The sequence below is a fragment of the Bradyrhizobium sp. SZCCT0148 genome, assembly GCF_018129985.1.
Taxonomy (GTDB): Bacteria; Pseudomonadota; Alphaproteobacteria; order Rhizobiales; family Xanthobacteraceae; genus Bradyrhizobium; species Bradyrhizobium japonicum_H.
In genome coordinates this window covers 168,822-284,164 of the sequence record NZ_JAFCKT010000008.1, presented here as the reverse complement: position 1 = coordinate 284,164, position 115,343 = coordinate 168,822, and the positions used below count along the sequence as shown (strand labels likewise).

Annotated in this window: 94 protein-coding genes and 5 pseudogenes (1 of these 99 only partly in view); 54 read left to right on the top strand and 45 right to left on the bottom strand. The window is 61.6% G+C overall.

Going from position 1 to position 115,343, the window contains the following annotated elements:
- Positions 1-34: 34 nt before the first annotated feature.
- The gene (locus JQ580_RS23755; protein WP_212282616.1) at positions 35-685 is read right to left on the bottom strand and encodes a S1 family serine peptidase; all 651 of its coding nucleotides are present in this window, start codon (positions 683-685) and stop codon (positions 35-37) included.
- A gap of 107 nt (positions 686-792) precedes the next feature.
- Positions 793-1,491 carry an exosortase-associated protein EpsI, V-type gene (gene epsI / locus JQ580_RS23750; protein ID WP_212282615.1) on the bottom strand — a complete coding sequence of 233 codons (699 nt, stop codon included), beginning with the start codon at positions 1,489-1,491 and terminating at the stop codon, positions 793-795.
- Positions 1,492-1,760: 269 nt separating this feature from the next.
- Here epsI and JQ580_RS23745 point away from each other — a divergent pair, with 269 nt between their 5' ends.
- From JQ580_RS23745 to JQ580_RS23730, 4 genes are all read left to right on the top strand, one after another.
- The gene (locus JQ580_RS23745; protein ID WP_212282614.1) at positions 1,761-2,639 is read left to right on the top strand and encodes a SurA N-terminal domain-containing protein; all 879 of its coding nucleotides are present in this window, start codon (positions 1,761-1,763) and stop codon (positions 2,637-2,639) included.
- Positions 2,640-2,690: 51 nt separating this feature from the next.
- A complete protein-coding gene (locus tag JQ580_RS23740) occupies positions 2,691-2,912 on the top strand; it encodes an XrtV sorting system accessory protein (protein WP_212282613.1) in 222 nt (73 codons plus the stop codon).
- Between the two features lie 76 nt (positions 2,913-2,988).
- Entirely contained in the window at positions 2,989-3,891 is a 903-nt protein-coding gene (gene xrt, locus JQ580_RS23735; RefSeq protein ID WP_212282612.1) for an exosortase, read from the top strand.
- Between the two features lie 150 nt (positions 3,892-4,041).
- A complete protein-coding gene (locus JQ580_RS23730) occupies positions 4,042-4,725 on the top strand; it encodes a metallophosphoesterase family protein (protein WP_212282611.1) in 684 nt (227 codons plus the stop codon).
- 36 nt (positions 4,726-4,761) lie between these two features.
- Here the strand turns inward: JQ580_RS23730 and JQ580_RS23725 are convergent, their stop codons facing one another.
- A complete protein-coding gene (locus JQ580_RS23725; protein WP_212282610.1) occupies positions 4,762-5,964 on the bottom strand; it encodes a glycosyltransferase in 1,203 nt (400 codons plus the stop codon).
- 163 nt (positions 5,965-6,127) lie between these two features.
- On the opposite strand from JQ580_RS23725, the gene JQ580_RS23720 reads away from it, so the two are divergent.
- The 8 genes and pseudogenes from JQ580_RS23720 (at position 6,128) to JQ580_RS23685 (ending at position 13,647) form a co-directional block, all read left to right on the top strand.
- On the top strand, positions 6,128-7,309 hold the full coding sequence (locus JQ580_RS23720; protein WP_212282609.1) for a glycosyltransferase family 2 protein: 1,182 nt from the start codon (positions 6,128-6,130) through the stop codon (positions 7,307-7,309).
- Positions 7,310-7,803: 494 nt separating this feature from the next.
- Positions 7,804-7,914 (top strand): annotated as a pseudogene (locus JQ580_RS34335) (PEPxxWA-CTERM sorting domain-containing protein); the annotation flags it as partial.
- A gap of 386 nt (positions 7,915-8,300) precedes the next feature.
- Positions 8,301-8,540: a hypothetical protein gene (locus tag JQ580_RS23710; RefSeq protein ID WP_212282607.1), complete on the top strand. Its 240-nt coding sequence runs from the start codon at positions 8,301-8,303 to the stop codon at positions 8,538-8,540.
- A gap of 240 nt (positions 8,541-8,780) precedes the next feature.
- Positions 8,781-9,422, top strand: a complete 642-nt coding sequence (locus tag JQ580_RS23705) for a hypothetical protein (RefSeq protein WP_212282606.1) — start codon at positions 8,781-8,783, stop codon at positions 9,420-9,422.
- A 364-nt stretch (positions 9,423-9,786) separates the two neighbouring features.
- Positions 9,787-10,467 carry an Npun_F0296 family exosortase-dependent surface protein gene (locus JQ580_RS23700; protein ID WP_212282605.1) on the top strand — a complete coding sequence of 227 codons (681 nt, stop codon included), beginning with the start codon at positions 9,787-9,789 and terminating at the stop codon, positions 10,465-10,467.
- A 397-nt stretch (positions 10,468-10,864) separates the two neighbouring features.
- On the top strand, positions 10,865-11,170 hold the full coding sequence (locus tag JQ580_RS23695) for a hypothetical protein (protein WP_212282604.1): 306 nt from the start codon (positions 10,865-10,867) through the stop codon (positions 11,168-11,170).
- A 149-nt stretch (positions 11,171-11,319) separates the two neighbouring features.
- Positions 11,320-12,279, top strand: a complete 960-nt coding sequence (locus JQ580_RS23690) for a PEP-CTERM sorting domain-containing protein (protein WP_249134369.1) — start codon at positions 11,320-11,322, stop codon at positions 12,277-12,279.
- Between the two features lie 618 nt (positions 12,280-12,897).
- Entirely contained in the window at positions 12,898-13,647 is a 750-nt protein-coding gene (locus tag JQ580_RS23685) for a PEPxxWA-CTERM sorting domain-containing protein (protein WP_212282603.1), read from the top strand.
- A 251-nt stretch (positions 13,648-13,898) separates the two neighbouring features.
- Here the strand turns inward: JQ580_RS23685 and JQ580_RS23680 are convergent, their stop codons facing one another.
- Positions 13,899-14,606 (bottom strand): PEP-CTERM sorting domain-containing protein, encoded by a 708-nt coding sequence (locus JQ580_RS23680; protein ID WP_212282602.1) that lies wholly within the window; start codon positions 14,604-14,606, stop codon positions 13,899-13,901.
- 715 nt (positions 14,607-15,321) lie between these two features.
- Between JQ580_RS23680 and JQ580_RS34330 the strand changes: the two are divergent.
- A pseudogene (locus JQ580_RS34330) lies at positions 15,322-15,426 on the top strand (PEP-CTERM sorting domain-containing protein); the annotation flags it as partial.
- Between the two features lie 538 nt (positions 15,427-15,964).
- On the opposite strand, the gene JQ580_RS23670 reads toward JQ580_RS34330, so the two are convergent.
- The 6 genes from JQ580_RS23670 to JQ580_RS23645 all read right to left on the bottom strand — a co-directional run bounded on the left by JQ580_RS23670 (position 15,965) and on the right by JQ580_RS23645 (position 24,560).
- Positions 15,965-16,738: a PEP-CTERM sorting domain-containing protein gene (locus JQ580_RS23670; protein ID WP_212282601.1), complete on the bottom strand. Its 774-nt coding sequence runs from the start codon at positions 16,736-16,738 to the stop codon at positions 15,965-15,967.
- 765 nt (positions 16,739-17,503) lie between these two features.
- On the bottom strand, positions 17,504-20,035 hold the full coding sequence (locus JQ580_RS23665; protein WP_212282600.1) for an NfrA family protein: 2,532 nt from the start codon (positions 20,033-20,035) through the stop codon (positions 17,504-17,506).
- Positions 20,036-20,289: 254 nt separating this feature from the next.
- The gene (locus JQ580_RS23660; RefSeq protein WP_212282599.1) at positions 20,290-21,255 is read right to left on the bottom strand and encodes an alginate O-acetyltransferase AlgX-related protein; all 966 of its coding nucleotides are present in this window, start codon (positions 21,253-21,255) and stop codon (positions 20,290-20,292) included.
- 16 nt (positions 21,256-21,271) lie between these two features.
- Positions 21,272-22,387 (bottom strand): alginate O-acetyltransferase AlgX-related protein, encoded by a 1,116-nt coding sequence (locus JQ580_RS23655; RefSeq protein ID WP_212282598.1) that lies wholly within the window; start codon positions 22,385-22,387, stop codon positions 21,272-21,274.
- Complete coding sequence (locus JQ580_RS23650; RefSeq protein ID WP_212282597.1) at positions 22,336-23,715, bottom strand: MBOAT family O-acyltransferase; 1,380 nt, start codon at positions 23,713-23,715, stop codon at positions 22,336-22,338. Before JQ580_RS23650 ends, JQ580_RS23655 begins: the two co-directional genes overlap by 52 nt.
- 11 nt (positions 23,716-23,726) lie before the next feature.
- A complete protein-coding gene (locus JQ580_RS23645) occupies positions 23,727-24,560 on the bottom strand; it encodes an alginate O-acetyltransferase AlgF (protein WP_212282596.1) in 834 nt (277 codons plus the stop codon).
- Between the two features lie 263 nt (positions 24,561-24,823).
- On the opposite strand from JQ580_RS23645, the gene JQ580_RS23640 reads away from it, so the two are divergent.
- The gene (locus JQ580_RS23640; protein WP_212282595.1) at positions 24,824-25,021 is read left to right on the top strand and encodes a hypothetical protein; all 198 of its coding nucleotides are present in this window, start codon (positions 24,824-24,826) and stop codon (positions 25,019-25,021) included.
- Between the two features lie 919 nt (positions 25,022-25,940).
- Complete coding sequence (locus tag JQ580_RS23635; RefSeq protein ID WP_212282594.1) at positions 25,941-26,216, top strand: hypothetical protein; 276 nt, start codon at positions 25,941-25,943, stop codon at positions 26,214-26,216.
- 16 nt (positions 26,217-26,232) lie between these two features.
- Here JQ580_RS23635 and JQ580_RS23630 read toward each other — a convergent pair whose 3' ends face one another.
- The 8 genes and pseudogenes from JQ580_RS23630 to JQ580_RS23595 all read right to left on the bottom strand — a co-directional run bounded on the left by JQ580_RS23630 (position 26,233) and on the right by JQ580_RS23595 (position 37,866).
- Positions 26,233-26,505: a hypothetical protein gene (locus tag JQ580_RS23630; RefSeq protein ID WP_212282593.1), complete on the bottom strand. Its 273-nt coding sequence runs from the start codon at positions 26,503-26,505 to the stop codon at positions 26,233-26,235.
- Positions 26,506-26,710: 205 nt separating this feature from the next.
- Positions 26,711-26,818: pseudogene (locus tag JQ580_RS34325) on the bottom strand (PEPxxWA-CTERM sorting domain-containing protein); the annotation flags it as partial.
- 2,723 nt (positions 26,819-29,541) lie between these two features.
- The gene (locus JQ580_RS23620) at positions 29,542-29,985 is read right to left on the bottom strand and encodes a hypothetical protein (protein ID WP_249134387.1); all 444 of its coding nucleotides are present in this window, start codon (positions 29,983-29,985) and stop codon (positions 29,542-29,544) included.
- A gap of 3,145 nt (positions 29,986-33,130) precedes the next feature.
- A pseudogene (gene istB, locus JQ580_RS23615) lies at positions 33,131-33,965 on the bottom strand (IS21-like element helper ATPase IstB); the annotation flags it as partial.
- A gap of 186 nt (positions 33,966-34,151) precedes the next feature.
- The gene (gene fcl, locus JQ580_RS23610; RefSeq protein WP_283813975.1) at positions 34,152-35,117 is read right to left on the bottom strand and encodes a GDP-L-fucose synthase; all 966 of its coding nucleotides are present in this window, start codon (positions 35,115-35,117) and stop codon (positions 34,152-34,154) included.
- Positions 35,098-36,183, bottom strand: coding sequence for a GDP-mannose 4,6-dehydratase (gene gmd, locus JQ580_RS23605; RefSeq protein WP_212282590.1), 1,086 nt, complete (start codon positions 36,181-36,183; stop codon positions 35,098-35,100). The genes fcl and gmd overlap by 20 nt, the downstream gene beginning before the upstream one ends.
- A gap of 676 nt (positions 36,184-36,859) precedes the next feature.
- A complete protein-coding gene (locus JQ580_RS23600) occupies positions 36,860-37,597 on the bottom strand; it encodes a metallophosphoesterase family protein (RefSeq protein WP_212282627.1) in 738 nt (245 codons plus the stop codon).
- A gap of 5 nt (positions 37,598-37,602) precedes the next feature.
- Positions 37,603-37,866, bottom strand: a complete 264-nt coding sequence (locus JQ580_RS23595) for a hypothetical protein (RefSeq protein ID WP_212282589.1) — start codon at positions 37,864-37,866, stop codon at positions 37,603-37,605.
- Positions 37,867-38,206: 340 nt separating this feature from the next.
- Here JQ580_RS23595 and JQ580_RS23590 point away from each other — a divergent pair, with 340 nt between their 5' ends.
- Positions 38,207-39,637, top strand: a complete 1,431-nt coding sequence (locus JQ580_RS23590; RefSeq protein WP_212282588.1) for an undecaprenyl-phosphate glucose phosphotransferase — start codon at positions 38,207-38,209, stop codon at positions 39,635-39,637.
- Between the two features lie 33 nt (positions 39,638-39,670).
- Here JQ580_RS23590 and JQ580_RS23585 read toward each other — a convergent pair whose 3' ends face one another.
- The 3 genes from JQ580_RS23585 to JQ580_RS23575 form a co-directional block, all read right to left on the bottom strand.
- Positions 39,671-39,958, bottom strand: coding sequence for a hypothetical protein (locus tag JQ580_RS23585; RefSeq protein ID WP_212282587.1), 288 nt, complete (start codon positions 39,956-39,958; stop codon positions 39,671-39,673).
- Positions 39,959-40,433: 475 nt separating this feature from the next.
- Complete coding sequence (locus JQ580_RS23580) at positions 40,434-42,665, bottom strand: AAA family ATPase (RefSeq protein ID WP_212282586.1); 2,232 nt, start codon at positions 42,663-42,665, stop codon at positions 40,434-40,436.
- 33 nt (positions 42,666-42,698) lie between these two features.
- On the bottom strand, positions 42,699-43,193 hold the full coding sequence (locus JQ580_RS23575) for a hypothetical protein (RefSeq protein WP_212282585.1): 495 nt from the start codon (positions 43,191-43,193) through the stop codon (positions 42,699-42,701).
- A 694-nt stretch (positions 43,194-43,887) separates the two neighbouring features.
- Between JQ580_RS23575 and JQ580_RS23570 the strand changes: the two genes are divergently transcribed.
- The 4 genes from JQ580_RS23570 to JQ580_RS23555 are packed head-to-tail and all read left to right on the top strand — an operon-like array spanning position 43,888 to position 48,639.
- Positions 43,888-45,090, top strand: coding sequence for an acyltransferase family protein (locus JQ580_RS23570; RefSeq protein WP_212282584.1), 1,203 nt, complete (start codon positions 43,888-43,890; stop codon positions 45,088-45,090).
- A 7-nt stretch (positions 45,091-45,097) separates the two neighbouring features.
- The gene (locus tag JQ580_RS23565; protein ID WP_212282583.1) at positions 45,098-46,435 is read left to right on the top strand and encodes a hypothetical protein; all 1,338 of its coding nucleotides are present in this window, start codon (positions 45,098-45,100) and stop codon (positions 46,433-46,435) included.
- 6 nt (positions 46,436-46,441) lie between these two features.
- On the top strand, positions 46,442-47,551 hold the full coding sequence (locus tag JQ580_RS23560) for an acyltransferase family protein (RefSeq protein ID WP_249134367.1): 1,110 nt from the start codon (positions 46,442-46,444) through the stop codon (positions 47,549-47,551).
- A complete protein-coding gene (locus JQ580_RS23555; protein WP_212282582.1) occupies positions 47,548-48,639 on the top strand; it encodes an acyltransferase family protein in 1,092 nt (363 codons plus the stop codon). The genes JQ580_RS23560 and JQ580_RS23555 overlap by 4 nt, the downstream gene beginning before the upstream one ends.
- A 21-nt stretch (positions 48,640-48,660) precedes the next feature.
- Here the strand turns inward: JQ580_RS23555 and JQ580_RS23550 are convergent, their stop codons facing one another.
- The gene (locus JQ580_RS23550) at positions 48,661-49,806 is read right to left on the bottom strand and encodes a glycosyltransferase family 4 protein (protein WP_249134366.1); all 1,146 of its coding nucleotides are present in this window, start codon (positions 49,804-49,806) and stop codon (positions 48,661-48,663) included.
- Between the two features lie 220 nt (positions 49,807-50,026).
- Here JQ580_RS23550 and JQ580_RS23545 point away from each other — a divergent pair, with 220 nt between their 5' ends.
- Both JQ580_RS23545 and JQ580_RS23540 read left to right on the top strand, forming a co-directional pair.
- The gene (locus JQ580_RS23545) at positions 50,027-51,484 is read left to right on the top strand and encodes a lipopolysaccharide biosynthesis protein (protein WP_212282580.1); all 1,458 of its coding nucleotides are present in this window, start codon (positions 50,027-50,029) and stop codon (positions 51,482-51,484) included.
- A 19-nt stretch (positions 51,485-51,503) separates the two neighbouring features.
- Entirely contained in the window at positions 51,504-52,865 is a 1,362-nt protein-coding gene (locus tag JQ580_RS23540) for a polysaccharide pyruvyl transferase family protein (RefSeq protein ID WP_311982476.1), read from the top strand.
- A 25-nt stretch (positions 52,866-52,890) separates the two neighbouring features.
- On the opposite strand, the gene JQ580_RS23535 is transcribed toward JQ580_RS23540, so the two are convergent.
- The 7 genes from JQ580_RS23535 to JQ580_RS23505 form a co-directional block, all read right to left on the bottom strand.
- Positions 52,891-54,015, bottom strand: a complete 1,125-nt coding sequence (locus JQ580_RS23535) for an acyltransferase family protein (RefSeq protein ID WP_212282578.1) — start codon at positions 54,013-54,015, stop codon at positions 52,891-52,893.
- A gap of 256 nt (positions 54,016-54,271) precedes the next feature.
- Complete coding sequence (locus JQ580_RS23530; RefSeq protein ID WP_212282577.1) at positions 54,272-58,180, bottom strand: RHS repeat protein; 3,909 nt, start codon at positions 58,178-58,180, stop codon at positions 54,272-54,274.
- A gap of 565 nt (positions 58,181-58,745) precedes the next feature.
- Complete coding sequence (locus JQ580_RS23525) at positions 58,746-60,137, bottom strand: hypothetical protein (RefSeq protein WP_212282576.1); 1,392 nt, start codon at positions 60,135-60,137, stop codon at positions 58,746-58,748.
- Complete coding sequence (locus tag JQ580_RS23520; RefSeq protein WP_212282575.1) at positions 60,134-61,408, bottom strand: glycosyltransferase family 4 protein; 1,275 nt, start codon at positions 61,406-61,408, stop codon at positions 60,134-60,136. The genes JQ580_RS23525 and JQ580_RS23520 overlap by 4 nt, the downstream gene beginning before the upstream one ends.
- A gap of 30 nt (positions 61,409-61,438) precedes the next feature.
- Complete coding sequence (locus JQ580_RS23515) at positions 61,439-62,770, bottom strand: hypothetical protein (RefSeq protein ID WP_212282574.1); 1,332 nt, start codon at positions 62,768-62,770, stop codon at positions 61,439-61,441.
- Between the two features lie 118 nt (positions 62,771-62,888).
- On the bottom strand, positions 62,889-64,028 hold the full coding sequence (locus tag JQ580_RS23510) for a glycosyltransferase (protein WP_212282573.1): 1,140 nt from the start codon (positions 64,026-64,028) through the stop codon (positions 62,889-62,891).
- A 264-nt stretch (positions 64,029-64,292) separates the two neighbouring features.
- Positions 64,293-65,396 carry a glycosyltransferase family 4 protein gene (locus JQ580_RS23505; protein ID WP_212282572.1) on the bottom strand — a complete coding sequence of 368 codons (1,104 nt, stop codon included), beginning with the start codon at positions 65,394-65,396 and terminating at the stop codon, positions 64,293-64,295.
- Between the two features lie 181 nt (positions 65,397-65,577).
- On the opposite strand from JQ580_RS23505, the gene JQ580_RS23500 reads away from it, so the two are divergent.
- Positions 65,578-66,453, top strand: coding sequence for an aldose 1-epimerase family protein (locus JQ580_RS23500; protein ID WP_212282571.1), 876 nt, complete (start codon positions 65,578-65,580; stop codon positions 66,451-66,453).
- 26 nt (positions 66,454-66,479) lie between these two features.
- On the opposite strand, the gene JQ580_RS23495 is transcribed toward JQ580_RS23500, so the two are convergent.
- Both JQ580_RS23495 and JQ580_RS23490 read right to left on the bottom strand, forming a co-directional pair.
- Entirely contained in the window at positions 66,480-67,328 is an 849-nt protein-coding gene (locus tag JQ580_RS23495) for an MBL fold metallo-hydrolase (RefSeq protein WP_212282570.1), read from the bottom strand.
- 93 nt (positions 67,329-67,421) lie between these two features.
- On the bottom strand, positions 67,422-68,579 hold the full coding sequence (locus JQ580_RS23490) for an acyltransferase family protein (protein ID WP_212282569.1): 1,158 nt from the start codon (positions 68,577-68,579) through the stop codon (positions 67,422-67,424).
- A 292-nt stretch (positions 68,580-68,871) separates the two neighbouring features.
- Here JQ580_RS23490 and JQ580_RS23485 point away from each other — a divergent pair, with 292 nt between their 5' ends.
- A complete protein-coding gene (locus JQ580_RS23485) occupies positions 68,872-69,729 on the top strand; it encodes a response regulator transcription factor (protein ID WP_212282568.1) in 858 nt (285 codons plus the stop codon).
- Between the two features lie 4 nt (positions 69,730-69,733).
- On the opposite strand, the gene JQ580_RS23480 is transcribed toward JQ580_RS23485, so the two are convergent.
- Both JQ580_RS23480 and JQ580_RS23475 read right to left on the bottom strand, forming a co-directional pair.
- Entirely contained in the window at positions 69,734-70,498 is a 765-nt protein-coding gene (locus JQ580_RS23480; protein WP_212282567.1) for a transglycosylase SLT domain-containing protein, read from the bottom strand.
- Positions 70,499-70,550: 52 nt separating this feature from the next.
- Complete coding sequence (locus JQ580_RS23475) at positions 70,551-71,687, bottom strand: alpha/beta hydrolase family protein (protein ID WP_212282566.1); 1,137 nt, start codon at positions 71,685-71,687, stop codon at positions 70,551-70,553.
- 177 nt (positions 71,688-71,864) lie between these two features.
- On the opposite strand from JQ580_RS23475, the gene pgm reads away from it, so the two are divergent.
- From pgm to JQ580_RS23455, 4 genes are all read left to right on the top strand, one after another.
- A complete protein-coding gene (gene pgm, locus JQ580_RS23470) occupies positions 71,865-73,559 on the top strand; it encodes a phosphoglucomutase (alpha-D-glucose-1,6-bisphosphate-dependent) (protein ID WP_249134365.1) in 1,695 nt (564 codons plus the stop codon).
- Between the two features lie 283 nt (positions 73,560-73,842).
- Complete coding sequence (locus JQ580_RS23465; protein WP_212282564.1) at positions 73,843-74,892, top strand: aromatic ring-hydroxylating dioxygenase subunit alpha; 1,050 nt, start codon at positions 73,843-73,845, stop codon at positions 74,890-74,892.
- A gap of 3 nt (positions 74,893-74,895) precedes the next feature.
- Positions 74,896-75,648, top strand: a complete 753-nt coding sequence (locus JQ580_RS23460; protein WP_212282563.1) for a GntR family transcriptional regulator — start codon at positions 74,896-74,898, stop codon at positions 75,646-75,648.
- A 10-nt stretch (positions 75,649-75,658) separates the two neighbouring features.
- Positions 75,659-76,639, top strand: a complete 981-nt coding sequence (locus JQ580_RS23455; RefSeq protein WP_212282562.1) for a PDR/VanB family oxidoreductase — start codon at positions 75,659-75,661, stop codon at positions 76,637-76,639.
- Positions 76,640-76,751: 112 nt separating this feature from the next.
- Here JQ580_RS23455 and JQ580_RS34120 read toward each other — a convergent pair.
- Positions 76,752-78,721 (bottom strand): annotated as a pseudogene (locus JQ580_RS34120) (putative bifunctional diguanylate cyclase/phosphodiesterase).
- Positions 78,722-79,018: 297 nt separating this feature from the next.
- The gene (locus tag JQ580_RS23445; RefSeq protein WP_212282561.1) at positions 79,019-79,384 is read right to left on the bottom strand and encodes a nuclear transport factor 2 family protein; all 366 of its coding nucleotides are present in this window, start codon (positions 79,382-79,384) and stop codon (positions 79,019-79,021) included.
- 99 nt (positions 79,385-79,483) lie between these two features.
- Between JQ580_RS23445 and JQ580_RS23440 the strand changes: the two genes are divergently transcribed.
- The 4 genes from JQ580_RS23440 (at position 79,484) to JQ580_RS23425 (ending at position 83,540) form a co-directional block, all read left to right on the top strand.
- Positions 79,484-80,074 carry a TetR/AcrR family transcriptional regulator gene (locus tag JQ580_RS23440; protein ID WP_212282560.1) on the top strand — a complete coding sequence of 197 codons (591 nt, stop codon included), beginning with the start codon at positions 79,484-79,486 and terminating at the stop codon, positions 80,072-80,074.
- A 52-nt stretch (positions 80,075-80,126) separates the two neighbouring features.
- Entirely contained in the window at positions 80,127-81,752 is a 1,626-nt protein-coding gene (locus JQ580_RS23435) for a GMC family oxidoreductase (RefSeq protein WP_212282559.1), read from the top strand.
- Positions 81,753-81,776: 24 nt separating this feature from the next.
- Positions 81,777-82,757: a hydroxymethylbilane synthase gene (gene hemC, locus JQ580_RS23430; protein WP_212282558.1), complete on the top strand. Its 981-nt coding sequence runs from the start codon at positions 81,777-81,779 to the stop codon at positions 82,755-82,757.
- 141 nt (positions 82,758-82,898) lie between these two features.
- Positions 82,899-83,540 carry a response regulator transcription factor gene (locus JQ580_RS23425; protein WP_212282557.1) on the top strand — a complete coding sequence of 214 codons (642 nt, stop codon included), beginning with the start codon at positions 82,899-82,901 and terminating at the stop codon, positions 83,538-83,540.
- A gap of 160 nt (positions 83,541-83,700) precedes the next feature.
- Here the strand turns inward: JQ580_RS23425 and hemE are convergent, their stop codons facing one another.
- On the bottom strand, positions 83,701-84,735 hold the full coding sequence (gene hemE, locus JQ580_RS23420; RefSeq protein WP_212282556.1) for a uroporphyrinogen decarboxylase: 1,035 nt from the start codon (positions 84,733-84,735) through the stop codon (positions 83,701-83,703).
- 106 nt (positions 84,736-84,841) lie between these two features.
- Here hemE and JQ580_RS23415 point away from each other — a divergent pair, with 106 nt between their 5' ends.
- Both JQ580_RS23415 and JQ580_RS23410 read left to right on the top strand, forming a co-directional pair.
- Positions 84,842-85,057: a hypothetical protein gene (locus JQ580_RS23415; protein WP_212282555.1), complete on the top strand. Its 216-nt coding sequence runs from the start codon at positions 84,842-84,844 to the stop codon at positions 85,055-85,057.
- A gap of 160 nt (positions 85,058-85,217) precedes the next feature.
- Positions 85,218-87,122 (top strand): diguanylate cyclase, encoded by a 1,905-nt coding sequence (locus tag JQ580_RS23410; RefSeq protein ID WP_212282554.1) that lies wholly within the window; start codon positions 85,218-85,220, stop codon positions 87,120-87,122.
- A gap of 5 nt (positions 87,123-87,127) precedes the next feature.
- Here JQ580_RS23410 and JQ580_RS23405 read toward each other — a convergent pair whose 3' ends face one another.
- Complete coding sequence (locus JQ580_RS23405; RefSeq protein ID WP_212282553.1) at positions 87,128-87,346, bottom strand: SlyX family protein; 219 nt, start codon at positions 87,344-87,346, stop codon at positions 87,128-87,130.
- Complete coding sequence (gene trhO / locus JQ580_RS23400) at positions 87,336-88,118, bottom strand: oxygen-dependent tRNA uridine(34) hydroxylase TrhO (RefSeq protein ID WP_212282552.1); 783 nt, start codon at positions 88,116-88,118, stop codon at positions 87,336-87,338. Before trhO ends, JQ580_RS23405 begins: the two co-directional genes overlap by 11 nt.
- Before the next feature lie 197 nt (positions 88,119-88,315).
- Here trhO and ggt point away from each other — a divergent pair, with 197 nt between their 5' ends.
- Both ggt and JQ580_RS23390 read left to right on the top strand, forming a co-directional pair.
- Positions 88,316-89,902 (top strand): gamma-glutamyltransferase, encoded by a 1,587-nt coding sequence (ggt, locus tag JQ580_RS23395; RefSeq protein ID WP_212282551.1) that lies wholly within the window; start codon positions 88,316-88,318, stop codon positions 89,900-89,902.
- Between the two features lie 75 nt (positions 89,903-89,977).
- Entirely contained in the window at positions 89,978-90,442 is a 465-nt protein-coding gene (locus JQ580_RS23390; protein ID WP_212282550.1) for an FKBP-type peptidyl-prolyl cis-trans isomerase, read from the top strand.
- A gap of 83 nt (positions 90,443-90,525) precedes the next feature.
- Here JQ580_RS23390 and JQ580_RS23385 read toward each other — a convergent pair whose 3' ends face one another.
- Positions 90,526-90,744: a CsbD family protein gene (locus tag JQ580_RS23385; RefSeq protein WP_212282549.1), complete on the bottom strand. Its 219-nt coding sequence runs from the start codon at positions 90,742-90,744 to the stop codon at positions 90,526-90,528.
- Between the two features lie 129 nt (positions 90,745-90,873).
- On the opposite strand from JQ580_RS23385, the gene JQ580_RS23380 reads away from it, so the two are divergent.
- From JQ580_RS23380 to JQ580_RS23370, 3 genes are all read left to right on the top strand, one after another.
- Positions 90,874-91,386 carry a cupin domain-containing protein gene (locus tag JQ580_RS23380; protein ID WP_080137629.1) on the top strand — a complete coding sequence of 171 codons (513 nt, stop codon included), beginning with the start codon at positions 90,874-90,876 and terminating at the stop codon, positions 91,384-91,386.
- 130 nt (positions 91,387-91,516) lie between these two features.
- Complete coding sequence (locus JQ580_RS23375) at positions 91,517-91,948, top strand: VOC family protein (protein WP_212282548.1); 432 nt, start codon at positions 91,517-91,519, stop codon at positions 91,946-91,948.
- A gap of 40 nt (positions 91,949-91,988) precedes the next feature.
- Entirely contained in the window at positions 91,989-92,477 is a 489-nt protein-coding gene (locus JQ580_RS23370) for a VOC family protein (RefSeq protein ID WP_212282547.1), read from the top strand.
- A 158-nt stretch (positions 92,478-92,635) separates the two neighbouring features.
- Here JQ580_RS23370 and JQ580_RS23365 read toward each other — a convergent pair whose 3' ends face one another.
- Both JQ580_RS23365 and JQ580_RS23360 read right to left on the bottom strand, forming a co-directional pair.
- Entirely contained in the window at positions 92,636-93,814 is a 1,179-nt protein-coding gene (locus JQ580_RS23365) for a hypothetical protein (protein WP_212282546.1), read from the bottom strand.
- 2 nt (positions 93,815-93,816) lie between these two features.
- Positions 93,817-94,518, bottom strand: coding sequence for a FecR family protein (locus tag JQ580_RS23360; protein ID WP_212282545.1), 702 nt, complete (start codon positions 94,516-94,518; stop codon positions 93,817-93,819).
- A gap of 123 nt (positions 94,519-94,641) precedes the next feature.
- Between JQ580_RS23360 and JQ580_RS23355 the strand changes: the two genes are divergently transcribed.
- On the top strand, positions 94,642-96,000 hold the full coding sequence (locus JQ580_RS23355; RefSeq protein WP_249134363.1) for a glycosyltransferase family 39 protein: 1,359 nt from the start codon (positions 94,642-94,644) through the stop codon (positions 95,998-96,000).
- A gap of 51 nt (positions 96,001-96,051) precedes the next feature.
- On the opposite strand, the gene JQ580_RS23350 is transcribed toward JQ580_RS23355, so the two are convergent.
- Positions 96,052-96,693 (bottom strand): OmpA family protein, encoded by a 642-nt coding sequence (locus tag JQ580_RS23350; RefSeq protein ID WP_212282543.1) that lies wholly within the window; start codon positions 96,691-96,693, stop codon positions 96,052-96,054.
- Positions 96,694-97,099: 406 nt separating this feature from the next.
- Between JQ580_RS23350 and JQ580_RS23345 the strand changes: the two genes are divergently transcribed.
- On the top strand, positions 97,100-97,354 hold the full coding sequence (locus tag JQ580_RS23345) for a hypothetical protein (protein WP_212282542.1): 255 nt from the start codon (positions 97,100-97,102) through the stop codon (positions 97,352-97,354).
- 113 nt (positions 97,355-97,467) lie between these two features.
- Positions 97,468-98,634: a winged helix-turn-helix domain-containing protein gene (locus tag JQ580_RS23340; RefSeq protein WP_212282541.1), complete on the top strand. Its 1,167-nt coding sequence runs from the start codon at positions 97,468-97,470 to the stop codon at positions 98,632-98,634.
- Between the two features lie 84 nt (positions 98,635-98,718).
- Here JQ580_RS23340 and JQ580_RS23335 read toward each other — a convergent pair whose 3' ends face one another.
- Complete coding sequence (locus JQ580_RS23335; protein ID WP_212282625.1) at positions 98,719-99,165, bottom strand: ribosomal maturation YjgA family protein; 447 nt, start codon at positions 99,163-99,165, stop codon at positions 98,719-98,721.
- Positions 99,166-99,242: 77 nt separating this feature from the next.
- Here JQ580_RS23335 and JQ580_RS23330 point away from each other — a divergent pair, with 77 nt between their 5' ends.
- The 10 genes from JQ580_RS23330 to JQ580_RS23285 all read left to right on the top strand — a co-directional run bounded on the left by JQ580_RS23330 (position 99,243) and on the right by JQ580_RS23285 (position 113,322).
- On the top strand, positions 99,243-100,574 hold the full coding sequence (locus tag JQ580_RS23330) for an MFS transporter (protein ID WP_212282540.1): 1,332 nt from the start codon (positions 99,243-99,245) through the stop codon (positions 100,572-100,574).
- Between the two features lie 201 nt (positions 100,575-100,775).
- Entirely contained in the window at positions 100,776-101,882 is a 1,107-nt protein-coding gene (locus tag JQ580_RS23325; RefSeq protein ID WP_212282539.1) for an efflux RND transporter periplasmic adaptor subunit, read from the top strand.
- A 183-nt stretch (positions 101,883-102,065) separates the two neighbouring features.
- Positions 102,066-105,203 (top strand): efflux RND transporter permease subunit, encoded by a 3,138-nt coding sequence (locus tag JQ580_RS23320; protein ID WP_212282538.1) that lies wholly within the window; start codon positions 102,066-102,068, stop codon positions 105,201-105,203.
- Positions 105,204-105,237: 34 nt separating this feature from the next.
- Positions 105,238-105,837, top strand: a complete 600-nt coding sequence (locus JQ580_RS23315) for a TetR/AcrR family transcriptional regulator (protein ID WP_212282537.1) — start codon at positions 105,238-105,240, stop codon at positions 105,835-105,837.
- Between the two features lie 85 nt (positions 105,838-105,922).
- Complete coding sequence (locus JQ580_RS23310) at positions 105,923-106,546, top strand: flavin reductase family protein (protein ID WP_212282536.1); 624 nt, start codon at positions 105,923-105,925, stop codon at positions 106,544-106,546.
- A gap of 283 nt (positions 106,547-106,829) precedes the next feature.
- Complete coding sequence (locus tag JQ580_RS23305; RefSeq protein ID WP_212282535.1) at positions 106,830-109,097, top strand: acyl-CoA dehydrogenase; 2,268 nt, start codon at positions 106,830-106,832, stop codon at positions 109,095-109,097.
- Complete coding sequence (locus JQ580_RS23300; protein WP_212282534.1) at positions 109,097-110,380, top strand: acetyl-CoA C-acetyltransferase; 1,284 nt, start codon at positions 109,097-109,099, stop codon at positions 110,378-110,380. Before JQ580_RS23305 ends, JQ580_RS23300 begins: the two co-directional genes overlap by 1 nt.
- A 2-nt stretch (positions 110,381-110,382) precedes the next feature.
- Positions 110,383-112,479, top strand: coding sequence for a 3-hydroxyacyl-CoA dehydrogenase NAD-binding domain-containing protein (locus JQ580_RS23295; RefSeq protein WP_212282533.1), 2,097 nt, complete (start codon positions 110,383-110,385; stop codon positions 112,477-112,479).
- A gap of 19 nt (positions 112,480-112,498) precedes the next feature.
- A complete protein-coding gene (locus JQ580_RS23290; RefSeq protein WP_094975775.1) occupies positions 112,499-112,909 on the top strand; it encodes an acyl-CoA thioesterase in 411 nt (136 codons plus the stop codon).
- 221 nt (positions 112,910-113,130) lie between these two features.
- The gene (locus JQ580_RS23285; RefSeq protein WP_008137732.1) at positions 113,131-113,322 is read left to right on the top strand and encodes a hypothetical protein; all 192 of its coding nucleotides are present in this window, start codon (positions 113,131-113,133) and stop codon (positions 113,320-113,322) included.
- Positions 113,323-113,383: 61 nt separating this feature from the next.
- Here JQ580_RS23285 and JQ580_RS23280 read toward each other — a convergent pair whose 3' ends face one another.
- Together JQ580_RS23280 and JQ580_RS23275 are read right to left on the bottom strand one after the other, a co-directional pair.
- Positions 113,384-113,782, bottom strand: a complete 399-nt coding sequence (locus JQ580_RS23280) for a nuclear transport factor 2 family protein (protein ID WP_409363224.1) — start codon at positions 113,780-113,782, stop codon at positions 113,384-113,386.
- 94 nt (positions 113,783-113,876) lie between these two features.
- A complete protein-coding gene (locus tag JQ580_RS23275; RefSeq protein WP_212282531.1) occupies positions 113,877-114,326 on the bottom strand; it encodes a nuclear transport factor 2 family protein in 450 nt (149 codons plus the stop codon).
- 154 nt (positions 114,327-114,480) lie between these two features.
- On the opposite strand from JQ580_RS23275, the gene JQ580_RS23270 reads away from it, so the two are divergent.
- Both JQ580_RS23270 and JQ580_RS23265 read left to right on the top strand, forming a co-directional pair.
- Complete coding sequence (locus tag JQ580_RS23270; protein WP_212282530.1) at positions 114,481-115,155, top strand: HAD family hydrolase; 675 nt, start codon at positions 114,481-114,483, stop codon at positions 115,153-115,155.
- Between the two features lie 105 nt (positions 115,156-115,260).
- Positions 115,261-115,343, top strand: the start of a protein-coding gene (locus JQ580_RS23265) for a DeoR/GlpR family DNA-binding transcription regulator (protein WP_212282529.1). Its footprint extends 763 nt past the window's final position; 83 of the gene's 846 nt are visible here — the first part of the coding sequence; the start codon lies at positions 115,261-115,263; the stop codon falls past the right edge of the window.

Sequence of the window (115,343 nt, the reverse complement as noted above, 5' to 3'; positions counted from 1 at the left end):
TTACGACCAAGGAGGAGCCCACGGCAGAGGTCGCTTATGGCGTATCGAACGTTCCAGGGGGAACGAATGTCGCAATCTCTGCCGCAGGTACGAAATACTTCGCGACGTCGTAGTTTTCTTCTTTCTTGGTGACCTGATTGATCCTCTTTTGGCTGATCTTGCGGCTCATAATGCCAAGCAGGCACTTTTGTTTCACATCAAAAACGCCTGATCCCGAGTTGCCCGTTTTGGCCACGTCCACGATGGCTGTGTTGAAGCGCTGCGCTCCCAGCGGAATTCGCTCAGGGGCAATTATGTGAGAGCGAACGACGGCTTCAGGGATGACAGTGACGACCTCTTGGCCTGGTCTTGGCGGAGCGTCGCAGAGACGCAGGCGCCGAAGCCTCAACCGCATGGGCAGCAGGTTTTCTTCCACGGCCAGCAACGTGAGGTCCGTGCCCTCGAGCTTGCCCTCCTTGATGACTTGGGTGGGGTACTCGTGATCGGCAATCGTGACTTTTGGCCGTGTGAACCAGGTTCGCCCGGCCACGTGAGCTGCCGTAAGGAATTTGCCCTTTCCGAGATAGATTCCGTAGCCAGGTCCCCATGTCTGCATGGGAGTCTGGTGGATATTCACCGCATAAGCAATAAGAGTATCTTCGGGCATCTGTGCAGTAGCCGCTGCAACAATTGGGATTTGCAGCATCCAGTAAGCCAAAAGCCCTGCAAAGCCTACAGCTGCTAACCTGCCAGCGGAGCGCGAATGCGTGCCTGTGTTGCACATGCCTACCGAGCGCATCGTGATCCAGGCAATCAGGATTTTCCTAGGAAGAAGCCTCTTTCCTGGGCAGGTAGTGCAACCAGCAAATCCTTGATGAATTGATCCTGCAATTTGAACGAAGCTTCTTTGCTAAGGCCAATTGTCGATATTCTGAACAAGGAGCCATCAGGAAGGACGCCACGTAAGCCGTATTTCAAACGGCTGATCTGATTGTCGACGACCCCGTTTGATATGTCATCGCCGATCTTCATCCAGTAGGTGATTGGCTCGAAGCGCGACTCGCGCTCTGCAATCAATCTGGTGACTTTCAGTGATCCGCCGGCATAGTCCAGGCTGGAGCTGTTCTTGTCGGACACGCGAAATCCATTAGCCGTATAGCAGATCTCGGGGCGATGCGCCTTGAGCTTATAATTTTGCACAGGGCCGTATGCGACCAGCAGCATGACGATATGTCCGGCTCCATCCGTGTAGCCCCGTGCCACTTCCTGGCTGTAAACTTTCGCGGAGAGGGGATCCGGAGGCTGCACAAAGGCTTCGGGGTCCACCGGCTTGACCGGGCTGATCTCGGGGACAAGCTTCCAGCTCGCGAACTGTTTCGGAATGACCGTTTCCAGGCTTTGGGAAGCCGTGGTACGTGCCATCAATTGGCGCGGTGCAAACAGCTCGGCAGCTATAGCGGTCCCCGCAATTGCAATTGCTGCGAGAACAACCCCAACTCGGTTGGACTTCATTGTGTGCCTCCTGTTCAAAACAACCGATAGCCGTCCACCGGCTCAATATATAGGGGCGTAGTTCTGAATTGCCTCACGAAATCGTCACGACGGGTTTTATTGTCCATAAATCCCCGAATTAATCTAAATATCTGAATTTCGGCCCAGCTCAACCTCCTGTCTCGACGGCCGCGCTAGAGCCACCTAATGATTGAGCTTACATTTCCTGTTCCGAGCAAGTTTAGACCGCTGGGAGCGTATCATGACTAACTGCAAACACGGAGCGTCAGGTGAAAAGGCTTGCCAATTTGCGCACTTGGGGTCTGGCTCTGTTTCTGACCGCGTCCGGTCTTGCCTTGGCCTCGTGCGGTCAGCAAAGCGGAGAAAAGGCAGCTGCCACAAAAGGGCAGGTGGTCGCTCGTGTGGGCAATGAAGTCATTACGACGCAGGAGCTCGATAATGAGTTCAGACTGGCCGGCATCACACCGGACAAACAAAAAGATCCTGAGGTCTTAAAGCGCGTCCTCAGTGAGATCGTTGTCCGCAAGTATTTGCTGCAGCAAGCCATGAACGCCAAGCTGGACCGCGAGCCCGGAGTTCTATTGGACTTGTTGCGCGTGCGCGAGCAGGTTCTTGGCAACGCGGTCCTGAACCGCGCAGCATCGGCCAAGGCACCGACCAAAGCCGATGTCGACCGTTACATCGCGAAAAACACATGGAAGTTCGCCGATCGCAAGCTTTACAGCGTCGACGAAGTCGTCATTCCGCTTACGCCTGCCACCCAGAATTTTGTAAACGCCAACAAGGACGCGAAATCGCTGGACGAACTTCTGCAGAAATTGACAACGAGCGGCATTCCACATGGCCGTCAGCTCGGCGTCCTCTCGAGCAGCGACCTCCCTGAGGAGCTTGTCGGATTGATTCAAAAGCGAAAGGACGACGACATCTTCTTCACCAGGATCGGCTCAAACGGGCTCTTTTTCAAGGTCAGGGCCGAGGAAGCTCGTCCAATCGAAGGAGATGCTGCTGTCAATCTTGCGCGGCAGATGATGCGGTCGGACGCCCTTGCAGCAGAATTGGGTCTTGCGGCCTACTCGGCGAAACTCGAAGCCAAATACGAGGGCGAGTACGCCGACCTCATGAAGCAGGGGGAGCCCAAGTCGCAATGACCCGCATTCGGGTTCGTCCGCCCAGCCATTACCTTTTCACCAGCGTGGAACATGGCAACATTATTTGACGTCGTCACCGTTACGAGCTTTGTCGGATTGGTCATCGCTTTCTTTCAGTTCTCGGACCGGGAGATCCGAACTCTCGTGTATTTCATGGTGTCGGGTATCGTGTTTGCCGTCGCCAATCAGGTCGGCAACGCCGGATATTATATCCTCGCCGGGGTTTTGATCCTGGCGGGAATAGTATTTGCCGCCATGGTCATCAAGAGATAGTCGATTGTTGGCGCAGGCAAGCGATGCTAGTTTCTGCGTCCCGGTGGGATTAAGATTTTATCACAGAGCTTGATTGATGACCGATATCCATATTCGCAAGTCGCTTGGAACTGGTCTGTCTGCTTCCCTTCTCGGGCCTGTAGTGATGGGGGTAGCCATCCTCGGCGCTTACACGCCCACCATTCGGGGCTTGATTAACGGCCCATGGCAGACGGAACAGGAGGGACACGGCCCCCTCATCATCGCAGCGACACTATGGCTGATTTGGCAATCGCGCGACCGCGTGATGCGCGCTAAGGTCGCACCTGCGCCGGTAGCGGGTTGGGCCATCTTGACCATCGGATTGGTATTTTTATACCTTTCACGATTACAGCAAGGGCTGCTGACCGTCGAAATGGGGTCGATCTTGCCGGTGATCGTTGGATCGATTCTGATCTGCGCGGGCTGGCCTACGCTTCGTGCGTTGGCCTTTCCGCTCAGCTTCCTGGTCTTTGCTGTGCCGATGCCTGACTGGCTCGTCGACGCAATGACGGTCCCGTTGAAGGTCTTCATTTCCGATACGGTGACCCGAGTCCTTTACGCTGCGGGTTTCCCTGTCGCGCAGAACGGCGTCATGATTATGATCGGGTCCTATCAGCTCCTGGTCAAGGATGCCTGCTCGGGCATGAATTCGATTTTTGCCTTGTCCGCGATCGGGGTGTTTTACGTCTACGCATTCAGATGGAAAGAAAAGCTGCGCAGCTTCATGCTCCTGCTAGGGATCATTCCTATTACGATCCTAGCCAACTTCTTCCGCGTGTTTGCACTGGTTCTGATGGCCTACTACGGCGGCCCTGATCTCATCGAGGGCACCGTTCATGATCTGACAGGAATCAGCCTGTTTGTGGTGGCGCTTCTTCTGCTGTTCGCCTTCGACGGTATTCTCGGGGTTATCGGTAGCCTTGTAACAAGATCCCGGCGCGTAGTGGTTGCTACGTGAGAAGCCCGACGATGATCTTGAGCTCCGTTGCCAAAAAATAAGGTGTTGAGGAGGAGTGCCGACTAAGGTGCCAAGCCGTGTTGGCTTTATGGATGCGGTTCTCAGAATTCCGTCGTTGCGCGGACCGTGGGCTTTTCCTAAGGGCAGACGATGGGTATTACCTACGCCATTCCTGACCTTCACGGCCGCCTCGATTTACTTGAGCAGGCGCTGTCGCGAATTCTGGAGCACCTCGGTCATCAGACGGCGCGCGTCATCACGCTGGGCGACTACGTTGATCGAGGACCCAACAGCCGCGAGGTGATCGAATTACTGATGCGGTGGTCATTCCCGAATTTGCAGCTGACGGCCTTAAAGGGGAATCACGAGGCGATGATGTGGGAGGCTTGCAACAATCTTGTTGAAGCGACGTGGTGGATCGAGAACGGCGGCAACGCGACGTTGGCTTCCTACGGGGAGTTCATTCCCGGCATGCCGCTTCGAGCTATTGTTCCACCGCACCATCTGGAATGGATTGCTGAGCTTCCGACCCTATTTGCCGACTCGAAGCGAGTCTTTGTGCATGCAGGAGTAGATCCGCGGCTTCCTCTCAGCCAGCAAGCCGAACGGACGCTCCTATGGAAGCGTTATCCCAAACGCGGGGCGTCTGGGCATGGCAGCCGGCATGTTGTCCACGGACATGACGCGGACGAACGAGCACCTGTAGTTTCAAGTGGCAAGACAAACTTGGATGCAATGGCCTGGAAGACGGGGCGTCTCGTCGTGGGGGTGTTTACAGACGAGCTTCCTGGGGGAGCGGTCGAGTTTTTAGAAATACTTGAAAGTCCGCTCTGATTACGTCCGGCGCCGCGAGAAGGCCGTCGCATCAAACTAAGCTGCTCGAAACATTTCGGCTAAACGCAGTGCTTCACGATCGATGTCGTGGAGATCGATGACTTTCGTTCGAGCACTCTCTCCTATCTTTTCGATATCTTCGTCGGAGCATTGGAGGCATGCCTGCATGGCGGCCGCAAGGCGGTCCACGTCTCCCGCGGGAACAAGCCAGCCGTGCTTGCCCGGTTCGACCAATTCAGGAATCCCCGCGACGAAGGTGCTGATCACGGGACGTCGCAGGGCCATGGCTTCCATGAGTACGACGGGAAGGCCTTCTGCGAAGCTTGGTAAGACTAGCGCCCTGGAGGCCAGAATGTGCCCGCGCACCTGGTCACTTGAGATCCAGCCTGTAATCGTTACGAAAGCCTGCAAATGGAGTTGCTCGATGCTGCGCTCCAGCTCTGCTCTCATCTCGCCATCGCCGGCAAGAACAAGCTCGAATTTGACACCGACGTCTAGAAGCCGTCTTGCAGCCTCCAGCAGCAACAGCTGCCCTTTCTGCTCAGATAGTCTTCCGACACACACAAGTCGGGGTATCTCGGTCGGCTGCCTTATTGTGTCATGCTCGTAGAAAGCGGGCTCAAGGCCGCACCTCACAACTCTTATTTTCTTCCATTGTTCATAGTCGACTTGACGGAAAAGTTGACTGCGTCCAAAGGAGCTGATCGCAACAACAAAGCTGGCGGACCGGATCTTTTCTGCCAAGCCGATAAAACCGGCTTTGTCGAATTCCTCCGGACCGTGGGCCGTGAAGCTCCAAGGCGGTCCGCCCAACGCGTTGGTCAACATCGCGACTTCAGCGGAGTTGGTGCCAAAATGCGCATGAAGATGCTGCGCGTTTTTTTCTCGCAACAAAAGAAAGATCAGGCACGCCTCAATCAGATAAACAAGGTGGACCGGAAGCGGTCTTTCCGCCCGTCGCCCAAGCTTCCATATTAAAGCGAAGGCCTTAACCATGTGAACCGGTCGCGTTGCAAGCACACGAAAGAATGCGAGCAGAAGGCTTCTACCACCCCGATGAAGGACGAAATGTGTGCGCTGCGCTTCGATCCGATCTTCTGCGCTGAGAAAGTCCTCATTGCCCCCTCGGATTGAGATGCGCAAGATCTCGTGCCCTTGACGTTCGAGGGCGAGAATCTCTCTTCGGATAAAGCTGTGGCTGACTGCCGGGTAGCGATTAACCAGATAGGCGATTTTCATTGGTTCGATCTTGAGGTGTCTTCGAACTGAGCAATGGAGGTTTGACTGTTGGACGGTGCTATTTGTAGCTTTCGGTAGACCAGTAGCTGTTCGGGCACCTGATTGCCTTAATCTGAGAATTGTTGCGGGCAATGAGTATCCTCGGCTTGGCGGAAATCAATGGATGATGATATTTCTTGTCGCCTTAATCGCTTTGGCGTTAATTCCCACGCTTGTGCTCTTCGTCGAGGTGCTGGCGGCGCTCGGCGCACGGAGTGAATACGAGACAGGAAACGGCACGACGGCTGGTCCGGTCGCGGTTGTCGTGCCAGCTCACAATGAGGGGCGCGGGATCATTCCGACGCTCGAGGACGTCATCCCCCAATTGAGAAGGCGCGATCGCCTGATTGTGGTGGCTGACAATTGCACTGACGATACCGCAGCGGTGTCGGGCGCTCACGGTGCAGAGGTGCTCCCGCGCGACGAGCCTGATCGACGGGGCAAGGGTTATGCGATGGCTTGGGCCATCGCGCATCTGAAGCAAAATCCGCCCGAATTTGTTCTGTTTGTGGATGCCGATTGTCGGCTGCAGCCCGACTTCCTCGCAAAGACGCTCGGTTATAGTGTTGAAACGGGAGGGCCTGTTCAGGCACTCTACCTCATGACGGGCGTCGAGGGGGTTCAAGTCGATCAGCGTGTCGCGGAATTCGCTTGGCGCTTGAAGAACTGGGTCAGGCCTCTCGGGCTCAGGTGCCTCGGCAGGCCGGTACAGCTGATGGGCACGGGGATGATATTTCCCTGGGAGGTCATTAATTCCGCGCCGCTTGCGAGCGGCAATATTGTCGAGGATTTAAAATTGGGCTTGGACCTTGCCTTGTCCGGCACACCCGCGCGCTTCCTGTCGGCAGTCCGAGTGACCAGTGAGTTCGCGGCCACAGAACGAGGTGTCGAGAGTCAGCGTCGGCGTTGGATTGAAGGACATTTGGCTATGATTGGCTCGTACGTCCCGCGGCTGTTGGCGGCGTCGATCGCGAGGCGCAATCCTGATGCCCTGGTCCTTGCGCTCGATCTGGTCGTGCCGCCGTTGTCGCTTCTCGTCGCAATAGCCTTAGGCGTTGCCGCTCTGGGCGGCACCTATACGTTGTTGATTGGAGCCCTGCTCCCGGCTGTGTTGGCCCTTTTAAATCTCTCTCTCTTGGCTAGCGCGCTGGCGTTGGCCTGGTTCAGATTCGGCCGCGACATCCTGCCTGCTTCGCGAATTCCTTCTGTCGCAGGGCAGGTTCTGCACCGCTTCCGGCTCTTGCGCCATCTTGTGCGACGCGGTTCGTCCGGATGGGTGCGGACCGATCGTCACAAGCCAGAATGACCAATCTCGAGTTATCTCGCCGGGGCATCGTCATTTTGTCGTCTGATGGCTGGTGCGGATAAAAAAACCGGAGGACCGCAAACATTGCAGCGCACAAGGTTGACAAAACGTCGAGTGCGTCGCAACATATTCCGCCGGATTTGGAAGGGGATATCATGTCGGGCATTAAGGTTCTTATTGCTGGTGTTCTTAGTTTGTTTATGGTGGCCGCTCCAGCTCGGGCGTCGGTTGTGTTCTCTGATTCACAGACTGGCGCGACTTTCGATTTCACCGCAGCTTTCTCAAGCGTTAACTTCAGCTCAGGAACTTGGTACTTCTCGGATACCGATGGGAATGGGGCGTCCGGTTCGCTGTTAGGGTCTAATCCTCTGATCGATCTCCCGACCTTCAGCTACGGGGTTGGAACGTATACCGCCTACTTCACCTATGTGGGTAATCTTGCAGGCGGTGGCAAAGTGAACACCATCAATAAACCGGAAGAAATCACGTTCACTGTAACTGCCGTTCCTGAGCCCGCTACTTGGGCCATGATGATGCTTGGCTTCCTCGGTGTCGGTTTCGTGGCTTACCGCCGCCGTGCGGGTTCGTCGATCCGGATCGCCTGATCGCGATCGACCAGCGGAAAGATTGGAAAAGCCGCCGAGAGGCGGCTTTTTTGTATGCGCGGAAAGGGGCGGTTGTGTCGTTGTGCACGTCGCGAGTTGCTTGTTCGGGCAAGCAACATTTGCTCTTCCAGAAGCTCAGGCGGATCAAGCGCTCGCCTCCAAGCTTCGACGAGAGGCAAGAGTTGCCCGCAGAGAGGGCCAGGAGCGACGGTTCTCTCCGTCCGGGCGAAAATCGTCGTGCCTCTCGTGGATCGTAGGATGGACTATCATCTGCGGCAGGGAAGTCACTCCGCACAGAAATTGCAAGATCAGCCGGAGCGATCGCTTCAAGACTCACGGAACTCGATGCTAAGTGAGGAAAGCTGGCTCTTGAGGCTCTGAGAATCATGTCCAATCACATGCCCGATTCGATCACGCGAGTTTTGCTCGCGGCGCTCAACGCCGCCGACGAGGTCGTTGAGCGAAATGCTGATCTGGCGTCACAGGTCCGCACAGAGATGATGCCGGTAGTTAGGGCTTTTTCCGATCTGACCAAAGTGCAGGTCTCGGATACTTTGGATGATCGCCAAAATCGCTTCGTCGCGACGATTCGCCTAAGTTTGGATAAATCCAAGTCCGCGTTTTGACGCTCGGCTGCCGCCAGCGGTCGGCCCGAATTTTTCTTTGTCATTGAATTCGATCTGAGCGCAAGGCGTTCGATTGGGATATAATCTCTAGGGCGAATCAGTAAGCGTTCGCTTTGAGTTTTCTTCCCCACAGTTCAAAGAGCCTTGCGTCTGCGAGGTAGCTCGCCGGAGCTCATTCCGTCGGGAACGTTACGCGCAATCTAGAATCAATATGTTGTATTTCGGATGAGGGTGGAGACAGTGAATATTGCCAAGCTTTTTCGGGCGGCGATTGTCGGCGCTACGCTAATGGTGATGCCAGCTCAGGCGGCGACTTACTTGATTGAAAGCTTCTCTTTTGCCGGTTCAGGCTACAGCGTTGCCGGCAAATTCGTCTACGACCCATCAACCGGACAGCTTCAATCGATCTCGGGAAACGTTATTTCTGGCGGAGTGACACAAGCGATCACCGGCCTGATTCCGGCGGACTATAGCTTGGGTCAGAATAGATTCTATCCAGATCCGACCGATTCCGTCAGGTTTATGTCCTACGATAATCTTTTTATCGCCGGCGCGTTTTCCCAAGACGGCGTGCTGTTCTCCTTTGCAGGTAATTATGGCGGACTCTATCTATTGCCTGATACTTACCCTGATTTTGTGCCCGGGCCGTACTTTACAACTTGGTTGCCGGACGGCCCAAAGACGCCCATTGATCCTGACGGCAAGCTTACTTGCCCCGGGAATCTCTATTGTGCCGGTGTCCCGGGTACGTTTGATTTCACAGCTGTCGGGGCCGTTCCTGAGCTTTCAAGCTGGACGATGATGCTGCTTGGGTTCCTTGGAGTCGGCATTTTGGGACGTGCTGCTCGCCGGCCGAATAGGACTTTCACTGCCTCCCGCTAAGTCTTTGCGGGCGACGTTGCCTAAAGGCTTTCCCTATTAACTCTGACGGGCAGCGATCTGCAGATCGGACTGGTTGGCTCGGTCGACCATTCCCGAGTCCGAGACTGGGTATGATGATCGACGGCTTTTGCGGGATTGGCTTCTTGGCCGCCCGTAGTCGTAGCGTCGGATTACCTCGCGCGTACATTGCCTAACTTGGGGACGGGTTTCTCTTCTCTTCTCATCTGCCTTATGCCAACTGTTTAACTGTTGTTTGAATCAAAATCAGCATTTAATAATTAAATTCCTATTGACCGTCGCACTTTTACGGATTATTAATCTCGTACTGTCGGCAGTATCGTAATCCTTAAGGAGGAGAGTAATAATGAAATTTATTGGAAAGGGCCTTGCTGCACTGGCTTTTGCAGCTGCTCTGGGATCGTCCGCTCACGCAGCGGTCATCACGGTAGCCCCTGGTTTGCCTGGCTTTACCGGACCCCCTGGTGCGATTAGCTTCGAAGACGTCGGAGTTGGTTCGATTACCAGTTTCACGCGTTCTGGCGTGACCTTTACGAACATCGGTTCGGGCTCCACCTCCATCATTCAGAATTTCAGCGATGGCAACGGTGCGAATCCGGCTGGGTTTCCGAGCAGCAACCATTTTGCTTCAGTTCTGCTCAACGGTCAGTTGCAGGTCAGCTTCGGCCTGACTAATTCCATCTCGCTCTTCTGGGGGTCTATCGACCCCTCGAACCAGATCACTTTCTACAATGGCAACACGCAGGTGGGGCAGTTGTTCGGATCCAACGTGACTCCTACGCTTACAGCGGACGGAAATCAGGTCTCGGACATGTCTAACCGGTATGTCACCCTCGGGGACACTGATGCTTTCAACCGGGTTGTGATCAGCTCTGGTCAGAACTCGTTTGAGTTCGACAGCTTCGTTGCTCCGGCCGTTCCTGAGCCGGCGACTTGGGCGATGATGCTGCTGGGCTTCCTGGGCCTGGGTTTCCTCGGCTATCGCAAGAGCAGCAAGACGGGCGGCGCGTCGTTCCGTCTCGCGTAAAAAATGCGAAGACCCATTTGCTAACGAAAGGCCGCTATCTTGGCGGCCTTTCTCGTTTCGAAAGGTGTACCGGGCTGTGCAGGCCGTGAGGGGCGTCGGTGCCTTGACAAAGGAAGATCGCGCAATGGATATCGTTGGCACTTGTATTAATTGCTTTCCGGCGTCGAATAGCTTCCTTCTCACGTGCGGGGTAGCGACGGTCGCTCTCGGATTGGCAATGTATCGGTCAATGACAGGGCGAGCGTCCGGCGCAAGCTGGGGAGCTTGATTGAACGGAATGACAACCTGCGCCCTCGCTTCGCGACCTGTCTATGGTCGTTTTTGCCGGGGTGAAGCCCGATCTAATTCGGGGGGGCGCGACCCTTGGTCTAAGGATCGCGCACATCCTGAGAAGGTGTTGGCCGTGGCCCATTCAAATGCGCGGTCGCCCGCTTTAATTGTCGCTCTTGCGATAATCTTCCTGGATTGGAACGGTTGTGCCGCGTCGGAATCGGCACGCATCAAGCGGCCGCGGCCGAACGCGGAAGAAGCCCAGAACATCGCCGTCGATATCGCCAAGAGTGACGGGCTTCTTCGGGAGGGCGATATCATCGTGACCCCGCGGGGATTTCTGGTGTTCAAAGGCGTTGCCTCGGATGGCTACACAAACGAATTCGAGGCCGTGCCAAATCCTTTGAACCAGAATCGGGGTCCGAAGAACTAAAGCCGCAGGAGCGCTGGGCATCAGAGCTTTAAGGTTACGGATGGCATTCAAAAAAAAGCTGTCCGGTGTCCCTCAAATTAACGACATCGGATCTCGAACACGCTAAACAACGGGTTAAGGGTCCCGGTTGGGCTGCTGGAGAATTTGGAATGCTGTCTCGCTCGTTTTCATTCGCTGCGTTTTTGATCGCAGGTCTGGCGTCGTCATCTGCGCTTGCTGGCGTTGTAACGGTGACCAGCTACGACATGAACAATGGCAACGGGTCGACCCAGTATACATTCGGCTACGATTATCTTGATTTTACGTACAAGGGTGCCAACGCGTCGACCAATGGATCGAACAATCCGGTACCCAACAATTCTACGCCGCAGGTCGGAAAGCTGAGCGGAGGGACCGGCCTGTTGACCGACGGCGTCATCGCCAAAGAAAACTATTCGATGGTCAGCGGAAGTATCGCGACCGGTGGAAAGGTCATCGGCACGCCCTATAACCAGGCTTATGCGGGCGGGACGACCCAGTATGTCGGCTGGAAGTATCAGGACCCAACGATCACCTTCCACCTGGCGGCCGGTCAAAGCGTTAGTTCGATCGCAATCTATGCTGCGGCTTACAACCCGCTCCTTGGGGACTTGAACGGTTTGGTAGCAGCGCCCGGCAGCGTCGATCTTTGGATCAATGGCGTCTTAGTATCCGGCACCTCTCTTCAGACGACGTCTCTGAGTGGCAACGCGGCACAGCTCCTGCTCGCTGGCTTTGGTACAGTCTCGTCGGACTCCCTCTTTCAGTTGAGATTTGACCGCGGTGAGTTGCAGCAAGACGGGATCGACTATTTCAACGATCACGTGCTGGGTGCTTACAACAACGCGTACAGCTGCACTGGCTTCTGTGATCCTATCAGCGGTTTCCTTCAAGAAGCAGCTGGGGGTGTTGCGACGGGCCCGATGACCAAAGGGGGGCTTGAACCCTGGATCATGCTAAGCGAGGTCCAGTTCTTGACCGCGGCCGTGCCTGAGCCCTCCACCTGGATCATGATGATTGCTGGTTTCTTCGGGCTCGGGTTCATCTCGTATCGCCGCCGTGTCAGCAGCAGCCGATTGGTTCTCCAGTGACCATCGTCGTCACCTGCCTCGACTGATTCCACCTCCGGCAGCTTTCCATCGCCAGCGCTTTCGGTCTTGCAGCATTTCAGTTTGCAATGCGCTAGGGGGCCGAACGCGCGCATCGTCAATGAACTGGCACGTTCTGAGTTAACCCGACGTCTTTCGCTGAGCGATGTTCCTTGGCGCATAGCCCGACCCGCAGTTTGCTAGGGTCCGAGCCGCTGTTTGCAGCGCTCTTTCTTTCGGAGCCATTGCCAACTTGCCCATCAAACGGGCCTCACGTCACCGCTATGTGTGCGGCGCCGCCACCTGCCGGCGATGACTCTGTCCCGCCTCTAAAAGGAGTGGTCCGTACTCATCGGCTCGGACTGGCCGGCAGGTCACGGGAACCTGCCGAAGTATCGGAAGTTTCGAAAGGACATGACTCTTGCGATGCACGCGGCTCGGCGCGATAAGCTCGGCCAAGCCGTAGAGTGAGGGTGAGGGATCGATTGTCACGACGATGTTGTTACTGCGTGCACTATTGAACAGCGCGAAGTTTTTGACTCTCTCACCCGTGAGTGTAGTCTTCGAAAGATAGCCGGTATCGCTGAATTCCTTTTTTGTTGGATAGGTCAGGAGATTTCGATGCGGCTTGGATCTGCCTTTTCAATTGCGTCACTTTCCGCATACTTGGCTGTTTGTAGTTTCGCCACTGTTGCCCAAGCAAACACCGTCGTATTTTCCGACGGCTTCGAGACAGAAGTGGTGAACCACTCCGGGCCGAGCGGAAGCTCGGGAGGATACGACAACTATGGTACCGGCGCCGCGATCGGGCCATGGACTGTCGTCGCCCCTCCGAATAGGCCGGACGCCGTTTCTGTCGTAACAACGAACTTTACCCAGAACGGAATTCACTTTCCCGCTCAGTCAGGCAATCAATGGGCAGACTTGGCAGGGCAAGATGCCAACGGCAACGAAGGCGTCAAGGTAACAGTTTCTGGCCTGTTGGGTAAAACGTATCTCGTTTCCTTTTCGGTCGGAAACGTAATCGATCCTCAAGGGGTGTTTGGGTCGACGACCACTGTCAATCTGCTCGTCGACGGCGTGCAGAAGTTCTCCGCTGTCAACTCTGACAGCTCAGTTACCAATGGCAGCATCACCCAGGTCTGGAACAATTACATCTACCAGGGTTTTGGCGTTTCTGATTCCGCCACTTTCACGTTCCTGAGCGGCGACCCGAGCAACGATTTCAGTTCTGCATTCGATAATGTCACTGTCACCACGGTAAGCGCGGTGCCAGAGCCTTCCACCTGGGCCATGATGATCCTCGGCTTCTGCGGCGTTGGATTTGTGACTTATCGTCGCCGCAACCAGACCGCTCTCACCAGTGTTTGATAAACGGGCTTTCAGAACATCAGGAAGACCGCCTGTGGGCTGTCTTTTTGTTTCTCATCCCTTAACTGGCCATGCGATGCTGATGGGGAAGTCTGTGCATTTGAACTCCGGTGATCCAGCCCGGCGTAAGGTAAGCGGAGGGCCACGAATGACTTGGCTTGAGAGCTAAGGGATTACGGACGCACACTTGCCAAAGAAAAGAGCCGCCCAAAAGGGCGGCTCTCCCGATTAATAGTTGTGCGCCTGGACCGTTAGGCGCGTGCGGCGACTGCCGACGCCTGCTTGCGCCGATAGGCCATGAAGCCGAGACCAGCGAAGCCGAGGACCATCATGGCCCATGTGGAGGGCTCGGGGACCGCTGAGATAGTTGCAGAGAAGAAAGCTTCTCCGGTGTTGCTTGCCGAAGTATTCGCCCAGACCCACTCGGCGCTTGTGCTAATGCCCGGGATCGGTCCGCCGTAAGCGCCGGTCCAAATGTTGGACCCGCCGTTGTTATTACCCGAAGCATACTGATGTGCAGGGGCTCCGGAGGGAGCAGTCCATGATGCGCCCGCAGCTACTTCCTGCGCCCGCCAGACCGGATCCGTCGAAGTCAGCAGGATTGTTGAACCATTTCCAAACAAGCCTCCAGTCAGCCCAAACTGCCCAAGGATCGCGTTCGGGTTTCCCCCTGGGTTGGCCGGGGTGGTGGTATGATCGGCGTCCGAAGCGAAATTCTCCGCAACGATGTGGAGATACCAGGTGCCAGCCCCGAGATTTACATTAAACGACTGCGGGCTACGCCAGTCCGAACCGGTCCCACCGGGCGTAATCAAGTTCCCCAGCGTTGAGTCGTTGTTGCTGATATAAGCCTGAAATGCATTGTCTGACGTCAGTGTCCCTGTAAGGGTCGCAGCGCCCGCGGGTGACACGGCCCACAACGCGCCAGCCAACGCTCCCAACACCAATCGACGAAACATAGCGCCCTCTCTATAAAATTAAATTAGATTTACTTCTCATCTGAAATCGCGATGCAGTCAAACAAAAATAACGGATTTTTAGCATTCGGGCGGCGTTGGTTAAGCCGAAAGGACCGACGGGGAGCTTAGTCGCCATAGTCGCGCAGAGGACGAGCCCTTGGCTCCAATCACGTTTGCTAGGGAACGCTGGTAATTAGTACCCAGAGGCCGCCTTCTTCAAACAAAAACCCCAGCACCGGGTTGAGATCGGGGCTGGGGTCTAAGCTTACCAAAAGGCCTGTCCGGGATTGGGCCGGGCAGGATGGGACCCTAGGCCCGATGTCTTAACTTTAGGTTGTCTGAGGCGCATGGTCTAAATCTCTGAACCGAAGTCGCCCCGCGCGGACTCTCTTCCGAAGTGCCCGCGGGCACGGTGGACCCGGGAATGAAGCAATGGAACCTCGATTTTGCCTGAATGATTCAAAATCGGGACAACGGGTGGGCTTCGCTGGTATGGGATTTTTGGCATTTCGACCAAAGTCGCAGGCAGCGTTGACGGCTGGCTAGTTTGGACCATCCGAGATGAAGGCAAGAGGCCGCCCTCGGGCGGTCGCCCAGCGGCGCTGGCCTCGATTTCAGCAATCCACATCTCAAGGTCGCCTTCTTTATCAACAACACCGATGCCAAGAAGACCGGCGATCTGTTATCGGCAAACTTCGCTCCCGACCAAATTTCATCGGTCCCCGAATCTTCGACCTGGGCCATGATGATGCTGGGCTTCGCTGGTCTGGGCTTCATGGCCTGTCGACAGAAGAACAAGCCTACGCTCCGCCGAGCCTGAAATTACCCCCAACCTGAAAACCAAAGCCGCCTCAGTTGGGCGGCTTATTCTTGAGCGCGGCGTGGACGAGGGCAGGGCCGTTCGTTCAACGAAGGCTGGCGGTATCCTTAGAGACACCGATTAATTCCAATCCGCGAATCGCGGGAGATCAGCAACCCGATCTCACAGCGCTTCCAACCGGCTCAGAAGGCGCGGTATCGAATGCCAAACGGCACTAAGACGAGAGCAGAGGTGCTGATCTACGAGCAAACCAAATGACGGCCACTGAATGAGAGCCGCCCCAAACAGAGGGATGGCGGTAGAGCCGGCCAACATCTCTTTAACATCGCGGTGCATGCCAGAAACGTAGCAGCATAGCGATCAATCGTCGATTTTCGGAGGGACACCCGTCGGCGCCTTATTTACCGTTTTGCGGGGCTGGAGATATTTTTGATTAAATTCGGGCAATCTTTAAATATTAATAACTAATTGGTCGGGCTTGAGCTTGCAAAAGACCGCCCTCGCGGGCGGTCTCCTAATCGTCGATGCTTGAGCGAACTCACGTCACGGTGAGGCCGCTACCGTGTTGCTTGCGGCGATAGGCAAGGAGGCTGACGCCGGCGAAGCCGAGGATGAACATCGCCCAGGTCGAGGGCTCAGGGACGGCGCTTGTGATGGTCGCCGAGAAGGTTGCATCCCTAAAATTCACCGACGTCCATGTGGGCCCGTCCGCCAGAACATTAGCAAACACCATCTTGCCGAGATTGGGGATGGAGTTTGAGTTGCAGCCGGCGAAAGGCAAGCAATCCGCGACGGTCGCCAAGCCGCTGTTATTGGCTATCCCGTAGGTGCTCAGGAACGCGACATAGGTCTGGCCTTCTGAGAGGTTGACCCCCACCGGTGAGAAGTCCAGCAGACCGGCGGCTCCGGACACCACCGGGCTCTGCCAAAGCATCGTGGTCGGCTTGGAACCGTCCCACGCGTACACGGCGCCATAGAGCGATGGGATGGTCGAACTATTCAGAGTGAACTGAAAGTTGGTCAACGCCCCTGTGATGGAAGCGGTGAAGGTTTGTCCGACGAACTGTGTCTGCTGACCACCCACCGGCGCGCCGGAGAGATAGAGCAGACTGTCGCTATTCGTCGGATTGCTTATCACATCAGCGGAGGCGGGCACCGCATGAGCCAGAAACCCTGCGAGGGAAAGTGCGGCGGCTACTTTTCGAAGCATAAAACTTAACTCCCATTGTTCGTAAAGTGCAGGAGGCGTCGCATGCGTGTTCCAACGCCATGATGACAGGGAGGCGACGCCGGTATGGGCAATTTGCCGCATTTAATCCGCTGAGTGGGGTAGGCGGACCTGCATTGTGCGCGCGTAGCTTTTAGGTTGAGTGATGAGAAGTTGGGGGCTTGCTCGCCCGCCGCGCTTGTCGTGGCCCGACTGCATTTGGCTTGTTCATGTAGATAAACACGCATTCATCTTCAACGCGCGATGCAGCGTTCGTCGAATTGACCAAAACTCCACGACGGCGTTAGGCTTGCTTCACACCGCACCAGCAAACGTCGCGCACATCCGGATTTCGTGCCGTTGCCAGCATGGCGAGCTCGTTGCTGCGGTTGTGGCCAGGAATCTCGATGTGGGTGTCGGGTCACGGGACTTTGATTGAACCGCGCTGCGGCCCGCGCAACCAACGTTTGGTTGGGCGACCATGTCTTTCCTGTACTGGTATGCGTTTTGCTTCTGGTTTGACCTTGGAGATTTTTATGAAAAGCGCATTTCCGAAGGGGCGGAAGCCACGTGAATTAAAGAAGACCAAGCGGGCGCCGAAGCGGCCTCCGGTCGCTGAGACAATCGCCGAGCGCTATTTCGAAGTCTTGCGGCTGAGGCAGCGCGTTCTCGAGGCGGATACATGGCGCCTCGGTCGTCACTGAGGAACTCGAATAATGCGTTCGCTTTACGTCATGTCGCTCGTGGTCGGCATGGTTGCCTGGTTCTGGGCTATTACCACAGGCATTGCCTGGATAATCGGCGCTTAACACCGGCGACAAGAACACGGTTGCCAAAGTCCGCTAGCGAGTGTCTACGGGCAACGGTGCCTCAGTAGTTGATCGAGGTCTGAGCGAAGATGCCCTCGGCGCGTTTATCGCCTGCAAGTCTGAAACGGTATTGCAAAGTCAGCTCCCAATACGAGGGAGGCGCAATGTATTTCGTCTCGCCAAACCAGTAGCGGATCGAACCACCGACGCCAGCGGAATAGGCGTCGTGGACCGCGAATGAATCGTCGTAGCTGGCCGCAATGACCGCGTGCGGGAAGAACACCAGGTTTCGACTGATCGGATCCATCCGGAAGCTGTGACCAAAGCGTCCCTCGAACAGCCCGACCAGCTGCGTCTTCTCGAAGAAGCGATCGACCTCAGTGTAGATGTACCAGGTCGGCCAATGCGTATCGATCGCCCGCAAATCGGTTCCGACTGTGTATGAATAGGCTGCCCTGAGCAGCGTGTCGTCGCGGGCGGCATCGCCGAGCCTGAACAGCTTGTCGACCTCGAGGACGAGGTTGTGGTCCGAGAAGGGTTTCCAGCGCGCGCCCGCCATGCCCTGGGTCGTGCGTAGCCCGGTGGGGCCACCGGCCTCGTCATACAACGTCTCGAACACCCGGCCGAACACTTCGAACAGCGCGCCGTTGCGGTTTCCGAACGCCTCGGGGCGGTAATAGAGTTCGGATCCGAACTGGGACGTGTAGGTGCTGGCCGGCGAGTTGATCGTCAGGAAGGGATTGGGAGCCGATCCAACCTTGCCGTAAGAGATAGAGCTGTTGATGCCCCAGACGCGGGTGAGGTCGGCAACCGTCCGCCGTGTCTCGAACAGCTTCTGCTCATCGATGTTGATGCGTCCGTCAGCCTTCGCGTCGATGCCCTCCATGAGGTAGGCGATGGCCTTCGGATTCTGAAACTGCCGCATCGCCGTGTAACCGGCATCGATCGTGGCCCGGGGCGGAAGCACACCGTTGGCCTTGGCGCGATCGAACAGCTCCAGGGCCACCTTATCGTTGCCGACGGCAACCCCGATATAGGCAACATCCGCATCCCTGATTGATCTAAGTTGGCCCCGAGCGATCGCCGCGTCAAAGATCGCGCGTGCTTCGGGCTTGCGGCCCAGCTCCAGCAGCGTGTTGATCTGGGCCTGGATCGCGCCATCCCGCTGAACGTTGGTGACCGACAGCCGCTCGGCGGAGCGGAAGTCGCGCAAAGCCTCTTCCTTCCGTCCCAGGCCTTGGTAGGCGTAAGCGCGCCGAATGGTGAATTCATAGTCAAGGCCGGTGCGCGGAATGGAACGGAGCGCCCGTTGCAGATCCTTGGTCTTTAGCGCGGTGTCGACCAGGGCGAGCCGCACATTGCGGACTTGCTCGACTGAAAGCCCCCGCGCGAGCGCGGTCTCCCAATCCGCCATGGCGCCCCGGTCATTGCCGATGCGGCTCCGTGCAAATCCGCGCTGAGCATAGATCTCGGCGGTGGTCAGTCCTTCCGCGATGGCGCGGGTCGCCGTCGCTTCAGCCTCGGCCGGCCGGCCGGCCGTCAGCTGCAGGTTGATCAGCAGCAGCCGGGTGCTGGCGATCTCGGGCGTGTCCGCGATCGCCTTCCTGGCCTCCTCGATCGCGACGCCGTAGTTCTTGGCTCGGGCGGCCTCATAGGCTTTCCCTGCCGCCTCGATGCCCTCCGCCTTCTTGTCGATGGGCGTTGCCACGCTCTGAACCAGCGGCGCCTGCAGGCTGCACACCGAGCCATAGGGCGTGTCGCGGCAATCCTGTGCGGGCATCGGCATCAGCTTGCCATCACCCTTGAGCGTGGCCTTGCCTTCCGCAACGGCATCGGCGTCGCCGATACGTGTGACGACCAGCGGGTCCGTCTTGGGGTATGGCTGGAGCAGGACCTGAACCGCACGAGCGTCGCCGGAGGCCAGCGCTGCATCGGCCGCGATCAATCGGATCTGCTTTTTCTCGCTGTCGGTGAGGTCGGGCAGGGCCAGCGCCCTGTTGAAATCGGCCACCGCAAGGGTCCGGTTGCCGAGCTTCTGGTAGATATAAGCTCGCCAGACAATCGGCACGTAATTGCCGGGATCGAGCTTGGTCGCCTCAGAAGCCGTCTCGGCGGCGCCGCCAAGGCTATTGTCGGCGAGCTGGGCTGCGAGCAGGAGCAGGCGGTAGGACATCACGTCCGGACCGTATTCCACGGCTTTGCGGGCAGCGCGAATAGCAGCCTTGGGATCGCCCCGCTCCAGCGCTTTATAGCCCTCGCCAGCTGGCTGCTGCGCAAGGCGCTGCCGAATACTGCTTTGCCGGGATTCAAGCTCCTGGTTCGCCGAGAAGGTCGCGAGCGCTGCAGTGGTCGCCTGTTCGGCAGCGTCGAGATTGCCGGCAGCAACCAGCGCGTCGATCAAGAGCAGCCGTAAACGGAGAATGTCGGGGCGTAGCGCGACCGATGCTGCAGCCTGGTTCGCTGCAGCTTGATAGTCGCCCTGTCCAAACGACTTATACGCCTCCTCGGCGGAGGTGTAGGCTTCACCTTCGAGCGGACGGTCAGGATCTGCAGTTTGGGCGCCTGCCGGGCAGACCAAGACAAGCGAAAGCACGAGGCCGCCTAGGGCAGCCCGCAACCTTCGTCGTCTTGGACGTTCTGCGCCCCAGATAGCCATGGCCCCACAGGTAGATAAAACTTACGTCGTGGAGATTAGCGAAGGGGGCGATCTGGCGGAACCGGAATTTGATGTCCGGCTGCAACAACACCTTCAAAACTCATGCTTTTCCGCGCGCGTGTTGCGCAATTGCTGCGGTATTTGTCAGCAGATTCAGACAGACAACAGCCAGTCAGAGAAAATTAAGCTTTTTATCGATTTTTCAATGCTTCCGTTACCTTGGCGCGCCACTCGGCAGGGCTCGAAATACTTTGCGAAGTCCACTCGCCCACAGCGTCTGGCCCGTTCTGAATCTGTGCCTCGTTGAACTGCCAGACGAGATATCTCACCGACGTCGTAAACTCGGCCGACTGGAGAAATTGCAAAAGCGTGGCCCATGGACCCACGTCGCCGGGATTCCATCTGAGCGCGACGGGTCTGTCGATCTTGTTGGACAGGCGCTGTGGAAACCCGAAATAGGGCTGCACGAAGCTGTTGCCGACGACGGCGACGGGGGAAGGTTCCGCATCGAGTAATGAGGTGGCCGGTTTGGCGGGGGCTCGGATGACATAGGCCTCCGGTCCGATCGCCCGCTTGCGTTCCGGAGACAGGAAGTTGGCGGCGAGGTCCCCAAGATGTCGATCGTTCATCCACTCGCCGAGCCGGGCTCCGCTTCCGGCGTTGCCGGGGAGCGGCCCATCGGCCGTGATCGTCTTGGCAACGAGATCCGCGGCTGCTTCGGCGGCGAAAGTCGTCCAGTGAAAATCGGCGCGGTAAAAGACCTCTTTCTTGTCGGCGATGAGTGTCTTGAGCGCGTCGCGAAGGTCGGGGGTATTGACCCCAGCAGCACGTAGTTCAGTGAGCTCCCGATCGTAACGCGCTCGAACGATGTCGGACATCGCCAGTCCGTCGGGAAGCAGGCCCTCATAGTAGCGTGGCTTGAGCGGGACGATTGCCACGATCAGCTTGACGTTCTTCTGCGCCAGCAGTCGGCCGATGTCGGAAATGAGCCTGACGGACGCGCGCTCGGCGTCAGGGCGCGCGATCGTGAGGCTCTCCCAGCCGGCAAAGAGCCAGTTGGATTTTCCCTCGATGACGGCATCACGCGCCGCTGCGGATGACGCGAGCGGCGCAAGCGCCAGGAGCGCGGCTGCGGCAGTCACCATCAATCTCGTCACGATCGGCCTCACTGGATCACTTGCTCCGGCGCATGAAACTCTTCTCGGCGTCGCTCGGGGGCGAGACCAAGGATCGCATCGGCCATTCCCATATCACTGCCTTGGCTTTCGCCAAGCTGCCAGTTCTCTTCTCGAGTGTCTCAAGCAGCGCTCCGGCGAAGCCTCCGCCGCGTTGGCTGACCTGCACCACCTCCCTGCTGAGCGAAGTCTCGAGATATTCCAGGAAGCCCGAATTCAACGAGAAGGAAGATCCGGCCAGAATGATGGATGGCTCGGGCGTGTCGTCGAGCAGTCCGCCAGATCGTGCGATATCCACCTTGACCTCGCGCTCCTGCTCGGGCGCCGGCGCGAGAGCATGCGGCGCATCGCTCAGCCCGGACAGCTTCGCAAGGTCGCCCGTGCGCTGTTGCATGGATCCTTCGACGAGCCGAACAGCATCCTGCCCAGGTTCTGGCATGCGAGCTGCAGTCTGCGCGATCCGCTCCGCCGCGAAGCGCGCGCCGGCTTGATCCCAATGTGTGTCGGTCTTCCAATAGCCGGGTCTCGGCCAGTTCTCGCGGAGGTCGACGACAACGGCGTCTTCGACATGGGCGAGCTCGTTCCAGAATTGGTCTCGTAGCCGAGATTGCGTCGCCGTGATGCCGCAGAGCTTGTCGCCGACCTGGTCCGCCTTGTCGGGGACGGGGACAATGATGAGGCGTGCGCCCGACTGCTTGATTGTACGGACGAGCCGTTCCAGCAGTTCTGCGCGGAGAGCCATGTTGTCGCGATCGCGGCGTTCGGCTCGCAGCTCTTCCATGCTGTAGAGCCAGTCACCGCAGCCAGCGCGGACCTGCGGCCCGGCGTCGCCCAAGACTCGATATTCGAGCCCCGTTACGAGGCCGTCCAGCGCGGTGCTCCGCGGCACTGCGCCAAAGACAGCCTTGTCGATTTTCTGCGCAAAGCGGCCGTTGGTGAGATCGTTCGCCGTCGTCGTGCTCAGCACCTCGCCGAGCGCTTGATGACCTCTCGTCAGCACTGCGGCCAGTCCCGAGAAGATCACCGCAAGTACGAGGAGGGCTCTGATCATCGCGCGTCTCCCTAGAATTGGAAATACAGGAAGGGAATCACGGTGCGGCTTTGCATCGTCCACAAGGCGCAAAGCCACAACAGCAGCGCCAATTCGAACGGCGGCCGCGCGATGTAGCCTCGTAAGGGATACCGCGGCAGCGCCGGCGCGTAGACGACCAGCAGTCCGATGCAAAGCGTCAGCAGTTCAGTCGGCCTTGTGGTCGCAGCCATTGGTGAGGACAAGACAAAGCCGTTAGATCCCAGCAATCCCGACAGCATCGTTTGGGCAACTTGCCAATCCTGCGCGCGAAACAGCAGCCACCCCACCATCACGAAGACCATCGTCAGGACATGCGCGATGAGTGCCGGGATTGCGGGCGCGTAGGCCGCGCTCCATAGCCGCGCCGTGATCAAGCCCAGTCCATGCCAGATGCCCCAGACCAGAAAGGTCCAACCGGCGCCGTGCCAGAGGCCGCCGAGCGCCATCGTTACCAGCAGGTTGAAGTAGGAGCGGACCTTACCGACACGGTTTCCACCAAGCGGTATGTAAAGATAGTCGCGGAGCCAGCTCGACAAGCTGATGTGCCAGCGACGCCAGAATTCGGTGATCGATCCGCTCAGATAGGGATTGTTGAAATTCTCCGGAAACTTCAGGCCGACCATCAGGCCGAGTCCGATGGCCATGCTGCTGTATCCGGCAAAGTCAAAATAGAGATGTAGCGTGTAGGCAGCGACAGTCAGGACGACGTCGGCCGCGCTGGGATTCGGCAGCGCATAGCCGGCATCGACGAGCGGCGCAAGCGTGTCTCCGAGCAGCACCTTCTGTGCAAAACCCAGCATGAAACGGCGCCATCCTTCGGTGAACTCCGAGAGGTCGAAGGAACGGGAGGCCAATCGCTCCGCCACGGACTGATAGCGGACCACGGGCCCTGCGACGAGGTGGCCAAACATTGCCTGATAGGTGGCGTAATTCACGAGGCTGGGCTCGGCAGCGACGGTTTTTCTGAACGCATCGACCGAGTAGGAGATCGCGCCGAACACGAAGAATGAGAGGCCGATGGGCAGAGGGATTGCAGTCCAATGTCCGAGCGGCGCCCCCAGCGTCAGCGCACTTTCAACAAGAAGGTTGGCGTATTTGAACCAGATCAGGCTTGCGAGAGGCGGAAGAATGGCGGCGAGCAGGGCGATCCGACGCTCGCGGCCGTTGCTTCGGACGATCCAGAGGCCCGTTGCCCACGACCAGCAGGCGATGGCGATGAGGAGCGGAAGAAAATCGAACCGCCACCAGCCATAGAAGATCAGGCTGAACAGGAGGATCGTGGCATTGCGGAAGCGGGCAGGGACCAGCGCGTAGACAAGCAAAAACAGAGGCAGAAAAAGAAAAACGAAGGAATCGCTGACGAACACCATCGGCGATCTGCCTAGCGCTCCCGATAGGGCTCGGTCTCATCCAATTGACCGATGAGACGAAGCCGCTCGGAATCCTTGCGAAGGAAGAGGCTGTAGGAGTCGCCGGCGCGCAGCTGAGGCAGCGTCAGGGGCGCGCCGGTTTTGCCACAGGAGCCCTCGAGCTTGGCGGCGACGGGATTGATGGTCCGGGACTGCACCGAGGCAAACGCACTTTGCTGAAATATCGTCGGGCCGTCTGCAATTTGCAGCGTGGCTGCGCATCCGGGTACGAGATTCAGGAAGCGCAGCTTGGCTTTCAGGCCATCGCCGGAGCCTTGCCCCTCGTCGATGGATTGAACGGTCCAGGCCGTGTCTGTTTTCGAGATCACCAGGGTGAGATATGTCTCGGCGCCCGGCACCACATCTTTCGAGATCGCCGAGCCGTTGACTGACAGGTTCAGGGGCTGGTTTCCCGGGACGGCGCGGTAGGCGCTCGCGCCGGTGGCCTCGTTGATCGGCAACTCTGCCGAATTGACCTGAACGCGTGGCACGTCTCCGCCGGACAGTGTGGCGATCCTGATGAAAGCATATCCCGGCGGTGGCCTGGTCGCATAAAGGCGGCCGATCTCCTGTCCGCGGCTCTGCGGAGCCATGGCGATCGACAGGGACGTCAGCAGCGCAGCGAGCAGGCAAAAGCGATTGTGGGAAGGTGAGGGAAGGACCATGCCGGAATTGGGGTGTGGTTGAAGCGAGCCGAGACATAGCATCTGGGCGATCGAGCGGAAATCAGCGCGGGCGTAGTCGCTCCGTGCATAGCAAACGGAATTGGTTAGCAATGTCCTCCTCCCGACAGAGGCGGCAACCACGCCAGGCGGTCCGATCCAGGCCGGCGCTACGCCTGATGTGGCAGATTCATCGCAGCGCCGCTTCGGCGAGGGCCAAGCGGCAGCAGGCGGGTCTCTCTGGTCTTGTCCTGCGGATAAGAGCCTATTAAGACTGTTAATCTCTGTGGAATTTGAATCGGGCGGATCCGAGGGGCAAGACAATGCTGAAACTGGCTGGAGTAGTCGCCGGTATTTCCATGTTGGCAGGGGCAGCGTCCGCGGCGCCGCTTCTGGCTCAGTCCGCCATGCCTCATGCCACTCCGATACTCGAGCAGGTCAAGGTGGTCTGCGACGAGACCGGCCGCTGCTACCGTCCGCCGGCCCGCAGGCCGGTCGCGCGTTGGGTCTATGGCGACGGCAATTTCTACGGCCCCTATGATGGCCCCGGCTATTACGGCAATCCGCGGCTGCGCTATCGGGTTTTCCCATATTTTTGGTGGTAATGCATTGCCCCTGGTGGGCATGATCGGCCTTGGCGCAACCAGCCTCGGCACGCGGCTGGCCGGCAATCCTATGGTTCTCGAGTTTGAGATGACGGTTTCGTCATCCGGCGGCGGCATTTGACGCGGCGGAGAGCCATTTGAGGCGTTCTGCTTGTCGCGGCTAGGGCCTTGGCAAATCCGGCAGGTGCGGCGTATCGGCGTCCGCAACTGCGACCGCGCCGTCCACCCTGCTGAATGATTTTCGCAACCAGCTCGGCGACTCCGCAGGAGCCTCGAGGGTGTGAACGCGAGGATCGAGGAGGAAGTCAAGACCATCGGATCCCTGTCCAGGCCGGCCGCCGCAAGTCAACTGGTCGAGGAACTCCAACCCTGATTTCTCAAACCTGGATCTGGTCGCTGACAGTGGCGAGCGGATTTCGTCGCCCGCGCGCTCGGTTATGCGCACTCTAAGCAGGAGCAAATGAGCAACAACATCAAGGTCGCTCGGCCGGAACGGCAGGCCCGTGGAGCGCCGGGTTAGAACGCAGCCGAAACGGTGAAGGCGACCGATGAGATTGCCGAGGCCAGCAACATTCACCCAGCCTGAAGACCGTGCAGACCCGGGCCACTACGCCGCCGATGTGCTGGAGGTCGAAAACGCCGACCAGATGGTGAGGGTCGTCTGCAGCCTCGCCGGTGACGTTCGGGGAGCCTTTGATTGTCCGTGCTTCTGATCCGCAGCCTCACTCTGCCAATGTCATGAGTCCAAGGCCAATCCAAGCGTTCCTCCTCGCGGCCGGAATGGGATTGGCCGGCTTGCGACCGGAATGGCGACGCCGGCTTCGTGGAAGAGAAAGACGAGCTTCGCCTCCCTTGCCGCCAGCGACAGCCTGATCCTCAACACAATGCTGCTCGAGACCGGCCCGCGCAGCAGTCTATCGTGCAGCAACCGACCGGGGACGGCCAGCATCAACTCAACACGGCCGGCCAGCCGCAAACACTGCGAATTCGCCGTCAGGAACAACCGCGTGGTGACCGGGGGCTGGCGGCATCCGACATGTCCGATGCATTGTTCAGCCACAGCCACCCGACCGGATCGATCCTCTCCGGCCGCCCAAGCCGAGGGCGACTTTGGACGACCGCGTATGTCCAGTGGCGCGCGACGTTAATTACCAAAATTCCCGCATTATTGAATTGGCTATTGACCTCTTATTAAAAATACAAATAATGGATTATATTTGAGTTTGGGTATTCATCTTGATGGATCCAGCAAGCCGATCCGTGCAAGGCGTCCATTCGAGACGGCACTCGGGATTGCCGCCGCGCAGTTGCGGGCACTTTGTATGCACCATTCGTGGGTCGTTCTGGGTCCGGTCCTCGGTCATAGCCGCGCTTCCGGGGGCCATCTGATGGGTCAGGCACTGCATCTCTCTGATCTGCGCCGACTTCAGCAGGCGCTTGAGCAGATCGCTAGCGACCTCGACGAGATCGAGGGACGCTCTCATGCGCGCCTCCGCTCCCTCGCCCAATATCTTGACGATGGCGGTCCCGTGCGCAGCCTGGAATCCTGCGTCTCCAACTTCGAAATCGCGGTCAGAGGCCGCTTAGCAAATCTAGGCTTGGCGGCCGAGTAACGCGGGCGCGCGGCCGGGTGCATGAAGCACCAGAACAAGGTATGCGCGGTTTGCGATTGATCAGAACCGAGTTGCCTTAAGCAGTGGCCCTCGCAGGCGTGCGGCGGCGATAGGCCAGGAAGCCGACGCCCGCGAAACCCAGCATCATCATCGCCCAGGTCGAAGGCTCGGGCACCGCCGTGACCGTGAAGACGAACTGTTCGTCTCGGTAATTGTTGTCGGTCCAGTGCGTATCGCACTGGCTGAGGTCCTCGAAACCGACATAGGTCCCGGCCGGGATAATTCCGTCGCCAGAGAAGGAGGTTGAATACGCATGGTTGACGTGGTCCTTGTTCATCGCGACGTCTGAGTAATAGGTGAAGCCCGTCGTCTTGACGTCGATGTAGAACACGAGTTTGTCACCGGCACTGACATTGCCGAAATTGTAGGATTGACCGTAAGTGCTGCTGTGGTTCTCCAGCCCCGTGCCGCGGTTGTAATTGTTCACTAGGAGACCCAGCATCTCGCTGAACGAAGCTCCCGAGCCATAGAAATATGCGATCAGGGCGCCGCTTGAGGGGGCGGTGAACGTGTAGGTGGTCGGATTTTCCGTCCCCTGGTTCGCATAGGGAATGACGTCCGCCTTCGCGGCCGTAGCTGCACCTAGCGCGATCGTCGCGGCCACCAGATACGTTCTCATCATAAGGCCTCACACGTTAACTATTAGAAATTTAAATGACTATTCATTATATTTTAATACCAGTCAACTGCCCCTATCATTTTATCTGAACGAGCGCACGAGGCTTGCTCCAATAGTGCTCCGGTTACGGGGGGGCTTCCGCTTCGGACCGCTAACGAGTTTTTTGAGCACGTGTTCTTTTGGACGGAATAACGACAGGTCCCAGGTCGGCGCACTGTAGCTGATGAGCGTGAAGCTCGGCTTGGGCCACCTGTTCGCGCAATGAGATGACCTCGGACATCAAGCGCAGCAGGTCAGCATCGGACGCGGGCTCTTCCATTCACTTGATCCGAAATGAACGACGGCCGTCGTCGGCCGAGAAATTGCAACATTGTAAATAGAACGGCACGATAATTTCCCCGGCGACCAGGCGTTCCATTTGACGACCGATGCAAGGGCGACGAGGCCCGATGGCGAGGTTGTCTTATCGGGTTCCGAAAGACTTGCTCGGCGATGGAACGGCTATCGCGCACTCGACCTCGTCGGCCAATACCGGAGGTGCTGCGATCCGCGCGAACAGTTCCTGCTTGGCCATACCGTTGCGAGGTCACTGATCATTTTGCATTCGACTGCGTCGAGCCCAGGAGCGGTGATCGCCTCCCGCCCTGTGAGGGGCATAGGGCGCCGCCAGTGTTCCGGAGGCAAGTCGGCTTCGGGCGCCAGCCCGGCTCGGGACGGCGTTTGCCGACGGCGGCCACCATCTTTGGCGATCTGCTTCGGGGTGGCATGCGCCACCTCGCGAGTAGCTCCGTGATCTGCATCGGGCGAGAACCTCGTCGACCTGATGGACCCGCTGCGGCAGAGCACCAGTCGGGAAGCCGCGCCGGCAAGGGCGGCCACAAGCCAGCAGGAAGCCGAAGGGCCGTCGGCTGGCCAGAAGAGAAGCCGGTGCTGATCGCGTGCGAGAAGCCCCCGAGAGAAGCGTCTCGGCCAGCGGCTCGGTCCGGAGATCCAGAGATGTGGGGTACCACTCGGCCACATGCGATGGGCCCCGTCGATTGCGATTGCTTCCGTCGCCTAGGGAGCTCAAGATCAAGCGATTGTCCGCTGATGCATTCTTTTCCCATGGTCGCCGCGCATTCTGATCGCAGTCCGCAGATCGGCTCTCCAAGCAACCACCGATGGCCTCGGGCCATTCGGCGGAGGCGGCCTCGATGAATTTCCAGTTCATCGAGCGCCGGTGCCCCCACTGGGACAGCCCGCCGATCAAGCCTTACGGCGCCGCCAGCGTCTGGAGCGCCGCCGCGCAGCCAGGGAACGCGCCCGCGTTGCGTCTTAAGTCGAGACGGGCGCGATGCGTCACAAGTGCCGTCGAGAGGCTCGCGTGGGGAAGCCGGCTCGGCGTCAGGCCGGTTTCTGCGTGGCCTTTGCCAGAGCGGCCGGGACCACGTCGGTCAAGCCGGCAGGGTGCGGTTGCCGCTGATCGCGCTGTCGAACAGCTTTTCAGCGATGTGCTTTCTGAGTTCATGGTCGCCGCCATAGCGGTCGGCATACCTCCTCTAGCACAACGTCAAGATTGGCTTTGGCCCGACCGTCGAGCTCCATGCCTTCGCCTTGGGCGGTCTTTCGCTCGCGACCAAAGTTGTAGTTGCTCAGATTGGCCGACCCGATGGCATGGTCTCACGCACGCCCCCGAGGGCTTACGTCCCACGCCGCCGGCCCCACGCGCGCCCCCCAAGTTAGCCCCTCGGGCCGGCGGCTAGGTGGCTTTCTACAAGTTCGCTCCACCGATCGTGCGGTACGGTGTGGCGTGGCCGTAGACTGCCCGCCGGGACAGTCTGCGGTCAACACGATGCGTCTGACTAAGGCCAAAGCAATCGAGCAGTCGTGATTACGGCAAGGATCACAATTAAACAAAGCACGCCAGCAAAAGCCGAGAGTAATAAGCGGCTATCCATCACAAAAACCCCAAACCTTTCCTGGGCGAAGAACCGCGCCTGAAACAATCCGACGCATTTAGAGGTGTTTGATCCGCAGTAGATTGAAAAATAGGCCGTAGCCCGCTCTGGAAATGCGGCTTTGCTTTTACCATAGCAAAAATCCCGCCGACCTCGTGAGCCGGCGGGAGTTTGGTAGACCGCGATCCGGACTGTCGATCGCAGGATTTCGCTAGCACAGCTTTCGCGCGGCGTGAACTAACGTTCTGCGCGAAGCCTAGCAGGCCGGAGCGAAATCGTCCTGAGACAGACCTAATTGAACGGGTCTTGGATAGAAGGTGCCGATAGGCGGATCCGGCGCACACTCACCGGCGAGCCGTCCGAGACGAACAGCAGTTCGTACCGGCGGCCCTCGCTGTCGATCGCGGAGCAGGTGACATCCTTCACCTTTTTGGCAGCGAAATTGCCCGTCTGGCGGCATAGGCCAGTGGAGGTCTCCTCGGCAGGCGCGGGCAGCCCGTTTACCTTCGGCCGTTCCTTGGAATTCAACAGCATGAGGTCGATCGGCAATTCATAGGAATTGTCATCGGCCCGCTTGCCGTTCTCGCCGGAAAATGAGACGACGCGGCTGTCGTCGGTGGGATCATCGACGGCTACCGAGAAGTAAACGCGCCCCTTATTGCCATGCGCGTAAGCGACCGTCCTGCAACCAAAGTCCCGTCCCGCGATTTTCAGCGTTTTGCAATCCCCTGACATGAGGGCCAGCAGATCAACGAAGGTGCTTGTATCGGCCACTGCCGAGAGACGCGGATGCTCGTTTGCAGAGGTCTGACAATTAACAGCTATGGAGAAGGTAATCAAAGCAGCCGCAGCGGCTGGCAATAGAAAGCGCATGTCAGCCTCGTCAAACGCCGTTCGCGGTCGCGAGCGGGCAGACACGCCAAAGCACATTGCATCTTAGTTCGCAATCCAAACAATGGCTATGCGTGGCGCGCGAGAGGTAGCGCAGCGCGGTTGCCCGTGAGTGGTCTTCACCGTACAAAGCGGGTGGGCAGGCGGGCTTCTCGACGGGACGGAAAATGTTGGGCAACGTGTTGTAAGGGTCGGAACTCTCGGGGAGCGGTTGCACCGCGTGACCTAGAGGGGCACCAGGATCTCGCGTCGGTTCGGCGTCCACCAGTCCAAGGTCTCGTACTCGCCGCTGCGGCCGAAGAAAGATCGAGTGCCTTTGACGGTGGTTCACGGCGGCGGCGTAGACGTACTTGCGATCGTAGACGTACTCACTCAGCGGCCTCCAGCCATCGCCGAGCAAACAGGTGGGCAGAGCCAGTACCCGCCGCCTCTTCGACCTCTCGTTGCATAGGCCTCGCGTCCACGCATCCATGCCAGACGCCACGCGGAGCGTCATCCCTCAATCTCGGCGTCGACGATCTCGGCGTCGTCGCCGGCGGAACTGCCGCACGCCAGCACCATCTCGCCGGTCCGCTCGTGCGTGATGATTTGATAGGCCTTTCGCGTTACGCGCGAAAGCGTGGTCTTTTTGAACGTGTCATCGTGCGAACGCCGTAACAGCCATTCGCCAGCTCGCTAATTTGTGGGAGCATTGGGCGCCGCCAGCGGTGACCGGGCTTGACCTGAACAGAGTACGTCTGTGCTAAGCTAGGGGCCTGCACGAGGATAGAATTAGACGCTGCCGGGCAGGGGCCGGAAACCAATTTTGAAGGTGGGCCATGTAGGATTTAGCTTTAGCCAACTTTCGAGGTTGCCATGTCCTCAAATTGCGAAGCTGAATTGGACATTCTTGCGCGAGATATTGCAGCTAAGAAACAGCATGTTGAGGACCAAACCATCTTAGTTGAGGTCCTCGAGCGTGACGGGCACGAAGTGCTTGATCAACGAAGTAAGCTCGCCAAGGACCGATCAGAACTAGCAAGACAGATCGTGCGTCAAGCTCATTTGCTGAACGCAACGTGCACATCGAGCGAATAGCAATGCCAAATAAGCAACACGAAATCCGAGCTTGGTCGCCCGAGGAGGAAGCTCGACTGGTTGTGCTATTCGATAGCGGTGAAACTGCGAGCGAGATCGGCAGGCAATTGGGCCGCACGAGCCAAGCGATCTATGGGCGGTTGTTGCGCTTCCGCAAACAGCAAGGTCGAGTGAATCGCACAAGTGGTCATGCGTTCGCGCAATGGTCTGGTGATTAGAAATCTTTTGTGGGACTGGATGTGAGTTGATGAGCCTAGGCCGACGGCTCGGCGACGCTCGCAAGAGGAGATCCTGCTTCTCAGGTTAGGTGATCATGTTGAATGCGCTGCAAATGATCGTGGCCGGCTACGTAAAATTCAGGATCGACGAGCATTGGAAGAATTACTAGGCCAATGGGCCGAGCGGCGAACACTTGTTGCAGCTCATGCGTAATTCCGATCGAGTCTTCGAGTTCGTGTTGAAACTATCGCATCGACCCGCATTGCTCACCGTCGCAAGCTGCTCCCCGATCTGCGAGCTGTCTCCGGCATCAATCCGGCAAGTGCAATATCGGCCGTGCGGGATGAAATCCACCAAATAGAAGCGGGAATTGAGGAGTTGGAGCCTCTGCCTGGGTCCTTGCCCGAGAATGAGTGGGGATAGCTGCAGCAGTCGTTCTCACATGCGTGATGGTGACGAGGATCGCGATACGCATAGGCATTCAGAGCACGCGGCAGCAAATCAGCGTTTTCTTTGCTTCTAGGGGGGCGCAACCAAAGCGGCCATGTCGAATGCAACCAAGCACGCAGCGGCTAAGGACCAAAGGGCTATTACTATCTCTGGGCATGTTGTCGCCTTCCAGACCCCAGCCGCCTCTACACTTATCACTGTAAAGAGAAAAATGCCGTTCTGTTCAGTAGCTTGGGAGTCCCGTGGCTTAGTAGTGAGGAGGCCCGCCGGGCTGGCAAGCGACCTGCCTTCGCCGCTGAGCGAGACAGTGTATGTCCCCACGGCCCGGTCCCAAGACCATGTCAGATTCGCGTTGGTCCTAGAATGAGCGGCCTGATTGGTCAGGTCGTTCTGCGCAAGTCCCTGAGAGAAGGGCCCAGCTTAGGCAATGAAGGACAGTTGGGGCCGCGCTCCCGCCGGCTTTGGAGGAGCCAGCGAAATAACCATGGTGGAAGTTCCATATTCCTAATTGCCCAGACCCGCTGCATAATTTTCCCGTTATTTGAGCCGGTCATTTTGTATGAGGTTCTTTGCCATGTCTCCAGGCGTCGAAGATCTTCAGATGCTCCGTCTGATCAGAGCATTTTAGGAACTGACAGACCAAGACGCGCGATGGTCGGTGTCGAATTTTGTCGACGAACAGCTTGAGAAGCAAAATGCTCGGACCCGAGCCAAGTTAGGCCGGACCGAGCATTAGCCAGGGAATACGCTTCTTCATCTTCACGCCAGCGCCGCTTAGCAATTCCAGCGGAGGAGCAAATGCTGACAGGATTTCTGATCGGAGTTATGGCTTTTAGTGTTGCTCTCGTCGCGAACCGCGCAGGGAAGCGCGTGGAGGCGAATACAATGGAGCATCGCGAATTTCATACGACGATCTGGTAGCGAGACGTGGCGGTCGCACAGCTTGGAGATATCCACACAAAACTCCTCGACGCCGCCATGGAAATGACTCCCTAAGGACTGGCCGCTGTCCGCAGTTTTGAAGGCCGCGTTTAAGGCATTGCGCCGAACTCTGTCGCGCGTGGCCGTATCTGTCGTGGTGCCTCGGGGGTCACGAATGTGCAGCAATGGGCAATGACCATGGATCAGCACGCGCGTTTGATTTTCGAATCGATCTTCACGCTCACATGTTCGACGGCGTGTCAAACGCCATCCGGAACCGCCCCCTTTGCGTCATGAAGAACTGCCCCCACCATCGGGAGTATGATCTCGTTTGAAGGTTGTTACCGCCGGTGACGGGCCGGAGGGAGGCGGATCCGACCGGAGGGCCGTCACCGGCGGGCGGCGGCTTGATGAGGCCGCTCTTGCGCTTGGCGCGGAGCCGGTAACTGTCGCCGCGGATCGTCAGCACGTCGCTGTGGTGGAGGAGCCGGTCGAGGATCGCGGTGGCGACCACGGGATCGGCGAACACGGTAACCCAATCGGCAACGCTGCGGTTCGAGGTAATCAGCATGGCACCGGTTTCGTAGCGCCGGCTGACCAGCTGGAAGAACAGGTGCGCTGCATCAGGTTCGAGCTGCAGGTAGCCGAGCTCGTCGACGATCAGCAGCTTTGGCTTCGACAGGGTGAGCAGCTTCTCGCCCAGACGTCTCTCGCCGTGCGCCTTGGCAAGACCCGCGACCAGCGTCGTCGCGGCTGGGAACTGCACCGTGTAACCGGCCAGGATCGCCTCTCGCCCGAGCGCGATCGACAGGTGCGTCTTACCAACGCCCGGCGGACCGAGCAACAGCACGTTCCCGCCGTTGGCGATCCAATGTGACGCGGCTAGGTCGCGGATCTGCTTCGGATCGATCGACGGCTGCGCCTCGAAGTCGAAGCCCGCAAGCTCCTTCACGGCCGGGAAGTGCGAGTTTTAGTGCCATCTCGATGCGGCGATGATCCTTGCGCGCAATCTCGCGCTCGCACAGCAGGATCAGTGTCTCACGCGCCGACAGGTCCGCGCGCGCCGCCTCGTCGAGCAGGCTGTCGAGCTGATCGCGGATCCCGGAGCGCTGCAGTCGCGCCAGCATGGCATCGAGCGGATCGGTCGTTGCTTCCATTATCTTCTTTGCCCGCGCCATCAGAAGCTTCCTCCAACCACGGCTTCGTATTCGGCAAGAGGGCGCAACAACGACGGCGGTGAGGACGGCGCCAGCACCGCCACCGCGATCTCAGCCCGGCGGATCGCGCCATTGCGACCAACAACACCCCGGCTGAGAGTGGAGGGATCTATCTTCCCGCGCTTGTTAAAACGTTCTATCTCCTCCTGCCGCCAGCAATGCTAGGTAGCTTTGATAGGCCGAGCGCAATCCCCGCTCAAGCAGCGTCGTTGCCCGCCAGCCGAGTTGGTTGAGGCGGTGCACGTCGAGCAGCTTACGGGGCGTTCCGTCAGGACGCGATGTGTCAAAGCGAATTGTTCCTTTGTAACCCACAATTTCGGCCACTAAGCGCGCGAAGTCGGCGATACTAATGTCCTTGCCGGTTCCGACGTTGATCAGCTCCGCGCCTGAATAGGTCTTCATGAGATAGACACAGGCATCCGCCATGTCATCTACATACAGAAATTCGCGCCGCGGCGTGCCGGTGCCCCAAACTATGACGGCATCAGCGCCTGAAAGCTTAGCCTCATGGAAGCGACGGATTAAGGCAGCAACGACGTGGCTCAATTCCGGATGATAGCTGTCACCTGGACCGTAGAGATTAGTCGGCATCACGCTGATGAAGTCGCAGCCATACTGGCTTCGATACGCTTCTGCCAACTTGATCCCGGCGATCTTAGCGACTGCGTAGGGCTCGTTGGTCGGCTCCAGTGGGCCTGTCAGCACCGAGTCTTCGCACAACGGCTGCGGCGCAAGCTTCGGATAGATGCAGGATGACCCGAGAAACATCAGTTTCTCGACGGTGCTCTGCCGCGCCGCCTCAATCACATTCGCCGCGATAGCGATGTTGTCGTAGATGAATTCGGCGCGGAGCGAGTTGTTTGCGATGATGCCGCCGACTTTCGCCGCGGCAAGGAATACGACTTGCGGCCGCAGCCGCGCAAACCAGTCGAACACCGCGGCTTGGTTGCGGAGGTCTAATTCGTCCCGATCTACCGTTACGATCTTTACGTTCTCGCGTGCCAGGCGGCGCACCAGCGCACTACCGACCATGCCGCGATGGCCAGCAACATAAACGCTCTTGCCCGTCAGCTCAAACGTTGCGCTTGCCATTCGCCCCGTCCCGTCTTGCTTCAGCAAGATCAATCGCCACCATTTCCTCGACGAGTTGGGCAAAGGTCCGCTTCGGCTTCCAGCCAAGCTTCTGGCGCGCCTTGCTGGCGTCGCCGACGAGAAGATCGACCTCGGTCGGCCGGAAATAGGCCTTATCGATCTTCACCACGATTTCACCGCTCTTGGCGTCAACGCCGGTCTCATCGACCCCCTTGCCACGCCATTCGATCCCGCGACCGACCTGCGCGAAGGCAAGCTCGACCATCTCGCGTACCGATCGGGACTCGCCCGTCGCAAGAACGAAATCATCCGGCTCGTCAGCCTGTAGGATCATGTGCATGCCCTCGACATAGTCTTTGGCGTGGCCCCAGTCACGCTTAGCCTCGAGATTGCCGAGATAGAGCGTTTGTTCGAGACCGACTTCGATGCGCGCGACTCCGCGGGTAATCTTACGGGTCACGAAGGTCTCGCCACGGATCGGGCTCTCGTGATTGAACAGGATGCCGTTTGAGGCGAACATGCCGTAAGCTTCGCGGTAGTTCACTGTAATCCAATAGCCATACAGCTTCGCGACGCCGTAAGGAGAACGCGGATAGAACGGCGTTGTCTCCTTCTGCGGTATCTCCTGCACCAAACCGTACAACTCGGAGGTTGAGGCTTGGTAAAATCGCGTCTCGTTTTCCATGCCGAGGATACGGATCGCTTCGAGAAGGCGTAGAACACCGATGGCATCGGCATTGGCCGTGTATTCGGGACTTTCGAAGCTAACGGCTACGTGGCTTTGGGCTGCGAGATTGTAGATCTCAGTCGGCCGGATCTGCTGTACGAGGCGGATTAGATTGGTCGAGTCCGTCATATCGCCGTAGTGCAACAAGAACGGCACGTCACCAACATGGGGGTCCTGGTACAGATGATCGACGCGCGCAGTGTTGAACGAGGACGAGCGGCGCTTGATGCCGTGCACAATGTAGCCGAGTGACAGCAAATACTCAGCCAGATAGGCCCCGTCCTGACCCGTTACGCCCGTTATGAGGGCGACCCGCTGCTTAAATGGATTGTCTGTCAATTTGGCCTCGGAATGGATACCGGAGGTCCTTCGCCGTTCCTAGCTTTGCCTAGCCAGGGGCTGCCTCTCGAGAGAGGGTATAGAGAATAAAGAATAGCACGGCAATCGAGCTTTGAGTAGCTTGATCATGATCCGAAGAGCGGTGCCACGTCCCGCGCGGCCGGGACCTACTCTCCTGCGCTACGCAGCCCGTAAAGAGCAAAAAGTCACCGATCTTCCGTGCACACAATTGGGCATTCATTCTCAAATCCGCCAGCATGAATGTGTTTTGGTCCAACGCGCCAACGGCGCGATCACCGGGCCCATGACCACCCGTCGCTCTCCGCGAGCAGGAGTGCTGAACGCAGGCAACCGCACCTCGGCGCTATATCACCGACGGAGCCGGCCAACGGTGTTTGTCGGGCAAGGTATCTCGGAGACGAGGTAGTTCGAAGGTCTCGATAATCCAAGCAGTTTTTTTGGAGCCGGCCTGCTAAACAAGGTGCCCATGTCCGCCGACGGGCATGGCGAGCGCGGGCTCGAACTCTACGGCAGCACCATCGGGCCTCAAATGACTGGAGTTGCTACCCGTTCGCGGGCGGAAAAGCCCTGCTAGATAAACGAGAGCCTGATCCGACAAGTGCAGCAGACGTCGGGTCACGGGCCAAACTCGGCTGGCTGATCGCAAAGCCCCATCTTACACCGCGAGCATGCGGCTGCCCTGTATGCTCATCAAGGTAAGGTTGCCGGTCGCATAGGCGCCCGTGTCGATGTTGACGCGGTTCGCCAGGAATTCCGCATTGCGGACTGGCGTGTGACCGTGCACGATATATTTTCCGAACTGCTCCTCGCTCTGCAGGAATTCTTCCCGGATCCAGAGCAGATCGCGCTCCGTCTGCTCGGCCAAGGGAATGCCGGGACGAACGCCGGCGTGGGCGAAGAAGAAGTCTCCACAACTGAAGCTCAGCCGCAGATTGTCCAGGAATTCCAGATGCTCGGTGGGCATCGCCCGAATCAGATTGCGCATGATCGATGCCGGTTCGTCGCGCCTCAGGTCCGGCGGCGCAAGCCCGTAGGACATCAGCGTCTGGGTCCCGCCGACGGCAATCCAATCCTCGAACAGCGAAGGGTCTTCGAACACATTCACCAGAAACGCCTCGTGATTCCCTTTGAGGAAAACCGCGTTGCCCCGGCGGCTTCGTTCGATCAGGACGTCGAGGGTGGAGCGCGTATCCGGCCCTCGATCGATGTAATCGCCCATGAAGACCTCGATCGCGTAGCGCGGCCGGCTGCAGGCAACGTCGGCGTCGATCACACGCAACATGGGCTGGAGCAGATGCGCGCATCCATGAATGTCCGAAATCGCGTAGATGCGGACTCCATCCGGCAATTGCGGTTTGGGAACAGTCGGGCGTGGCCGGGCAAGAGATATCATGGCGCTCAATCGATCGGGTGGTGGAAAATTTTCCCCAAGTCGCCGGCACCGGAGAGCTTCCATCTAACACGGACAACGTGAGGTCGGTGGAGAGCGTCCTCGTTGTCCGGCTCGATCACGCCAAAAGAAGGGCGGCAGTTTTTGCCCACCTTGTCATACGCACGCGGTGCGAATGGATGGTCCTTAAGAATTGCATTGCTGAAGGCGAGAGAGCGGCAAGATGCATCATGGAGCGCAATCCTGCGTTGCTCGCTCAGATAGAAAATCATCAGAACTCTCGCAAATGACTCGCCGTAGTTCGCCGAAGTATCGCATCGCCTGAAAGTTGAGCGAAGAGTGGCTCACACGACGGCAAAGCAAAGCGACGGCCCTGGAACTTGAGTCAAAATAGGGCAGCGAGTTCGCTCGTGTGTCGGCACTGTGACGACATTTTCAGCGCGTCGAATTTCGCATCGCTATTCAACACCCATTATCATTCGTGCGTCGCAAAAGTTTTGCGTGCAGCGCCACAATGTCGCTGCGATCACGCAACACGTTCTGCGCGGGGAAGTGACGAGTCTTCAGCATCACGACGAGCGTCAGACACTCTCTCTATAGGCAGAGGTTCGAATGGCTGTTGCAACTTATGGTTCTGAAAACGCTCACGCGCTGTCGTCGACGCGAGGTGGCGCTCTTCAGAGGCCATTTCAGATCGTCGTCATGGCTGCTGACTTTCTGCTGATCTTGCTGAGCTATACTGCCGGGGCGTCGCTGTACGGCACGGCCGTCGCTTCGTCCACCGACGGCGCTTCGGTGGGAGCGGGATTATTCGTCGGCGTGGTGTTCGTCGCGGTCGCCTATTTCCGGGACGTCTATGCCACGCACCGACTGCTCAATATCGTCTGGCAGCTTCGAAAGGCGGTGTTTATCTGGCTGACTTCGCTGACGATCCTTGCCGTTGCGGCCTTCTTGCTGAAATCAACCGACAATCTGTCCCGCGGCACAGTTATCGTATTCGCCGTGATCGGCGGACTCGGCTTGGTCAGCCTCCGCTTCGTCTGGCAGGCGGTGTTTGGTACGAGCTTTGCGAGAAGCCGGCTGGTCGATCGGAAAGTGATCTTGCTCAGCCTCAAGCCACTCGACTTCACTTCCAGCCGCTTCAAGGACCTGCGGAGAAACGGCTTTGACGTGATGCGCCATTTCGTGCTTGGTGACGACCGGCATGACGGCCATTGGGAGCGGCAGATTCGCGATGTGATCCGCCAGTCGCGCTCGGCCGATGTCGATGAATACCTGCTTGCGCTCGACTGGGATGAATTGCCGATGCTCCGCAAGCTCGGACCATATCTGCGCGCGGTTCCACAGCCGATACGCCTGCTGCCGGACGCTCCGATCGCCGATCTGGTGGCTCGTCCCTTCCTGCCAGTAAGTGGAACCGTAGCGGTCGAAATCCAGCGGCCGCCTCTCACCATTCTCGAGCGGTTGCAGAAGCGCTGTCTCGATGTCGGCGTGGCTCTGTTCGCGCTCGTGATCCTCACGCCGCTGCTACTCACCGTTGCCATGCTGATCAAGCTTGATTCCCCGGGGGCGGTCATATTTCGCCAGTCGCGCCGCGGCTTCAATGGCCGGCCGTTCGAGATCTGGAAGTTCCGCAGCATGACCGTTTGCGAGAACGGCGAAACCATTGCCCAGGCGACCAAGCAGGATGTCCGCGTCACGAAGATCGGGCGCTTCCTTCGCATGACGAGCATCGATGAGCTACCGCAGCTCTGGAACGTGCTGCGCGGGGACATGTCGCTGGTTGGGCCGCGTCCCCACGCGCTCGCCCATGACAATTATTACGACGAACTCATCAGCAAGTATGTCTACCGCCACCACATGAAGCCGGGCCTGACCGGCTGGGCCCAGGTGAACGGCTTCAGGGGAGAAACTCCGACGATCGATCTGATGGAAAAGCGGGTCGAATATGACGTTTGGTACGTCAGCAACTGGAGTATCTGGCTCGACCTGAAGATTATGGTCCGGACAGCATCGGCCGTGATGTTCCAGGAAGCCTACTAGTGGTTGAGCTCGTTACTTTCCAGAAATCAAGGATCAGTTTCCATCTCTCCGCGACCTGCTGAGGAGCCGGATGACCGCATCGCGCAAGGCGAGCAACGGCGGCACCAGCACGAAGAAAGCCCCCATCGCAACGGAAACGATGACATGGCGGACCGAGAAGGGTTCGTCCTGCTCGTTTTCCCGTTGGCTGCGGTCGATGGGCGCGGGCGAGAGCGTCGTCGCCGCCGTCTGCGGACGCGGTTTGCGTGGGGGAACAACGATCAACACAAACAGGATGTTGAGCAAAACCCAAATAGTCAGAATTATCAGAACAAACAGCATTCCGAGCCCAATGGCAAAAAACTACAATATGGGTTTTAGTTAAGCTCAGGGAACCCAAACAGAAAGATGCCAAGTTCCAGCGTTTTGCGGCATCGAGGACCCGGATTATCCTGTCTTGCCGATGAAGGTGCCAACAAGCGCACTGTCCTAGCCATCGTCGTCTTCGTCAATCCTTGCTTTTGGCTAGGGCAACTACGGTAGTTTGTGGATTCCGGACGAATACGGGGGCCTCTATTGTCAGCTTGGGCTCGGCGACAATCTTGAGTTTCGTGCGCGTAGGTGCCCTCGATCGTCGTCAGGCCGCGAAACGCATAAGGCCCGCCGCCAAATGGCCGCGGGCCTGTGGACGTCCAGTTCGGCGCAACGTTGCGCGTCCTAAAAGGCGTTGCGATCGTGATGAAACGTCATCGCGCCTGGGATTATCGTCTGAGCATAATCTTTCCGGAAACCCGCCGCGCAGATTTCCGGATCATGCTTAGGCATGCTCGACGTAGTAACTGTTGTGGTGCTTGCCCTTGTACGCCTCGATGCGCTTGAGCATCTTCGGGTTGGCGCGGTTGAGCACGGCGCCGAGCAACTTCTTCTGCAGGACTTCCGATCCGGAAATCGATTCCTGAAGAGCGCTTCGTGTCGTCTGGCCCCATTCGATCACGTAGACCATGGCATCGATCAGGAAGCTGATGGCCTTTGCGTCCGCCACCGGCATCACCGGCGCAAGGTCGATCACGATGTAATCGTAATGCTCTTTCAGCACCTTGAGCAGTTCGGCCATCGCCTTCGATCCGACGACGTCGGCCGAATTGACCATGCGCGAGGCTACGACGGACGGCAGGAAATCGAGTCCCGTCTCCTTGCTTCGCTGCACGTGGTAGCCCAGGCCGGCCGGATCGTTGAGCGCCTCGACCAGTCCGGTCGTGGCGTTCGGAGCGAGCTCGCGCGTGAGCGAGCGCGTGTGCAGGTCGCCGTCGATCAGGATCGTACGATGTCCGGTGAGGGCGATCAATTGTGCGAAATTGGCTGCCACCGTCGTTTTTCCCTCCTTGGGGAGTGACGATACGATGCCGATCACCTTGATCTCGCGGGTCAGGCGCGCAACGTCGATCGACACCTTGATGTTGCGCAAAGTCTCCGCAAACCGTGAGAACGGATGATCGACGACGTAGCGGGACAGGTTGGGTGGACCGGTCTTCGCAGACGTCGACAATAGCGCGCCTGACTTGGTCGGTGGTCGAATGTCGGGCAGGACTCCGAGGCACTTGACGCCGAGCTCATCCTCGACCTCTCCGGGCGTCCGCAAGACATCGCTCAGCATCTCACGCCCAAATGCAACGCCAAAACCAAGGCAGAGGCCGCCCACGAGGCCGCCGAACAGCGCCAGGACCGTGCGCGGCGAGCTCTTGTGATCCGGCTTGTTGGCAGTGCTGATGAGGCGCGCCTCGCTGAGCGGAAAGCTCTGGTTCTGCGTCGCGCTTTGCAGCTTCTCGAGGAAGTTGTTGTAGAGATTGCGATAGGTATCGGCCGCGCTTTCGAGGTCGCGCAACTGAACCTCGGCCTGGCCGGTGTGGCCGGCCTGGGCGACGAGATCCTTTACGCTCTTGTCAAGAGAAGCCTCCCGGCTCTTGGCGATTTCGTAGTCGCTGCGATACGCGTCTCCGATTCGATGCAGTTCGTCCGCCATGTTCTTGCGGATTTCATCCATCTTGTTGGCCAGATTGACAGTCGCAAGATGGGTCTTGCCGTAACGCTTGGACCAATCGGCATACTGGGCCGCAAGATCGAGATATTGGGCGCGCAGGCGGGTGATGACCGAATTGTTCAGGGCATCGGTCACCGTGGATTGTGCGACATCCTGGTCCGAGATCGTGTTGATCCGGTCGAGTTTGGCCTTGGCTTCGGCTGTCGTCGCCCGCGCTTGAACCAGCTGCGTGTTGAGGTCGGACAATTGCTGCTCGGACATCAAGCCGCGGCTGGTTCCCACGATATTGTGCTCGGCCTTGAAGGTCTGCACGGCCCGGTCACTGGCGGTTGCCTGCTCACTTAGCTCGACGCTGCGCTGCTGAAGCCATTCGGTTGCCCGCTTGGTGGACTGATATTTGGCTTCCAGCGCGCCGACCAGATAGGCGTTGGCGATGGCGTTGACGATCTTGGCGGCCTTGTCGGGACTCTGGGAGCGATAGTTCAGCGACAAGACATAGGTCGTCAGGACGCGCTCGGTTCTCAGATTCCTCTGGACAGCCTCGACCACGGCATGCTCGAGCCGCTCCTGCGACGCCGGTTCGCCGGAACTGAACAGCGACATGACCTTGCCCATGACGATTGACAGAAGGCCCGGCTTGGAACCGTTGAACTCAGGATCGTCGATCAATTTCAGGCGACGCACGACCGAAAGGATCAGGTCGTCCGAATTAATCACCTCGACCTGGCTATCGACATAGCCTGTGTCGATGAGGGCGCTGTTCGCGTTGCTGTCCTTGTCCAGCACCTGGGCCTGGCGCGTATCCATCATGATGCGGGCATTCGCCGTATACATGGGTTGTGCCGTGACCAGATAGACAATCACCAAGGCCAGCGAAGCACCAGTACAGGCTGCGATGATAGGCCATTGTCGGCGCAGGACGTCGGTCACGCGTTCGAAACTGAGGACGGCCCCGCCGAATTCGATGCCGAATCGGTGTCCCGACTGGAAATGTTCTCTAGGCTGATACATTTTGTTAATTCGCTGCCTTTTGACGATCGCTGATCAATTCGGAAGGGGGACGGGTTTGAACGGGTTGGCCAGCTTGGTCTTCCATTCGCCTTCGAGCAGCGCGCCGCCTCGCGGCGGTTGCGCAGGGCTCTTGTCTTGCGATTGAGCCTGGACGCCGGAGGAGTCGTCTCCCGCGGCAGCATAGCCTGCCTGCACGTTGAGATCGCCGATCCGCTGCACGAAATCCCTGATCTTGCGTGCGGCGTCCGGCTTCTTCGACGTGCATCGCCCCTCGGCAATCCTCAGCGCAGCGCCGATCGACGACCGATCGGTTGACGCCGAAGTGGAGATGAGCGTCTGCACGGAAGGCAACACCGACGGACTTGTGGCGATATAGCTGGAGAGCCGATATCTCAGCTTCTCCTTGTCATTGCGCAGCCGCTTCAGGAGCGAGGACGGCGATTTGACGAATGTGTCGAGTTCGAGCTGTGAGGCGCGATCGGAGAGTTCGACACACTGGGCGCGGCAAGCATCGATACTCCCGACCAACAAGGCTGAACCTGCCAAGATGATTGGTAACCGTCGCGATTTCGCAAGACGACGTTTTAGCCCGCAACCCATCCGCGTCCCTTCCTCCCTGTTGCAACAGGAATACACGCGAAACCTGACAGGTAACTGTGTCAATTTTTGTGCGACGCAAAAGTTGAGTGCGTTTGTCCTACGACAACGTGTATGCATCGCATTTTTCTAATCGGTTGCAGAAGCCCGATTTGCAATGCCTGCGAGATCGGCATACTTCGCCCAGGAATGTTGCAAGCTGAAGAAATTTGAGGCGTTGCTCGTCGTAGCATCGCAAGCCAGTGTCGCAAAGCCGACATAAGTCATCACGCGAGAGTGTTCCCGCCTGCGCAAAATTATCAGCGCGATATGCTCGGCAGTGTGCATGCGGCGGGATCCAAGTCATTGTGGTCGACTGATCGCACCAGCGCCGAATTTCGCGCACACTTTGCGCGCAAATACTCGCAATCATGCCGGCCACATTGATTTGCGCGCCGACGCATATCGATCTCAGGTAAAAAGTGGCGTGAACTTGGCGTTCGCATGTCCGAATGATCTGCGAGCGTTGAAATTATCGTCGACCCTCATGCGCCGAATGCGAGTCCACGATCGCAGCGATTGAACGCGTGCAAGACCTGATACACACTGCTGCGACGCAATAGTTGGGAATGTTGATGTGACGGAGATGGCTCATCGTGAGAAGGCGCATGTCGTGCCGCTGGACAGCATTCGGGGAATCGCCGCGACGTCGGTCGTGATTCACCATCTCCTGTTGATGCCGACCTTCCTCGCTGCGTTCCCGCACAATGCGTGGATCAACTGCTCGTTCTTCAGAAGCTCATGGCTACTGGTCGATCTGTTCTTCGTTCTCAGCGGGATGGTCATGTCGCTCAGCTATGTCGAGGGCGATTTCGGGCGCTTCTCGCTGCGCGAGTTCATGGTGCGACGCTTGGCGCGGGTTTATCCGCTGCACATCGTCATGCTGATCGCAAATCTCCTGTTTCGGCTCCTGCGGATCGGGTTGGTCATGGCCGGCGTCGTAGTGGCCGCGCCGGCGGCGTTCGAAGTGAACAACGCCTATTCCTTCGGTCTCAACGTCCTGCTGTTGCATTCGATGGGGTTCATCGACTATCTGAGCTGGAATGCGCCGAGCTGGAGCATCAGCGTCGAATTCTATACATATCTGGTATTTGGCCTGATCGTGCTCCTTGCCCAGCGCATGAAGTCCCTGCTCTGGTTCTATGTTCTCTGCGGGGCGCTTGCGATCGGCAGTTTGGTCGTCATCATCTTCGTACTGGACAAGAGGAGCCTCGGGCTTCAGACCGATTTCGGCATCTTGCGCTGCTTCGTGAGCTTCTTCCTGGGCGTTTTGACGGTGAAAATCGTCGACCGCCTGCCGGCGAAGCCGGGTCCTGCCGTGCAGGGCGCGCTGCAATTCGCCGCCATGATCGCGAGCATCGTGCTGGTGTCACTGGCGGAGACCAATCCTGCGGCAACGTTCCTTGCGCCGGTGACGTTCGCGATCTTCCTCGGTAGCTTGCTGGCGTTTCCGGACGCGCTGCTGGTGCCCCGGATCCTGGTGGTCAAGCCGTTGGTCTGGCTCGGCAAACGATCCTACTCGATCTACATGGTGCATGCGCTCGTGGTGCTGCTGGCCGAATATTTCGTGCGGGCCGTCGGAGCAGGGCGGATTGCAGCGCTGGATTCGGTCTGGGCAGGCCTGCCGGCGACCCTGAACCTTGTGGTCGCACTGGCCGCCGTGCTGGCGGTCTCGCACTTCACTTATCTCTACGTCGAAATCCCCGGCGGCAAGTTCATGCGAAATGCATTCGGAAGCCGTCGGGATTTCGCGCAAGCTCCCGCGCCATCGGCGCGGCTGACGAACTGAACCCGATATGACGATCCTCACGCTGCATCGGCCGAAGATCACCTTGATCAGCCTCAACATCGAGGCAATCGCGCTCGGGGCCTATCTGGTCCGCGACGCCTTTGGCGGCGTGATCCGCTATTACACCAGCATCTATCACATGAACGCGCTCTGGTACGTGCCCGACGCCATTGCGCTTCTGTGCCTCCTCCAGTTCGTCGTCCATTGCATCCTGCGCAATCGCAGTACCCTGGCCTTCCTGGTGTTGGTCCAGATCATGCTGTCGCTCGTGCTCGGCTATTTCATGCTGGGTACGGTCAACGCAGCGGTCTCATCGTTCAAGATGATGCTGCCGGTGTTCGTCGGCTTCTGCTTTTGCGATTCGAGCCTCGGCTCATACAAAAAGCTTCTGTCGGTCATTGCGGTGACCTTTTACCTGTCGGTGATCGGTGTTTTCCTGACCAAGTTCTACCTGATGCCCTGGGTCGGCTACAAATACGAGTCCTTCGGCGCGGTGCGCGAGGCCGGCCGTTTGTGGTGGGCCTATGGCGGCGACGACCAGCGCCTGATGGGCTTTGCTGCCGACAACACCATGGCTGCCTTTTTCATCCTGGTGTCGTTCGCGATCACGTCGATTCGCATGAGCACCACCTGGTGTCTCCTGCTTGGTTCCATCGCGATCTATGCCACCAAACTGACCACCAGCAAGACCACCATGATCGTCCTCGTGCTCTACTTGATCCTGCTGGTGTTGGTGCGGATGTTACCGGAGAAGTCGCGTTTTCCCGCGATCCGGACCATCGCGCTGTGGTCGTACGCGTCGATCTTCGTGCCCTTCTTCATGATCGTGGTCGCTTCCGGGACCGCCGCGGTGCCGCATTCGACCCTCTTCAGCATCCTCGATCGCATCAACAACAGCTGGCAAAAGCCGTTTATCTACCTCACTCAGCTCATGCCCATCGGCCTCGTGACCGGCTGTGGTGCCGGTTGCTTCAACTATCCGCAGCAGCTGTTCTCGCCGCTCGCGCCATTTTGGGTGCCCGTCGACAATTTTTACATCGGGACCTATCTGATGTTCGGCCTCCCCTTTGTCGCATTCATGGTCATGGTGTTCCGGTCGACGTTTGGAGCAACAGACGTGTACAAGTTGACGCTGATCTTCGTCGTCAACATGTTCACGATCACGGTGTTGAACTACGGCCCGGCATCCGGCCTCCTCATCATCGCATTGAGCTTCAGCGAAGTGTTCTCGCGCCGCGCGACCTCCGGGTGGGCAGGCGACGCCGTGCCGATTGTCGTGCGGCCGCCGATTCCGTCATTGGAAGGCTTCCGTCCGGATATGCCGGCGGCGAGCGGAAGCAGGTGAGAACGAATGATGCATAGGCGGCTCGCATTCATCGACACGCTGCGCGGCATTGCCGTGTTGGCGGTCCTGGTCCAGCACGTGTTCGAGGTGATCGTCGAGAAGCACCCGACGGGTGCCTATTACTGGCCCATCCACGATCTGTTCGGCTACTACATGAATTTCGGCCGGTTCGGCGTGGTGCTGTTCTTCTTCGTCAGTGGCTTCGTCATTCCGTTCAGCTTCCCGGACAGCGCCACACCCGTGCGGGATTTTGCGATCAGCCGCTTCTTCCGGCTCTACCCGGCTTACTGGACCTCGCTCATCGTCGGGCTCGTGACGATGCAGCTGCTGGATTCGAAGATCTATCCGCTCGGACAGATCGCCGCGAACGTGACGATGCTGCAGACCTTCGTGAACGTCCCGAACCTCTGGGTGTTCTATTGGACGCTGGCGATCGAGCTGCTGTTCTACGTCGGATGCACCGTCCTGTTTGCGATGGGGTTGCTGAACCGGCGCTTCACGGCGGTGACGATCGTCGTTGCGGCCGCGCTGGTCGGAACCACCGCTGCGCTCCTTGTTGAGAACAGGGCCGTTTCCTCGGTGATGGAGGTCGGTCTGAATCTGTCGGCGATGTTCCTGGGCAAGATCATCCGCGACACCGTCATCGGCGGAAAGCTGCGATGGTCGCACGTGGCGGCCTGCACGCTCCTGTATGCGATCTTTGCCATTGCCCTCGCCGACCGACGGTTCGGAGGCGTGTACCACGAGAACTTCTTCTACAGCTATTCGATCGCGGCGGCCTATGTCTGCGCGGCTCTGGTCTTCATCGGCTTTGCCGTGTTCGGTGAAAGAATGGCGTGGCGCCCGATGGCGTTCGTCGGCGTGATCAGTTATTCGATCTACCTGATGTCGCCGTTCGTGATCGTCTTCATCCATCGCCTCTTCTCGTTCGGCGATGGGCCGCTCGGATGGTCGATCTTCCTGACCCTGATCCTTGCGTTGTCGATTCTGGTCAGCTGGATGACGTTTACATTCGTCGAGAAGCCCAGCATCGCCTTCGGGCAAAGGTTTCGCTCGGCACGGAGAAAGAAAGTCGTTATTGAGCCTGCCCTCAGTACCCAGGGTGCTGCAGAGTGAGTAACGCGCCGCACCAGCCGGGCGCCACCTACGACGGATCGTTCGTTCCCTCGGTGCAGGGGCTGCGGGGGATTGCGGCGCTGAGCGTGCTGATGGACCATTTCTACGACATGCCGAAGGGAGGCATGTACGATATCCCGGATCCCGGCTTCCTGCCGCCGCTCTGGCTCTGGCTACAATCGATGATCAATGTCGGCGGGCATGGCGTCGAGCTGTTCTTCATGATCAGCGGCTTCCTGATCCCGGCCAGCCTGGTGCGGCACGGCTCGCTCTCGCGATTCTTCTTCGATCGCGTCCTGCGCATCATGCCGGTGTTCGTCGTGCTGCATCTCGTGCTGTTCGCGATAGGTCCGATCGTCGGCTACAAGTTTTTCCGTGGGATCGACCTGACGAGCTATCTCGGAATTTTCGCCGCCAATCTGTTCTTCGTGCAGGACGCGCTTGGCCTGCCCATTGCCCAGCAGAACGCCTGGACACTGACCTATGAGTGGGCCTTCTATATCTGGTTTGCAGTGACGTTTTCGATGCTGCGCGTCGGAGGCAGGATGCTGGCAGCGCCCCTGATCCTGCTGGGCGTCGCTTGCCTGCTGCATTGGCCGATCACAGCGTTCTTCTGCGTCGGTATGCTCTTCAGCGCCACCGGTTTTCGTATTCGTATTCCCGGACTTCTTGGCTTGGCCTTGGGCCTGGCTTGCGCAGCGGCCATGTATGCAAGCCTGGTGCTGTTTCACCCGTTCGTGGGGCTGCTTCCCGGATTTTTGCTATTCGGCATGGTGCTCGCGCCGGAGTCGGGGCTCGGTAGGGCTCTGAGCGCACCACCCCTGCAATATGTCGGCAAGATTAGCTACAGCCTCTATCTCGTACATCCGTTCGTGCTCTTCCCGTTGCAGGTGATCGGCCTGAAGCTCGTCGCAGCCGGCGTCGATCGCTGGCTGTTGTGGGCCGCCTTCATTGTGCTCGGGCTGGCGATGTCGCTGGTCGCAAGCGCGATCAGTTATGAGCTGATCGAGGTCAGGTTGAGGCGCCTGCTGGACGGTGCGATCCGTGGCATGTTTTTTCGACCGCTGAAGGTCGGGCAGTCGGTTTGAGCGACCGCGCGACTGTCGCGGTCAGCTCACGGTACGGCCGGCGAGCTTGTGATAGGACCCTAACAGCTGTTCGGCGATGCGGTCCCAGTTCAAGGGGCCGGCCGCGGTCTGCCGTGCGCCGTCGGTCAGTGTCGCGGCAAGCGGCTTCGAGGTCAGCACGCGTTCGAGTGCATCGGCCAATGCAGTGGCGTCACCGGGAGGAACCAGCAGCCCATTGACTCCGTCGGTGACGACGTCGGGAATGCCGCCCGTGGCACTGGCAACGACGGGACGCGCATTGCCGTAAGCGGAAGCAAGCACGCCGCTCTGCGTTGCGTCCTTGTAGGGCAGGGCGACCACGGTGGCGGACTGAAACAGCTGTCCGGTGTCGGCGGGCGAAATGTAGGCATTGATGGTCTTGACCGTCGGCATCGCTTCCATCCGCGGGCCCAGTCGTGTCATCTCTGGGCCGCGGCCGGCGACGATCGCCTCATGCGCCACACCGCGCTTGGCCAACATGTCGATGGCGTCGATGAAGACGTCGAGGCCCTTGTAGGCCCACATCCGGCCAAAAAACAGGATGCGAGCAGCTTCTGGCGCAGTGAGCGCACCTCGGGCCGGTGGAACCATGAGCACACCGTGCATGCTCGAGACCGCTGCACCCTTGAAGTCGGGCGAAGCGCGACGAAAATCGGCAATGCAACTCTCGCCATGTGTCGTGACGACCGACGCTGCGGCGCGCATGCGTCCGCGCCAACTGTCCTCACGCGGCGAGGTGCCTGAGCCGCCTTCCGAATGCGGGATAGCATCGTGGACCGTCAGCACCAAGGGAATGCCGAGCGGGCGAAGGAACTGGATCAGCTTGGACGTGTAGATCTCCGGAACTTCGTGACAATGGACCACGTCCGGACGAAACGAAATTATGTCGAAGAAAGAAGCGGGGATGCCGATCACGCCGCCGCGGCGCAGGCTCAAATCGCGAATTCGGGTCTCGAAGGGAGCCGTAACGGCGATATCGGCCAGTTCCCATTGCTGGTTGGCATCCTTGCGGTTGAGCACGAGTCTGACGTCGCAATGGTGAGCCAATCCCGAAGCGAGCCGATAGGAATATTCTGCAAAATGCGGTGCGTAGATCGCTACGCGCAAGCGTCTTGAATTCGGGATAGACCGCAGGGTGGACGAATTCATCAAGGCATCCATTTTGCATCACATCGCAGGGAGCGATTGGAGTGTAGTCCACGATTTGAACTCACTTCCACTCTAAATCGGAATCCTGGTGGCGCTCATCTGATTGCCATCACTCCGTCGTAATGTAGCGAGCAATCAGTCGCCGTTGTGAGCGGCGACAAGCGGTGGCGTGTCGTCATCATTGTGACGTCGTCTGGATCGAAATTGGGTCGAATTGTTGATGAACGTCACTCGAGGCAGGCAACATCAGGTCGTGGTGGCGCTGTTTTGGTCGCTCGCGCAGAATTGGGGCGGCCGCGCGCTGTCGTTCGTGCTGTTCCTGGTGTTGGCTCGGCTGCTCGATCCCGCGGATTTCGGCCTTGCGGCGCTGGTCGCTTTTGTCCTGCTGCTTTTGAGCTCCATCGCGGAATTCGGCTTCGGTGATGCGTTGATCCAGCGGCGGACGCTCGAGCCCGCCGACGTGACGCTGCCGTTTTTCTGTTCGTTTGCAGCCTCAGTGCTGCTGGCCGTTCTGATTGCACTGCTCGCGACACATATCGAGCGCTGGCTCGACGTGAAGGGGCTCGCCCCGCTGCTGACGGCCGCCAGTCTCTCGCTTCCGATCGGTACCGCGACCCTGTTCCAGGAGGCGCTCTACAAGCGCCAGATGGACTTTCGCATGCTCGCGGTGAGGACCATGGTGGCGACAGCCGTCTCCGGCGCGGTGGGGATCGCCTGTGCGTATGCCGGGTTTGGCGCACTCAGCCTCGTGATCCAGGTTGTCGTTCAGAGCGCGATCAGCGGCTTGTGGCTCTGGAGCCAGCCGCGATGGTTGCCGATGCGCGGCTACGATCGAAACAGCTTCCGCGAGCTCTCCGGCTACAGCATCCACGTCGTGCTGAACCGGCTGCTGGACTTCGCCATCGTGCGTACGATCGACATGATCATCCTGTCGCTCTATGGCGTCGCGGCTCTCGGCATCTACACTGTCGGGGCGAGGGTCTACCTGATCCTGATGCAACTGCTCACCCAGGCGGTCATGGACGTCGCGCTGAGCGCGTTGTCCAAGATCGCGCACGAGCGGGACCGCATTGCGGACGCTTATCTGCGCAGCGTCAGTCTCGGCGTGCTGATCGGGTCTCCCGTCTTTGTGCTGCTCGCGGCGATCGCGCCGGAGTTCTCCCTGCTGCTGTTTGGCGCGAAATGGGGCGGCAGCGAAGCCGTGATGCGGCCGCTGATGCTGATTGGCGCCGTCCAGACGGTACAGTTCGTCAACAGCGCCTATTTTGGTGCCCTCGGGAAGCCGAACTACGTCTTTGTGCTCAACATCCTGAAGTTCTGTACAGTCGTGCCGGCCATGTTCCTGCTTCCTTCGCGCGACATTGGTCAACTGGCCACGATCTTCGCGTTCTCGCAGCTCGTGGTAACGCCTGTCACGTTTGCGCTGGCCCTTCGGCTGCTCGGCTTGAGCTGGAGCCAGTTTCTGCGTCCCATTGCGGGCTGCCTTTGCGCCATCGTTCTGGCCTACGGCGCGGTCGTGCTTTGCCGGGAAGCGATGCCGGGCATTAATCCCTATTTGCGAATTGGGCTGCTGTCGTCCTGTTTTGGAGTGACCTATTTGATGGGCATTCTGCTGTTCTCGCGGAAGCAGCTCCTGTCCCTGATTGATTTCGTCGTGAAGCGCGGTGCGACCGCTTGATGAAGACGAGGAGAATGTCGTGAAGCAATTGATCCCGGTGCCCGTACGCAGGCAACTCCGAGGCTGGCTCAACAGCGCCAAAAATACGCCGTTGGCGCTCGATTTGCTCGAGCTGCGCAGGTGGCAGAACGCCCGGAGGGACGTCGGCGTCAACGCCGCGCCGCGCAACGAGCCGCGCCGGCTCGTCGTGCTTCCTTCCGATCCTTGGAGCGTTCGTCAGTCGCGCGGCGATGAGGCCATGATCGAAGCGGCCACCGGGGAGGTGAGGCGCACCTATCCGAACCTCGAGGTCTATATCGTAACCGCGACCGCAGCCGCCAGCGCGGACGTGCGCGCGATGGGTCTCAAGCCGCTCGAACTCTGGCGACAGCCGTTCTCATACGAGACGGTGGCTCAGGAGCTGTCGCTCACCAGGCCGGATTTCGGGCTGGTTCTCGGCGCCGACGTGCTCGACGGTTACTATTCTCCGGTCGATGCCGCGCGCATGCTGCTCGTCGCCGACCTGATGGCTGCGTACGGCGCCAAGGTCAGCGTGCTCGGATTCAGTTTCAATTCCCGCCCGGCAAAGGCGCTGCGCGAGGTGTTCCGGCTGCTGGACCCGGGCGTGGTCCTGAACCTGCGCGATGCGATATCTCTTCAGCGTTTCGACGATTTTGCCCGAAAACGCGCCCATCTGGTCGCCGACGCGGCGTTCATGCTGACGCCGCGGGCGGACACGGCTGCGGTGAAGCAGATCGCGGCGACGATCGCGCGACAGCGCGAGCAAGGCCGAAAGGTCTTCGTCTTCAATATCCATCCGATGTTGTTCAGGAAGCCGGAGCCGGCCAAGCTGCGGCAGATGATAGAGCTTGCGGCCGTGGCCATGGAGCGGCTGTCTCGGGAGCACAATGCAAGCTGGCTGTTGCTCGCACACGATTACCGACCCGAGATCGCCGACGACAATTGCCTGCGGCCGCTGGCCGACCGCCTCAAGCCCACGCTCGGCGATCACGTGCACCATGTCGATCAGGCGCTATCGGCGGCCGAGATCAAGGCCGTCGTCGGACTGGTCGACGGCGTGATCACCGGGCGCATGCATCTGGCGATTGCTGCGCTGGGCCAGGGAACGCCCGTCGCAGCGATCACCTATCAGGATAAGTTCCAGGGCCTGTTCGCGCACTTTGGCGTCAGCGAATCGCTATTGCTGTCGCCGGCCCAGTTCCTGGTCGACGATAGCTTTGAGAAGTTTGTGCTGCAATTCCTGGGCGAACACGAAGCCGTCGGCGGAAAGGTGCGCCAGATGCTGCCTGACGTCATGGAGCTGTCCCGCGCCAACATCGCACCGCTCCTGGGCGAGAGCGCGATGCGGGCTGTGCCGGAGGTCGGCGGCAAGGTCGCCTGAGCGCCCTCTTTCTATCGGCAGGCGGTCAATTGACCGCCCGTTCGGTGGTGGTGTCAAAGCGGACGGGTGTGTCCGTTGCCGCCGCCTTGCGCGAGGATCCAGCACCGATGTCGGCCCAGCGGTTGATGAAGCGCCGCGCCGGATTCTCGAAGTAGGCGTAGGTGCGGTCGGCGATGACGGTCAGGACCACACAGCACGCCAGGGCGAACGGGCCGAACTGATCAGGCCGCAGTCCTAGCCAGGTCCACAACGGCTTGAACACGGCGATGAGGACCGCATCATGCAGCATGTAAATCGCATATGAGGTGTTGCCGAGCCGCCCGAGCAGACGGGCACCCGGGAATTGCTTGAAGGCGCTTTCGCCGACCGCAGTGAGCAGGATCGCGCAGGAGAACAGGATAATGGCCAGATCCGGCTTGGCGAAGACGTTGAGGACGAGCACGGAGAGGCCGAACGTGCCGATGCCGGCGAAGATCATCCACTTGTGCCGATAGGGGTGCGACATCCGGAACAGAATGGCGAGCAGGATGCCATTCAGGAAGCTCGGCAGCGCGCGGAGCATCCCGTAGTCGAAATTGGCGCCATACATCTGCGAACGTTCCTGCCAGATCGGTAGATGGCCGTGGGCGAGGACCAGATAGAGCGCCGCCACGATCGCGCCAAGCACGATCGGTTGGACCTTGCGCGCAAGCAGCATCAGCAGCGGGAAGACCAGATAGCAGAAGAATTCCGCGCTGATCGACCAGGATGGCGAGTTGAAGCTGAGATGGTCGGTGACGCCCCAGGCCTGGAGCAGGAGCAGGTTGTACAGGAAGTCCAGCGAGGTCGAGCGGGCCGTCCGCTCCATGCCGACGCCGATCAGCACCACGAAGATGAGCAAGCTCAGCAGATGAAGCGGATAGATCCGGCCGATGCGACGGATCATGAACCGGGAATAGGCCGCCACGCCACGCGCGTCGGACGGGTAAGAATAGGAGATCACGAAGCCGGACAGAATGAAGAACATGTCCACGAAGAGGCCGTAGGACCCGCTCCAGGCCGGCGAGATGCCCGTGTCGATCAGCTTCAGGTGGAAGATGAAGACCCCAAGCGCAGCGACGAAGCGGTAGAAGTCGAGAACGACGAAACGTCTTGCTTCACTGGCTTCCATCGGGCCTCGGAGTCCTTGCGCGGTTCATCTCGCTTCTAGAGTTGAATTGTGACGCAAGTTCGCTGGATGGAGCGACAGACGCAGTGTGATTGCGGATCGATGTATCTCGGGTTCCTCAAGACCCTCATATCATGGCAGCGAACGTCTTCATCGTCCGGATGCTGCCTCTTGATGAGGCAGATGCCAAGTGAGCGCGGCCGGGACCTTGACTGGTCCCGGCCCGCGTCGCGTTGATGCTGCCGTCAGTCCGCCCGGCTCAGACGAACACGAAGTCGTGGCTCGTCAGGCTGGAGACATAGACGTTCTTCAGCAGGAGCGAATCATTGGCCGAAAACGTGATCAGCGCGTTCGTGCCGGACTGCGTCATTTGCAGGTGACTGTAGTCCGCGGCCAGCAGCTTCGAGATCTGGACCACGTCGTGCGTTGCGCCGTTGCCGGCCTGGAAGTTGAGGATCTGGTCCTGGCCATGATCATAGGCAATGGTGGTCGAGTTCGGCGCGGCCGAGAACACGTCGTTGCCGGCCCCGCCCTGGATCGTCACGCCGCCGGCGACGGCCGTGACATTGTGGGTGCCGTCGGCCTTGCTCTGATCGACGAATTGCAGCGCGCTGGCGGAGTTGTAGTTCTCGTGCTGCGTCGTCCCGGACTGCCCGTTGAAGTTGAACAGGAAGACGTCCTTGGAGCCGTCGGTGTTGTTGGCGATCTCCTGGGTCTTGGCGCCGGCGCTGTTGTAGATGTCGGTCAGCTTGCTGCCGTCGTCATGGATGACCTGGGTATAGTCCAGGGTACCGTCGGCGTGGGTCCGGGTGAGCTCGACCATCTTGCCGGAGGCATCGAGGTGCTGATGCTGGGTGGTGTAGGACTGCCCGGTGATGTTGTAGTTCCAGTTGTCGGACGTGCCGTCGGCGTTCTTGATGTAGGCAGCGCTCTTCACGCCGCCGCTATAGACGGTCGTGGAGCTGTAGCCATCGCTCTTGGTCGTCACCTCGCTGGTGATGACGCCGTGCGCATCGTACCAGTCGGAGGTCTTGGTGCCGTCGGCGCTCTGCTTCAGCGTGAAGGCCAGGCTGTTGTCGGTGTGGGTGCGAACGATGTCGGTGAGGAAGCCGGTCGAATCGTAGCTGTCGTGCTCGTTCGTGTAGCTCTGGCCGACGACGTTGAACTGAAAGACGTCCTTCGAACCATCAGCGTGGTAGTCGGTTTCCGTCTTCTTGACGCCTGCTGCATCGTAGTTGGTGACCACGCTGCTGCCGTCGCCGTTGATTATCTGGGTGTAATCGAGCGAATTGTCCGCATGCCAGCGGGTGACCTCGGTCGTCCGGCCAGCCGGATCGAGATGCTGGTACTGCGTCGTATAGCTCTGGCCGGTGATGTTGTAGCTGTAATTGTCGTGGCTCTGGTCGGCGTTGGTGATATAGGCCGCCGTCTTCACGCCGTTGGTGTACACCGTGGTCGAGCTGTAGCCGCTCGGCTTCTCGAACACCTCGCTGGTGAGAATGCCCTTGGCGTCGTACCAGTCCGTGGTCTTGGTCCCATCCGCGCTCTGCAACAGCTTGAATGCCATGCTGCCGTCGGCGTGCTTGCGTATCAGCGTGGTGAGGAAGCCGGTTGCATCGTAGATGTCGTGCTCGGTCGTGTAGGTCTGGCCGGTGATGTTGAACAGGAAAATGTCCTTGCTGCCGTCGGCATGGAAGTCGGTTTCCTTGGTCCGTGTGCCAGCGGCATTGTAATTGGTGACGACGCTGCTGCCGTCGCCGTTGATGACCTGAGAATAGTCGAGCGTGCCGTCGGCATGCTTGCGGGTCACGGCTGTGACCTTGCCCGAGGGATCGACGTGCTGGATCAGCGTGGTGTAGCTCTGGCCTGTGATGCCGTAAGCAGTGTTGTCCTGGCTGCCGTCGGCGTTCTTGACATAGGCGTTGGTCTTGACGCCGTTGCTGTAGAGCGTGGTCGAGGAAAAGCCGTCGGCCTTCTGGATTACTTCGCTGGTGTGGCTGCCGGCGGCATTGTACCAATCGGTCGTCTTGGTGCCGTCGGTCGTCTGGGTAAGCTTGAAGGCGAGGCTGCCGTCGCTGTGCAATCGCGTCAGGCTGGTGAGGAAGCCGGTGGCGTTGTAGACGTCGTGCTCGCTCGTGTAATTCTGGCCTGTGATGTTGTAGGTCCAGACGTCCTTGCTGTGGTCGGCGTGATAAGCGGTCTGGACCAGCTTCACCCCCGTGGCGCTGTACGCGGTGATCACGCTGCTGCCGTCGGCATTGTAGACTTGAGTCGAGTCCAGCGAGCCGTCGGCATGGCTGCGGGTTACCGAGGTGACCTTTCCGGACGCATCGAGGTGCTGCACCTGGGTGGTGAAGCTCTTGCCCGTGATGCCGTAGGTGTAATTGTCCTGGGAGCGGTCCGCGTTCCTGACGTAGGCAGCCGTCTTCACACCGCTCGTGTAGAGCGTCGTGGAGTAATAGCCGTCGGACTTCTGGACCACTTCGCTTAGCAGGGTTCCGGCCGTGTTGTAGGTATCGGTGGTCCGTGTAGCGTCGGCGCCGACGTGAACGAATTTCGTCTTTACGCCGCCGGTGTAGCTGATCAGGTCCTGCGATCCGTCGGTGTAGGCGACGGTGGTCGAGGTCGGCTGCCCGCTCGCATTCAGGCCGGTGTCCGACTTCGACACAAGCGTACCGCTGGAATTATAGGTCTTCGTGCTGCTCCAAGACGCGGCCGTATTCGTCACTGAGAACGAGTATCCGCCCTGTATCTTGGATAGAGCGCCGCCGTAATGGGCGATCATGTAGTCCATGGTCGCCTTCGAGGCGACTGGCAGGACGTGCGAGTCGGTCAGCGTGATCGTCTGGAGCGCCGTCGAGTGGCTGAGGTCGGACAGTTGCGGCACGATCTGGGCTGCGGTGCCGCTGACGCCGGTCCTCGTGTCCGGCGGAGTCGTGGCGGTAGGAGGCGCGTCGATCTCGATGATCAGCGGGTGGTCGCTGACCGGAATAGTGATCGTGCTGACGTCGGTATAGCTGGCGATCGCGGTGGTTCCGGTCAGCGTGTCGTACACCTTGACCGAATGATGCACGCCGCCGAGGTTCACGTTGACCGTCTGAGCCGGATTGGAGACCTCGGTATCGGTGGGATCGTTCCAGAGCTTCGGCTCGGCCCACACGACGAGCTCGTAGGCGCCGTTGCTCTTGCCGAGCACCATGCTGTTGCCGGTGGCCGGCGTGTTGCTCAGGGTGTAGTTCAGTGGATCAGTCGGCTGCAGGCCCCCTTTGCCGTCGTCGGCCAGAATGGTCGTCAGGTTGTGAATGGCAGTGGCGGCGAGCTTTGGCGTCCCGTCGGAATTGAACAGTCCGAAATTGGCTTCGGGATTGGTATTGCTGGCGGAGGAGTCGCGGTCGAATAGCTCGTAGAGATAAGTCGCGCTCACGCCCGCCTTGTAGGCATCGACCAGGGTGTTCAGGATCGATTTGGCCTGCACCGTCTCGTTGACGCCGAGATATTGGGTGTTGGCCTGCGTCGTGTAGCCGGTCTCGGTGATGACGACCGGCTTTCCCGGTGCCGCGGTCATGACGGCGCTCAGGGTCGCGGCAAGCGAGCTGCTGGTCGTCAGGCTGGTGCTGACATAGGCATGCGCATTGGCGTAGTCGACCGAGCCTGACATGTTGCCGAGCTGGCTGTAGCCCTGCGGATCGTTGTAGGCCAGTGACAGATTGTACACGGGGATGCTGCCGAGCGTGGCGTTGGCATTGACCGCCTGATAGAGCGCGCTCTGAAATTGAGCCGCGGCGTTCAGGCTCGAGCTGCCGTTGTAGCTGAAGGGCTGGTGATTGGCTTCGTTGAGCCCCTCGATGGAGCTGATGCTGCCCGGGTGGCTCGTTGCAAATTTCTGCAGCGAGGCGATGTAGTTCTGCAGCCCGGTTGTGCCGCTCTGGGGCAGCGCGGATGACACCAGGAAGTCGAATTTGTAGCCGGCAGCCGCCAGACCCTCGACGACGGGTTGCGCGGCCGGGCTGGTCCCCATGGCGTCGCGGAGATGGGTGACGCCTAGATACTTCAGGTCATCGACCATCAGCGCGAGATTGTTGTAGCCGGTCCAGCCGAAGCCGGCATGCGTGTTGACGCCAATGGAGTTGATGAATCCGCTGGCGGACAGGATGGTCTGATCGGACATTGCACACTCGATTTCAGCGCGAACGAAATTGCTCGCAGGGATTGCGTTCAAGCTTCTCTGTCGAGTGTGAATTTCAGATAAAAATCGAAGCTACAAATCGCGAGCGAAACGCGGTTCCTTGTGCAGGAACAGACTCGCTCCGTGTTGCAGCAGAATATTGATACGATGCCGGGACAGCATGACGTGAGAAAGGCGCTTTAAAGATTTTTGCAATTCGCGCTGCTGAATGTCTGCGCAAGCTGCGCAAATTGGAATCTATTCAAATGACGGATTTTGAACTCCTGAGCGGGATGCTCGCGGTGCGCGAGTCGACAGAGAGCAGCAAGGCAATTTTAGGCCGGCCTGTCTCTCGTACGAATTCCGTCTCGTTTCCCCCGTGCAGCTTGCGCCAACCTGCACGGGAAGTTCGTAGGTGCCGGCTCCATAGGCGGTTAAGATGTAAGATATGCGCGTAATGGTTGTGCCTGCTCAAAGACGGTGCAATCGCGGTCGAAGCCTGATCGGATGAGGCAAGCGAGTTCCGCATCGGAACCCGGCTGGTCTTGCCGCCTGCCGCTGCGACCAATCAGGCGCGGCGGGCCAACATCAGAAAATCTCCGCGCCATCCGACGACAGCGGTCGCAATCGCGGCGATCACAATCTTGCCGGCGAGCCATGCCGCGGGCCCCGTAGGTACCCAACCAAGCGATCCGATCAACATTGCGGCCAATCCCGCCTGCACGACCAACGGCCAGCGGGGGAACGCTTCGAATCGCAGGGTGGGACCGAGCGCGACCAATATCGTGGCGAGCGTAGCGAGTGAAGCGCAGTTGACCGCCCCTCGAGGCGACAGGCCGGCCGACATCGCGACCAGGGCGAAGGACACGACGAGGGCGAGCTGGCCGGCCGCGACGACGACGAGCCTGGTCGCCAGCTTCTCGAGGTGGGGCACGACCGCGATCGTCGCCTGCAAATGGGTGTGCAGGAAATAGAAGGCGGCAACCGTCGGCGCCGTCTCGATAAAGCCATCCACGCTCGCCGGCGGCACCAGGATACGGGCGGCGTCTGGGATGAATCCAATGAGACCACCAAGCAGCACGAGGGTCGTGCAGATCATGAACTCGAACATCCGCCGCGCCGACTGCACCGATTTTGCGCTGCCTCCGTGTTCGAAGTCGTCGATCAATTCCGGATAGCTTACGGTGTGGATCGCTGCATTGAGGACCCAGAAGGGACGCTGCAAGAGGTCGAGCGCAATCGAGAATCCGGCCCCGGCGCCTGTCGCACCCAGCTGACCAATGACGACGACACGGAGCAGCACCGGTACCGACAGATGGATGACGGACGCGCCCGCCGCGAGCATGCCGTAGCGGGAGAAATCCTTCCAGTCGGCCAGCATGTCCTGCAACGACCCGCGCTTCATCGGCGAGCGATGGGCGATAAGGCCGGCAAGGAGGCCGAAGGCTTGCCCGGCGGCAATCCCAATCAGCGCCGCTTCGGCCGTTCCAGAAATCACGCTTCCCGCGGCTGCCCCTGCCAGAAGGGCCGTTGCGCGCAACGCAAGCAGAAAGGAGGAGAGACCCAGCCGGTCGGACAGACGTATCGACAGGAAGTAAAGATCCGTCAGGCCCTGGAGCACGGATATGCCGAGGCCCAGCGCAATGGCCCCCATCGGGAGCAGGCTGACCAGAGACGCGCAGCTTCCGACCACAAGGAGCGCGGCCGCGCTCGACAGGCCTGCTGTAAGCAGCGACCACCTCAGCCGAGCCGCCTCGTTCGCCCGGGCTGCGGCGAGAAACCGCAGTCCGGCCAGCTGTAGCCACTCGAACATCAGGACGCAGAGCAATTGGCTCGAGGCCAGCGTGAGCGAAAAGTTGGTGTAGTCGGCGGCGGGCAGCAGATGGCTGATCGCGAAGATCAGGACGATCGCCGCGGCGCTCTGATAGACATAGCCCGCCATGGCGAGGAGGCGTGTCATCTCGGAATGAGGCGCTCCTTGCCGACGGTCCGCCCCTGGGGCGCGTCGGACGCTACAGCGCGCATGCGCGACATTCGCTGCTCGCGCAATTGCTCATACAAGTTCTTGTATGACGACAGCACGTCGGAGAATATCCACTTGTTGGTATCGGCGATGAGGCGCCGGCTGATCTCGTCGATCTTGTGCGGATCGGCTGCGATCGCGAGCATGCTTCTGGCAAGGGATTGCGGATCGGCTTCGGTGAGCCAGCCGGTCAGGCCGTGCTCGATGACCTCGGGCATGCCCCCGAAGCGCGTTCCCAGCAGCGGCCTGCCGGCCGCCTTGGCATCTGCGACGACAAGCGGACCGGGGTCGTGCCAGATGGAGGGTGCGACCACCACGTCAACCTGCCTGTAGAAATCGTCCGGTGCTACGAAGCCCATGAACTCTATTCGCGCATCCGGCGCGAGGGTCTTCAGGCGTCGTTGCTCCTCCTCGCTGACCCGGCCGGCGATCAACATGCGAATGCGATCACGGGGCAGCAGAGCAAGCGCGTGCATCAAATTGTCGATGCCCTTTTCCTCCGTGAGGCGGCCGATGAATCCGAACGTTACTTCCGTGGTGCAGATGGGACGGGGGTAGGGCTCGCGCGGCGGCTCGGTCGAGGCATTGCGGATCACGGTGCGGATAGGCGTCTCCGAGAACATGCCCATGTCGGTATGAATCGACAGGACGCGCTCGCTGACGCCGACCACGGCGCTGAGCCAATGCGTGGCGCGCTTGCGATGGAAGGTCAGGATTCCGCAGCTCGCGCAGGTGCGCTCGCAGGACCGGCCCTTGTGAAAGCGCGAGCAGCGCGGGCAGGTCAGGTAATAGTCGTGCAGCGTATGCAGCACGGGAACGCCGAGCTGGGCGGCGACGCGCCAGATCGCGGTGGTAAGGCCCGACAGGTTATTGGAATGCAGCACGTCGGGCTTGAAAGCGCGGATGCGTTCCGCGATCAAGGGCGCCTGCATCTGCCAGTCGTCGACCGCGTGCCAGATGCTGCGCAATACAACGTTCTTCTGCTCCGTGAAGGGCAGATAGACGTTCCGCACCGGCGCGGAATAGACGTTGATGCCGTCGCAGGTTTCCGCAGCTTGCCCGGGCGTGGATGCGGCCCGGATGACTTCCACCTCGTCACCGCGTTGCACGAGTCCTTCGGCGAAGCGTCGGGCGAAGATCTCGGCGCCGCCGACGATCTTTGGGGCCTGAGGCGTCGGATAAAGCGTGGACGTCAAAAGAACTTTCATCGCGTCAACCTCATGTCTGTAAAATCGCGTTTACCGCGCCGGCCTTATCTCCAGGGCAGGAACGGCACTGTCATCGGCTGCAATCAAAACCGGTGTGCTCGAGACCGGGATCCAGACCCCCGACGCAGGCTTTGCCGTCTGGTCGCACGGCATCGCAAAGCTTGCGCCTGGTTGATCGCCTTTGAGCCGAATCTCGTAACGTCGGTCCGGGGCCTCGGACCAGACTGCAACTCTGCCGCCCGAAGCCGTCGATCCATTGATAGACACGACGCCGTTGGCGAGCTCGCGTCGCTCGGCACTCAGAGTGGGGCGAATGAAAGCCCAGGCCCCCTGGGCCGCGCAGGCGACGGGCTTTGGCGAATTGTCGAAACGATAGAGACCGAAATTATCCTCCAGCTCCGAAGGGTTCTTTCCACTGTCCTTGAGCTCATAGAGCCACATGCCCTTAAACCAGCGCGTCGCGGTGGACGCCCACAGAATGAGCTGCGCGGTATTGTCGGCCTGGGCCTGCTCGCTGACGCCGCATTTGTTGCTGGCCGTGGTCCAGCCCGTCTCGGTGACATAGATCGGGAAGTCGGGGTTTCCGCTCGCCTGGCCGACGAGACGGTGAAACGCCGTGAGCCGCTCAATGATTTCGGCGGAGGTGCGTTTGCTCGGGCCCATGCAGAAATTGTAAAGATGGATCGAAGCGCCGTCGGCATATTGAAGGATGCCGGTCCGCAGCATCTTTTCCGTCCACGTCCAGCCCGGATCGTCGCCGAGCGCTCCGACCAGGAAAGGCGCATTCGGCGCGACCCGCTTCACCGCCGGTCGCGCGACTTGCGCCAGCGCCAGATAGTTCTCCGGCGAGAATGCCGGATCCTTCTTCCCCGCCAGATTCCATTCGTTCCAGAGCTCGAACAGAGGATGCTGTGCCACGACCGATTGCGCTGCCGCCGCGGCAAAGTCGGCGAACCGCTGCCGCGCTTCATCGGTGGTCGGAGGCGAGGAATTCGGAACCAGATGATGGCCGAAGGCAAGGATCAGGAGGGGGCGCGCGACGCCGGACCTGACCTGTGCTTCGAGCCTGCCGAGCCTGGGCGTGAAACCCATGCGGCGTCCCGCCAGTTCAAAATCGGACCAGGGAAAATCATCGCGGAAGGCATTGAGGCCGAGTTGCTTGATCTGTCCGACGTTCTCCGAAGGCACGTACCCGCGCGCGCTCACCGGGCCACCCAGCCCCTGATGGGTGCCGACCCCCAGAAGGAATCGGGCATCGAGCGGTTGCGCCTGCTGTGCGGAGACAGAAACCGGTAGAAAAATGGATGCGATGAGGCCGGCAAGGCGGAAGCTACCGCGAACCAAGGTGCGTGAGATGGTCATCGGCTAGATCATGCTCGCGCGTACTGGGTTCGCGGTGACGCCAAGTCCTGTCCATGATATCGCCATCGCGATCTCCTGCATCTGCGAGGGCAAGTGTGAGCGTGGAGCAGCGCAACCATCAGAAATTCTTGGAGAGGTCCGATTGCAGCCCCGCCTTCGCGTCGATCGGTGCCCGGTCGTCGTGGAGCAGCTCGGTATAGACCTGCTGCAACTGTCCATGCGTCTTCTGAACGTCGTAAAACTGCTTGAACCGGTCGTAGCCGCGCTGTCCCAGCACCTTGAGATCGAGATCGAGTGCCCGGCGGAAACCATCGACGAGCGGCTGGACCGCAACGGGCTCGCAGAGCACGCCGGTCACGCCATCGACGACGATCTCGGGCAACGCGCCGCTGCGGAAGGCCAGGATGGGTTTGGCCGCGCGCATCGCTTCCAGCGCAACAAGGCCGAAGGCTTCCCATCGTGACGGTATTACGACGAGATCGGCTGCCTCGAGCTGGGTCTCGATGGTCGGACGATCGAGCCAGCCCAGCAGGGACACGTTCGACGGGACGCTGGGGCCTTCGTATTTGTTGACGACGGAGGCGCCGATCATGCGGACCTCGAGCACATCCTCGAGCGAGCGTGCCGCTTCGATCAGGAGATCGAAGCCCTTCTGGCGGTCCAGGCGCCCGATAAACAGCACCTTGACCTTTCTGGACGTCCACTCGGCCGCGAGGGGCTGTGGTGTGCGGCTCCTCGAGATGCCGTTATGGACGAGGGTGAGGCGCTCGGCGGGAATTCCTGCGCGAACGGCTTCGTTGAACTCGTCGCCGGAGATGCAGATGATTCGGTCTGACGTGCGCGCGAGGAGTTTCTCCGCGGCTTTCGTCACGAGATGACTGAGGCGGCCGGTCTCGCGTGAAAACGCCCAGCCGTGCGGGCAATAGACGACGCGCGGGCCATCTGGGCGGGCCGCCAGCGCCGGGCGCAGCACGAGGCCAGCAAACGAGGAGTGCAGGTGCACGACATCGGGACGGAAAGCATCCAGCGCTTGCATGCTTGCGCGCAACATCTGGAACAGGCCGGCAACACCGCGGCCTGATCGTTCGAACGTCGTAATCTGATTGTCATCGATCGCCGGAAGATCGCCACGATGATCCGACGGCACGACATAATGCACGTTGCCGGTGCCGAAGCTCGCCTGTTGCTGTGGGTGCAACTCGTTCAGGTAGCTCGCAATCCCGCCACGGATCGTCTCGGCGATGTGCAGCACTTTCATCGTTTGCCTTCCGTAGAACTGTTTTGGAGAGCCGGACTTCGTCAGTGCCGGCTCCAAGTTCGCTAGTGCGAAACACAGTTCCTCGAATCCGTAGCGATAATGGGGCAGCGATGTGGTGATGTTGCGCCAAGCCAATTGCGCACACGATTGTCGAAGGAAGAACGAAAAGATGCGGTGGAACTATGTGCAAGTGCGCGAGTTGGAGCCAGTTGCAAATTGTTTGAGCGAAAACCGATGCGCGTGATGAGCGAAGTGCATCAAACTTCAAGCAGCGCTGGCAACGCTTGTCGGTGGTGCAAGATGGTCAAGTAAAGACTTCGCCGACTTCTGCCACGAAAAGAACGCAACACGTTCCTGCTGCCGCCGGCGTTCCTGATCTGAGATGGCACCGATTGCCAATCTTTCGAGCATGAGTTGCTTCAACGCGACGGCATCATTGGCGTCAAAATACGCAGCGGCGTCGGCGCAGGTCTCAACGACCGCCTCGGCCGTCGAGGCGATGACCGGGCAACCGAAGATCATGGCTTCGAGCGGAGGTACGCCGAAGCCTTCATAGAGCGAGGGAAACACAAATGCCGACGCATGCGCGTAGAGCGCTGCGATCTCGCTGTCCGTCAGACGCCCGGCCAGCAACAGGCCGGAAGCCCCGTCGCTCGAATTGTCCTGGAAGACCTTGCTATTGTCGCCGCCCACGATGACCAGTGGAACGTTGGTCCTGTCGAGCAGCTCGATGGCCCGGATCGCGACGGAAAGATTCTTGTTCTTGGTCCTGGAGCCGACATAGAGAAAGAAGTTCTGCGGCTGAAGCCCGAGACGGGCAATGATGCCGGGATCCGGCTTCGTCCTGGCGAAGTGTTCTGCGCTATTGGGAAAGACCGGGATCGCCGTCGCCGGCAGATTCAGCACCTCGGCAAGCTCTTTGCGCGAAAAACCCGATACGGTTGCGATGCTTGCGTGCCGGGCGAGCAGCCGGCCCATGGTCCGGTGAACCGCCAGATAGCGCCAGTTGAAGAAGTCGGGCCTGCGAAAGACTTGTGCGTCGTGGATCACGACAATGTGGTCGCGATGGAATACCGGGCCGGAATTGGCAAGACTGATCAAGCGACCTCCGGCAGCGGCGCGCGCCAGGTCGATTTGATCCCAAGCGTGCCCGCGCAAGCGGCCGACGGCGCGAGTTTTGATTCGCTCCAGCTGAAGCTGCTCGCTTGCATCCACGGGCGTCAGCAACTGCCAGTCTGCGTTCCGCAGCGAGGCTGGCGTTTGCTCCGACGCCAATAGCACGTCGATCGCCTTGACGATCTCGGCGGCATAACGCTGAACGCCGGTGAGCTTTTGCGACAGAAAGCGGCCGTTGATGAAGAATTTCAATTGGCTACCACATTGGTTGATCGGCGCCCGGGCTGCCTTGCGGCAAGCAGGTGGCGGACGAGCCGCAAGAGAGCAACCGTTAGGGTACAGAAATATGACCAAGCGCTGCACGGCCGAGGCGCTCCGCCTGCATGGCTGACGCTGCCTTGCTGCGTGTGAGGTCGCAGTGTAGATGTCGGCCATGAGTGACGATACCCACTCCCTTCGCAGCGGCTCCCTCACCGCGACGATCAAGGCGCACGGCGCCGAACTGTGCTCGTTGAAGGACGACGCCACCGAATTCGTCTGGCAGGCCGGGCCGGAATGGCCGCGCCATGCGCCGCTGCTGTTTCCGATCGTGGGGCGTCTTGCCGGGGATGAATTGCGGCACCGGGGCAAGACGTACCGGATGACCCAGCACGGCTTTGCGCGCGACAGCCGCTTCGCATGGGCGGAGCGCGGCGAGCGTCGCTGCGTGCTGGTGCTCGAAGACAACGAGACGACGCGGGCGCTCTATCCGTTCGCGTTCCGGCTGACCGCAATCTATGCGCTCGATGATGCCGGCCTCGATCTGACGCTCACCATCGCCAATACCGGCAAAGAGACATTACCGGCTTCGATGGGTGGTCATCCCGCGTTCAACTGGCCGCTTCAGCCGGGACATGCCAAGGAGAGCTACGCTCTGACGTTCGCCAGCGCGGAGCCGTCTCCCGTCCGCCGTCTCGATGGCGGGTTGCTGCGTCCGGCAACGGAGCCGAGCCCGCTCGAAGGCGCGGTGCTTCACTTGTCCGAATCCCTGTTCGCCGATGACGCCATCATCTTCGACCGGATCGAGAGCGACGCGGTCCGCTATGCCGCGTCCAGCGGCCCCTGGCTGACGATGTCATGGCGCGGCTTTCGCGAGCTCGGGGTCTGGTCGAAGCCATCGGGCGCACCGTTTCTCTGCATCGAGCCCTGGCACGGCTATGCCAGTCCTGTCGGCTTTGATGGCGAATTCGCTGACAAGCCGGGCCTGATGCATATCGCGCCGGGTGCGGAAGAGCGACTGTCGTTCCGGATCGAAGTCGGATCGTCCTGAGTCGCAGGGGAACTGATCGTTGGCGCCTAGACCTCGATGCGCGTGAGATCCTCGCCGAGCACGACCGGTCCGGCATAATCCTGCCTGATATCCGCAAGCAGCGCGTTCAGCATGGCATCGTCGGCGCGCGGCCGATGATGCGTCAGTGCGAGCTTCTTGACGCCGGCCTTGGCCGCAACCTTGCCGACGGTGTCGCCGCAGGCGATCGTGAATTTCGCAAGACGGCGGAGGTGCTCGTTGTTGATTTCCGGCGTCGCGAGGAAACAGCACTGGACAAGCAAGTCGGCGCCTTCAGCCAGCCGCTCGAGCCCGGGGCAGGGCACCGTGTCGCCCGAAATTGCTATGACCTTGCCGTCCGCCTCGAAGCGATAGCCGAGACACATCCATCGCGCGAGAAAGGCCGGCGGCATGTCGAGGCCGTCGCCATGCGACACCAGCTCGGCGCTGATCTTCCAGCGCCCGGTGTCGAGAACGGGCCCCGGGATGATGTCCGTCGCGACGACGGGTTTCCAGCCGCCCAAGGCGGGCTCGCCCTTGTCCCGCCAGGTGATGTCCTTGTCGTAGACCTGCGTGATCAGCGTGTTGACGAGCCGCTCGGTGTCCGGTGGCCCATAGATGCGCAGCTCGCCGTTGCGGCCGTGCATCCATGAATTGAGCATCACATCGTAGAGGTCGCCGATGTGGTCGAAATGGTGGTGCGTGAGAAGAACCGTGTCGATGGCGCCAAGCGGCACGCCGGCCTTGCTGAGCTGCACCATGACACCGCGGCCCGCGTCGAACAGGATGTTCTCGTCGCCGAGCCTGATCAGCGTGGTCGTTGCCATGCGGCACGGGTCCGGGCGCGGGCCGCCGGTGCCGAGCAGTATGACCTCCATGGTGCCCACTCCAGCGTGAGGAGTTCCCAGAGTAGGTGCGAAGCGGTCAATGAAGCAAGCTGCATCCGGACAGCAGGGACGGAGAAGGGGCGTTCAGCGCATTCCGGCCGCTGTGGCGGCGACGGCCGTCCGGACGGTCGACCGCTCCGATCCCGCGGATGTCAGCCGGTGCGCCAGGTCCTGCGCGCGCCGTTCGACCAGATGCCACGTCGCACGTGCGACGATATAGCTGAGCGCAGCAGTGACGACATAGGCGATGATCAGCGAGACCAGTCCATCGGCGAGCGGCCAGAGCTGACGCAGGCCGTAAATCACCGCGAAGTGGGACAGGTACATCGAATAGGAATTACGGCCGAGCGCTTCGAGGGGCTTGAAGCGGATGGCAAGCTTGATGCAACCGGCAACCAGCGCGCCGAGCACGAGGTTGATCATCAGATAGTTGAATTCGTGCGAGCCGGTGACACGGTTGGCGACAAAGGACAGCGCGACGAACACCGCGTAGATCGCGGCGTCCGACCTGGCAAATCCGTCGCGCAGCGAGAAGAACAGCGCGCATCCGACCAGAAAGACCGGCAACTGGTTCAGGAAGCTGATGTGCAGCGTGGTCCAAACGAATGCCTCGTGGCCGGGGCCGTAATAGGCGGAGAACAGCGCGAAGGCCCACGGCTTGAACAGGCAGACATTGACGAGATGCAGCACGATCGCGAGCGCGACGTAGAGATGGCGGCGCGAGCCGAACGCGGTGACCAGGATCGGGAAGACGAGATAGAAGGTCATCTCGGCCGCGATCGACCAGTCGCCGGGCACGACGCTGTTGACGCTGTCCGGCCAGAAGCCGTGCAGGAACGTCGCGGTCAGGATCACTTGAACGGGTCCGATGCCGTTGGGCGCATTGTCGCTTGGCCCGGTGCCGTTGATCATGAGGTAGACCGGGATCGCGAGCCAGAACAGTGGCGCGATGCGCAAGACACGGCGGATGTAGAACTTGCGCGTGGGATTGGTTTCGACACGCTGCGTCCACATCAGGCACATCGTCATGGCGCTGACGAAGTAGAACACGTTGACGCCCGTCCAGCCGCACATGAACGCGTAGTCGACGGCGTGGATGTTCGACGGAAACGATTGCGAGACGTGGATGGCCATCACGCCGGCGATGGCGAGGCCGCGCAGGACATCGAGTGTGTGCGAACGGCCGAACGGCGCTGCGCCTTGCTCGCTTCGACCGGCAGCCAACCGGGCCTGCCCCTGCATCACGCCTGCTCCATGGTTCGCATTGTGCAGGCGGGACCATAGAGGCGCGGACCGGCTTTCCGAAGCCGAAGGCCTTTTTTACGTTAATCGCCGGTTGAGTCCGAAGCCGAATGTGCGGGATCGCTGGCCGCGAGCCGGCCGAGGCCCTGGCAGGGGCCGTCCTGCGCTCCGGTGCGCGGAATGAGAATTGTGGGCCAATTCATACTTAATCCCGGAGACCATGAGCAATGTTGTTTGCGCATCGCAACGCGCCTAATATTCCACCAGGCAAATTCGGGGGCTCGAACAAGTCGTGAATGTCCGTTCACATGACAGCGCGCTGCGCAGTGACTTGAATTTCCAAGGCGGGCCGCAGGCCATCCAAGGCGGGCCGCAGGCCATCCAAGGCGGATCCCAGGCACACAGGACACCCAAGACAGTGGCTGATTCCGCACTGAACGAGTTGCGTCTCGCCGGCCGGGAGCGGCTGATCGTGGTCGAGGACGATCCGGTGACGCGGACCATGCTGGTCGGCTATTTCAGCGAGAACAATTTCGACGTGATCGGCGCCAGCTCCTGCGCGGAGTGCCGCCAGGCATTGCGTGCGCGCACAGATCTCATCTTCCTCGACGTGCAGCTGCCCGACGGTGACGGCTTCGAACTCGCCAAGGAGATCCAGGCGACCAGCAATGCCGGCATCATCTTCGTGACGCGGCGCGACACCGACGTCGACCGCATCCTCGGTCTCGAGATCGCCGGCGACCACTACGTCACCAAGCCGATCAATCTGCGCGATCTGCTCGCGCGCGCCCGCAGCGTGCTGCGGCGGCGCTCGCTCGATCGCAAGGCGGCGCGCAACCACAATTCGACCGCGTTCGGCGACTGGATCATCGACCTCACCCGGCGCGAATTGCTCGGCAGCGACGGCAAGCCGGTGTCGCTGACGCGCGCCGAATTCGACCTGCTCGCCGCGCTGGTCGGCGCCGACGGACGGCCGCTCAGCCGCGACTATCTGATCGAGGTCGTCAGCAACCGCCAGGCCGAGGTCGACATCCGCACCGTCGATGCGCTGGTGGCGCGGCTGCGCCGCAAGCTCGTCGGCAGCGGCACGCCCGTGATCGCGACCGTGACCGGCGTCGGCTACAAGCTTGCGCTCAGCGAAAGATTATAGAGCGTCAGCGTGATGCGACGCGCTTCCATCGCGCTTCGATGCGAGCCTTGATCTGGCTGACCCGGGCCTCGTGGGCGGCCCAATAGGCGCGGCTGGCGGCCGCGGTGCCCTGACGATAGCGGGCATAGACCGTCTTGGGCTGCGCCGACAGCTTCGGGCGGCTCGCCGGTTTGGCCGCAGCCGCTGCCACCGCAACAGCCGCAAGCGGGGGAGCCGGTTCCGGAGCGGCGGCAGCTTCGATCGACAACGCCTTCGAGTTCATGGCGACAAGGCGGTTACGGGCGCGGTTGCAATAGACTTGCGACCGGGCGGTCATCGCCTCTTCGCCATGGCCCGCCCGGTACTTCATCAGGGCGCGGCAGATGTCCCCGCCGGCGAGACGCCAGGCCCGGCTGAGATAAAGCACTCCATAATGGATGTTGATGTCGGGTTCGGCGAGTTCCGCGTCGCTGCCCCGAAAACCCAGCATCGCCGCCGTCTCGGGCCGCACCTGCATCAGGCCGACCTCGCCGACGCTGCCGATGACGGCCGAATTGTAGCCGCTTTCGACGAAGACGACGGCTTCGGCGATATCGGCTGGCAAATTGGTGTTTGCGGTTTCTCGCTCGATGATCTTCCGGATCATGGTCCGGGATGACGGCGTTTCGCTGGCGCCGAGCTCCGCGTTGCCGTCTCCGGCGTGTGCGCAGAGCGGAGCCGACAACAGCAACACGATCGCCACGCGTCGCCACGTCGCGCCGAGATAGAAGCCTGCCCGATCCCACAGCATGGCTCCGTCATAGAGCTCCTGAGTTAACAAACGGCATCCGACGCACGGGCGACTAGCGCGCACGGGCGCTCTGGTCGGTGGACGCCGCTGGCGCGGGTTCGGCCAGCCGGTCGTCGATCGCATAGAGCGTGCAGGTCGGCGACCATTTCATGCAGGCCGCCAGCGACTCGCGCCGGGCGTCGTCGGCCGTCGCGTGCCCCGAGCGCCAGCCGTAGCCGCCGTTCGGCGACACCGCGAACGCCTTGTGCGGAACCATGCTGGCGAGATAGCGCGCGAATTCGGTCCGCGCGGCCTCCTTGAGCTGGCGCGGCGGCGGCAGCGGGTCGGGCGGGTTCAGGATGTCGCGACCGAGCAGGCTGCGCTCGCGCAGGAAGGAGTCGACATAGGGCGTCCATTGCGCACGGCTCGCCACCGCATAGAGGTAGTGGCCGTCGTCACCGAACGGTGGCGCCGCGATGAATTTTGCATTGCCGCCACCAGTGCGAAATCCGTCATGGAGGCGGCGCGCGAGGTCGGGGCCGAAATAGGAGTCGTTGGCCGCATAGACCCAGAGCATCGGCACGCGCGAGGTCTTGCCGAAGGTGGCGAAGGCCTGCACCAGCCCGTCGGGATTGCAGACGTCGTCGTCGCCGCGCGAGCCGCGGCCGCCGGCGAAGTTGATCGCGGCGACGAGCCCGGCCGGCGCCTGCGCGGTGAGCGCGACCGTTGCGAGACCGCCGGCGGATTGGCCCGCCGCGATCATGCCCGTCGTCGTGACGTCGGGCCGGCGCGCCATCGCATCGATCGCGGCGCGCAGGTCGGCAACCGCGACTGCGGCCGCGGGCAAATAGGCGGCCTTCGCGCAGCCGCCGACGCTGTCGACGCGTCCGCCGGGCGAGGTGCCGTAACCGCGCCGCATCACGATCAGCGCCGCAAATCCCCGGCGGGCATATTCGAGCGCAATGCCGTAATATTTGTGCGCGGACATGGTGGCGCGGTCGTCGAAGCTGCGCGGCGAGCCGTGGCTGAGCAGCGCCAGCGGATAGCGCTTCGTCCCGGCCGGGCGGACCAGGAAAGCCTCCAGCCCTTGCGGCCCGGCCTCCGCCATGGGGATACGGAGATCCTCGGTGTAGAATTCCGCGGCTCGCGCCGGCGCACCGGCCACCACCAGGCCGGCGATCAGCAGCAGCAGCTTGCGCGGGAGAGTCATGGGACGATTCGGAAAGGCCTCGATGGCGTGCAGCATAGCACGTCCTTTAGCCCCGTTGAGCGAAGCGACATTCGGAGCAGATGGTCCCGCATATTGCGCGCTCACGCGGGCTGCAGCAATCCCCCAGGGAACGCCGTCCCCGTCACGGGTGTTGTGCCCTTGGCGGGGGCCCGGCCGATGCTATGGTGTCGCGCTATCGCTGTACGACAGGATGAGGATATTTCAGTGGCTGAAGTTCACCCCGGGGCGGGCAAGCAGGCTTTGCCGGACGCGCTCACCAACATTCCGCGGCTGGTGACGGCCTATTTCGCCGGGAAGCCCGATGTCGCCGATCCCGCGCAGCGCGTTGCGTTCGGCACCTCCGGTCATCGTGGCACGTCCTTCAAGAACACCTTCAATGAAGGCCACATCCTCGCGACGACGCAGGCGATCTGCGACTACAGGCGGGAAAAGGGGCTGACCGGTCCGCTCTTCATCGGCATCGATACCCACGCGCTGGCCGAGCCGGCGCTGGTCAGCGCCGTCGAGGTGTTCGCGGCCAACGGCGTCGACATCATGATCGACAAGGACGGCGGCTATACGCCGACGCCTGTCATCTCGCACGCGATCCTCACCTACAACAGGGGCCGCACCAGCGGCCTCGCCGACGGCGTCGTCATCACGCCCTCGCACAATCCGCCGGAGGATGGCGGCTACAAATACAATCCGCCGCATGGTGGCCCGGCCGATACCGACGTGACCGGCGTGGTCGAGAAACGCGCCAATGCCTATCTCGCCGACGGCCTCAAGGGCGTGAAGCGCATCGACTATGCCAAGGCGCTGAAATCGTCGAACGTCCGCGCCTATGATTTCGTCACGCCTTACGTCGCCGATCTCGGCAACGTCGTCGATCTCGACCTCGTCAAATCCGCCGGCATCAATATCGGCATCGACCCGCTCGGCGGTGCTGCCGTGCATTACTGGCATCCGATCATCGAGCGCTATGGCCTGAAGGCCACCGTGGTGAACGAGGCCATCGACCCGACCTTCCGTTTCATGACGGTGGACTGGGACGGCAAGATCCGCATGGATTGCTCATCGCCCTACGCGATGGCGAGCCTGATCGCGATGCGCGACCGCTTCGACGTCGCCTTTGCCAACGACACCGACGCCGACCGCCACGGCATCGTCACCCGCACCGGCGGTCTGATGAATCCGAACCATTATCTGGCGACCGCGATCTCCTATTTGTTCGCGCACCGTCCCAATTGGGGCAAGGACGCCGCGATCGGCAAGACCGTGGTGTCGAGCTCGATCATCGATCGCGTCGCCAAGAAGCTTGGCCGCAAGCTGGTGGAGACGCCGGTCGGCTTCAAATGGTTCGTCGATGGTCTCCTCACCGGCGGCTTCGGCTTCGGCGGCGAGGAGAGTGCAGGGGCCTCGTTCCTGCGCCGCGACGGCGGCGTTTGGACCACCGACAAGGACGGCGTCATCCTCGGCTTGCTCGCCGCCGAGATCATGGCGAAGACCGGCCGCGATCCCAGTCAGCTCTTCAATGATCTCACCGCCGAGTTCGGCGTGCCGCATTACGCCCGCATCGACGTCGCCGCGACCGGGCCGCAGAAGAACATCTTGAAGTCGGTCACGCCCGAGCAACTCGGCCTGAAGGACCTTGCCGGTGATCCCGTCCGCGCCACGCTGAGCAAGGCGCCCGGCAACGGCCAGCCGTTTGGCGGCATCAAGGTCGAGACGGACTACGGCTGGTTCGCCGCGCGGCCGTCCGGCACGGAGGATGTGTACAAGATCTACGCCGAGAGTTTCCGCAGCACCGAGCACCTGATGCGGATCCAGGAGGAGGCCAAAGCGGGCCTGGCCAAGGTGTTCGGGGCGTAGTTGCCCTAGGACAGAGCATAATCCCACCGTTCAGGCAGGTCGTCATGGTCGGGCTCCCCGGGCATCCACGTTGTTTCCACCGCGTGGCAATGCGTGGATGGCCGGGATAAACCCGGCCATCCCGCTGTTGAGCGCTAGCGCAAACCTCCGGCGTAGTTTGCGTGAAACTGTATACCCGATCTACCACGGAAGGTAATTTGATAAGGCATTTTTGCCGTTGAGCGGGGCCCTTTCAGCAGCTATTGTATACATAACGCATACAGAATCCGTGGGAGTGAGACCAATGACAAAGCCCTTCCCCATGAACGCCTGGTACGCCGCGGCTTGGGACGTGGACGTGAAAGCTGCGCTGCTGCCGCGCACGATCTGCGGCAAGCATGTCGTGATGTACCGCAAGGCCGACGGCTCGGTCGCCGCGCTGGAGGACGCCTGCTGGCACCGTTTGGTGCCGCTGTCGAAGGGCCGGCTTGAGGGCGACACCGTGGTCTGCGGCTATCACGGCCTCAAATACAACGCGCAGGGACGCTGCACCTTCATGCCCTCGCAGGAGACCATCAATCCATCGGCTTGCGTGCGTTCGTATCCGGTGGTCGAGCGCCACCGCTACATCTGGCTCTGGATGGGCGATCCCGCGTTGGCCGATCCCGCGCTCGTTCCCGACCTGCACTGGAATCACGATCCGGCCTGGGCCGGCGACGGCAAGACCATCCACGTCAAATGCGACTACCGGCTCGTGCTCGACAATCTCATGGACCTCACCCACGAGACCTTCGTGCACGGCTCCTCCATCGGCAATGAGGCAGTTGCGGAGGCGCCGTTCGACGTCACCCATGGCGAGAAGACGGTGACGGTGACACGCTGGATGCGGAACATCGAGCCGCCGCCGTTCTGGGCCAAGCAACTCGGCAAGACCGGCCCCGTCGATCGCTGGCAGATCATTCGGTTCGAAGCCCCGTGCACAATCGCAATCGACGTCGGCGTGGCGCCGACGGGCACCGGCGCGCCGGAAGGCGACCGCTCGCAGGGCGTCAACGGCTTCGTGCTCAACACCATCACGCCCGAGACCGAGACGACCTGCCATTATTTCTGGGCCTTTGTGCGCAACTACCAGCTCGGCGAGCAGCGCATCACCTCCGAGATCCGCGAAGGCGTCTCCGGCATCTTCCGCGAGGACGAACTGATCCTGGAAGCGCAGCAGCGCGCCATGGACGAAAACCCGGATCGCATCTTCTACAACCTCAATATCGACGCAGGTGCGATGTGGTCGCGCAAGCTGATCGACAGGATGGTGGCGAAGGAAACCGCGCCGCAGCGCCTTCAGGCGGCGGAGTAGATCATGGCCGAACGTGAGGTCGACCGCTCCGTCTCGCAGACCGTGAAGGCGCAGCTTGCGCTGCGCGACCAGATCCTGTCCGGCGCCCTGCGTGCGGGCGAGCGCATCTCCGAGCTCCAGGCGGTGGAGACCACCGGCGCCTCGCGCACCCCTGTGCGCATGGCGCTGGTGCGGCTGGAAGAGGAGGGCCTGCTGGAAGCGATCCCCTCCGGCGGCTTCATGGTGAAGGCGTTCTCGGAGCGCGACATCTCCGATTCCATCGAGCTGCGCGGCACGCTCGAAGGGCTTGCGGCGCGCTTTGCGGCCGAGCGCGGCGTCTCCGCGCGCGAGCTGGAGCCGCTGAAGGAGTGCCTTGCGGCGATCGACGAATTGCTCGGCCAGGTGCCGATCTCGATCGAGGCCTTCTCGTCCTATGTCACGCTGAACGCGCGCTTCCATGCCCTGCTCACGGAACTGTCGCGCAGCCCACCCCTGGTCCGCCAGATCGACCGCGCGTCCGCGCTCCCGTTCGCTTCGCCGAGCGGCTTCGTGATGGCGCAATCGGCACTCCCCGAGGCGCAGCAGATCCTGATCATCGCCCAGGATCATCATCGCGTCGTGATCGATGCGATCGAGAATCGTGAAGGCGCGCGCGCCGAAGCCGTCATGCGCGAGCACGCGCGGCTGGCGGTGCGCAACCTGCGCCTTGCGCTGCGCAACCGCACCCATCTCGATCTCTTGCCAGCGCTGGCGCTGATCAAGACCGCAACCGACTGAGGGCAGTCCCATGCGCTTCATCGAATCCTGGACTCCGGCGACGCTCGTCTCGACGCGCGATCTTGCTCCCGGCATCCGCGAATTCCTGATCCGGCCCGATCAGTTCGACGCCACCGCCTATCCGGTCGGCAGCCACATCAATGTCAGCGTGACCATCGACGGTCTGCCGGAGACGCGGTCCTATTCGCTGGTCGGCGAGGCCTCATCGCACGGGTTCAGGATCGCGGTGCGTCGCGCCGATGATTCCCGCGGCGGCTCGCGCTACATGTGGCAGCTTGCGCCCGGTGCGCGGCTCGACATCACGCAGCCGGCCTCGATGCTCGCGGTGGACTGGTCCCGCGAACGCTATTGTCTGATCGCCGGCGGTATCGGCATCACACCGATCCTCGGCGCCGCGCAGGCGCTGGCGCGGCGCGGGGTGGATGTCACGCTGCACTATGCGATGCGCTCTCGCGCCGAGGCCGCCTATCTCGATGATCTCGCTGGAATGCTCGGCGATCGCCTGGTTGTTCATGCCAGCGATGAAGGTCGGCGGCTCGATCTCGACACGCTGTTCGCGTCATTGCCGCAAGGCACGCTGGCTCTGTTCTGCGGTCCGATGCGCATGCTCGATGCCGCACGTCACGCCTGGATCGGTGCGGGCCATCCGCTACCCGATCTCCGCTACGAGACTTTCGGCTCCAGCGGCTCGCTGCCGACCGAGCCGTTTCGCGTGCGCCTGATGGGCTCGAATGTCGAACTCGAAATCCCGCGGGAGCGCTCCATGCTGGATGTGCTCAACGCCAGCGGTCATGACGTCATGTACGATTGCAAGCGCGGCGAATGCGGTCTCTGCGCCATCGACGTGGTCGAGGTCGACGGCGAGATTGATCATCGCGACGTCTTCTTCAGCGATCATCAGAAAGAGAGCAACCAGAAGATCTGCGCCTGCGTCTCCCGCGCGCGGGGGACGATCACCGTGGATACCTTGCTGCGGGCGGATGCGGTTTAACGCCAGGGAGGTCGTTTCGCCCGGGCTTGTCCCGGGCGTCCCCGTTCTTCGCGCTCGGAGCTAGGAATGGCCGTGACAACCCCGGCCATGACGCCGCGGGGGCTTTCGTGCCCTACGCCGCAAACGTCGCGCGAAGCTTCGTCGTGTCCAGCAGCCCCGGCACACGATCCGCGGACACCGGCCGGCTGATCAAATAGCCCTGCACCTCGTCGCAACTGATCTGCCTGAGATGGTCGAGCTGGTCGGCGGTCTCGACGCCTTCGGCGACGACGGCGATACGCAGGTCGCGCGCGAGCGAGATCACCGATTTGACGATGGCGGCACAATCCGGTTGCACCAGCATGTCCTGGATGAAGGATCGGTCGATCTTGATTCGGTCGAACGGCAGCTTGCGCAGATAGGTCAGCGACGAGAACCCAGTCCCGAAATCATCCAGCGCCACGGTGACGCCGAGCTGCAGCAGCGCGTTCAGGACCGTCTCGGCCGAGCCGTATTTCGACAGCAGCATCGATTCCGTGATCTCGATTTCCAGCCGGTGCGGCGCGATCTTCGCCGCCGCGAGCGCCTGCACGATGATCTGGAGGATGCCGGAATTGTGAAACTGCGCGGCAGAGAAGTTCACGGCGACTCTGATGTCGTCCGGCCACTCGGCCACTCGGCCACCGTCGCGCAGGCGCGGCGAACGACCCATTCGCCGATCTCGTGGATCAGCCCGGTCTCTTCCGCAATCGGGATGAACTCGCTCGGCGGTATCAGCCCGCGCTCGGGATGTCGCCAGCGCAGCAGCGCCTCGAACCCGGTGATCCGGTTTTCGTTGAGGTCAAGGAACGGCTGGAACACGAGAAACAGCTCGTCTCGCGCGATTGCACCGGCGAGGTCGGATTGGAGCGCCTTGCGATCGCGTGACACCCGGTCGTCGGCTTCCTCGAAGAAGCGGATCGTGCCGGGACCCGCCTTCTTGGCGCGGTAGAGGGCGGCATCGACATTCTTCATGACGTCGAGTGGCGTGGTGCCGTCGCGCGGCGCCAGCACGATGCCGACGCTGGTCGCTCCGACGATCTGGTGGCCCTCGATGTGGAACGGTTCATTGAAAGCCGCGACGAAGCGTTCGGCGAGATCGAGTGCATCCTCGGGACGCGCCAGGTTGGCCATCACCAGCGCAAACTCGTCGCCGCCGATGCGCGCGACGTGTTCGGCAGCGCGGGTGCATCGTCGCAGGCGGTTTGCAACTTCGACCAGGAATTCGTCTCCGGCGGGATGGCCGAACTTGTCGTTGACCTCCTTGAAGCGGTCGAGATCGAGCAGGAGCACCGCAAATTCCTCGCCGGCCAGCGCCAATCGCTTCAGCGCGGCTTCGAGTGTCTCGTTGAAGGCGACACGGTTGGGCAGATGGGTAAGCGTGTCCTGCCGCACCGTACGCTCCGCTTCGATCTGCCGCGTCACGCGCCGTGCGAACGCGATCGAATTGACGAACACGCCGCGCAGCAGCACGCTGCCATAGACCACGACGAGGAAGGCGATCAGGAGGAAGGCCAGATCGCCGTTCCGGCCGAGGCAGATGGCAATGCCGAGGAAGATCGGCGTGGTGAAAGCGATGGCCGCGATCGGGATGGTGGCGAAGGCGAGGGCACCGCCGGCCAGCATGCCCGAGCATAGGCAGCTAATCACGAGCTGGCCGCCGGTCGAAGCATCAGCGAAGAACGCGGCCGGAACGATGCCCCAGGCGGAGCCAAGGACGAAAGCGTTGCGCACCAGCCGGTGCATGGCACGACGCGAGACGAATTGCGGCTTGGTGATGCGGCGCGCGGCGCGGGACTGCAGACCGAACATGATCGCGCCGCTTGCGACAGCGCTTGCCCAGATCAACGCAAATATCCTGTCCGGCGACTGCCAAAGCGCGATGGCAAGGACGATGGCGTTGCAGGCATTGGCGAGCATGATGCCGACCGAATAGCCGAGCACCAGCGACATCTGTTCGGCCCGGATATGGCCGGCTACGGCTTCGTCGGTTGCGGGACCGCCAAAGGCCGACAAATCGCCGGCGAACAGCCGTGCGACATAGTTGGTCGTTTGAGTCCGCATTTCATAGCCTGCAGCATGGGCGTGGTCCGGCCCGGTCGGAAGATTTCGCTGCAAACCTTTGACGAACTATGAATTATCCCCCGCTGCGGCGTTCGCGCTGACCACTTCTGCGTGTCCGTGAGCAAGTATCGATAACAAATCGATACAAATGCGGGATGGCTGAGGAATGTTGCGGCTGGGCGCCGTCTTGCCCGGCGAAAGCGGAGCATCCTGGACGTCGTATCCCATCGATTCCATTGCCGGCGGCCTTGATCGCCCGGTTGAGCCGGGGGACGACATGGAAGTCGGGGGGACGCTTCAGCGCCCCAACTGCTTCGGGTCGTAATAGAAACGCTCCTCGACCAGCTTGTCGCCCCGCCAGGTCTGCCACGCGATCTCGTCGAGCGTCCGCGTCATTCCTTCCGCGTTCGTGAAACTGAAGGTCCAGCGGGTCGCAACATGGTCGCCCTCGATCAGGCTCGGTCCGATCCGGACAGCCCTGACCTCTTTGAAGGCCGCCAGCACGCCGCGCTCCTTCGCCACCAGCTTCTCCCGACCGACCGTCGGGTCTGCGTTGTTCTCGTAGGTCTCGGCATCGGGTGTATAGAATTGTTCGATCGCGCCGACGAAATCTCCGGTTTCCAATTGCTTGGCAAAAGCTTCGACGGCCTGACGGCTCGGCATGGCGCACCTCATGATAAAACCGACTGATGGTCGGTAACTACCGACCGTCAGTCGAAAAGTCAACTGGCGCCCTCTGCGCGATTGGACTAGACGAGACTCATGGCGAAACAGGCGGAGCGGCGCGCAGCGACATCGGAGGCGATCCTTACGGCGGCCCGTCGGCTGTTCGGGACGCAGGGCTTTGCGGCCACCACCATGGACGAGATCGCGGAAGCAGCCCGTATCGCCAAGGGCGCGGTCTATCATCACTTCAAGACGAAGGAGGCGGTGTTCGCTGCGGTGTTCGACCAGGTCTCGCGCGACCTCGTCGTCGAGATCGACGGCGCGGCTCGCACCGAGAAGGATGTGCTCGCGGCGATGGTTGCTGGCACGCAGCATTATTTCGCTGCGACCGCGAAGGGCCCGACCGGCCAGATCATCCTGCGCGACGGCCCGGCCGTGCTCGGCTGGGAGCGCTGGCGCGAGATCGACGCGCAGCATTTCGGCGGCAAGCTGCCGCGCGCGCTTTCGGTGGCGATGGAGGCTGGCCTCATCGCAAAGCAGCCGGTCGAACCGCTCGCCCGCCTGCTGCTCGGCGCAGTGACGGAGGCCGCGGTCGCCTGCGCCGGACGCGCCGATGTCGCAAGGGCCGGCGTGGAATATGCCCGTGCGTTCAAGTCGCTGGTCGAGGCGCTGCGCGTCAAGCCATGACGTGCTAGTGACGGAGCGGAAACGCCCACACCCACAAGAAGAACAGCAGCGCATGAACGCAACTTCCACTCTCACGCCGTCCGATCCCGAATTCGACTACATCATCGTCGGCGCCGGCTCCGCCGGCTGCGTGCTCGCCAACAGGCTCTCGGCGAACGGCAAGCACAGCGTGCTGCTGCTCGAGGCCGGCCCGAAGGATTCCAACATCTGGATCCACGTGCCGCTCGGCTACGGCAAGCTGTTCAAGGAGAAGTCCGTCAACTGGATGTACCAGACCGAGCCCGAGCCCGAGCTGAAGGGGCGCCAGGTGTTTCAGCCGCGCGGCAAGACGCTGGGCGGCTCGAGCTCGATCAACGGCCTGCTCTATGTCCGTGGCCAGCACGAGGACTATGATCGCTGGCGCCAGCTGGGCAACACAGGCTGGGGCTATGACGACGTGCTGCCCTATTTCAAGAAGGCCGAGAACCAGTCGCGCGGCGCCGACCAATATCATGGCAGCGGCGGTCCGTTGCCGGTTTCGAACATGGTCGTGACCGATCCCTTGTCGAAGGCCTTCATCGACGCCGCAGTCGAGACCGGTCTGCCCTACAATCCGGACTTCAACGGCGCTACCCAGGAAGGCGTCGGCCTGTTCCAGACCACGACACGCAACGGCCGTCGGGCCTCGACCTCGGTGGCCTATCTCGGGCCGGCGAAGATGCGCGGCAATCTCAAGGTCGAAACCTCAGCGCTCGGCCAGCGCGTGCTGTTCGAGGGACGCCGCGCCGTCGGCGTCGAATATCGGCAAGGCGCGCAAATCCGCCGTGCCCGCGCGCGCAGGGAGATCGTGCTGTCGAGCGGCGCCTATAATTCGCCGCAGCTGCTGCAGCTCTCCGGCGTCGGCCCGGGCGACCTCTTGCGCAACCATGGCATCGACGTCGTGCTCGACGCGCCGGGCGTCGGTCACGACCTCCAGGATCACATGCAGGTCCGCATCGTGATGCGCTGCTCGCAGAAGATCACGCTGAATGACACCGTCAATCATCCGCTCCGGCGCACTATGGCCGGCGCGCGTTATGCGCTGTTCCGGAAAGGTTGGCTGACGATCGCAGCCGGCACCGCGGGCGCGTTCTTCAAGACCAGCCCGCGGTTGGCCTCGCCCGATATCCAGGTGCACTTCCTGCCGTTCTCGACCGACAAGATGGGCGAGAAGCTGCATGATTTCTCGGGCTTCACGGCTTCCGTGTGCCAGCTCCGTCCTGAAAGCCGCGGGACCTTGCGCATCCGGAGTGCCGATCCGACCGTGCCGCCGGAGATCCGCATCAACTACATGTCGACCGAGACCGACCGCACCACCAACGTCGAGGGCCTGAAGATCCTGCGCACGATATTGAATGCGCCGGCGCTGAAGCCGTTCGTGGTCAATGAATACGATCCCGGCGCGAAGGTATCCACGGACGCCGAGCTGCTGGATTATTGCCGCGAGCGCGGCAGCACCATCTACCATCCGACCTCGACCTGTCGTATGGGCAATGATGCGCTTGCGGTGGTCGACCAGCGGCTGAAGGTGAGGGGGCTCGACGGCCTTCGCGTCGTCGACGGCTCGGTCATGCCGGACCTCGTCTCGGGGAACACCAACGCGCCGATCATCATGATCGCCGAAAAGGCCTCCGACATGATATTGGAGGATGCGCGGTAACCCGCGCGAGAAGGAGCAGATGGTTTGGCTACGCGACTGAAGATCGGCACCCGCAAGAGCACGATGGCGCTGGCACAGACGGAAGAGATCGCGCGCCGCCTGACCGCCGCGGTGCCGGGCCTCGACGTCGAGATCGTCAAGTTCGACACGACGGGCGATCTCGACCAGACCAGCAAGCTGCTGCCGCATGGCGGCAAGGGCGGCGCCTTCGTGGCGCAGATCCGCGCCGCCGTGCTGTCAGGCGAATTACAGGCGGCGATGCACTCGCTAAAGGACATGCCGGGCAACGAGGACACGCCCGGCCTCGTCATCGGCGCCACACTGTCGCGCGATCCGCCCAACGACGCACTGGTGCTGCGCGATGGCGTGACGCTGGAGGCGTTGCGTCAGTCGCGCGGCAAGGGTTTCAAGATCGGCACCAATGCCGTCCGTCGCGCCGCTTATGCACGGCGCTTGTTTCCGGATGTAGAGGTGATTCACTTTCGCGGCGCCGCCGACACGCGCGTGCGCAAGCTCGACAATGGCGAAAAGCAGAAGCTGCCGGGTGGCGGCGCAGTGGGGCCGGCGGACGCGCTGATCATGGCGCGTTCCGGTCTCGACCGCGTCGGCCTGGCCGGCCGCATCGCCTACGAATTCACTGCGATGGAGATGCTGCCGGCGGCGGGGCAGGGCATCGTCGCCGTCGAATGCGCCGTGCAGGACTGGCAGACGCGGCAGATCCTGTCGTCGATCGACGATCGCGACGCGCATGCCTCTGCGGATGCCGAGCGCGAGGTATTGTGGGTGCTGAACGGCCACTGCAATTCGCCGGTGGCGGGCTTCTCGACCATCGCGGGCGATCGGATGTCGCTCACCGCATCCGTGCTCGATCTCTCCGGCAACACCATCATCGAGGCGTCGCGCGAAGGCCCCGCCAATCGCCCGCGCGAACTCGGGCGCGCGGTGGGGCTGGATCTACTGGGCAAGGGCGCCGCCGAAATCATCGAGCGCAGCCGGCCGCGCTGAATGCGTTAATTCCCGCCTAATCCGATGTAATTTTACGCAAACTTGTCGTTATTTGGTCGCCAACCGTCTTGCTGACTTCCGCTTTTCCTGCCGCAGCGTCCAAGGCATAGCAGTCGTGGTCTGAACGAAAAGGCGACGACGATGACTGAGAACGAGATATTCATTCTCGAAGACGATCTGACGACGCGCGCGATGCTGAGGGTCGTTCTCGAGAAAGCGGGCTATCAGCCGGTCTTCTTTGCCGATGGCGAAGCCCTGATCGCGAAGTCCCGCCATGCCTCGCCGGCCTGCATTCTTCTCGATCTGTGCCTGCCCGGAATATCGGGACTGGACGTTCTTGGACAACTGACCGATCGAACCTGTCCGGCCCCGATCCTCATGGTGTCGGGGCAGGGCGATATCCCAACCGCAGTGCATGCGCTTCGGATCGGAGCGGCGGATTTCGTCCAGAAGCCGTTCAGTCCGGCAGATCTGGTTGCACGGATCGAGTCGGCCGGCGCTGGCCAGCCTGCGCATTCGGCGGGTTCATTGGACCATTTCAAGCAATCGCGGGGACTCACCAGGCGCGAGTGCGAGGTCCTGGATCATCTGATCGCGGGGTCATCGAGCAAGGTGATCGCGCGGAAGCTCGGCATCAGCCCGCGAACGGTCGAGGATCACCGCGCCCGGATCTTGCAAAAGGCCGGCGTCAAGACGACCGCGCAGCTTTCGCTCATGGCCTTCAAAGGGGCACTGGCCTTGAAAGACCGGCCCGCCGCCTCTGGGCGCCGCACCGTTCACTGATGACGCAGGTGGTGATGCCGGCGTGATCGCGTTTTGCCCGACGTGTCAAACGTGGGTCTGAGCAGGGTCACGCCGGCCCCAGCCTTTTCAATGACTTGTCTACTGTGCATGGGGTTGTTTTCGCACTTTTTGGGTGCGGCCGCCTCAGGAGCGGGTTGAATTACCCCCGCACCCGCTTGATCATCTGCTCGACATGGGCGATCGGCGTCTCCGGCTGGATGCCGTGGCCGAGATTGAAGATGAAGCGGCCCTGCGCAAAATTCGCCAGCACGTCGTCCACTGCGCCGTCGAGCGCGGCGCCGCCCGTGATCAGCACCAGCGGATCGAGATTGCCCTGCACGGCGACCTTGCTTTGCACGCGTTCGCGAATGAAGCCCGGCTCCGCAGTCCAGTCGATGCTGACCGCATTGACGCCGGTCGCCTCGACATAGGCCGGCAATTGCGCACCGGCGCCGCGGGGGAAGCCGATGATCTTGGCGTCCGGCACCTTGGCCCGCACGCCCTCCACGATGCGCCGGGTCGGCTCGACCGACCAGCGCGCGAACTCGGCCGGCGGCAGCACGCCGGCCCAGGTGTCGAAAATCTGCAAGGCGTTGGCGCCGGCTGCAAGCTGCAACAGCAGATATTGAATCGAGTTCTCGACCAGCACGTCGATGATCTTCGCGAACGTCTCCGGATGCCGGTAGGCCATCATCCGGGCCGGCGCCTGGTCGGGCGTGCCCTGGCCCGCGACCATGTAGGTCGCGACCGTCCACGGCGCGCCGCAGAAGCCGATCAGCGCGGTCTTGGGATCGAGCGCGGTGCGCACGAGCTTGAGCGCCTCGAACACCGGCTCGAGCTTGCCGAAGTCGGCGTGCGCGGCCAGCGTTGCGACCTTGGCGGGATCGTCCAGCGGATCCAGCCGCGGGCCCTCACCGACCTCGAACCGCACCGAGCGCCCGAGCGCATAGGGGATCACCAGGATGTCCGAGAAGATGATCGCGGCATCGAAGCCGAACCTGCGTATCGGTTGCAGCGTCACCTCGGCCGCAAGCTGCGGGTTGAAGCACAGGTCGAGGAAGCCGCCGGCCTTGGCGCGGACCTCGCGGTATTCCGGCAGATAGCGGCCGGCCTGCCGCATCATCCACATGGGCGGGATGCTCCGGTGCTGGCCGGAGAGCACGTCGATGAAAGGTTTCGTCGCGGATTGGGGCACGAATGGTCCTGGGCAGGGTTACGGCTCCTGATACACCGCTATGGCCGCCAACGGAACAGGGGAACCAGCACAATCGGAGCGCGTTGATCTGCCGATGGAGGACATTATGGCTGAGACATTCAACCCCGCGCCGCACGACAAGCACGCCGACGATCTGCACGAAGCGCTCGCTGCCGACCGTCACAGCAAGCTCGACGCCGGGCTGGAGGATAGCTTCCCGGCCTCCGATCCGATCAGCGCCACCCAGCCGACGCCGTCAAAAGCGGATGCGGATGCTGACAATCCCTCGCTCTGGGACAAGGTAAAGGCCATTTTCAGCTAGCGGAGTGCGCGGCCGCTTTGCTAATGTCCTGTTAGCAATGCGCCGATCCTTGCGTCCGTAGGACTACGGAAAATCGGGATATCGCCGCCCAATCCGGCGGTGGTTTCAAGGTTCAATAACACAAGCGGCAGAGGTTCCGAATATCGGAGAACCCTGCCGCGTGATTGCTGTTGCCCAACGAACGGGATGGAGCCGCCTGCCGGTGCGCGCGGCGGCGTTCGTCGTGCTCACTTGCGCGGCTATCCTCGGTGTCAGCGGCTGGCGCGAATGGGCCGCACGCGACGCAGTCCTCAGGGGTGCCGAGACCGAGATGGCAAACGTGGCCCGTTCGCTGACCCAGCACGCCGAGGACAGCTTCGATCTCCTGGATTCCGGCGTGGTCGGCGTCGTCAGCCGGCTGGAGATGGATGGTACCAGCCCCGCCACCATCGCCAAGCTCGGCAACGTCGTGGAGGCGCGCAAGAAGGCGATGCCGCGCATCCACAGCCTCGCCGTCATCGACGATCGCGGCAACTGGCTGACCTCGCCGGGCACGACCGGCTCGACGCTCAGCGACGATGCATTCTTCCGCTATCATCAGCTGTCCCCGAAACGGGAGCCCTATGTCGGCCATCCCGTGAAGAGCCTGCTCGAAGGCGAATGGGTGGTCACCCTGTCGCGCCGCTTCAACAAGCCTGACGGCAGCTTCGGCGGTGTGGTGGTCGCAACCATCAGTTCCGGATATCTGGCGCACTTTTACGAGCAATTCGAGATCGGCCGCAACAGCTCCGTGGCGCTGGTGCATGGCGATGGGTTGATCATCGCGCGCAATCCCGGCAACGACAAGTTCGTCGGTCGCAGCGTCGCGGACACCGCGCTGTTTCGCGACGCCAGCCTGCAACGGCCGGGCGGCGTCTATCATTTCACGTCACCGCTGGACGGTGCCGAGCGTGTCAGTTTCTTCAAGCGCAGCGGCCGCTATCGCCTCGTCCTGCTGGCCACGTTGGACAAGGAGGAACTGCTCGCGCCATGGCGCGCCGCGGCCATTTCCCGCATGCTCTACGTCATCGCGTTGGTGATGCTCATTGCGGTCATCGGCGCCGTGCTGGTCCGGCAGTTGCAACGCGGCCAGCGCATGGCCGCGGCCCTGGTCGAGAAGGAAGCGCATTTCCGCCTGCTCGCGGAAGGCTCCAGCGACATGGTGACCAGCATCGGGCTCGACGAGCGGTTGCGCTATGTCTCGCCCTCGTCCGTGCGGGTCGTCGGCTGGCGCGCCAATCAACTGATCGGCACACCTGCGCTCGCGGGCATCAATCCGAAGGATCTGCCGGGGGTCCAGGCGACCGTCGATGCCATGAAGCGTGGCGACCGGGAAGAAGCGCGGTTCACCTATCGCCACTCGCACCGGCAGAACGGCGAGGTCTGGCTCGAATCGACCATGCGGGTGACACGCAAGGACGACGGCCGCGTCGACGGCGTGGTCGCGATCACCCGCGACATCACCGAGCAAAAGAACCTGGAGACCAGGCTCGAGACACTTGCGATCGAGGACAGCCTCACCGGCCTTGCCAATCGCCGCCGCTTCGACGAGCGGCTGAAGGAGGAATGGGCACGCGCCTATCGCGACCGCTCCAGCCTTGCTCTGCTGATGATCGATGTCGATCACTTCAAGGCCTATAATGACGAATACGGCCATCCCGCAGGCGATGCCTGCCTGCGTCTGGTCGCAAAGATCATCGCGGCCGAGACGCAGCGCACCGGCGATCTGGCGGCGCGCTATGGCGGCGAGGAATTCGCCATGCTGCTGCCGAACACCGATCCCGCCGGATGCGCCCAGGTCGGCGAACGGATCCGCAGTGCCATCCACGAAGCCGGCCTCGTCCATGCCACCAATCCGGCATCCGGTCGCGTCACCGCCTCGGTCGGTGGTGCGGTCTGCCGGCCGGCGCTGGAGCGTACGGCGGGCGTATCCTCGCTCGTCGAAGCCGCCGACCGGGCGCTCTACGCCGCGAAGGACGCGGGCCGTAACCGGCTGATGATGTCCGGCGAGCTCATGAACCTGCTGCCCAAGGCATCCGGCCAGTAAACGGCTCAATAATGCGGCGGGGGTTCGTTGGCCGGCCCGGGCGCACTGGCCTCGGCATCCTGCAGCCGCTCGCCAAGCTCCGTGATCTTCCGCGTCAGCATGTCGATCTGCTTCCATTGCGCGGTGATGGTCTGGTTCAACGTCTCGATCGTGTCGTCCTGATAGGCGAGGCGCGTTTCCAGCGTGTCGATGCGCTCGGCGAGCGCCCTGATCTCATTCGTCACGGCCGTGTCCCATATCCTGTTCGAGCAAGCTCCGTTCGCGCAGACCATGGCCGAGCGCGACGCGCTCGTCGAACACGAAGCATTCGCCGCGCCAGCGGCTTTGCGCCTCCGGCACCTCTTCCAGATATTTGAGAATGCCGCCCTTGAGGTGATAGACTTCCGTAAAGCCGCGCGCGAGCAGATGCGAGCTCGCCTTCTCGCAGCGGATGCCGCCGGTGCAGAACATCGCGATCCTGCGGTGCTTTGCGGGATCGAGCCCGACTGCGGCAAAATCCTTGAACTGGCCAAAGCTCCTGATGCCGGGATCGACGGCGCCTTCGAACGTTCCCATCGCCACCTCGAAGGCGTTGCGGGTGTCGAGCAGCAATATGTCGGGCGCCGAGATCAGCGCGTTCCATTCGCTCGCATCGACATAGGTGCCGACCTGGCGGGTCGGATCGGTCGCCGCATCGCCGAGCGTGACGATCTCCTTCTTCAGCCTCACCTTCAGCCGCCCGAACGGCATCGCTTCAGCGGCCGAAAACTTCAATTCGAGATTGTTCAGCCTGCCGCCGAACATGTCGCCGTGCGCCAGCTCATGGGCGAGGGTGTCGATCGCCTCCGGCGTCCCGGCGAGCGTGCCGTTGATGCCTTCCTGTGCCAGCAGCACGCTGCCCTTCAGCCCAAGGCCGGCGCAGAACGCACGCAGCGGCTCGCGCAACTCGCGGTAATCCGGGAGGGCGGCGAATTGGTAGAAGGCGGCGACCTTGATGATCGAATCCGGATCAGACATGGCCGCTCGTTTAGCAGGCGGCCGGCGCCCGGAAAACCCGCATGGCCGTCGGCCTCGAAAGCTCTATACGCCCAGCGGATGGCAGCCATTTCCCTGGTATGCCAGCATTGCCCAAGGCTGCCGGAATGTGTCATGTAACCCGGGTTTTTCCGAGCTGGCGTGCCGTCCGCGCCACGGGCCAAGAGAGCAAGAATTCGATGAGAAACTTTCACTTCCCAGGCAGGTCCACGGTCCACGCCACCAACGCGATGGTCGCGACCTCGCATCCGCAGGCCTCGCTCGCCGCGATCGAGGTGCTGCGCGAGGGGGGCACCGCGGTGGATGCGGCGGTCGCGGGATCGGCCCTGCTCGGTGTGATCGAGCCACAATCGACCGGCATCGGCGGCGACTGTTTCGCGCTCGTCCAGCCGCGCGGCGAGGGCAAGATCATCGCCTACAACGGCTCGGGTCGGGCACCGAAGGCGGCGAATGCCGACTGGTATCTCGAGCGCAAGATTACTTCCGTGCCGCTGACCTCGGCGCATGCGGTCTCGATCCCCGGCGTGATCGACGCCTTCGCGACCGTCTTGCGCGATCACGGAAAGTTCGGCTTCGACCGGCTGCTCCAGCCCGCGATCAAGGCGGCCGAGGAAGGCTATGTCGTCGCCCCCCGCATCGCCTTCGACTGGAAGAACCAGTTCGAGAAGCTGAAGGGCGGCACCAACACCGTGCGTTACCTGTTGCCGGGCGGCAAGCCGCCGGTGGCCGGCGACGTCATCCGCCAGGCCGAACTCGGCAAGACGCTGCGTGCGATCGCCAAGGACGGCCGCGACGCCTTCTACAAGGGTGCGATCGCGGAAGACATGGTCGAGACCCTCAAGGGCATCGGCGGCCTGCACACGCTCGACGATTTCGCTGCGCACACTACCGAAACGACGACGCCGATCGGCACCATGTACAAGGGTTACGACGTCTGGCAGTGCCCGCCGAATGGACCCGGCCTCACGATGCTGCTGATGCTGAACATCCTGTCGCGGTTCGACCTGACGAAATACGCCCCTCTCAGCGTCGAGCGTTTCCATCTCGAAGCCGAGGCCGCGCGCATCGCCTACATGCACCGCGAACTGCACGTTGCCGATCCCGATCACATGCAGGTTGAGGTCGCCAAGATCCTCGCCAAGGAATTCTGCGACGAGCACATCGCCAAGATCCGCATGGACGGCATGCTCGACCTGCCGAACGTCGCACCGCCGATGAATCCGTCGACCATCTACATCACCGTCGTGGACAAGGACCGTAACGTCTGCTCGTTCATCAACTCGATCGCGCATTCCTTCGGCTCGGCGATCGTCTCGAACAAGACCGGGGTCCTGTTCCAGAACCGCGCCGGTGGCTTCCGAATCCAGCCGGGCCATCCCAACTGCATCGCCGGCGGCAAACGGCCACTGCACACGATCATGCCGAGCTTGCTCACCAAGGGCGGCCGCTCCGTGATGCCGTTCGCGGTGATGGGCGGACAGTATCAGCCGGTCGGCCAGACCCACGTCGTGACCAACATCCTCGACTATGGCTGCGACGTGCAGGAGGCAATCGACATGCCGCGCGGCTTGCACTACGAGGGCCAGTATCAGCTCGAGGACAGCGTGCCGGCTGCGATCGTCGAGGGCCTGAAGAAGCTCGGCCACAAGACCACCAGCGTGGTCGGCCCGCTCGGCGGCGCGCAGGCGATCTGGATCGACTGGGACAAGGGCACGCTCACCGGCGGTTCCGATCCGCGCAAGGACGGCTGCGCGCTCGGCTATTGAGCAAAGGCTGCAGCGGGGCTGGCAACGACCACCGCATTGCGCTAGACACCATCCGCCTCAAACGGAAGGTGCTTTATGCAGCGTTTCCAGCGCGCACTCCTCACGATGATGTCGGCGCTCGCGATCACGGTGATTGCGGGCGTGTCGCATTTCGTTTCCACCACGGCCTCGGCCCAGACCGCAGGAAAGACCATGACCACAGCTTCAGGCTTGCAGATCATCGATTCCACCGTCGGCACCGGCGCCTCGCCGCAGCCCGGCCAGATCTGTGTGATGCACTATACCGGCTGGCTCTATGAGAACGGCCAGAAGGGCAAGAAATTCGACAGCTCCGTCGATCGCAAGGAGCCGTTCGAATTCCCGATCGGCAAGGGCCGTGTCATCGCCGGTTGGGACGAGGGCGTTGCGTCGATGAAGGTCGGCGGCAAGCGCACGCTGATCATCCCGCCGCAGCTCGGCTACGGCGCCCGCGGCGCCGGCGGCGTGATCCCGCCGAACGCGACGCTGATGTTCGATGTGGAATTGCTCGCGGTGAAGTGACGCGTCGCGGCCGGACCGAAACCAGCAAGACAAACAAAAAGACCGGCCCTTCGGCCGGTCTTCTCGCTTTCAGATGTCGCGCGTCATTCGGTCGCGCGCTTGGCTCCTGCCGCTGCGCGATCAATCGCGTCCTTTGCAGCGTCCTTGGCATCGCCCATGGCCTGCTGGCCCTTGCCTTTCACTTCCTGGATCACGCCTTCGCCCTTCAGACGCTCGGACCCGGTGGCTTCACCGATGCCCTGCTTGGCCTTGCCGATGGCTTCGTTGGCGGTACCCTTGATCTTGTCGGTCGTGCTACCCATGAAAATTCTCCTTCCATTGTGCTCGCATGGACAACGTTCTCCGGCTAAGAGAGTTCCATTTTTGGTATGGCTCGCCAACGTGCCTTCGGGTTAGGTTGCCGCGCACGGAACCAACAGAAAGCAAGTCCCATGACCGGCCATGATCATTCGCATTCCCACCATGACCACGATCACGACGATCGCTGGAAACATGACGGCGTGCGCGTCATTCCCGGCAACCAGCTCGATACCAACGTCCCGTCGACGGCAGGCATGGACCGCGCCGCTGCGATCAATTTTGCGCGCGTCGGCGCCCAGAAATTGTGGGCCGGCACCGTCAGCATCAAGCCGGACGCCAAGACCGGCGCCCACCACCACGGCCATCTCGAGAGCGTCATTTACGTGGTGAAGGGCAAGGCGCGGATGCGCTGGGGCGAGAGCCTGCAATTCACCGCGGAAGCCGGCCCCGGCGATTTCATCTTCGTCCCGCCTTACGTGCCGCATCAGGAGATCAACGCCAGCCCAGACGAGGTGCTGGAATGCGTGCTGGTGCGCAGCGACGGCGAGGCGGTGGCGATCAACCTCGACATCGAGCCGGTCGAGAAGCCCGAGACCGTGTTGTGGATCGACCCCGTCCACCGGGATCCGAACGAGAAGAAGTAACACCTGACGGTTGCCTGCGGCTTCTGTTGAACAGAACCGGGCAGGGGTGGTCTCGAAAAATATCCGGAAGCGGTGTCGGGTGGCCGTCGGCCTATCCGTCCTTGGGCAGAACCCGCCCAAGGAGCGTCCGATGCCTAGGATGTTTTTTCTCAATCTGCCGGTCACCGATCTCAAGCGTGCGACCGCTTTTTATGAAGCGGTCGGCGCAACCCGGAACCCGCAATTCAGCGACGACACCGCGAGCTGCATGGTCTTTTCCGAGGCCATCTACGTCATGCTGACCACTCACGAGAAATTCCGCCAGTTCACGCCGAAGCCCATCTCCGATGCGAAGACCTCGAACCAGGCGCTGTTCTGCCTGTCCGCCGACACCCGCGACGAGGTCGACGTGATCGTCGGCAAGGCCGAGGCGGCGGGCGGGGTGGCCGATCCCGGTCCGAAGGACGAATACAGCTTCATGTACGGCCGCAGCTTCGAGGATCCGGACGGCCATATGTGGGGTGTGAACTGGATGGACATGGCGGCTGTCCCTCCGCAGCCATCCGCCATGGCGAATGCCTGATCAGCGCGTTTGAACACTAAACCGAGGAGGAGCCTTCAAGATGTCCAAGGTCGTTCCCTGCATGTGGTTCAACGGCGATGCCGAGGAAGCCGCGAAGTTCTATGTCTCGCTGGTGCCGAATTCGGCGATTACGTACGTTCAGCGCAACGTATCGGACGGCCCCTCCGGCAAGGAGGGCTCCGTGCTCGTGGTCGAGTTCACGGTCGCCGGCCAGCCGCTGGTCGCACTCAACGGCGGCATGAAGATGGAGTACACCCACGCCATCTCGTTGATGATCCATTGCGACGACCAGGCCCAGGTCGATAGCGTCTGGCATGCTTTCCTGGCCGATGGCGGCAAGGAGGAGCAGTGCGGCTGGCTCAGGGATCGCTGGGGCGTGGCCTGGCAGGTGGTGCCGAAGGTGATGTTCGAGTTCCTGTCGAGCCCGGACAAGGCAGCGGCCGCGCGCGCGATGCAAGCCATGATGAAGATGGTGAAGCTGGATGTCGACGTGCTGCGTCGCGCGTTCGAGGGCAAGTCGGCGGCGTAGCGCAGACGCGCTCGCCACACGATCAGTGCCGTAGGAGAGCCAGGGCGCTCTTGCGCCTTGGCCACGGTATGTCTCTACTTGAGAGAGGTCGTGGGCACGCTTCGCTTGCCCACCCTACGAGACTACGAGACTACGAGACTACGAGACCGTGGTCGCAGCTAATAATTGATCCGCAGCCCCACGCCGCCGTGAATGGTGTTGCCGACGGGCTGCGGGCCGAGCGTGCCGTTGGCGAAGAGGTCCACGACCCAGCCCTTCTGCACGCGGAAGCCGAGCCGGCCGCCATATTCGAACCAGCCTTGGTTGCCCATGGTCGGCACCACCGTGCCGTTGCCGGTCACGGTGGCAACGATGCCGCTGTGGCTCGCAAACGACTGCACCCAGCCGCCGTTGATGTTGGTTTCGATGCTGCTGCTCAACAGGTGCGTCCACTGGCCGCCGATCTTGACCAGGCTGGTGCGGTCGGTGCCGGTCGCAATGGTGGCGTCGAACGGGTTGAAGGCCACCGCATTGTCGCTATAGCCGGACACGCGCTGCCAGAGTTGCCAGACCTCGATCGAAGCCGCGACCTCGTCCCGCGGCGACACGCGGCTTATCCAGCCGGCGCGGCCGTAGACCGCATAGTTCGAAGCATTGGTCGAACTCGTTACGCTCACCGGCCCGAGGCTGGTATTATAGGTGCGGGTGTAGCGCGCCTTCTCCCACGGCGTCAGGATGGTGCCGACGTCGAAGAATGGACGCGACGAGCCCCAGTCGGTGAAGTCGTAACGGAGCGCGAAGGCGCCGATCGGCGCGCTCGTGATCTTGTAACCGCCCTCGTTGTATTGCGTGTAGGCGATGCCGGCGAGTAGCGACAGATTGTTGGTGAGCTCCTTGCGGCCGTGGATGCCTGCCGAAAAGGAACCGGCCGAGCCGAACGCGCTGATGCAGTCGCTGCAATTGACCTGCTCGTTGACCCCGAGCAGGACCGTGCCGAGCACCCGGTTCGTAATCATCTGGTTGAAGCGCTGATTGGCGAGGCCGCCGATCGAATTGCCGCTGGAATCGGCGCCGGTCGGCGTTGGACTGGATGTCGGACTCGACGTCGGATACGGACTCGGCGAGGACGAGGGATAGGGGCTCGGCGACGGATAGGGGCTCGGCGAGGGGGAGGGCGACGGTGAATATGTCGGCGTCGGGGACGGTGTATAGCTCGGGTAAGGCGTTGGCTCGCTGCACTCGGATTCACACGCCGCCGCGGCTGCGACCGGACGAATGTCGGACGCGACGAACGCAAGTGCGGCGGCCGCGGTCAGCACGCCGGCGAGGATGAAGCGCTTTAGGGGGAGCTTTGCCATCGTCAGCGCCCGCACAGCATGCCGTCTTCCTGGACGGCCGGCGTGATGGTCGGCGAGGCGCCGGCATATTGGTTCACCGCGCAAAGTCCTGCGCTTGCGGCGCAGTTCGCGGCAAAGGTCCAGGGCGGTGTGTTGGTCTTGGTGATCGAGACCTTGCCACCGGTCGATGTGATGATTGCGGTGTCGCCCGGCTGGGTCAGCTGCACGCACTGGGAGCTCGTCGTGCAGACGCTCGCCGCACCGTCCTGAAGCACGACGACGGAGCGTCCGCGCTGCGAGAGGATGTCGAGCGTGGTGCCGCGTACGCCGATGGTGGCAAGCGGCGTCGTGATCTTGTAGGCGGTCTTCTCGGAATGGCCGGTGACGAACCGGAACGCGCCGGTGGTCATGCGGATCGCAACGTCGCGATAGCTGTGCTCGTCGTTGAAGACGGTGCGGTCGAGCTTGAGCGTGGCGCTGGGTCCCAGCGACAGATTGGTGCTGTCGGCCATGACGAAGCGCGCGGCGCTGTCGGCGCCGGTGCGCACTGTCTCGTCGCGCAGCATGCTGTCGCCGACACTGATCGGAGTGGCCTTCGCCGCCACGCGAACCACTTCGTTCTGGATCACGACGGCTTCGCCGACACGCGTCTGCGCCGACGCAACAGGCGCCACGCACAATGCGGCCGATAACAGGATGGAGAAAAGCCAGAAACGCAAATTCATTTCACAACCGATCGATGTGTCCCCTGATCGTACCGGATCGCGCGCGCTTCTGATGTGGCGAATTTATCACAAGCGGCGCAGACGTGCGTTATGCTTAGTGACAGCCGCTGCGGAATGCGTTCAATGAAAAATGCGATCCTTATTTTTGTCCGCGGTGACGCAAATTTGCCACGCAAAATATCCCCACAGCAGCCGCTCGAACGGCCAGCAGTTCCAACAGTGTCGCGAAGCACAGTGGTTGCTGTCGCTATTTTCCTAGCTGCCCATCTCGCGTTGCTGATCGGACTGACGACGCCGGACAAGTTCGTCTTCGACGAGGTGCACTACGTGCCGGCAGCACGGCAGATGCTGGCCCCCGTGATGTCGCAGCCGATGCTCAATCCGATGCATCCGCCGCTGGCCAAGGAGCTGATCGCGGTCTCGATCGCGGCCTTCGGCGACAACGCGCTTGGCTGGCGTTATCCCGCGACGTTGTTCGGGGCATTGGCGATCGTCGCGATCTATCTGTGCGGCCTCGCGCTGTTCTCCGCGCAGGGGCCTGCAATCGCCGCGGCGCTGATCGCAGCGCTCAACCAGATGCTCTACGTGCAGGCGCGCATCGCCATGCTCGACATCTTTGCGCTCGGCTTCGGTCTGCTTGCGACCGCGGCCTTCATGCATGGTTTCAGACGCGAGCGGCCGCAGGCGCTGTTCGCGCTTGCGGGGAGCCTGTTCGGCCTGTCGGCGGCCTGCAAATGGAGCGGCCTGTTTCCGCTCGGCGCCTGCATCGTCATTGTCTCAGTGATCCGCCTGATGCAGGGCTGGCGCACGCTGTTCGCCGACGCGAAGCCGGACGACTGGTACCGGCCGGACCTGTGGCCCGGCTTGCGGCCGCATCATGTGGCACTTTGCTTCGCCGTCCTGCCGGCGATGACATATCTTGCGGCTTTCGTTCCACTCTACGGGATGTCGTTGCCGGATCTGATCGAGGCGCAGCGCCGCATCTTTGCCGACAACACCACGACCGCGATCGCCGGCCACACCTATATGAGCGCGTGGCCATCCTGGCCGCTGCTCGCACGCCCGGTGTGGTTCCTGTTCGACAAGACGGGGGAGGACAACATCTCCGCGATCGTCTTCCTCGGCAATCCGCTGGTGCTGTGGCCGGCTCTGCTCGCGCTCGCGTTCGTGCTGCGCGATTTCATCGTGCTACGCCGCTGGGATGCGTTCCTGATCGCGGCGTTCTATTTTGGTCCCTGGCTCGCCTGGGCGTTGCTGCCGCGCACGCTGGGCTTCATCTATTACTATCTGCCCGCTGCGACTGCGGCATCGCTTGCGCTGGTCTACGTGCTGCGCCGGGACGGGCTGCCGCGCTGGCTGCTCTGGGCCTATGTCGGAACCGCCGCGATCGGTTTTGCGGTCATGCTGCCGATCTCGGCAGCCTTCGTCGGCACAACGATGCGGAGCTTCGGCCGGCTGATGCTGTTCCAGAGCTGGATATGACGTCGCCGCCTGCCGGGGAGGCAGGCGGCGTGTTTCGCAATTTTTAGCTGATCACTTGGACGCGGTCTTGGTGTCCATGTTCACGACCTGGACGCGGCGGTTGATCGGGTCGGCGCCGTTGGCGGTATCCTTCAGCTTGGTCTTGCCGTAGCCGACGGTGACGAGATCGGTGCCGTTGAGGCCGTAGTTCTGCACCAGGTACTTCTTGATGGTGTCGGCGCGGCGCTCGGAGAGACCCTGATTGTACTCTTCGCCGCCGGTCGCGTCGGTGTGGCCGGCGACGACGAAGGTCGAGCCCTTGAGCGCCGGATCGGACAGCGCCTTGCCGAGGGCCTGCACCGCGGGCACCGAGGTCTTGGCGATATCGGCCGAGTTGTAATCGAACTGGATCTCCAGATCGATCTTCGGCTTGGTCGCGGCGAGCTCGGCAATCTGCTCGCGCTCACCGGTCGAGAGCGAGCGGGTCGACCGGTTGCGCACGGTGTTGAGGAATGTCGATTCCTTGGCCTGCACCGACGGATCGGCCTGCGGACCGACGGACAGGCCGCGGGTCGCCGGCTTCGGCTTCAGTGCATCCAGGATCTGGCCTGTGGAGACGTTGTTGTCACCGGCCAAAGCCAGGCCCGCCGTCATCGACAGCGCGGCGGAGAGAGTTATCGCCTTCAGTCCAAAGAACTTATCAAAACGGGTCATTGTCGTATCCTCGCGGTTTCGCCTGATAGCGATTTGATGCTGCGAGCCTAGAGCAGGTTCAAAGGTCCTGATGTGATGTTGGTCACGGTGGCAACAGCCCGGCCACAAAGCCGATCCTGGAGCATTTCCGGGCGTTCCGGACGGCGGACCGGCGCGTTTCGCGGTTACGCGCGGGGGCGGGGCCGGTCGGACCAATAGGAGTGGTCGCCCGCGCCGCGGCGCGGGTTCAAGCGGCTGCGGTCCCGGTGTGATTGAAATCGTCAAGTTGCGCTGACCTTGGCCGCGGCAGTTCCGTCATTGCACCGCAGCAAGAAAATTGTCTTCTCCGCGAAACGTCGGCGCGAGAGAATACGTAACTGCGACGGCCGGCATGATGCCGGCTTCGTTTTACGGAGGAGACTTTTCGATGAAGACCTTGCTCACGGCCGCAGCCTTTGTCGCGTTCACCTTTTCGCTGTCCCCCGCCTCCGCCGCGATAATGGCGTGCACCAAGGACAATATGATGAAATCCGCCGCGATGATGGGCGGCACCCCCGACACGCCGGCCAAGATGGCGGCGAACAAGGAAATGGCCATGGCCAACACCGACATGAGCAATGGCAAGATGAAGAGCGCCTGCATGCACTACATGAAGTCGCAGAAGGCCATGATGGCGAAGTAGGCCTCGCCGCTTCGAACGGCCGCGCTGTCAGCAGATGGCAGCGCGGCTTTTTCGTTCTAGGTTCCAGTCCGGTTCTTTCCCCTCGCGCGAATCCCGCTACATTGTCTTCCGCAATGTCACGCGCGCCCAGACCGCTTCCCCTCACCACGACACAGGCCCGACAGATCTGGCTGCATGCCCAGCGGCTGGATGAGCGTTCCCCGTTCGGCGAGGGAGCACGGGCCGTCGCGGATGCGGTCGCCCATCTCGGCTACGTGCAGATCGATACCATCAACGTCATCGAGCGCTGCCACCATCACATCTTGTTCAGCCGTATCCCGTCCTACCGGCGCGCCGATCTGCGCCACGCCCAGAGCGCCGACAGAAGCGTGTTCGAGTATTGGACGCATGCGCTGTCCTACGTGCCCGCCGTCGACTTCCGTTTCTTCCTGCCGGCGATGCGCGAGCATCGCCGCGAAGGACACAAATGGTTCGCCTCGGTGAAGCCGTCGGACATGCGCAAGGTGATGCGGCTGGTGCGTGCCGGGCCGCTGACGATCCGCGATATCGAGGACGACGTGCTCACCGAGAAGGAGCATCTGTGGCAGAGCCGCAAGCCCTCGAAGCGGGCGTTGCAGCTCGCCTTCTACACGGGCGCCGTGACCATCAGCGAGCGACGGGGCATGCTCAAGACCTACGAGCTGATGACGCGGCATTTCGGCTGGGACAAGCTGCCGAAGCCGGCGTCGGCGAGGGAGATCACGGCCTATCTGCTCGACCGCGCCCTGCGGTCGCAGGGCGTGGTGAGCCTGGATTCGATCTGCCACCTCGACGCGCCGCGCAAGAAGGCGGTGGCCGGCCTGATCGCCTCCCGCGTCCGCCGCGGCGAGCTGGTGCCCGTCGCGATCGAAGGTGCCGGCAAGCAGGAGCATTGGGCAGCGCCGGCCGCGCTCGAGGCGAAGGGCGAGGCGGTCTCGCCCGATCTCGTTCACATCCTCTCGCCGTTCGATCCCCTGATCATCCAGCGCAAGCGCACCAATCTCATCTTCGGTTACAACCACCTGTTCGAGGCCTATGTGCCGAAGGCCAAACGCAAGCTCGGCTATTTCGCGCTGCCGGTGCTGGTCGGCGACGAGATCGTCGCCGCGCTCGATCTGAAGACCGATCGGCAGGTGAAGAAGCTGCTGATGCAGAAATGGACCTGGGTGGGTCAGGGCAGGAAGACGGCGGGGCGCAAGGAGCTCAAGCTGAAGATCGAGGAGGAACTCGATCGTTTCGAGCGGTTTCAATTGGCGGAGTGAGTTGCAAGGCACCGGTCTCGTAGGATGGACAAAGCGTAGCGTGCCCACGTCTTGCCCATGCGATGAGAAGACGTGGGCACGGCGCTAGGGCACCTTTGCCCACGCTCCGAGACCACGCATTTTTGCAACTCGATCGATCCAAGCGCCGAACGCAATCCCGGCCGCGTAGGCCACCAGATTCCACAGCGAGAAGATACGCCCGAGCAGCAGTGCTCCAGCCGTGGTCAGCCGGAACGCATCGAGCCAGGGCGCGTGCACCAGGCGGGAGAACTCGACGACGACGGCGATCATCGCCGCGACCGCCGCCATCTGAGTCCGCGTGAGCCGTCTCAGCAAAACTCCGACCAGCAGAAATACCATCGTCGCCCACAGCAGTGAGCCGCCATACTTCACGATGAACGCAGGCAGGCCGATCGGAAAGCCGTACCAGCGCAGGAACAGTCCGCAGGCGATCACCGCGAGCGCGAGGGCGGCGCGGATCAGCGATGTCCGCAACGGCGCAACAGGTTTATCCGGCTGCGTCCCGTGCATTGCTTGCTCCATTGACTCTTTGGCCGCGATGCTCAAAACCGCAACCAGCCCATAAAAGCAACAAGCCGGGGGAAGCCATGAGCCAGACCACCACCTATGCCGGTTCCGCCGGCGCCAACAAATCGGACATCGAGACCTCGACGATCCGCGCCATCTCCTGGCGCCTGATTCCGTTCTTGGTGCTGGCCTACTTCTTCTCCTATCTCGACCGCGTCAATCTCGGCTTCGCCGCCCTGACCATGAATGCCGAGCTGAAGTTCACGCCGCTGATCTTTTCCTGGGGCGCCGGCATCTTCTTCATCGGCTATTTCATCTTCGAGGTGCCGAGCAATCTGGCGCTCGAGAAATTCGGCGCCAGCCGCTGGATCGCCCGCATCATGGTGACCTGGGGCATCATCTCGGCGCTGATGGCGCTGACGAGCGGCGTCACCAGCTTCTACGTCCTGCGATTCCTGCTCGGCGTCGCCGAGGCCGGCTTCTTTCCCGGCATCATCCTCTATCTCACCTATTGGTATCCGGCCGAATATCGCGCCCGCTTCCTTGCGGCCTTCGCCATCGCCGTGCCGGTCTCGACCGTGATCGGTGCGCCGATCTCGGGCCTGCTGCTTGGGCTCGACGGCGCAATGGGCCTGAAGGGCTGGCAGTGGCTCTTCATCATCGAAGGCATTCCCTCGGTGCTGCTCGGCATCGTCACCTGGTTCTATCTCACCGACAAGCCGGAGAAGGCGGATTGGCTGTCGGCCGAGCAGAAGGCGTGGCTGAAGGCGAAGCTCGATTCGGAAATCGCGGCCAAGCAGGCGGTGACGCACCTGTCGCTCGGCGAGGCCTTGTCCTCGCCGAAGGTGATCGCGCTCAGCCTGATCTATTTCGGCTTCGTCGGCGCACTCTACGGCATGCAATTCTGGCTGCCGCAGATCGTCAAGGCCTTCGGGCTGACCAACGCGCAGACCGGCTTCGTCACCGCGATCCCGTATCTGTTCGGCACCATCGCCATGATCCTGTGGGCGCGGCATTCCGATGCCACGCGCGAACGCGTGAAGCATGTCGGCGCGCCACTGCTGCTCACCGCCGTCGCGCTCGCCGTCTCCAGCTATCTCACCGACCCGACCATGACGATGGTGGTGCTGACGGTGGCCGCGATCGGCGTGTTCTGCTGTTTCGGCGTGTTCTGGACGCTGCCGACCGCCTGGCTCTCCGGCACCGCGGCCGCCGGCGCCATTGCCCTGATCAATTCGATCGGCAACCTCGCCGGCTTCGGGGGCCCTTACCTGATCGGCTGGGTCAAGGAAGCCACGGGCCAGACCTCGACCGGCCTGCTGGTGCTCGCCGTGCTGCCTCTGCTCGCCGGCATTCTGGTGTTCGTCGGCGGCCACGACAGCAAGCACGAGTTTGTCGAGCAGGGGCGGTAGAGGGCAAACCCCGCCGGCGCGTAGCCTGGATGATCCAGGCTACGGACCCGTGCTCTGCCCGATCAGGGCACCTAGCTGACCTATGGTACTTTCGACTCTTACCACCCTTTAACGATCACGCCTTCCTGATGACTGATGATTATTGACTTTTATCAGTGATTAGTCGACATTCCTCCCATTCGAGAGCAGGAGTGTCCTTCGATGTTCGTCCGGTCTGTTTTGTCGAGCTATTCCAGGCTGTTGGCAGGCGTGTCGCTGGCCCTGATGGCGGCGAGCCTTGCCGGATGCAATGACACTGTGGCCGAGAAGGCCGAGCCGCCGCGGCCGGTTCTGGTCGCAACCGCGCATTATGATTCCGAGACTCCCGAGCGCAGCTTCGTCGGCACCGTCAGGCCCCGGATCGAGAGCGATCTTGGCTTCCGCGTCGCCGGCAAGGTCGCCAAGCGGCTCGTGGAAGTCGGCCAGACCGTCGAGATCGGCCAGCCGCTTGCGACCCTCGACGAGGTCGATCTGAAGCTCCAGGCCGAGCAGTCGGTCGCCGAGCTGACCGCCGCGACCGGCGTGCTGGCCCAGGCTGCCGCCGCCGAGCAGCGCGCCAAGGATCTGAAGGCCAAGGGCTGGACCACCGACGCCCAGCTCGATCAGAGCCGTGCGTCCGCCGATGAGGCCCGCGCGCGCCTGAACCGGGCCGAGCGGTCGGTCGAGTTGACCAAGAATTCCCTTTCCTACGCGACGCTCAACGCCGACGCCCGTGGCGTCGTCACCGCAACGCTGATCGAGCCGGGCCAGGTGGTTGCCGCAGGCCAGACCTCGATCCGCGTCGCCCGCTTTGCCGAAAAGGAGGCGGTCGTCGCGATTCCTGAGACGCTGGTCGGACGTGCCAAATCGGGCGTCGCCAGCGTCACTCTTTGGTCGGAGCCGGGCAAGAAATACGCGGCCAAGCTCCGCGAGATCGCGCCGACGGCCGATCCGGCCACGCGCACCTATCTTGCAAAATTCTCGCTGCCGGAGGCCGACGACAAGGTCGCGCTCGGCATGACCGCGACGCTGACGCTGTCGGACGCCGCCACCGAGCGCGTCGCGCGGTTGCCGTTGTCGGCATTGTTCAACGAAGGCGGCAAGCCGTCCTTCTATGTCGTCGACGACAACGGCGCGCTCACGCTGAAGCCCGTTGCGGTGAAGTCCTACGAGAGCAACGACGTCGTCATCACCGGCGGTGTGGAAGAGGGCGCGAAGATCGTTGCCCTCGGTGTGCAGAAGCTCGATCCGGGCCAGCGGGTGCGGGTCGTCTCGTCACTGTCCTTTTGAATCTCGCTTTTTGAGTTCGTCGTGTGAGGTGAGTTTCGGCCCGAGCGCAAATGCGAAGGCTGAAGCGGCGAAGCGATCCAGAACCTGCCCAGCCCCCTGGATTGCTTCGCTGCCTCGCGATGACGGTTTGAACTGAGTGGCTGTCGTTGTTTTGGCAATTGGATCGTCTTTTCGGAGAGAGCGATGAAGCGCTTCAACCTTTCGGCCTGGGCCGTCAGCCATCCGACGCTGGTTCTCTTCCTGATGATCATACTCGGCGTCGCCGGCTTCTTCTCCTATGAGAAGCTCGGCCGAGCCGAGGATCCGTTCTTCACGGTGAAGGTGGTCAACGTCTCCGTGATCTGGCCGGGCGCGACCGCGCAGGAAATGCAGACCCAGGTCGCCGATCCCATCGAGAAGAAGATCCAGGAGCTGCCCTATTTCGAGAAGGTGCAGACCTATTCCAAGCCCGCCTTCACCGCGCTCCAGGTCACCTTCCGCGATTCCACGCCGCCGAAGGACGTGCCTTATCTCTTCTATCTTCTGCGCAAGAAACTCGCCGACGTGCAGGGCCAGTTGCCGTCGGGCATTCTGGGTCCCGTCGTCAACGACGAATTCTCCGACGTCGATTCCATCCTCTACATGATGACCGGCGACGGCGCCGATTACGCCCAGCTCAAGAAGGTTTCCGAAGGCTTCCGCCAGCGCCTCCTCAAGGTGCCGGGCGTGACCAAGGTCGACGTCTACGGCAATCAGGACGAGCGCATCTTCGTCGAGTTCTCCCACGCCAAGCTCGCCACCCTCGGCATCACCCCGCAGGCGCTGTTCGACTCGCTAGCCAAGCAGAACAACGTGACGCCGGCCGGAACGGTCGAAACCTCCTCGCAGCGCGTGCCGCTGCGCGTCACCGGCGCGCTCGACGGTGCCAAGGCGGTGGCCGAGACGCCCGTCGAGAGCAATGGCCGCGTGTTCCGCCTCGGCGACATCGCCACCGTCACCCATGGCTATGTCGATCCGCCGAGCTTCGTCGTCCGTCAGGAAGGCAAGGCCGCGATCGGCATCGGCGTCGTCACCGCCAAGGGCGCCAACATCCTCGAACTCGGCAAGGAGGTCGAGAAGGCGACGGCCGATTTCATGAAGGCGGTGCCGCAGGGCATCGACGTCAAGCTGATCGCCGACCAGCCCAAGGTGGTCGAGCACGCCGTCGGCGAGTTCGTGCACTCCTTCATGGAAGCGCTCGTCATCGTGCTGTTTGTCTCGTTCCTGGCACTGGGCTGGCGTACCGGAATCGTGGTCGCGCTGTCGGTGCCGCTGGTGCTCGGCATCGTCTTCATCGTCATGAACATGATGTCGCTCGACCTGCACCGCATCACGCTCGGTGCGCTGATCATCGCGCTCGGCCTGCTCGTCGACGACGCCATCATCGCCGTCGAGATGATGGTGGTGAAGATGGAGCAGGGCTGGGACCGCATGCGTGCGGCGTCCTTTGCCTGGGAATCAACTGCGTTTCCGATGCTCACGGGAACGCTGGTCACGGCCGCTGGCTTCCTCCCCATCGGCTTTGCCAATTCCGCGGTCGGCGAATATGCCGGCAGCATCTTCTGGATCGTGGCGATCGCGCTGGTCGCGTCCTGGTTCGTGGCGGTGATCTTCACGCCCTATATCGGCGTAAAGCTGCTGCCCAACATCACGGTGCACCACAATCACGATCCGCATGCGGTCTACGAGACCCGCATGTACCGGGGCCTGCGCGCCATCGTGCAATGGTGTGTCAATCACCGCATCACCGTGGTCGTCGCGACCGTTGGCGTCTTCATCGCCTCGGTCGTCGGTTTCGGCCATGTCCAGCAGCAGTTCTTCCCGCTGTCGGAGCGCCCCGAGCTGTTCTTCCAGTTGCGCCTGCCCGAGGGCACCGCGTTCAATGTCACCGAAAAGGCGGTGAAGAAGGCCGAGACGCTGTTGAAGGATGACAAGGACATCGAGACCTACACGTCCTATGTCGGCCAGGGCTCGCCGCGCTTCTGGCTCGGCCTCAATCCGCAGCTGCCGAACGAGGCCTTTGCCGAAATCGTCATCGTCGCCAAGGGCGTCGAAGGGCGCGAGCGCGTCAAGGCCAAGATCGAGAACGCGGTTGCGGACGGCATGCTGTCCGAGGCGCGCGTTCGCGTCGACCGCTTCAACTTCGGCCCGCCGGTCGGTTTCCCCGTGCAGTTCCGCGTGATCGGTCCGGACGCCAACAAGGTGCGCGAGATCGCCTACCAGGTCCGCGACGTCATGCGGCAGAACAAGAGCGTCAAGGATGTCCAGCTCGACTGGAACGAGCAGTCGCCCTACCTCAAGCTCGTCGTCGACCAGGATCGTGCCCGCGCCCTGGGCCTGACCCCGCAGGACGTGTCGCAGGCGCTCGCGCTGCTGATCTCGGGCTCGCAGGTCACGACCGTGCGTGATGGCATCGAGAAGGTCGGCGTGGTGGCCCGTGCGGTTCCGTCCGAACGCCTCGACCTCGGCGGTGTCGGCGACCTCACCATCACCTCGCGAAACGGCGTTGCCGTACCGCTGCAGCAGGTCGCCAAGATCGAGTATGCCCACGAGGAGCCGATCATGTGGCGGCGCAACCGCGACATGGCGATCACCGTGCGCTCCGACGTGGTCGACGGAGTTCAGGCGCCCGACGTCACGGGCCAGATCACCCCGAAGCTGAAGGCGATCAAGGACCACCTCGAGCCGGCCTACCGGATCGAGGCGGGCGGCGCGTTCGAGGAATCGGCCAAGGGCAACGCCTCGATCTTCGTCCTCTTCCCGCTGATGGTCATGGTGATGCTGACGCTGCTGATGATCCAGCTGCAGAGCTTCTCGCGCCTGATCCTGGTGTTCCTGACCGCGCCGCTCGGCATCGTCGGTGCCTCCTTCGGCCTCAACGTCGCCAACGCCCCGTTCGGCTTCGTGGCGCTGCTCGGCCTGATCGCGCTTGCCGGCATGATCATGCGCAACACGGTCATCCTGGTCGACCAGATCGAGACCGACGTCTCGCACGGCCTGACCCGACGCGAGGCGATCGTGGAGGCCACGGTTCGCCGCGCCCGCCCGGTGGTGCTGACTGCGCTCGCGGCCATCCTCGCCATGATCCCGCTGTCGCGTTCGGCCTTCTGGGGCCCGATGGCGATCACCATCATGGGTGGCCTGTTCGTCGCAACCTTCCTGACGCTGCTGTATTTGCCGGGCCTCTATGCACTTTGGTTCCGGAAGAGCCTGGACGAGGCGGGCACTCCCGAGCAGCCTGCCGCGTCGCAGCATGGCAGCGATGAACATCCGGCAATTCCGCTTGCTGAAGCAGCTGAATAAGTGAGATGAAGTGCTGGCGAACGAGTCCTGACAGATGACACTGGTTGCGGAACATATCGAAGGCGACACCCGGGATCGTATTCTCGAGGTGGCAGAGCGGCTGTTCCGCCAGATCGGATACCAGAAGACGACGGTCGGGGACATCGCCAAGGAGCTCAGGATGAGCCCCGCCAACGTCTATCGCTTCTTCGAATCGAAGAAGGCGATTCATCAGGCGGTGGCGCGAAGCTTGATGGGCGAGGTCGAGCTCGAGGCGCAGCGGATCGTGGCGAAGCCTGGTCCGGTGCCGGAGCGCTTCCGCGAGCTGCTCACCACCATCCATCGGATGAACACCGAGCGCTATGTCGGCGACAACAAGCTGCACGAGATGGTCGAGATCGCGATGCAGGAGGATTGGCAGGTTTGCGTCAATCACATGGAGTGCATTGGCGGCTTTGTCGGCCAGATGATCGCTCAGGGCGTCGCCTCGGGGGATTTCGAGGCCCCGGATCTCCAGCTGGCCGCGCTCTGCTCCTGTACCGCGATGATGCGGTTCTTCCACCCCCAGATGATTGCCCAGTGTGCCACCAAGCCGGGCCCGACCATCGACCAGATGATCGATTTCGTCATCGCGGGTCTGTCGCCGCGCCACTGACGGGCACGGATTTTCTCCTGTAAGCAGGCCAACGCCCCAGGCCGACCGGCTGGTGGCGGACGATGACGGGCAGGGGAAAGCCAGCGTGACCGACAAAGACCTGTACTTCTACGAGCCCTCCAAGGGCCACGGCCTCAAGCACGATCCCTTCAACGCCATCATCGCGCCCCGGCCGATCGGCTGGATCTCCTCCCGCGACACCAAAGGCCACGTCAACCTCGCGCCCTACAGCTTCTTCAACGCCTTCTGCTACGTGCCGCCGATCATCGGCTTCTCCTCCACCAATTGGAAGGACACGGTCGAGAACATCCAGCAGACCGGCGAGTTCGTCTGGAATCTCGCCACCATGGACCTCGCCAAGCACATGAACGCGACCGCCGCGCATGTCGCGCCTGAGGTCGACGAATTCGAGATCGCGGGCCTCACCGCCGTGCCCGGCAAGCTCGTCAATGTGCCGCGCGTCGGCGAGAGTCCCGTCGCCTTCGAGTGCAAAGTCTCCGACATCGTCCGCCTCAAGGGCGCCGACGGCAAGCACGCCGATGCCTGGCTGACGCTGGGCGAGGTCGTCGCCGTCCACATCGACAAAGCCATGATCAAGGACGGCGTCTACCAGACCGCCGCCGCCCGCCCGATCGTCCGCGCCGGCCGCCGCGGGGACTATTTTGAGATCAAGCCGGAAAACATGTTCGAGATGATCCGGCCGGATTAAGGCCGGCCAAACTCTCCTGTCATTCCGGGGCGACGCGTAGCGTCGAGCCCGGAATCCCTAACCACGATGGGGAGTATGCAATCCGGGCTCGCGCCAAGAGCGCGCCCCGGAATGACAGCGGTGACATTCAGCCCCATTCCCCCTCCCGGAACTGCTCCCGCGTCCCGGCCGTTATTGGCCAGGGCGGCCGCCCGGCCGCGTCAATGTCGCAGGCGAAGTCTTCACCCCCGCCAGCCACTTTCCGCTAAAATGCCGCCAACCGCGCCGATGCATGAGGTCAGCCATGAGCTTCCGCCGCGACACTATCACCAAGCCGATATTTTCCTGGGCTCGCGGCGTGCTACCGGCGATGTCCGATACCGAGCGCGAGGCGCTGGAGGCGGGCGACGTCTGGTGGGACGCCGATCTGTTTACCGGCAACCCCGATTGGTCGAAACTGCTGAAGATTGCGCCGGCCAAACTGACTGAGGAGGAGCGTGCCTTCCTCAATGGTCCCGTCGACGAGCTCTGCGCCATGCTCAACGAGTGGAAGATCTCTTGGGAATTGCGCGATCTGCCGCATGATGTCTGGCACTTCATCAAGCGCGAAAAGTTCTTCGGCATGATCATTCCGAAGGAGTTCGGCGGCCTCGGGTTCTCGCCCTACGCCCATTCGGAAGTCGTGCGCAAGATCTCGACCCGCTCGATCGCCGCGGCGGTGACCGTGATGGTGCCGAATTCGCTCGGGCCCGGAGAGCTTCTGATGCATTTCGGGACCAAAGAGCAGCGGGAGCGCTGGCTGCCGCGCCTCGCCGACGGTCGTGACATTCCCTGCTTCGGCCTCACCAGCCCCGAGGCCGGCTCCGACGCCGCTTCGATGGTCGACACCGGCACTATCTGCAAAGGCGAATTCGAGGGCCGCGAAGTCCTCGGTCTCAGGCTGAACTGGCACAAGCGCTACATCACGCTCGGCCCGGTCGCGACACTGCTGGGTCTTGCCTTCAAGGCTTACGACCCTGATCATCTCGTTGGCCAGCGGGAGGAGCTCGGCATCACGGTCGCGCTGATCCCGACCAATCTGCCCGGTGTCGAGATCGGCCAGCGCCACCTGCCGTCGATGCAGGTCTTCCAGAACGGCCCCAATTGGGGCCGCGACGTCTTCATTCCGCTCGATTACGTCATCGGCGGCCAGGAGCGGTTGGGACAGGGCTGGAAGATGCTGATGACCGCACTTGCCGCCGGCCGCGGCATCTCGCTGCCGTCGCTCTCGGCGGCGGGCGCTGCCTATGCGGCGCGCACGACCGGTGCCTATGCCCGTATCCGCGAACAGTTCGGCATCTCCATCTCCAAGTTCGAAGGCGTCGAGGAGCCGCTCGCGCGCATCGTCGCCACTGCCTATCAATTGGATGCCGCGCGGCGCCTGACCTGCGCCGCACTGAATGCCGGCGTTCACCCCGCCGTCATCTCCGGCATCATGAAGCTGCACGCCACCGAGCGGATGCGCACAGCGGTCGACGACGCCATGGACATTCATGGCGGCAAGGCCGTGATCGACGGTCCACAAAACTATCTCGGCAATCTCCACCGCGCCGTCCCCGTTGGCATTACGGTCGAGGGCGCCAACATCCTGACCCGCAATCTCATCGTGTTCGGGCAAGGCGCGATCCGCGCACATCCCTTTCTGCTCGCCGAGATGAATGCGCTGGCCGACACCGATCGTGAGCGTGGTCTCACCGCCTTCGACAAGACGTTCTGGAAGCATGTTGGCCACAGCTTCCAGACCCTGTTCCGGGCTTTCGGCCGGAGCTGGACCTTCGGCGCCTTCGCGCTGGCACCCGATGCGGGCGACGCCACGCCCTTCTATCGCCAGCTGTCGCGCTATTCGGCGGCATTTGCGCTCTGCGCGGACATGGCGCTGCTGACGCTCGGGGGCGCACTCAAGCGCAAGGAGATGCTGTCGGCGCGCTTCGGCGATATCCTCTCTGAACTTTATCTCCTGTCAGCCGCGCTGAAACGCTGGCAGGACGAAGGCCGGCAGAAAGAAGACTTTGCCGCGCTGGAATGGTGCATGGCGACGGGCTTCAAGACCATCGAGAACCGGTTCGCCGAAATCCTCGCCAACCTGCCCAATCGCTTCGTCGCCGGCTTCCTCAAGTTCGTGGTCCAGCCGTTCGGCGCCCGCGTGCTCGGTCCCTCCGACCGGGTGGTGCACCAATGCGCCGGCATCGTGCTGGAGCCCTCGGCCGCGCGCGAACGCCTCACGCCGGATCTGGCCCATGTCGATGATGACGGCGGCTTCGCCCGGCTGGAGCAGGCGTTCAAGCTGGTGACCGCCACCGACGCGATCGCCAAGCGCATGCGCGCCGCGCACATCAGTGACTGGAAGGACGCCGTCGCCAGGGGCGTGATCAGCCAGGCCGAGGGTGAACAGCTTGCCGCCGCTCGCGAAGCGGTCACCAAAGTCATTGAGGTCGACGATTTTGCCCCGGAGACGCTGTCGCCGATTTACAAGAAAACCGGAGATGTGCATCAGTTCTTCCAGGAACTGGGTGAGCAGAGAGCAGCGAGCTGATGGCACGACCGGTTTTCATCGTCGACGGCAGCCGGACGCCGTTTCTGAAGGCGCGGTCGGGGCCCGGGCCGTTCACCCCGGTGGACCTTGCCGTGCAATGCGGACGGCCGCTGCTGGCGCGCCAGCCGTTCTCGCCCACTGACTTCGACCAGATCATCCTTGGTTGCGTCAACGTGATTGCGGACGAGATGAATCCGGCCCGCGTCGCCGCGCTCCGGCTCGGCATGGGCGAGGACATGGTCGCCTTTACCGTGCAGATCAATTGCGGTTCCGGCATGCAGTCGATCGACACGGCCTATCGCTACATCCGTGAGGGCCATGCCGACATGATTTTGGCTGGCGGCACCGAGGCGCTCAGCCATGCGCCGCTGGTTTGGCCGAACTCCGGCGTGCGTTGGTTCGCCGGCCTTGCCACCGCCAGGGGCATGGCCGCGAAGCTGGCCGCTGCGTTCAAGCTGCGTCCGCGCGATCTCAAGCCGATCATCGGCCTCGAGCGCGGACTGACCGACCCCGTCACCGATCTGAACATGGGCCAGACCGCCGAGGTCGTCGGCCATCTCTTCGGTATCACCCGCACCCAGTCCGATGCTTATGCCGCCGAAAGCCATCGCCGGCTCGCGCATGCGCAAGGTGCCGGATTTCTCAAGGGCGAGGTCGAAACGGCATTCTCTCGCGACGGCAAGTTCTTCGACCATGACGACGGCGTACGCCCGGATTCAACGGCCGAGACGCTGGCAAAGCTGCGACCGGTGTTCGAACGTCCCTGGGGGCAGGTCACCGCCGGCAATTCCTCGCAGATCACCGACGGCGCCTCCTGGGTCATTTTGGCTTCGGACGCGGCTGTCGCAAAGCACGGGCTTTCGCCGAAGGCCGTCATCATCGACAGCAACTGGGCCGCGCTCGATCCCAGCATCATGGGACTCGGTCCGGTGATGTCGGCGACGCCTCTGCTTCAGCGCAACGGCCTCACCATCAAGGACGTCGAGACCTGGGAGCTGAACGAAGCCTTCGCGACGCAGGTGCTCGGCTGCCTGGCGGCCTGGAATGACGACAAGTTCTGCCGCGAGATTCTCGGCCTCGACGGCGCGGCCGGCGAGATCGACCGTGACAAGCTCAACGTCGATGGCGGCGCGATCTCGCTCGGCCATCCCGTCGGGACCTCCGGCAACCGCATCGTGCTGCATCTCGTCAACGCGATGAAGCGGCTCGGCACGCGACGCGGGGTCGCCACCGAGTGCATCGGCGGCGGGCTCGGCGGCGCGATGCTGATCGAGGCGGTGTGACCATGGATTCGAAGATCATGACCGCGCTGGGCGACCGCGTGCTGGAGCTCGGGCCCAGGCCCGCGACGGACAGTCCGTACAAGAACTTCAAGCTGACGCGCGATGAGGACGGTGTGGCTTGGGTGCTGTTCGATCGGGCTGACGCCAGCGCCAACACGCTGTCCTCGGACGTGATGGAGGAGCTCGACGCCGTGCTCGCGGCGATCGAGACCGAGCGCCCCGCCGGTCTCGTAATCCGTTCCGCAAAGCCGTCCGGCTTCATCGCTGGTGCGGACGTCAACGAATTCCGCGGCGCCAGTGATCCTGCGATGGTGGAAACACGCATCCGCGCGGTGCATGCCGTGGTCGATCATCTGGAAGCACTGAAGCTGCCGACGGTCGCCGTCATCCACGGTTTCTGTCTCGGCGGCGGCCTCGAGGTCGCGCTCGCCTGCCAGTCGCGCATCGCCATCGACGGCGCGCGCTTCGGCTTCCCCGAGGTGATGCTCGGCCTGCATCCCGGCCTCGGCGGCACCGCGCGGTTTACCGCGCTGGTCAATCCCATTCAATCGATGGCACTGATGCTCACCGGCCGCACCATCGATGCGCGCCGCGCCAGGTCGCTCGGCCTCGTCGACACCGTAACGCAGGAGCGTCATGTCCGGGGCGCGGTGAAGGACGCACTATTCGGCCGGCTGAAGCGGGCCAGGCCCGGCTTGTTCACGCGTGCTGCCAACTTCGGCTTCGTGCGCGGTCTCCTGGCAAGACGTATGCGGTCGGAGGCGGCAAAGGCGGCGCCCCGCGAACATTATCCTGCACCTTACGCGCTGATCGACCTCTGGGAGACCCATGGCGGCAACAAGGCCGCGATGCTGAAGGAAGAGCAGGCTTCGTTCGCCAGGATGATGGTGACGCCGACCGCCCAGAACCTGATCCGGGTCTTCTTCTTGCGCGAGCAGATGAAGAAGGCGGCCGGCAGCGGCAACGCCATCAAGCACGTCCATGTCATCGGCGCCGGCGCCATGGGGGGCGACATCGCGGCGTGGGTCGCCGGGCAGGGACTACGCGTCTCGCTCGCCGACATGAAAGCCGAGCCGATCGCGGGCGCCGTGAAGCGCGCCGCCGAACTCTACGGCAAGATCATCCGCAAGCCCACGGAGGTGCGCGACGCGCTCGATCGTCTGATCCCCGACATGGACGGGGAGGGCATCCGCAATGCCGATCTCATCATTGAGGCAGTCCCCGAAAAGCTCGAGCTCAAGCAGAAGGTCTATGCCGGGCTCGAGCCCAGGATGAAGCCGGGCGCGATCCTTGCGACCAACACGTCGAGCATACCGCTTCAGGATCTGCGCACCACGCTGGCGCGGCCCGAGCGGCTGGTCGGCCTGCATTTCTTCAATCCGGTGTCGCGGCTGCAACTGGTCGAGGTCGTCAGTCACGACGGCAACGACCCAGAGGTGCTGAAGCAGGCCCTGGCTTTCGTCGGCGCGATCGATCGTCTGCCGCTATCCGTGAAGAGCTCGCCGGGATTCCTCGTCAACCGGGCGCTGACGCCGTACATGCTCGAAGCCATGGTGATGTTGGACGAGAAGATCGACCAGCGCCTGATCGACGAAGCGGCCGAACAGTTCGGCATGCCGATGGGGCCGATCGAACTTGCCGACCAGGTCGGGCTCGACATCTGCCTCGACGTCGGCGACATGCTGCGCACCAAATTCGGTGACCTCCTGCCGCCCACACCCGCATGGCTGCGCGACAAAGTCGCCAAAGGCGAGCTTGGCCGCAAGACCGGCAAGGGCTTTTATACCTGGAAGGACGGCAAGGCCGAGAAGGCACCGCTCCCCGAGACCGGTCCGCGCGTCACCGACCAGATGATCGACCGGCTGGTGCTGCCGATGTCCAATGTCTGCGTGGCGGCCTTGCGGGAGGGCATCGTCGACGATCCTGATGCGGTCGACGGCGCCATGATCTTCGGTACCGGCTATGCACCGTTCCGCGGCGGCCCGCTGAACTATGCGCACACGCGCGGCGTGGAGAACGTCGTGTCGACCTTGCGCGGGCTGGCCGGGCGATTCGGCGAGCGCTTCGCGCCCGATCCGGGGTGGGACAGTTTCAACTGAGAGCTTCAAGAGAAACCCGATGACCGAGAAGTCCGACAGCGCGCCGCGCGGCGATCTCTGCATCCGCACGCTGGCGATGCCCGCCGACACCAACGCCAATGGCGACATCTTCGGCGGCTGGCTGCTCAGCCAGATGGACGTTGGCGGCGGTGTGTTCGCATCCAAAGTTGCGAAGTCGCGCACCGTCACCGTCGCGATCGAGGCGATGAATTTTCGCAAGGCCGTCTACGTCGGCGACCTCGTCTCGGTCTATGCCAACCTCGTCCGCGTCGGCCGCACCTCGTTGACGGTGCATCTGGAAGCCTGGGCGTTGCGGCGCGGCGAGGAGCATCCGTTGCTCGTCACCGACGGCAATTTTACGTATGTCTCGATCGACGAGCACGGCCGTCCGCAGGAAGTCCGCTCGACCGAGACGCCGGTCGCGACCTAATCGCGCGCGGCTTTGCGTCCCATCTCACGAAGAGTTGCAGCTCGCCAAACGCGGCGCGGATGAGTCAACGCGTCGCGGCTTCGCCAACAACCAGTCATAAAACGGATGAGGTCCCGGCGTACCCATGAGCCCGTCGATTCGGGGTGGAAACCGGTTGATTTGCCCTGGGAACCAAAGGGCAGAGATGCCGTTATTTGCCCGCATTGAGGAATCTACGGGCCATGCCGGACAGCTACATCATTGAAGTGAACTCGGAAACCGCGGGCATCGTCGTTCGCGGCCAGGGCGGCTACTGCTTCTTCGCCTCGTCCCACCAATTCAATCGCCTCGAAGGCCAGCTCTTCCGCAACGCGCGCGAAGCCGAACGCGCCGCGCGCAAGCTGGTTAACGGCGATGTGAAAGAGGCGGCGTAAGGATCGTACTCGCTGTTACGGGACGCGCTGGCGGGGCGCGGCCTGAAATCGCGGTAGCGGATCACAGTTTTGTCGCGGAGCGCGACAGCAGCTTCCAGTCGTCGCCCTGCTTCAGCCAGTTCATCAGGATGTGAAGGCTGTTCGTCACTTTCTGTCCGCCGGTCATCATCTCGGCCAGCCAGTGGAAGCGCACGACCGCGGCGGGGCCGACGATCTTGATGGTTGGATTCTCGTATGTGATCGACAGGAACTCGGTCTTGCCATCGGTGGCGTTGGCGACGAAGGCCGCCTTGTCCTCTAGGAAGCCGCTGGAATGGCTGTAGCTTAAATCGTCCGCGCACAACGCGCCCAGCGCCTTCGGATCGGCCGCGATCTGGGCGAGGCGAAATGCCTCGACGTTCTTTGCCACCGCCTCGTGGTCCGTCATCATGTCCTCCGTCCTTGATCTTCTCGCCGCCATCGTCACCGCCGGTTCAAAGCCTCCTCGTCTTAAGCACGGCAAACAAAGGCCGCCTACGCCAACCCTTGCCACAGGGGGACGCTAAGTCGTCACATCACAATTTCGTCGCAGCGCGCGACAATAGTTTCCACTCGTCGCCCTGCTTCTGCCAGTTCATCAGGATGTGAAGATTGGTCGGCACTTTCTTCCCATCGGCCGCCATCTCCTGTTCCGCCATCCAGTGGAATCGCACGATCGCGGCGGGACCGACGACCTTGATCGTGGGATCCTTGTAGTCGATCGACAGGAATTTCGACTTGCCGTCGGTGGCGTTGGCGATGAAGGTCGCCTTGTCCTCGACCTTGCCGCTGGAATGGCTGTAGCTGAGATCGTCCCAGCACAACGCGCCGAGCGCCTTGGGATCGGCCGCGATCTGGGCGAGGCGGAAGGCCTCGACCTTTTTCGCCACCGCCTCTTCGTCTGCCGAAGCGGCAAGCGCGGGCGCGGAGAGCGCAAGCGTGGAGACGGCAAGAGCAGAAAGAGCCAGATCGCGTCGGTTGATCATCGTTTCCTCCTTATTGATCTTGCGAGGAGTGTTGGAGTCGCGCGCAGCTTTGTCGAGTGTCGCATTGTGGTCATGTGGATGCATCATTGCGCGTGAGAGAGCGTATTGATACGTCTTTCGCATTGATGCATCGCGGATGTGGGAAAGTAGAGAAATGATCGAGGCCATCGGCAGGGCGTTGTTGTTCGACATCGATGGCACGCTTGCCAACACCGATCCGCTGCATCTCAAGGCCTTCAACCAGGTGCTGGGGCCGCTGGGTCATGTGTTCGATCACGCACGCTTCTCCAGGGAGCTGCAGGGCTTCGCCAATGTCTCGATCGGCGAGCGCTTTTTGCCCGACGAAACGCCGGCGCGGCGTGCCGAGATCCTTGACGAGAAGGAAGAGGTCTTCCGAACGCTCGTGGCCGGGCAGATCGAGCCGTTGGCGGGGCTGATGGCGCTGCTGGACCGCGCGGATGCGGCCGGCATTCCCATGGTCGCCGTGACCAACGCGCCGCGGCTCAATGCCGAGCTGCTGCTTTCCGGCCTCGGCATCACGCATCGTTTCAGGGCGCTCGTGATCGGTGCCGAGCTGCCGCACGGCAAGCCGCATCCGCTACCCTATCAGGAGGGCCTGCGTTTCGTCGCTGCAAGCGCAGAGGCCTCGATCGCATTCGAGGACTCCCGCACCGGCGTGCAATCCGCCACGGCGGCCGGCATTCCGACCATCGGCCTCCGGACCAGCCTCAGCCATGCTGACCTGGTTGCGGCCGGCGCCATCGCATCCGCCAGCGCCTTCGACGATCCGCAGCTGCTCGCGCGTCTCGCGAGCGCCATGGCGTGGTGAGAAATGGGTTGGTGTGCGGCCGCATGGTTAACCTTGATCGCCGCGCGCATTGACCGACGGCGCGAACCGCCGCACCATGCTGCTTCCTGATTTGAGGCCCTTGCCGTGACCGGACTGACCCATCGCCAAGCCGAAATCCTCAACATCGCGCGAGCCTCGGGCCGTGTCATGGTCGAGGATCTCGCGCG

Excerpts from the sequence above, each read along its gene's own strand:
- JQ580_RS23755 (WP_212282616.1), bottom strand. The coding sequence starts at position 685 with ATGCTGCAAATCCCAATTGTTGCAGCGGCTACTGCACAGATGCCCGAA.
- epsI (WP_212282615.1), bottom strand. The coding sequence starts at position 1,491 with ATGAAGTCCAACCGAGTTGGGGTTGTTCTCGCAGCAATTGCAATTGCG.
- JQ580_RS23740 (WP_212282613.1), top strand. The coding sequence starts at position 2,691 with ATGGCAACATTATTTGACGTCGTCACCGTTACGAGCTTTGTCGGATTG.
- xrt (WP_212282612.1), top strand. The coding sequence starts at position 2,989 with ATGACCGATATCCATATTCGCAAGTCGCTTGGAACTGGTCTGTCTGCT.
- JQ580_RS23730 (WP_212282611.1), top strand. The coding sequence starts at position 4,042 with ATGGGTATTACCTACGCCATTCCTGACCTTCACGGCCGCCTCGATTTA.
- JQ580_RS23725 (WP_212282610.1), bottom strand. The coding sequence starts at position 5,964 with ATGAAAATCGCCTATCTGGTTAATCGCTACCCGGCAGTCAGCCACAGC.
- JQ580_RS23720 (WP_212282609.1), top strand. The coding sequence starts at position 6,128 with ATGATGATATTTCTTGTCGCCTTAATCGCTTTGGCGTTAATTCCCACG.
- JQ580_RS23710 (WP_212282607.1), top strand. The coding sequence starts at position 8,301 with ATGTCCAATCACATGCCCGATTCGATCACGCGAGTTTTGCTCGCGGCG.
- JQ580_RS23700 (WP_212282605.1), top strand. The coding sequence starts at position 9,787 with ATGAAATTTATTGGAAAGGGCCTTGCTGCACTGGCTTTTGCAGCTGCT.
- JQ580_RS23690 (WP_249134369.1), top strand. The coding sequence starts at position 11,320 with ATGCTGTCTCGCTCGTTTTCATTCGCTGCGTTTTTGATCGCAGGTCTG.
- JQ580_RS23685 (WP_212282603.1), top strand. The coding sequence starts at position 12,898 with ATGCGGCTTGGATCTGCCTTTTCAATTGCGTCACTTTCCGCATACTTG.
- JQ580_RS23680 (WP_212282602.1), bottom strand. The coding sequence starts at position 14,606 with ATGTTTCGTCGATTGGTGTTGGGAGCGTTGGCTGGCGCGTTGTGGGCC.
- JQ580_RS23670 (WP_212282601.1), bottom strand. The coding sequence starts at position 16,738 with ATGCGGCAAATTGCCCATACCGGCGTCGCCTCCCTGTCATCATGGCGT.
- JQ580_RS23650 (WP_212282597.1), bottom strand. The coding sequence starts at position 23,715 with ATGGTGTTCGTCAGCGATTCCTTCGTTTTTCTTTTTCTGCCTCTGTTT.
- JQ580_RS23640 (WP_212282595.1), top strand. The coding sequence starts at position 24,824 with ATGCCTCATGCCACTCCGATACTCGAGCAGGTCAAGGTGGTCTGCGAC.
- JQ580_RS23630 (WP_212282593.1), bottom strand. The coding sequence starts at position 26,505 with ATGAGAGCGTCCCTCGATCTCGTCGAGGTCGCTAGCGATCTGCTCAAG.
- JQ580_RS23620 (WP_249134387.1), bottom strand. The coding sequence starts at position 29,985 with ATGTCAGGGGATTGCAAAACGCTGAAAATCGCGGGACGGGACTTTGGT.
- fcl (WP_283813975.1), bottom strand. The coding sequence starts at position 35,117 with ATGGCAAGCGCAACGTTTGAGCTGACGGGCAAGAGCGTTTATGTTGCT.
- JQ580_RS23600 (WP_212282627.1), bottom strand. The coding sequence starts at position 37,597 with ATGATATCTCTTGCCCGGCCACGCCCGACTGTTCCCAAACCGCAATTG.
- JQ580_RS23595 (WP_212282589.1), bottom strand. The coding sequence starts at position 37,866 with ATGATTTTCTATCTGAGCGAGCAACGCAGGATTGCGCTCCATGATGCA.
- JQ580_RS23590 (WP_212282588.1), top strand. The coding sequence starts at position 38,207 with ATGGCTGTTGCAACTTATGGTTCTGAAAACGCTCACGCGCTGTCGTCG.
- JQ580_RS23585 (WP_212282587.1), bottom strand. The coding sequence starts at position 39,958 with ATGCTGTTTGTTCTGATAATTCTGACTATTTGGGTTTTGCTCAACATC.
- JQ580_RS23580 (WP_212282586.1), bottom strand. The coding sequence starts at position 42,665 with ATGTATCAGCCTAGAGAACATTTCCAGTCGGGACACCGATTCGGCATC.
- JQ580_RS23570 (WP_212282584.1), top strand. The coding sequence starts at position 43,888 with ATGGCTCATCGTGAGAAGGCGCATGTCGTGCCGCTGGACAGCATTCGG.
- JQ580_RS23565 (WP_212282583.1), top strand. The coding sequence starts at position 45,098 with ATGACGATCCTCACGCTGCATCGGCCGAAGATCACCTTGATCAGCCTC.
- JQ580_RS23560 (WP_249134367.1), top strand. The coding sequence starts at position 46,442 with ATGATGCATAGGCGGCTCGCATTCATCGACACGCTGCGCGGCATTGCC.
- JQ580_RS23550 (WP_249134366.1), bottom strand. The coding sequence starts at position 49,806 with ATGAATTCGTCCACCCTGCGGTCTATCCCGAATTCAAGACGCTTGCGC.
- JQ580_RS23545 (WP_212282580.1), top strand. The coding sequence starts at position 50,027 with ATGAACGTCACTCGAGGCAGGCAACATCAGGTCGTGGTGGCGCTGTTT.
- JQ580_RS23535 (WP_212282578.1), bottom strand. The coding sequence starts at position 54,015 with ATGGAAGCCAGTGAAGCAAGACGTTTCGTCGTTCTCGACTTCTACCGC.
- JQ580_RS23530 (WP_212282577.1), bottom strand. The coding sequence starts at position 58,180 with ATGTCCGATCAGACCATCCTGTCCGCCAGCGGATTCATCAACTCCATT.
- JQ580_RS23525 (WP_212282576.1), bottom strand. The coding sequence starts at position 60,137 with ATGACACGCCTCCTCGCCATGGCGGGCTATGTCTATCAGAGCGCCGCG.
- JQ580_RS23520 (WP_212282575.1), bottom strand. The coding sequence starts at position 61,408 with ATGAAAGTTCTTTTGACGTCCACGCTTTATCCGACGCCTCAGGCCCCA.
- JQ580_RS23515 (WP_212282574.1), bottom strand. The coding sequence starts at position 62,770 with ATGACCATCTCACGCACCTTGGTTCGCGGTAGCTTCCGCCTTGCCGGC.
- JQ580_RS23510 (WP_212282573.1), bottom strand. The coding sequence starts at position 64,028 with ATGAAAGTGCTGCACATCGCCGAGACGATCCGTGGCGGGATTGCGAGC.
- JQ580_RS23500 (WP_212282571.1), top strand. The coding sequence starts at position 65,578 with ATGAGTGACGATACCCACTCCCTTCGCAGCGGCTCCCTCACCGCGACG.
- JQ580_RS23495 (WP_212282570.1), bottom strand. The coding sequence starts at position 67,328 with ATGGAGGTCATACTGCTCGGCACCGGCGGCCCGCGCCCGGACCCGTGC.
- JQ580_RS23490 (WP_212282569.1), bottom strand. The coding sequence starts at position 68,579 with ATGCAGGGGCAGGCCCGGTTGGCTGCCGGTCGAAGCGAGCAAGGCGCA.
- JQ580_RS23480 (WP_212282567.1), bottom strand. The coding sequence starts at position 70,498 with ATGCTGTGGGATCGGGCAGGCTTCTATCTCGGCGCGACGTGGCGACGC.
- JQ580_RS23475 (WP_212282566.1), bottom strand. The coding sequence starts at position 71,687 with ATGACTCTCCCGCGCAAGCTGCTGCTGCTGATCGCCGGCCTGGTGGTG.
- pgm (WP_249134365.1), top strand. The coding sequence starts at position 71,865 with ATGCTATGGTGTCGCGCTATCGCTGTACGACAGGATGAGGATATTTCA.
- JQ580_RS23465 (WP_212282564.1), top strand. The coding sequence starts at position 73,843 with ATGACAAAGCCCTTCCCCATGAACGCCTGGTACGCCGCGGCTTGGGAC.
- JQ580_RS23460 (WP_212282563.1), top strand. The coding sequence starts at position 74,896 with ATGGCCGAACGTGAGGTCGACCGCTCCGTCTCGCAGACCGTGAAGGCG.
- JQ580_RS23455 (WP_212282562.1), top strand. The coding sequence starts at position 75,659 with ATGCGCTTCATCGAATCCTGGACTCCGGCGACGCTCGTCTCGACGCGC.
- JQ580_RS23445 (WP_212282561.1), bottom strand. The coding sequence starts at position 79,384 with ATGCCGAGCCGTCAGGCCGTCGAAGCTTTTGCCAAGCAATTGGAAACC.
- JQ580_RS23440 (WP_212282560.1), top strand. The coding sequence starts at position 79,484 with ATGGCGAAACAGGCGGAGCGGCGCGCAGCGACATCGGAGGCGATCCTT.
- JQ580_RS23435 (WP_212282559.1), top strand. The coding sequence starts at position 80,127 with ATGAACGCAACTTCCACTCTCACGCCGTCCGATCCCGAATTCGACTAC.
- JQ580_RS23425 (WP_212282557.1), top strand. The coding sequence starts at position 82,899 with ATGACTGAGAACGAGATATTCATTCTCGAAGACGATCTGACGACGCGC.
- JQ580_RS23415 (WP_212282555.1), top strand. The coding sequence starts at position 84,842 with ATGGCTGAGACATTCAACCCCGCGCCGCACGACAAGCACGCCGACGAT.
- trhO (WP_212282552.1), bottom strand. The coding sequence starts at position 88,118 with ATGTCTGATCCGGATTCGATCATCAAGGTCGCCGCCTTCTACCAATTC.
- ggt (WP_212282551.1), top strand. The coding sequence starts at position 88,316 with ATGAGAAACTTTCACTTCCCAGGCAGGTCCACGGTCCACGCCACCAAC.
- JQ580_RS23390 (WP_212282550.1), top strand. The coding sequence starts at position 89,978 with ATGCAGCGTTTCCAGCGCGCACTCCTCACGATGATGTCGGCGCTCGCG.
- JQ580_RS23385 (WP_212282549.1), bottom strand. The coding sequence starts at position 90,744 with ATGGGTAGCACGACCGACAAGATCAAGGGTACCGCCAACGAAGCCATC.
- JQ580_RS23380 (WP_080137629.1), top strand. The coding sequence starts at position 90,874 with ATGACCGGCCATGATCATTCGCATTCCCACCATGACCACGATCACGAC.
- JQ580_RS23375 (WP_212282548.1), top strand. The coding sequence starts at position 91,517 with ATGCCTAGGATGTTTTTTCTCAATCTGCCGGTCACCGATCTCAAGCGT.
- JQ580_RS23370 (WP_212282547.1), top strand. The coding sequence starts at position 91,989 with ATGTCCAAGGTCGTTCCCTGCATGTGGTTCAACGGCGATGCCGAGGAA.
- JQ580_RS23365 (WP_212282546.1), bottom strand. The coding sequence starts at position 93,814 with ATGGCAAAGCTCCCCCTAAAGCGCTTCATCCTCGCCGGCGTGCTGACC.
- JQ580_RS23360 (WP_212282545.1), bottom strand. The coding sequence starts at position 94,518 with ATGAATTTGCGTTTCTGGCTTTTCTCCATCCTGTTATCGGCCGCATTG.
- JQ580_RS23355 (WP_249134363.1), top strand. The coding sequence starts at position 94,642 with ATGAAAAATGCGATCCTTATTTTTGTCCGCGGTGACGCAAATTTGCCA.
- JQ580_RS23350 (WP_212282543.1), bottom strand. The coding sequence starts at position 96,693 with ATGACCCGTTTTGATAAGTTCTTTGGACTGAAGGCGATAACTCTCTCC.
- JQ580_RS23345 (WP_212282542.1), top strand. The coding sequence starts at position 97,100 with ATGAAGACCTTGCTCACGGCCGCAGCCTTTGTCGCGTTCACCTTTTCG.
- JQ580_RS23340 (WP_212282541.1), top strand. The coding sequence starts at position 97,468 with ATGTCACGCGCGCCCAGACCGCTTCCCCTCACCACGACACAGGCCCGA.
- JQ580_RS23335 (WP_212282625.1), bottom strand. The coding sequence starts at position 99,165 with ATGCACGGGACGCAGCCGGATAAACCTGTTGCGCCGTTGCGGACATCG.
- JQ580_RS23330 (WP_212282540.1), top strand. The coding sequence starts at position 99,243 with ATGAGCCAGACCACCACCTATGCCGGTTCCGCCGGCGCCAACAAATCG.
- JQ580_RS23325 (WP_212282539.1), top strand. The coding sequence starts at position 100,776 with ATGTTCGTCCGGTCTGTTTTGTCGAGCTATTCCAGGCTGTTGGCAGGC.
- JQ580_RS23320 (WP_212282538.1), top strand. The coding sequence starts at position 102,066 with ATGAAGCGCTTCAACCTTTCGGCCTGGGCCGTCAGCCATCCGACGCTG.
- JQ580_RS23315 (WP_212282537.1), top strand. The coding sequence starts at position 105,238 with ATGACACTGGTTGCGGAACATATCGAAGGCGACACCCGGGATCGTATT.
- JQ580_RS23305 (WP_212282535.1), top strand. The coding sequence starts at position 106,830 with ATGAGCTTCCGCCGCGACACTATCACCAAGCCGATATTTTCCTGGGCT.
- JQ580_RS23300 (WP_212282534.1), top strand. The coding sequence starts at position 109,097 with ATGGCACGACCGGTTTTCATCGTCGACGGCAGCCGGACGCCGTTTCTG.
- JQ580_RS23295 (WP_212282533.1), top strand. The coding sequence starts at position 110,383 with ATGGATTCGAAGATCATGACCGCGCTGGGCGACCGCGTGCTGGAGCTC.
- JQ580_RS23290 (WP_094975775.1), top strand. The coding sequence starts at position 112,499 with ATGACCGAGAAGTCCGACAGCGCGCCGCGCGGCGATCTCTGCATCCGC.
- JQ580_RS23285 (WP_008137732.1), top strand. The coding sequence starts at position 113,131 with ATGCCGGACAGCTACATCATTGAAGTGAACTCGGAAACCGCGGGCATC.
- JQ580_RS23280 (WP_409363224.1), bottom strand. The coding sequence starts at position 113,782 with ATGGCGGCGAGAAGATCAAGGACGGAGGACATGATGACGGACCACGAG.
- JQ580_RS23275 (WP_212282531.1), bottom strand. The coding sequence starts at position 114,326 with ATGATCAACCGACGCGATCTGGCTCTTTCTGCTCTTGCCGTCTCCACG.
- JQ580_RS23270 (WP_212282530.1), top strand. The coding sequence starts at position 114,481 with ATGATCGAGGCCATCGGCAGGGCGTTGTTGTTCGACATCGATGGCACG.